Source organism: Arcticibacter pallidicorallinus, from assembly GCF_003002875.1.
GTDB classification, from domain to species: domain Bacteria; phylum Bacteroidota; class Bacteroidia; order Sphingobacteriales; family Sphingobacteriaceae; genus Arcticibacter; species Arcticibacter pallidicorallinus.
The window spans coordinates 1-115,343 of the sequence record NZ_PVTH01000002.1 but is presented as its reverse complement, the minus strand read 5'-3'; the positions used below and the strand labels follow the sequence as shown (position 1 = coordinate 115,343).

The following is a 115,343-nucleotide window of genomic DNA, read 5'->3' as shown; positions in this document are numbered from 1 at the left end:
AGGAGAGCTCTTCAGTTCTTCTAAACCTTTCCAGTATTTTTTATTGCTCTTCATTTAAGCTATATGTAACTGTATCTGTAAGTTTAATATTAATAATGACATTTACCACACTCAAGACCACCTAACACTGCAGGAGTAACTTTCTTCCCTTGTTTTAGTAAGTCATGAACCTCTACAACCTTGTCGTAATAGCCGTTACCTTCAGTGTTCACATCGTGCTCACGGTGACAGTTAATACACCATTTCATTGTTAGAGGGGAATACTGATAAACTTCCTCCATAGTCTGGATCGGACCGTGACACTGCTGACACTCAATACCTGCTACAGAAACGTGCTGAGAGTGATTGAAATAAGCGAAGTCTGGAAGGTTATGAATACGAACCCACTGAATAGGCTTCTGATTTGGACCATATTCCTTGGTATCAGGGTTGTAATCCAACGCCTTGTATATCTTCATAATTTCAGGAGATATCTCACCGTTGTACTTATCCGTTGCCTGCACATAGTTATGGCAGTTCATACAAACATTCAAAGACGGAATAGTCGCATTTTTTGATTTATATGCACCGGTATGGCAATACTGGCAATCAATCTTCAACGTACCCGCATGCAATTGGTGAGAGTATTTAATTGGCTGCTCAGGCTGATATCCCTGATGTACCCCTGTATTCCACATGGCTTTCCATCCCCAGGAACCTAATAAGATTACCACCAGAAGAATAGTAAAGAATACAAGCTTCTTGTTTTTAGAAAGTCTTCTGATCTTCTCGTAAGCAGTTTCCTTAGTTGAAACAACACCATCTTCTTCAACAGCGATTCCTTTCTTCTGAAGGATTACTCTGTCAAGAGTTTTGATAACGCGGTTTAATACCAGAATAACCAGTAAAGTAATTAGCACCACCAGGATTAATCCTCCCAGCATAAAGTTGCTCACCTCTCCGGAGTCTCCGCTTACAGCACCTTCAGCTCCTGCAGCTGCACCTCCTGCCGGAGCCGCAGGCTTATCGCCTTCAGTCTGAACATAAGCGATGATATTAACGATATCATCATCAGTCAACTCCGGAAATGGTGTCATCACCACCTTATTGTATTCTTCGAATACTTTTACCGCAGCAGGATCACCCGACGCTACTAAAGCCTGGGAATTTCTGATCCACTTGATTAACCATTGCTCATCATGCCTCTCGCTCATTCCCTTCAACGCAGGACCAACTACAGCGCGGTCTATTGCGTGACAGGATGTACACTTTTGTTTATAGATCGCAGCACCTGCAGCCGGGTCGCCCTTCGACGGCGCCGCTGCAGCCTCAGCAGGAGCAGCATCCGCTGTTGCAGCTTCTTCAGCTTGCAACGCTGGAACTTCCTGTGCAAATCCCTGAACACCTAAACTTAGAGCAGAAATAAAAATGAATGGTTTTACAACACTTCTAAAAATCAATGAGATGCTTCTCATATTGCTATTTTACGCTTTAATTTATATGTAAAATTGAAATTCATGCTTCAAATCACGAATTCGGATGACAAAAGTATAATTAATTAAATGATCTGTGACACTTTTATGACCCTGAAAACTAATTTATATTCGTTCTAAACAACGGTATAAATTAGGCTTCAGAGTAATTTTAAAGAGCATTTTGCAACGAGAACCTAGCGGCCTCACGCATCTAAACAGAACTATTGCTTAAGTATCCACGCGAAAATAAGTGGCGCTACAATTGTAGCATCAGACTCCACAATGAATTTAGGCGTCTTGATGTCCAATTTACCCCATGTGATCTTTTCATTTGGCACCGCTCCTGAGTACGATCCGTATGATGTGGTCGAATCTGAGATCTGACAGAAATAGCCCCAGAATGGTATATTTTCCATTTCTAGATCTTGGTATAACATAGGTACGACACAAATCGGGAAGTCTCCGGCGATACCTCCACCAATCTGGAAGAATCCAACACCTTTACCGTCTGAGTTCTTGATATACCAGTCTGCCAAATAGCCCATGTACTCAATTCCGCTCTTCATCGTTGAGGCTTTCAACTCCTGCTTAATGACGTAAGATGCAAAAATGTTACCCATAGTTGAATCTTCCCATCCGGGAACTACGATAGGCAGGTTCTTCTCAGCAGCGGCCAGCATCCAGGAGTTCTTTGGGTCAATCTCGTAATACTGCTCCAGCACACCGCTGTTCAATAGTTTGTACATGTACTCGTGTGGAAAATAACGTTCCCCTGCCGCTTCTGCATCTACCCAGATCTTATGTATATGCTGCTGGATCCTTCTGAAAGCTTCTTCTTCAGGGATACAGGTATCGGTTACCCGGTTGTAGTGATTCTCTAAAAGATCCCACTCGTCTTGCGGACTAAGATCACGGTAGTTGGGCACCCTTTTATAATGGGAATGAGCGACCAGATTCATGATATCCTCCTCCAGGTTGGCACCTGTACAGCTGATAATAGCTACTTTGTCCTGACGAATCATCTCAGCCAAAGAAATACCTAGCTCTGCTGTACTCATAGCACCGGCCAGGGTGATCATCATTTTTCCTCCTTCTTCCAGATAATCTTCGTATCCTTTGGCTGCATCTACTAATGCTGCAGAATTAAAATGCAGATAATTCTTCTCAATAAACTTTGAAATAGGTCCTCTTTCCATTTTTTCTATTTAAAGATGCAAAAGTAGCATTTTTAACCTATGAAAACTATCTTCGCAGCACATGAAGAAAAGCACCGCATTTCTATTTTGTTTTTTATTATTAAAGATTTCGATTTGTACCGCGCAAGTGAAGCTTATCAAAAGAATTCTTGCCAATGATAGCGATACAAGCCGGAGAACAAGTATAATAGCTTTGCCCGCTGCGGCTTACTCCCAGGAAACCGGACTGGAGTTCGGTGGCCTTTCCATCATTTCTTTTTATACGGATAAACTGGATACAACAACACGGAGTTCAACCATAAACGGAATCGTTACTTTTACTACAAAAAAGCAAAGCAATTTTGTAGTAAAGCCCGATATCTGGACTTCCGGCAACAAATACCATTTCGCCGGAACTCTACGCTACAAAAAGTTTCCTTTCGATTTCTATGGCGTCGGCAGTAAAACACTGCAATCACAAAAGGATCCGATCGAACAACGTCTCATCGTAGTAAGTGCGGAAGCTGAAAGAAAAATTACCAATGGGCTATACGCAGGTTTTAACGCTGGCTTCGAGAACTATGAATATAGCGACAAACAATCGGGCGGTGTTTTCGATTCCGACGGCTATCATCTACAAAGTTCAGGGAAAGTTCTTTACCTCGGTACTTCCATCATCCTTGACACGAGAAATGCGGTCAACTACACCACAAGTGGGAATTATTTAAGGCTAAATTATTCGTACGCCCCTAACTTCTTCGGGTCAGATAATTTTACCGGAAGCTTGATAAAGGCAGATTACAGAAACTTCCGAAGCCTCAACGAAAAAATGGTCCTAGGCTTTCAATCTACATTTCAGGGCCTGTATGGCAAGAAACTTCCATTTTACCTGCTGCCACAACTGGGCAACGATCAAATCATGAGAGGTTATTACACCGGCAGGTACCGGGATCAAAATCTGGTAACAGCCCATGCTGAACTTCGTTACCGCTTTGTCAAAAGATTCGCGGCTGCGGCTTTCGGAGGAACTGGCACCGTATTTAAAAACAACGACTTTCGCTTCTCCGATTTGAAGCCCAACTACGGAGCGGGAATCAGGTACTTCGCAGATCCGGGACGCGGACTAACGCTGCGGATGGACTATGCCGTGGGTGAAAAGCGTCCGGGCGAACCACGGCAGACGGGTTTCTATCTCGCGCTGGCAGAAGCCTTCTAAAATTTAACTTTAAAATCCTCCTTGACCTGTCCCCGCTTAAAGTAAACTACACCTACCCAGAACAGATCGATGCTGACCGTAACCTGAGGGTGCGCCTTAATTTCTTTCCAGGCCTCTTCCATACCCTTACTCCAATAGATATCATCAAAAATAAGTACGCTTCCTTCGTGTACTTTAGGAAGACACCATCTGAAGTAGTTCAATGTAGCCTCTTTTCTGTGATTACCGTCAATGAAGACAAAATCCAGCTTGTCAACCTGATCTATAACTTCAGGGAAACGCTCATCAAAATCACCAGTCCTAACCTCGGCATTATGCACATTTAACGCGTCAAGATTCTCTTTCGCAACAGCGGCCGTCTCGGGGCAACCTTCAATACTGATGATGTTTGCTCCGGTTCCCGCTTTCGCCATGTAAGCGGTAGTCAATCCCAAACACGTTCCAAGCTCGATAATATTTGCGGGCTTATGCTCGTTAACTAGTCTGTATATTAATTGTGCTAGTTTAGGCGTCTTTAACGCGTTTTTGGCAAGTTGCTTTACCTGCTTCTGCTTATTATTATTGACATGAGAACCTGCACCGAGGTCAGTGATCGTTATAAAACGTTCATCTTTTAGTAGCTTCTCCCTTAACGACTCAATTTCCCGGTATTCTTTCCGGGGTTTGAAGTTATAGATGACCTCGTCAATCAGGCGGTATACAAACGGCGAATGTACACCATGGCGCGTTTTTGCAGTCAGACGATGTTTAATATAAGATTTGAGTAGCTGAGTATTAATCATGAGGGCACAAAATTAGCTAAATTCGATTTAAAACATAGATTAGTCAATGAATAAGGAATTAGAAGCACTGGTTAAGTTGCTGGATGACCCCGACGAAGACATATCCAGGCATGTAGAAGAACGATTATTGTCTTACGGAAATGGAATAATAGGGTTCCTTGAGTCGTCATGGGAGCATTCGTTCGATGGTCTTGTTCAACAGAGAATAGAGAATCTCGTACATAAGATCCAGTTTTCCGATGTAAAAAACGAGCTTAAGCTTTGGTATCAGAGTGGAGCATTTGATATCCTCGAGGGGATGATCATCATTAACCGGTATCAATACCCCGACATGGATCCTCAGAAAATCATTAACCAGATAGAAGAGATTAAACGGGAAGTCTGGATGCAAATGATCTATGAGATGAGTCCTGCTGAAAAAGTTAAGCTGATCAACCACGTATTTTACCAGGTTTTTGGTTTCTCCGGCAACACAAGCAACCATCAGGACCCGAACAACTCCTACATCAGCCAGGTTCTGGAGAGTAAGAAAGGCAATCAGATATCACTCGCAGTGATCTATTCGATTATTGCACAGAAGCTCGACATCCCCATTTATGGAGTAAACCTGCCTCAGCATTTTATTCTCGCCTTTGTGGACGAAGCGGAAGACACCCCTGCAGATGAACAGATCGTCTTTTATATCAACGCTTTTAATAAAGGCTTCATTTTTGGCAAAAGAGACGTCGACTCTTTCCTGAAGCAATTGAATTTGAAGCCGGAGAAGCATTACTATGAACCTTGTTCCAACCTAGACATCATTAGAAGGGTGTTAAGAAACCTTACATCCTCCTATGTAAAATCGGGGAATGAAACCAAGGTTCAGGAAATTGCTGAATTAATTGAGGCTGTCGAAGGGCAAGCCCCAACCCTCTAAACACAGAGGGTTGACACTTAAAACTCCATCAAATACGCTTTCAAAAACTCGTTCAGATCACCATCTAAAACAGCCTGGGCGTTAGAGGTCTCATGATTGGTCCGAAGGTCCTTGACTAATTTATAAGGGTGCAGTACATAGTTTCGAATCTGCGATCCCCATTCTATTTTTTTCTTTGAACCCTCTATCGCCGCGGTGGTCTCCATTCGCTTGCGAAGCTCCGCCTCGTATAGTTGCGACTTCAACAAGCGGATTGCGTTTTCCTTGTTCTGCAACTGCGAACGAGACTCCTGGTTCTTGATGATAATACCAGATGGCTTGTGATACAGACGAACAGCAGTCTCGACTTTGTTCACATTTTGTCCTCCTGCCCCACCTGAGCGGAAAGTTTCAAACTCGATATCAGCCGGATTAACATCTATTTGGATCGTATCATCAACTAATGGATATACATACACAGATGCAAAGGAAGTATGTCTTTTGGCATTTGAGTCAAATGGTGAAATCCGCACTAGACGGTGTACTCCTGTCTCTCCTTTCAGATAACCATAAGCAAATTCTCCGTCGATCTGTAGCGTAACCGATTTGATCCCCGCCACTTCACCTTCCTGCAAATCCTGCTCAGATACCTTGTAGCCATTCTTTTCTGCCCACATGATATACATTCGCATAAGCATGTATGCCCAGTCACAGCTTTCCGTTCCCCCGGCACCGGCTGTAATCTGTAGTACGGCATTCAACTGATCTTCCTCTGAGCTGAGCATATTTTTAAACTCCAGCTCACCTAGAATCTCGAGCGTATTGGCATACTGCTCTTTCAGTTCCGCCTCATCGGCCTCGCCTGCCTGAAAGAACTCCAGCATGACCGCTGTATCTTCAATAGCCGTTTCGACCTTGATAATACCGTCTGTCCAAACTTTTTTTGATTGTATAGAGTGCAAAACTTTCTCTGCATTCTTAGGGCTGTCCCAGAAATCAGGCGTCAGTGATAATTCCTGCTCCTGATGTAATTCATCTAGCTTCCGGTCAATGTCAAAGATGCCTCCTCAGGGAAGCTGCTCTATCCCTCAAATCCTGCAATTGTTCTTTAGTCATGGAGCAAAGGTAGAAATTAAAAAAGGAGTTTTATATTCGCTTAAAATAAAAGCCTATGCTTCCTAAAGTAAACTTCACAGATACAAAATCTTACCAATATCTTTCTGATCATCTGATCGACATCAGCGAAAAACACTTAAAAGAGCTGTTTGCCGAAGATCCTTCGCGTTTTGAAAAATTCTCGATTGAATTCAATGATATCTTGCTCGATTATTCTAAAAATCGTATTACCGACAAAACGATGGCCCTACTCATCCAGCTGGCGAACGAATGCGGATTGGAAGAGGCGATCAACGCGATGTTCAATGGCGAAGCGATTAACGAAACGGAAGGACGCGCTGTTCTCCACACCGCCCTCCGTAACCAGAGTAACTCGCCGGTTATAGTCGATGGCCAGGATATCATGCCCGATATAAACGATGTGCTCAGCAAGATGGAGCAGTTCACCGACTCAGTAATATCCGGCTCCTGGAAGGGTTATACCGGAAAACCGATAACCGACGTGGTAAACGTAGGTATAGGAGGTTCTGATCTGGGCCCCGTGATGGTTACTGAAGCACTTAAGGCCTACAAAAATCACCTGAACCTCCACTTTGTTTCCAATGTGGATGGTACGCATATTGCCGAAACGCTAAAATCACTGAACCCTGAGACGACACTGTTCCTCATCGCCTCCAAGACCTTTACTACTCAGGAAACGATGGCTAATGCCCATTCCGCGCGGAAATGGTTTTTAGAGTCAGGCGCTTCAGAAGCAGACGTAGCCAAACACTTCGCAGCACTCTCTACCAATGCAAAGGCAGTTGCTGAATTCGGAATCGATACCAATAATATGTTCGGCTTTTGGGATTGGGTGGGTGGCCGATATTCCCTGTGGAGTGCAATAGGCACCTCTATAGCGCTTGGAATAGGCTTCCAAAACTTTAAATCACTCTTATCGGGCGCACATGCGATGGACACGCATTTCCGCGAAACAGAATTTGAGCAGAATATACCAGTTATCCTGGCACTTTTAGGAATATGGTATAACAACTTCTTTGAGGCTGAAAGTCATGCCATCCTTCCTTACGACCAATATATGCACCGCTTCGCAGCATACTTCCAGCAAGGAGACATGGAGAGCAACGGTAAATACGTTGATCGCAACGGAAATGCAGTGAGCTATGAGACCGGACCAATCATCTGGGGAGAACCCGGAACGAACGGCCAGCATGCTTTTTATCAGCTTATTCATCAGGGTACTAAGCTGATCCCTTGCGATTTTATTGCTCCGGCACAATCACATAACCCAATCGGCGACCATCACAATCTGTTACTTTCTAACTTCTTCGCTCAAACCGAAGCCTTAATGAATGGCAAAACCGAAGAAGAAGTTACTGCAGAATTGAAAGCCGCAGGAAAATCGGATGTAGAGATTGCTAAGCTGGCCGCTTTCAAGGTATTCCTTGGAAACAGGCCTACGAACTCATTCTTGATTAAGAAGATCACGCCAGAAACGCTCGGAGCGATGATCGCCATGTATGAGCATAAGATCTTTGTGCAAGGAATCATCTGGAATGTCTTCAGCTTCGACCAGTGGGGTGTTGAGCTAGGCAAACAGTTGGCAAACAAGATCCTGCCCGAATTGAAAGATAACCAGCTCATACAGTCACACGACTCATCAACAAACGGACTCATCAACAGGTACAAGAACTGGAGATCTTAATAGAGTGTTATAAAAAAGGCCGAACTTAAGTCCGGCCTTTTTCTTTTACTGCACTTCTTTAAGTCTTATTTCAAACATCGTATTCCACTTCTTCCCCGTAACAAATAACCGTTTGCCCTTGGCGTCCCAAGCTATTCCATTCAGTACATCGGTATCTTCGGAACGGTCTTTGGCAGGAAGAAGACCTGTCATATTGATATCTGCTGTAACAGCACCGGTAGATGGATCGATCCTTACGATTCTGTCATACTGATAAACATTAGCATAGATTTGCCCATCGATCCACTCCAGTTCGTTCAAACTATCAAGTGGTCCATTCTGATCATATACCTGTATGTAGCCTTCTTCTACATAGCTGTCCTTGTTAAGCGTATAAATCCGGTTTGTCCCGTCTGACTTGTAAATCTTATTGCCGTCGAAACAGAGTCCCCAACCCTGTTGACTCTCCTGATAAGGAAATTCCGCAAGCTTCTCAAAACTGTCTTTATTATAAACAAAGCCGATACGGTTCTCCCAGGTCAGTTGAATAAGTTTGTCTCCCACCAAAGTAAGTCCTTCAGCAAAAACGTTATCCGGCATATCCAAGTTCTTCAACACTTTACCGCTGGCCGGATCAACCTTTCGAAGACTTGAACCACCTATATCACCTTCAGATGCGTATCCGCCGTCACTTTCATAAAAAATCCCGTCCTGATATTCCAGCCCTTGTGTATAAGCAGATGGATCATGCGGAAAGGTGTTTACAACCTCGTAAGTATATCGGGTCGGATCCTTCTCTGGCAAGACAACAATGTTAGTCGTTGTTTCCTTTACGTTCTCACCATTGTATACCCGGGCTGTTACAGTCCGGATTCCCAGAGCCAAAGATTGCGAAGAAACCTTCAAAGAACTGGTGTCCAGTTTACTTCCAACATAGGTTGTATCCAGCAAATACTGCACGGAATCAAAAGACCCCGCGTCGCCGGATAATTTCAATGTAATTTCACTTCCCTTCTTCACCCTGCTTCCTTCCTCAGGAAGCAGAAAATAAGCCGAACTGGTCAGCTCTCTTTTACATGAAACAAATACCGAAATAAACAAGACAAATAGAACAACAGCTTTTTTCATCAAATACTAAAGTTAACAAGGACCTAACCCCAAAAGGCGTCCTCAATATGATTAATTCTATATTTACCCCGTTCGTCGAAAAGGACCGATACAATATCAAAACGCACTTCGCCCCTGTAATCGTGCTGATAAATATAGCCTTCGGCGGCCCACTGCAGGCGTTTTTGCTTAGAAGGCGAAACAAAGTCTTCCGGCAATCCAAATTCCGTCCCCGAACGTGTTTTAACCTCCACAAACACTATATAACGATCAATAGAAGCGATTATGTCTACCTCTGCCTTCCCAAACGTCCAGTTCATCGCTATAATCCGGAACCCCGAATCTCTAAGATAATCAGCTGCAAGCTCTTCCCCATATTTTCCAAGCTGATTATGCAGGGCCATTACTTTACAACTACAGAGCCTAAAAAGTTATTGATCCCCTTCTCAACCTCTTTCACTCTCAAATACCGCTGCATCAGAATCATCTGGTTATCTTCATCTTTTTCGTTCTGTATCTCATCGCGAATGCTCTTCAGAATATCGTCAACCTTTCTCTTTTTCAGGTGGAATATTCCACCAAGAATAGTTGCCCGCATATTCTCCGTCTCATTCTTAACATAGATCTTCCGCTTTTCATACCAGTTATCACTGAGCACATACGGTGATGATATCAGCGAAACCGCAAGATCCGCGACGCGTTGATCCTGACTCTGAATAAAATCCTGAACCGTCGGCAACTCACCTTGTTCAATACGGGATGCATATTCGTCAATGATGGTTTTGCATACGACGTCTTCAAAGGATACATCCGCCATATTGGAGATCACATAAGGAGCGATATAAGTATCTGTTATCCCATCCCAATGCACCAGTTCATGACCATAAGTGAGTAACAAACGCACAATCTCCTTCTCCTGAAGCTGGTCAACCGCACGCAGCTCGTTACCAAGATCAACTTCATCGGGGGGTGGCAATGGCACAGGCTCTTCATGTCGGGGAGCTTTCAGCTTGCCCTGCCTAAGCTTGTTAAGTTCCGTAATCAGTGATCGCTCATCAATCTGCATGAGCGAGCTGCACTCTCTGACAAATACAGATGCCTTGATGCTGTCCGGAATCTTGGCAATGCTCTCCACTACCTCCCTGATTACCCCGGCCCTTTTTATAGGATCGTTGCCAGCATCTTTTAATAAAACTGATGTCTTGAATAAAATAAAGTCCTTCTGATTCTTTTCAATATGGCTTTTAAAGGCGGCACTACCCAGACTATGTACATACGAGTCAGGGTCATGTCCGTCCGGAAACAACACCACCCGTACATTAAGTCCTTCTTCCAGGATCATATCAAGCCCACGCAAAGAGGCCTTTATACCCGCGGCATCACCGTCATAAAGAATAGTGATATTTTTGGTAAATCGACCTATTAAGCGGACTTGTGCGGATGTCAATGATGTGCCTGATGAAGCAACAACATTTTCGATTCCGGCCTGATGTACAGACAATACATCAGCATATCCCTCAACGAGATAGCAGTTATCTGCATCGCGTATAGCCTTCTTCGCGAAATAAAGACCATATAGAACGTCCGACTTATGGTAGATCTCACTCTCCGGTGAGTTTACATATTTAGGAACCTTTTTGTCAGTCTTGAGCGTCCTTCCGCCAAATCCAATGATCCTGCCAGTGAAGCTGTGTATAGGAAACAACACCCGGGCTCTGAATCTGTCGTACAGCCTCCCCTTGTCGTTCCTTATTGCCAGTCCGGCTTCTTCGATAAAATTCTCCTTGTAACCTTCTTTGAGGGCAGTCTCGATGAACGCATCCCATGAATCTGGTGAATAACCAAGCTCAAACTTCTTCAGAACATCATCACGAAAACCACGTTCCCGAAAATAACCCAGCCCGATGGTCTTCCCCTCTTCAGTGTTCCACATGACATCCTGGAAGAACTTCCCGGCACGCGCCGAAATTACATAAAGACTTTCACGGCGCTGATCGGCTTCCTGCCTCTCCGGAGATTGAATAACCTCCTCAATCTCAATATTGTACTTATTCGCTATGTATCGTAAAGCTTCCGGATAAGATGCTTTCTCATGGTCCATGATAAACCGCGTGGAGTCACCACCCTTTCCACAGCCAAAACATTTAAAGATACCCTTGCTTACGGAAACGTGGAAGGATGGAGTAGCTTCATTATGAAAAGGACACAAGCCGATGAGACTGGTACCTCTCTTCTTGAGATGCACAAAGTCACCCACCACCTCTTCAATCCGCGCTGCCTCAAGGATCTTATCGACTGTCTCTTTTGGAATCATAAAAAAAACCTGCTACTTTTCTTTCTTATAGCCTTTATGGAGGATCAGGAAGCTTGCTCTTTCTTCTTTCTTCAATGGAATATCCCAGTTACCCTGGTAAGATATCTTGGTCGGCAAAATCGATTCTCCATTGTCAAAATACCCCATTTCGATGTTCATCTTCACATCAAAATCAAATGCCAGATTCCCATAGTTCATATCAACGGAACGGCCCAGGATCTGCATATTTCTTTTGTCGAAGATCGTATTCAATTCCTTGATCATGAGACCCCGTTTCGTCCATCCCGACAAATCCTCCTTAACCTTAACCCTGAATGTGTAAATGGGAATGGAATCCAGATAGGTTCCGTTGAAAAAGGTATAATCATAGTACTGCCTCATGTTGGCGCTAAAGATCTGCGTCTTATCGCCGATAATCGGAACGCCCTTTACCGGTTTTCCGGGAGTAAAGAGAAGCGTCTTAAGCTTATCCTTATAAGACTCGTTGCCTTTCTTTTTACTATCATCAGAAGTCTCCGCTTTTACGAAGTCTGAGTTATAGGCGTTCATGAAGATATAGTCAAACATCTCGACGGTATATAACTGATATTTACCGTTCTTCTTCAATAACTTACCGCTATCCTGCTTAGCCACAACTTCCTGGCGGTATTTTCCGGAATTGTTATGAAAGATCTTACGGTAGATCTTTCCTTCTGTTCTGTTTTTCTTATCGAAAGTGAACACACGATTTTCCGCTGTAAAGCTGTAACGCTTCATATTTCGGAAAGCCTCGTAGAAGCTGGTGTCAGAAGTAACCTTGTTGATAAACATCTGCACATTGATCCTCTCACCGACAATGCTTACTGCAGAATCCAGTTGCACGGTGAGTACTGTGTCCGGATTAAAGCGCTTAAATTCCTGCGCCTGTACTGCACTAACGATCATTAAAAGAAATAAGATCAGTCTTTTTATCATTTTAATTTCCTAAACGCTTTATTGCCAGATAGGCCATTAAGCCTGTGCTGCATACTAGGGCAGACTCATCAATATCAAAAGTTGGAGTATGCACCGAAGAAGTGATACCTTTTTCCTCATTTCGTATACCCAGTCTATAAAAACACGCATCCGTTACCTGAGAATAATAAGCGAAATCTTCGGCAGCCATCCAGATATCCAGATCTTCAACGTTTTCTTTCCCAAGATAGTCTTCAGCATGAAGACGTATCTCCGCAGTCAGCTTTTCCTCATTAATCAGGAACGGATAACCGTTTACAATATTAAATTCACAGGTTCCGCCCATACCTTCTGCGATAGATTCAGCCATCTTTTTCATCCGCCGGTGCGCTTCTGCCCGCCACTTCTCATCCAGTGTCCTGAACGTCCCCTCCATGTACACCTCGTTAGGTATTACATTGGTTGCCCCATTGGCAATTACCTTTCCGAAAGACAAAACAGTGGGCAAGCGGGGGTCCGCAGCGCGACTGACAATCTGCTGTAGGGAAACAATAATATTTGCGGCTATAACTACAGGATCAATATTTTGTTGTGGTTGGGCACCATGTCCACCTTTACCTTTTACAGTTACATAGATCTCATCCGTAGATGCCATGTACTTCCCCGCCCGCATACCAATCTTACCAGCCTTAATCAGCGGCATGACATGCTGACCTAAAATAGCCTGCGGTTTCGGATTTTCGAGTACTCCCTCCTGGATCATCATATTGGCACCCCCTGGAAGCTTCTCCTCACCCGGTTGAAATATCAGCTTAATCGTCCCTCCGAACTCTGCTTTCAAGCTTTGAAGAATGCGCGCTGTTCCCAGGAGCGAAGAGGTATGGACATCATGTCCGCATGCATGCATCACACCCTCGTTTTTCGATTTATAAGGAACATCGTTTGCCTCGGTTATCGGCAAAGCATCCATATCGCCACGAAGCGCAATAACCTGGTCAGAGGGTTTATCTCCTTTTATGATACCGACCACTCCGGTACCGGCAAGAGGATGCCACTCGATCCCCAGCTCATCCAAACAGGACTTCACAAATGCAGACGTTTGGTATTCCTGAAACGATAGTTCAGGGTTAGAATGCAGAAAACGGCGATGTGTAATTACATCGCCGTGAATACTCTCCGCCAATTGCCGGATATTGTCTTTTAGCATCTTATTTATTCTAAGCCCGCACCATGACAGTTTTTATATTTCTTGCCACTTCCGCAAGGACATGGATCGTTTCTACCAATTTTTTGCTCTGCACGTACAGGCATCTGCTTCTGAGTTTCGCGGGTATCTTCCATACCTGGCATACCACTTGGATCATTTGCAACCGCGGCAAGTTCAGGTTTTGAAACCTTCAGATTCGAGAGGTCTTGCTTAGGCTGAGGTCTTGCTTCACGCACATCTTCAGATTCCTGCATCGGAATTCCGCCTTTATACAAGAAACTAACCACATCCTTATTCACAGAGATCAACATCTGCTTGAAGAGATTAAACGCCTCCATCTTATAGATTACCAATGGATCTTTCTGCTCATAAACAGCATTCTGTACAGACTGCTTAAGCTCGTCCATCTCGCGCAAATGCTCTTTCCAGGCATCGTCAATCAAAGCCAGAACAACGGTCTTCTCAAATACCCTGAACACTTCGCGACCGTTAGATTCTACTGCCTTCTTCAGATTAGCAGTAACCTGCAGTCCGCGAATGCCATCAGTAAACGGAACGATGATATTTTCAATCATATCCCCGCGCTCCTGATATACCTGTTGCAATACAGGTAACGCCTGTGCGGCTATCGATTCTTTCTTTCTCGCATAGAACTCAGAAACCTTTGCAAAGAGACGATCTGTTAGTTTAGCAATGGATGTTTCGGCAAATTCCTTATGATCGATCTCAGCATCCAGTGAAAACACACGAATGATCTCCAGCTGGAAACCTTCATAATTCGCAGTCTCCTTGTATTCAGACACAATATCCTCTACCGTATCGTAGAACGTGTTGCTCAAATCCACCTCCAGACGTTCGCCAAATAGAGCATTACGCCGTTTTGTGTAAACCACAGTACGTTGAGAGTTCATCACGTCATCATACTCCAGCAAACGCTTACGTATACCGTAGTTATTCTCCTCCACTTTTCTCTGTGCTCTCTCAATCGAACGGGTGATCATAGAATGCTGAATCACTTCGCCTTCTTCGATTCCCATCCGAAGCATAATATTTGCAATCCTTTCAGAACCGAACAAACGCATCAGGTTATCTTCCAACGACACGAAGAACTGAGATGATCCAGGGTCACCCTGACGTCCCGCACGACCACGCAACTGGCGGTCAACACGTCTGGATTCATGGCGCTCAGTACCCACAATCGCCAAACCTCCCGCAGCTTTCACACCTTCGCCAAGCTTAATATCCGTACCACGACCAGCCATATTTGTAGCGATCGTAACCGTACCTGCAGTACCTGCTTCTGCAACAATGTCTGCCTCTCTCTGGTGCAACTTCGCATTCAATACGTTGTGCTTGATACCCCTAAGTTTCAGCATCCGGCTCAGCAACTCCGAAATCTCCACTGATGTGGTACCCACCAGAACCGGTCTGCCCGCCTGGGTCAAAGCAGTGATCTCGTCCGCAACCGCATTATATTTTTCACGCATGGTCCGATAAACCTTATCCTCCATGTCTTTACGCTGATTCACAACGTTAGTCGGAATTTCAACAACGTCTAGCTTGTAAATCTGCCAAAGCTCACCCGCCTCAGTAACAGCTGTACCCGTCATACCACAAAGCTTGTGGTACATTCTGAAGTAGTTCTGTAGTGTGATGGTCGCGTAAGTCTGCGTGGCATCCTCAACCTTAACATTTTCCTTAGCCTCAATAGCCTGGTGTAAACCATCAGAGTAACGACGGCCATCCATGATACGACCGGTCTGCTCATCTACAATTTTGATCTTACCTTCGTCAATGATATATTCAACATCACGCTCGAACAAAGTGTAAGCCTTCAGTAACTGGTTAACAGAGTGTATACGTTCAGACTTGATGGAGAAATCACGCATCAACTCATCTTTCTTAGCGATCTTATCCTCATTGCTCAAAGTTGATTTCTCGATATCAGCAATCTCCGTACCTACATCCGGCATCACGAAGAAGTTCACATCTTCACCTGATGTAGTGATCAGCTCAATACCTTTCTCCGTCAGCTCAACCTGATTATGTTTCTCGTCAATAACGAAAAATAACTCAGCATCTGCCTTAGGCATTTCCTTGCTTTGATCCTGCATGTGATAGTTTTCACTCTTCATCAGGATCTGCTTAATACCAGACTCGCTCAGGAACTTGATCAACGCTTTGTTCTTAGGTAAGCCACGGTGAGCACGCAATAAGGCTAAACCACCCTCTGTAGGACCGGTCTTGCCTTCAGCGATAAGCTTCTTGGCTTCATTCAAAACTCCGGTTACATAATTCTTTTGAACATTCACCAATCTTTCGATCCTTGGTTTAAGGTCGTAAAACTCATGTTCGTCACCTTTAGGAATAGGTCCGGATATGATCAAAGGAGTACGGGCGTCATCGATCAATACCGAGTCAACCTCATCCACCATCGCAAAGTGCAGCTTGCGCTGTACCTGGCTCTCCCTGTTCTGAGTCATATTATCTCTCAGGTAGTCAAAGCCGAACTCATTATTTGTACCGAAAGTTATATCTGCCAGGTAAGCTTTACGACGCTCAGGAGAATTCGGCTGATGTTTGTCAATACAGTCTACAGACAAACCGTGAAATTCAAACAATGGACCATTCCACTCGGAGTCACGTCTTGCCAGATAGTCATTCACCGTAACGATGTGCACGCCGTTTCCAGCAAGCGCATTCAGATAAGCAGGTAAAGTTCCCACCAATGTCTTACCCTCACCAGTCGCCATTTCGGCAATCTTACCCTGGTGCAAAACAATACCACCAATCAGCTGAACATCATAATGCACCATATTCCAGGTAACCTCTGTTCCTGCGGCCATCCATTTATTATGGTGAATCGCCTTATCTCCCTCTATAACAACGTTCGGCTTGCGTGCGGCGAGCTCCCGGTCAAAATCCGTAGCTGTTACAACAATTTTCTTGTTCTCAGTAAGTCTGCGGGCCGTTTCCTTAACCACTGCAAAGCCCTCAGGAAGAATATCCATCAGTACCCGCTCCAACTCTTTATCACGATCCTTGATCAGCCTGTCAATCGACTCATACAGGTCAGTTTTCGCATCCATCGAAAGCTCTGGAGCCTCCGCTTGTTCTTTCAGGCTCGATATTTCTTTGTCGATCTCAGCGAGAGCTTCCTTGATGATATTTTTGAATGTGAATGTCTTTCCCCTCAACTCATCGTCCGATAAGATCGCCAGAGTTGGGTAAACCGCTTTGATCTTTTCAACGATAGGTTGAATCTGTTTTATATCGCGATCAGATTTACTTCCGAATAATTTATTTAAAAATCCTAACATGTGTAATTTAATAATGGTCTGAATTGACCAACAATTGCGCCATCATAAAGCGCATCAGCCAATTTGACATAATAATGAGCGAAATTAATGATTTGGATTGATTTAGAAGAGGGTTATCACCATTAAATCACTCCGACACCTTTATTGTTAAGCGGGATCAGATACAACGGTTTACCACATTCCATAATAATAGGTAAACTACACTCATCTTCCCCGAAGCGTCTTGTAAGTTTATTAAATAGTTAGAGAGGCGGCCGTTTACAAGCCTTTGGTCAGAGAATAAATCTATCGTCGAACTTAAAAAAGGCCAGACTTCGTCTTTATTTAAAATAGCAAATAGCTATTACCTCGTATATCTCGAAGATATATATGATCTGCCGAATGCTGCCTTAAACGAAAGCCAAATGGAGACAAGACTGAGGCAGGAGTTATTAAAAAAATACTACGATCGTATACAGCAGCAATCACAATTAAATATAGAACAGGAAATCCTATCTGCGACATTTAGTAGAATAAATTCATCCAAATCTCTAAGCACGCTTGAGAAGAAAGAATTTTCAGACCTATTAAAGAAGGTCATAGCCAGTTACCGACTGCCTAATGAACATAAACAACTGGTTCTGGTAGAAGATTTTATCACCTATTACAATAGCTTACCGGTGAGGGCCCCTTTAAAAAATCCAACTAATATTCAGCATTGTCTATCCACCATAGCTTACAGCCCCTTTACCAAGGCAGATGCCGAAAAATTCGGTTTGAACAAAGACCCTAAGTTTATTCTCGACAAAAAGAACTTTAAAGACCAGCTGGTGTATACCAAATATGAAAAGGAGCTCTTGGCAGACACACTTCCTGTTTCAATCGCCGAAGTGGCTCATAGTTATGATTCGATAAAGATGAAAATGATTAAACCGACTCATGTGAGATATTCGTTATTCGCCTTTCGCAATAGAGAAGATGCCATGTCGGGGAAAATAAAACTTCAATTCTCCGGAGATAACGATAAATCCGTACTAAAAGGCTTGATCACCTCCAAACGGCATCAAAAGGTTCAATTTGATAGCAAAGCCTTTCCTGATACATTGAAAAGACTATTATTTTCCATGAAGGCAGGACAGATCTCTTTTCCCGTCGCTGTCAACAATGATATTATCATAATGTTAAAAGAAGAAGAATCCGGCAGTAGATTACCAGATTTGATAGAAGTTAAGCCATTCGTTATTCGAGAGATTAAAAAAAGAAAGATGCTTCTCAAAAAGAAAGAGGAGCTTTTGAAACTGACTAAAATCTATCCAAAAGAAGATCGTATAAATTACTCCCTCTTATAAAACGACTTTTCCCGCATTCCGCCTCCACCCTTAGTGGTGATCCTTATGCCTTGCGCAAAAAAAAGGCTGCTCATAAATGAGCAGCCATAATATTTAATAAAAATCCGTCAGATTAATCATAACCAGGGTTTTGGTACTTAGCCTTGGCGTCGGCATCCCCACTCATCCTATCGAGTTGTCCTTGCGGAATGGGACGTAAATAAAGGTACTTAGGCAGGGAACGCTGAACAACAGTGGGTGCAGCACCAGCAACTGATGAAATACGATAAGACCCAGCATATTCTTCCCATTTTTGGGTACGGGCCAGATCGTGCCAGCGATAGCCCTCGCCAAAATATTCACGTGAACGCTCATCTAAGATGTAGTTTACATCAATTGTGGCAGGCGTTGAAGCTATCATTGCTGCGGAATTATCCTCAACTTTGGCGACATTTTCCGCTACGTCGAATTTCCACTTCCCTGCACGTCCGCGGATTACATTAATCAAATCTCTGGCAGTTTTACCAGCTTGTACGTTGGCTCCCTTTACAGCAGCCTCTGCAGCTACAAAGTAAAACTCAGAGAATTTCAAGATATTGAAAGGACGTGAGCTCGCAATCTTGTCATCATTATAATCACTTGATTTACGGTAACTACCTAGCTTCCAAAGACCCGGATAAATGTTTCTTGAAATCTTATCCAGAGGTACCACATAATCAGCCCTTCCTGGCAAATAACCGGCTTCTGTTCCATCCTTATATGTAGCCTGAGACTCATTGTAATTGATGCCTCCCGGGTCAGTGGTCAGGAACGACATTACTTTCTCATTTTGATTTATAGGCAGGAAATTAGCGCCATATAAAGTCATTTCTGAGGCACGGCTAGCGTTTAGATACCATGTACCCCGGTAAGCCGTGGTGAATGTTCCATTGAATCGTGAATCAGTCGTTTTATCTGCAAACGTCTTAGTAAATACATCGATTGGAGGCGCCATACGCATCCATGGACGGCTATACGACTGACCAGCCTGTACCGTTCTAAACAACGCGTCAGCAGGATTCCATGTACCTGTAGTTCTGCTGGCTTTAAGAGAATGGAAATACCAGGTAACCATCCAGACCGCTTGGTTTTGTGCCTCACCACCGTCCCATCCGGTAATATTACTCTCGCTGTATTGAGCATTTGACTCAGTATGGTCTGCCCAAAGCATGATCTCATTATTACGGTCGTTTTGAGCAAGGTTCACATCATAAAATGTAGGCTGAAGTGCATACGGCCCGGGGTTATTAATACCCTCTACCGCAAGATCGTACGCTTTCTGAAAGTAAAACTGTGGATCACGCCCGTCGGGGTCAGTTCGCGGAGTCTCAGGGTAAGTCGGCACGCTGTTAGGGTTTTGAAGCCACCAGCCGTAAGTAAGATAGGCCTTAGCCAGCGTCAAACGGGCGACATTTTTTGTAACGGCACCGATCAAACGCGGATTGTCAGGAAGGTCATTAATAGCCTGAAGTAAATCAGGAAATATACCTTTTGTATAAACTTCGGGTACGGTGTTTCGAACCGAGCTCAAAGTTGGAGCAGTATTGTACGCCAATTCGCCACCACCCAGATCAAGAGGAACGCCCCCGAATGTCTGAACAAGTAAAAAGTAACTGAAAGAACGGAAGAATCTGGCTTCTGCAATCATTGCAGCGGGCATATTAGCTTCAGTCCCATTGGTAATGATTCCGCTTGAAGAATTGATGTTCGAATAAGCGGTATTCCAGAGCACATCCCAGCGACTGTTTTGAGCATCAGGGATACCTAAGCCTGACAAATCTGCTGCACGGAAGTTCCCATCGGCTTGAGAGCCGTACGTATATTCATCAGTACCCGTTTCTGTAGCATTGTAATAATAGGGCTGTCCATAAAGTCTGCGAAGGCCTGCGTAAAGACCGGTCAACCCTCCTCTTACACCTTCTTCTGTCTTAAAGAAGCCGGGCTCAAACCGATCCCGAGGTGTCTCTTCAAGGATATCTTTACATCCGGTTGAAAATAACAGACCTGCAACTGCTAGTATTTTATATAACGTTTGCATAACTAATAATTTTAAAAAGTGAAATTAATTCCAAGCAAATAGTTCCGGGTAGATGGAACGTTAGTTCCGACTACTGGAAGGCGCTGTACGATTTGAGTAGTCACTGCCTGGTTTTGGTTTCCATATGAGTTGGCTTCCGGATCCATACCTGTTTCTTTGTAATATGGAGAGAACAGAACAAATGGATTTTGAGCTGTGAAATATATTCTTGCCTGACCAATTCCTGCACTTTCCATCCACTTTCCACTAAGGTTATAACCTAAGGAAATTGTTCTGATCTTCAGATAAGACGCGTCGAAATAGCTCATGGTACTCATGTATTTCGGGTTATCTGCAGCAGTGATTCCTCCTGGTCTTGGATATTTGGCGTCAGTGTTTTCCGGTGTCCAATAATCCACATTAACGTTGTTATGACGTCCGTTAAGCAAGTTAAGGTAACTTGTACCGCCATGAAGAGTAGAAATAAGGGTACCACCGTTACGGAACGCTGCTACCATACTCAAATCGAAACCTTTGTAAGATAGACGTGTATTAAAGCCTCCCTGGAATTTAGGGTCGAAATCAATAATCTGCCTGTCAGCTGCACCAATTGCTCTTACCGGAACTCCGTTATCGTCATATTCGCCAGTATACTTCACTTTGATCATTCCCACGTTTCCACCGGGTTCAAGAACCTTCAAGTGCGGATCTTCTGCTTGCCAAAGGCCTTGTCTTTCGTAATCATAGATTACATTTATAGGGTGTCCAACAAACCACCAGTTACCTTCATTCCTGTCTGCGCCTGATGTCAGAGCCAATAGTTTGTTTCGGTTCAGGTAAATATTAAACCCGGCTTCCCATCTAAAACCTTTAGGGTTGTCGATGATAGTCCCGTTAAGTGATAGTTCGAAGCCCTTGTTTTCAGTCTCACCTATATTGCTTGTAAAATTACCTACTCCTGTTGTAGGAGGTAGATCAACTCTCAAAAGAATATCTTTAGTGTGCTGCTTATAATATTCCACGGTACCGCTTAAACGTCCGCCGAATAATCCAAAGTCCAATCCAAAATTCCAGGTATTGGTAAACTCCCAGCCCAATTGTTCATTGGGAAGCTCAGAAATGATATAACCCGTGTCGTAGCTATCCTCTCCGTTATCACCGAAGTTATAAAAGCGGGTAGCAAGTCTGCCAAGCGTTGCATAAGGCGCAACGGCCTGGTTGGAGGTAACACCATAACCGACACGAAGCTTTAACTGGCTGATCTGAGTAAGGTTTTCCATAAAGGACTCCTGCGCAATGTTCCATCCTGCCGATACAGCTGGATAAGTATGCCATTTATGTCCCGGTGCAAGCCTTGAAGAACCGTCTGCACGCAAGGTTGCCGCTAACATGTAACGATTATCAAAGTTGTACATCAGACGTCCCATCCAGGACTGTAAGCCCCATACTGTATGTCCTTGATTATTTGGATTGATAGTGATGTTTCCTTGCGCCTGTCCTAAATTGAAATATTGGAAATGCTCTGCAGTAATATCCGTTACAGAAATATCTGAACGATAGAAAGTATTTTCCTGAGCAGAGTACAAGCCGACAGCGTTAAACTCATGCTTACCAAACTTACGGTCATAAGTAAGTAGGTTTTCAATCGCCCAGTCTGTCATGGTCGAATTATTTATTCCGGCAGATGACAATTCATTGGGGTTGGTAGGGCTTGTCACTCCTCTTCCAGTAAAATTACCTCCAGTAGTCTGACGAATATTAAGGCCTAAATTTACACGCGCCTTTAAACCCTGAACCCATGGAACTTGGACTTCTCCATACATGTTATTATATGAACCCAAACCCTTCGACTCGCTAAGCCAGCTATCCTTTACAGCCTCGATCGATTCCTTGGTCCACACCTTGTAAGGATCCTGAGAAGCGAAAGTAGAACGCTTCAGGTTACCATCGGCATCATAGGGTGAAGCTAGCGGAGAAGCTCCCAGAGCATCCCCTACACCCACCTGGTTACCCTCTGTAACTGTATAACTGTTGTTGGATGTAAGTCCGAAACGAAAATACTTTCCTGCCTCCTGATCCACAGCTGCGCGGAAGGAGTATCGGCTGAAGTCATTGGTCGGAAGTACAGATTCATCACGATAGTAACCAACCCCTACGGAGAAGTTTCCTTTTTCAGAACCTTTTGAAAGGTTCACATCATGACTCATGGTCTTGGCTGTGCGGTAAAGCAAATCTTGCCAGTTTGTATTCGCATTCTCCAGTTCATCCTCGGAAGGAGCGAAAGAACCTATACCAAGTTCCTTTTGCGTTTGGGTAGCATAAGTCCTCAATGCAGCAAACTCCGGTCCGTTCATCATTGGGAATTGGGAGAACACATTTTTAAAGCCGTAGAACGAGTTATACGATACTTTTGCATCTTGTCCCTTTTGTCCTCTGTTTGTAGTCACGAGGATAACACCGTTTGCACCGCGTGAGCCATAAATAGCTGTTGCTGACGCATCCTTAAGGATATCAACGCTCTTAATGCTGTTAGGATCGATATCATTGATAGAACCAGAAAACGGAATTCCATCTAATACCACAAAGGGGGCATCCTGTCCGGAGTTTGGATCCGCATTCAGGGAGCGCGTTCCACGAATTCTGATTTGCATCCCAGCACCAGGCCTGCTGGATGTCTGCGTCATATCTACGCCAGGAAGACGTCCTTGCAGCGCCTGGGTAATGTTAGCTGAAGGCACTTCTCTTACAGCATCTCCCCGTATTGAAGCTACCGAACCCGTTACCGCTTCCGCGCGCTGTGTACCATAACCGATCACCACGACCTCTTCCAGATCCTGGGATGATGGCACCATGGCGATATTCAGATTGGTCTTATTACCCGCAATAGATACTTGCTTTTCCTGGTATCCCATAAATGTCACTACAATAGTAGTTTCATTTGCTGGAACGGAAAGCCTGAAAGCACCGTTTACATCAGTCGATGTTGAGCCAGTTCCTGATCTGGCTTTAACGCTTGCACCAGGTAAAGTTTCACCTTTTTCATCGGTAACCTTACCAGTGACAGTAACATTCTGCGCGAATGTTAATAGAGGCAGAACAAGCAGGAGGAATACTCCGCCCCAGTTCTTAGAAAGTCTAATTCTTTTCATAATGGAATTTCATGGTTGTTTGGGAACTAATTCTTGGTTGTTAGAAATCGATTGCTCAATTCTTTTGAAAGCAGGATAGGTATTTCTTCTTGCATAGTTTATTGGTTAATAAGTAAGCGAATTTATGGTTAAGTTGTTTATGCGAACGTTTGCATTAGATGTTATTGGTCTTTGCTGGTTAAAGTTTATATAGGTAAAATTCTTACGACTGTATTTTTGGTTAGAGCAAACATAATAATAAAACAAATAATTGCAACCGATTGCATCAAATAGTTACAAAAAAAAACAGCTCCTTTATCCTCACACCCCAAAGACTCTCATTCTCTAAATTATGCATACACAAAATCGTCAATTTCTCCAATAACAACTACCCGGGCGTTCTAATATGAAAATTAAATCAATGCTTCTAAGTGCATATCATCCCCCATCATCATAAACCGCTTCATACTTTCCTCATTTCCTATATCTTTGCTACATGAACATTCTTTTACTTGGTTCAGGCGGAAGGGAAAGTGCTTTTGCCTGGAAAATAACTCAGAGTCCCCTCTGCAACGAATTATTCATAGCTCCGGGAAATGCCGGAACTGCTGCATTCGGTCAGAATGTTAATTTGAACCCAACGGACTTCAAAGGGGTACGCCGTTTCGTTCTGGATAATAACATAAACCTGGTTGTAGTCGGCCCCGAAGAGCCCCTCGTAAAAGGAATTCATGATTTTTTCCTCGCGGATGAAGATTTGAAAAGCATTCCGGTAATTGGCCCCCGCCAGGAAGGAGCTAAACTCGAAGGCAGCAAAGAATACTCAAAAGCTTTCATGCGTCGCCACTTCATCCCAACTGCAGCTTCTGCATCCTTCACAATTAATACACTTAATGAAGGCCTTTCATACCTCGAGACACATAAGCTTCCCGTCGTATTAAAAGCAGACGGATTAGCCGCAGGAAAAGGTGTATTGATCTGCCAGACTACCGAAGAAGCGCAGGCAGAGTTAATCGCCATGCTTCAGGATGCCAAATTTGGCGAAGCAAGCAGCAAAGTGGTCATTGAAGAATTTTTAACAGGAATCGAACTGTCTGTTTTCGTTTTAACAGACGGACACTCGTATAAGATTCTGCCCGAAGCGAAAGACTACAAGCGCATCGGAGAAGGAGACACTGGCCTGAACACGGGTGGTATGGGATCTATCTCCCCGGTTCCTTTCGCTGACAAGGCGTTCATGGACAAAGTGGAAAACGATATTATCCGTCCGACGATCAACGGACTAAAGATCGATCAGATCCCATATAAAGGCTTTATTTTTATCGGATTAATGAATACAGATGGCGAACCATACGTGATTGAATATAACGTACGCATGGGTGATCCGGAAACGGAAAGCGTTATCCCAAGAATTGAAAGCGATTTTCTTGATTTGCTGCTCGGGGTCGCGAACGAAAATCTTGCGGAGAAGGAACTGAAGATTTCAGATAAGACTGCGGCAACAGTTATGCTGGTTTCCGGCGGTTATCCCGGAGAATACATGAAAGGCAAGACGATCTCCGGAATCGAGAACCTGAGGGATTCACTCCCATTTCATGCCGGCACTGTACTTGAAGATAGTCTGGTAAAAACCTCCGGCGGACGTGTTCTGGCTATCACATCACTACAAGACAACTTGTTTGATGCAGTACAGCAGGCCGTCGCAGACGCAGGCAGGATTTATTTTGATGGCCGTTACTTCCGTGCAGATATCGGATTCGACCTGATCTGATAAGCCAAAACCCTTAAAAAGAGGGAGGGGACTAATATCTAAATTAGCCCCCTCCCTCTTTTTTTATATCCCCCTTACAAAATTTCAGCAAGCTTTTGTTCAAGAGCAGCACCACGAAGATTCACAGCAACGATCTTTCCGCTTGGATCAATTAGATAATTCTGAGGAATCGAACGAATATTATACATTCTGGCAACCTCATTATTCCAGAATTTCAGATCTGAAACCTGTGTCCAGGTTAAGCCGTCATCCTTTACCGCCTTTAACCACGCATCACGCTGATTCTGGCGATCCAATGAGACGCCCAGTACCGTAAAGTTCTTGTCCTTAAATTTGTTATATGCCTGCACTACGTTGGGGTTTTCATCCCTGCAGGGACCACACCACGAAGCCCAAAAATCAAGCAATACATATTTACCTTTAAAATCAGACAGCTTCACTGGTTTTCCGTTGGGGTCATTCTGAGTAAAATCCATTGCCATAGCACCTACAGATGTCTTCTTCGACGCCTCCATACCCATTAACAAAGGCTGTAAAGCAGAGGCCTTTTGCAGAGCAGGGCTGAGCGACTTAACCAATGGATCGATTTCGCCAAACTGCGGATCACGACCGGCGATAGACAAAATAGAATTCACGCTCACGTAACTTTCCGGATTCTCTTTGACGAATTGTGTCAGTATCTCCTTTTGCCTCACCTGCAACTTCTCCAGCCTCCCCTGCAAACCGCCAACAAATTCCTGTGAACCCTTCTGCTCTGCTGATGCGGCCTGGTACTCCGCGTCAAGCGCCCTGAACTGGGCAGACAAATCCTTGAGCCTCCCATTCAGGATTTTATTTTCGGTATTCGCCTTACTTCCTTTGATCGAGGCAGTAGATAAAGAGTCTTTGCCCTCAATAGCATATTCTCCCTTATCAACATAGATCATAAGCACATCAGGCTGTGAGGTTGATTTTAAAGAATCCAGCCCCACACCTTTTGGATCCATAATCATAACACCCGAACTTGGTTCAGAGATAGCTCCCTGAAAGCTAAAATTACCATTACTAACTACAGCTGAGTCCGTTACGGAAGCCGCGCCGTTCTGATATATCAGGTACACTTTAGCTGGTGAGTTGAACGAACCCACTTTGCCCCTAATTTTATATGGCGTATCCTGAGCAAATAGCATGAGCGGCGATAATGCCAATACCGTAAATAGTGATTTCTTCATTATAAATAAATATACATGGAAACGCATGATTCCCCTAATTAGTGTTTCGCCGAAGATCGAAACTTTTTATAAGTCCGCCAATTGGAACGGCACACATCACAAATAAAAACGCAGCATCCTCACAAAAAAGACCGGGAGTAACCCGGCCTTTCATTAATAATCAATTCAGATTATTACTAGCACCTGCGCTAGCTGAACTCTCTTTCTTCTCGTCACTCTTCTGAATCTTTGCCGCACCGTCAGGCTTGTAGATGGCTCCCGTAGCAAAATCAACAACAGCACCAGGCCAGAAAAGAAGAATATCCGCAATTAATGCAACTGCCCTTATCGGTCGTGAAGCTTCTCCCGGCAAAGGCTTCGTTCTCTGTGCCTGAGTGACAGGCCCGCCAAAAATAGTTGCGCATGAACTGAATGTGCAGCATAACAATACTGCAACTAGAGATTTAGATAAAAATTTCTTCACTTGATTAAAATTTAGGTAAGCGCGAATGTAACAAATTCGCACATTTGCCTGGAAAAAGTGAAAATTTATTTTTTCCTCTCCGTTCTCAGCTTTTACAACAGTTTAAAGCCAACCGTCTGTCTGATATCAGTCGAAGAAGCTCCGATTAAAGCCTTAAAATCTCCCGCTTCCGCTACCCAGTCATGTTTAGCTGCATCGAAAAAGCTCAGAGCTGTCTTATCAATCGTAAACTTTACCGTCTTCGTCTCACCCGCTTTTAGGCTGACTTTCTGAAAATCTTTCAATTCTTTAACCGGCCGCGGAACAGATGACTTCACGTCATGGATGTATAACTGCACCACTTCCTGTCCATCCCGCTTTCCTGTATTCCTTACATCAACTGAGAACGTGATATTCCCATCCGCCGCCATGTCCTTTTTATCAGCAGTCACTTTGCCATATTCGAAGCTGGTATAACTTAAACCATGACCGAAACTGAACAGCGGTTTAACGTTTTGCTTATCTGCCCAACGGTACCCTACGAAAATTCCTTCGTGGTAAGTCTGCTCGCCGTTTCCTGGGTAATCACCTAGCTTGTGAGCTCCGTTATCATCGAGTTTGACAGGAAACGTAAAGGGCAGCTTGCCAGAGGGATTCACATCACCCACCAGCACAGAGGCCAGAGCGCTTCCGGCTTCTGTTCCCAGGTACCAGCCCTGAACAATTGATGGAACTTCCTTAACCCAGGGCATCGCCACCGCATTACCCGATATCATCACTACGGCCAGATTCTTGTTCACTTTCGCCAGCTCAGTGATCAATTTATCCTGGCTATAGGGTAGGCCCAAAGACTTGCGATCGTTGCCTTCGCTGTCCTGTCCATTGTTTTTATTCAGGCCACCTACGAATACAACAAAGTCTGCAGTTTTTGCTAATTCCAGAGCTTCCTTACTCAGCTCCTCGGCTGAGCGTGTTTCTTCCACATCGCCGGTTTTCAATCCATCTTGTGACTTCGGCTTCTCGCCAACATATCCTCTGGCGAAAACAACTTCAGCATCTTTTCCGACACGACTCTTTATACCGTCTAATGGGGAAATCTCATACTTTGCCTTCAACGAAGAACTACCCCCACCTACGGTCATCACCTTAATAGCGTTCTCTCCTATCACGGCAATCTTCTTTGCTTTTGACAAGTTAATGGGTAAAGTATTATTGTTGTTTTTTAACAGTACTATCCCATCCTGTGCAATCTTACGTCCGGCAAGAGCATGTTCTTCCGTACCGAAAGATCCAAATGGGCGTTTTGTATTCATGTTCGTACGGAACACCAGCCGAAGAATGTTGCGTACTTTCTTATCCACTTCTTCTACCTTAACCTCTCCCGACCTTATCAACTTAAGAAAAGGATCAGCGAGATAGTAGTTATCGTAAGCATTGGATGCACCTTTTGAAAGACCATCGGTCCAGGAACCGAATTCCATATCTAAGCCATGATAGATGGCTTGCTTGGTATCGTTTATACCACCCCAGTCAGATACCACAACGCCATCGAACTTCCATTCGCCGCGAAGAATATCGTTTAGCAGAAACTGATTCTGACCTGCCCATTGGCCTTTATACTTATTGTACGCACCCATAATTGCCCATGCCCCTCCTTCCTGAACAGCCGCTTTAAAGGCCGGAAGGTAGATTTCATAAAGCGTGCGATCATCAATATTAACGTTTACCGTGTGCCGGTCAATTTCCTGATTATTCAATGCGTAGTGCTTCACACAGGCCGCTACACCACTTGATTGAACTCCCTGAATATAAGGAACAACCATTTTGGAAGCAAGGAATGGATCCTCCCCCATATATTCGAAATTTCGCCCGTTAAGGGGTGTACGATAGATATTCACACCCGGACCTAACAACACATTCTTATTTCGGTAACGGGCTTCCTCCCCGATTACTTTCCCGTAAAGAGCCGACATGTCTTTATTCCAGGTAGCGGCGAGACAAGTTAAAGCAGGGAACGCAATACATGAATCATTCGTCCATCCTGCCTGATCCCACTCATCCCAAAAAACTTCCGCGCGAATTCCATGAGGTCCGTCTGTCATCCAGTTTTCCGGGATGCCCAGACGAGGAACTCCTGCAGAGCTAAACTTTGACTGTGCATGAACCATGGCTACTTTTTCCTCCAGCGTCATGCGCGACAAAGCATCTTCGATCCGCTGCTCCATAGGTTTGGCTTCATTCAGATAAACGGGTAAGCTCTCCTGCGCCGCAACGTTTACGAGCAGGCCGACTATTAATAATACGGTAGAAAACAGTTTAATTGGTTTGAACATGATTTATCTAATTACTTAATGTATTTTATCCATTCTAATAGAAGACTGCAGGCTGGTGCCAAAACAGTTCCGTGATCGAATCCTGAGAGCTCATAGATCGTTACTTTCTGATTTCCGGCATCCTTTAAAAGTGAAAGCAGATATAGGTTCTCTTCATATCTGGAAGTTAGTTCAAGCGCTCTGTCGCCAGTGATCAATAACATCGGAGGAATATTTGTGCGTACCAACGTCAGCGGGGCATATCGGTCTGTGACCGGGACCTTCATATTCAGTCCTCTCTCCTTCCGAATTGTATAGTGGGTTGCCGTTTGACCACTTATCGGTATAAGTCCCTTAATCTTGTCTGCATCGATACCGTGCTTGTTAAGGTAAGATTTATCCATTCCTATCATTAGCGCGAGATACGCCCCTGCAGAATGACCGGCAACATAGATTTGAGATGGATCTCCGCCAAACTGCTCTATGTGCTTGAAAACCCAGGCAAGCGCTTCAGCCGCGTCTTCTGTATAGGCTGGATTTTTTGCTTTTGGACTGAGGCGGTAATTTACACCCACTACCGCGATTCCCTTATTCTGCAATTGTATGGGAATTTCCTTTTGAGAAAACTCTAACCCACCGCCGTGAAACCACACTACAGTTGGAAATTTCTTTTTGTTCAACGGGTAATAAATATCCAGATTACATCGCTCTTTTCTATAAGCATCCGTTTCCTCATTTCCGATGTAAAACACATCTTTCTTTGTAGAATAGCGAGTCTCGTCAGAAGTTTGACCGGTCACATGAGCTACCAGTAGCAGCAATAGAAGAATAATTCGAAATTGCTTCACAATCGTTTAGTTTAACTGTTATCAAATATTATTGTGAGCCGGTCTTGTCAAACCAGCTCACAATATCTGATAAACACAATATTCTATTTCTTTGTTACAGTCAGCACCGCTTTGTCATTACCTGCACTCAGATCAACAGTAAAAACATAGGTAGCTCCTACTTCTAAAGCTTTACCTGAAACAATGCCCAGATTCCCTGAATCCCTTCCATTGGCACCATCTCCGATAAAGATCAGGTCGCTCTTTGTGGATATATTAGCGTGCTTATATTCACCACCCCAGCCTTTTTGATGGAAAAATTTAAAGTTGATATTATCAGCCTTAAACGTGGTTCCCGCAACGCCTGTAACCTGATATTTTTTATTACCAATCGGAGCCATACACAGTGCATTATCTGTGTTCCAGCCTACCTGATTCGTGGCAATGCCCGGCTTACCGATACCCTCACCGATAATCCAAATTGCACCTGTCCCATCAGGTTGTAAGGTTGCCAGACCTGATCCGTTCATCGCTTCCACGATAAAGTGTTTAAGGGTGAAGTTTGCCGTAATACGGTATTTTCCTCCAACAGGCAGAAATGTAAGCTTACCGTTAGCATCTTTACTGAAATAGTCCGGATCAACGAACCAGTTGCTGAGGTCTTCGATACCATCTATAGTAACTTCCTGTGCCTGGCTTAATGCCAGATCAACCTTAAACCTGTTATCGTCAATCCTGTCCATTACCGTACCGTTCACAGCATAAGCGATAATAAAAGGAGAAGCTTGGTAGCTGAACGTATTGAATGTGATGGAATACGTTCCTGATGAGGAATTGGAGAAAGGGATTTCCGTCGTGGAACCGATAGCGACAGCATTATCTTCCCAGCCAAAAGTCATTTCATTTCCTGAAGTTCCGACCTTAGGAGCTTTGATATAACCCTTAACGGAGAATGGAAAAACCCTGGTAGCTGCATATTCATGCAGGCCCACGCGATCCATACGGTGTTCGCCACTTGCGGTTACCAAAGTCAGGAAAGGAAAATCAGGTCTGGTCAAGGATATCTCAAGTTCTTTCTCGGAGATAGTGAGGCTGGTATTTTGAAGCACCAGTTTCAACGTCGCTGTGCCGTCGGGGATATTCGCGTAGAATGGGACAAAAACCTTGCCTGTATACTCGCCATTGGTTTTGGTCCGGATCACTGTCTCCGACACCATCTCATCGCTGTAGAATAACTGTGCTTTTAAAGTCGAAAGCGGGATCTCCTCGTCAGAAACCTCAACGCGAAATTGCAAGCTGTCTCCAAACTGGGCTGCCGTAAATTCAGATTTAGGCGTAATAACAGGATTGCCCAGTGCTACTGCTTCATTTTTTTTGCAGGAATTGAAAAGCATCATCCCCAATGCAATAAGCAGGATACCTATATATGTCTTCATAATACTATTCTTTGTTATTACCAACGATAAGAAACAACAGATTTTGCGGGCACGTCATAGCTGAAATGTTTCGCTCCCTCACTTAAAGTAATTTTTCTGAGCTCATTTGTGTCGTTGAGCAGAACCAGGGCAAAAGTCCCGTCAGTGTTCTTAAACGCTGAATAGGTTAGCCCCGCAGCAGAGTATCCGCTTGCACCGATACGGACTGCACCCGGCTTAACGACGGATGACAAGTGACCGATGACATAATAATGCGAATTCCTTTTTATCGTTTTATAGTCTGCCTTATTGAGGTCTACAGCGCCGTAACAGGTCTGGCAACCACCATCCCTGTTTGGCCCCCGCTCTGTATCGAGCATCAGATTCCATACGATTACCGCCCTGCTCCAGTTGTTAATTGTTCCTAAACCAACTTCTTTCATATCTTCCATGAGGCGGGTTGCCAGATTCTGACCATCATTCCATGTACCAATAGAGGTTTCCGTAAAGATCAGTTCCTTGTCTGGACGTTTCGCCTGGATATCCAGAAGCTCAGCTTTGTCTCCGCCATAATTGTGGTAAGCAGCTCCTGTGATAAATGCTGCGGCTGCAGCGTCCTCATAAATTTTCGCCGGATAGTCATTTTGCGAAGCGATATTATCATAATTGTAATTGTGGTCAAAAACATAAATCTTGGTATCAAGACCTGCTGCTTTTAACTTCGGACCCAAAGCGGTTTTAATGAAAGCCAACTGCTCGTCCCATCCCATATAAAGAGATGCGGAGTTCTTTCTGTTCAAAGGTTCATTCTGCGGAGTGACAGCAGAAATCTTGACACCGTTTGCGGCCATTGCTTGAATCCATTTCACGAAATAGGTACCGTAATCCTGATAATGGACCGGATTAAGCTGGCCACTCGTCCAGGAATTGAACGGTTGCAGGTCGGTCAGGTTATTGACCTTCATCCAACGAGGACTAGTCCAGGGAGAACCCAGAATCTTCAGATTTGGATTGATCGCAAGTATTTCTTTCAACACAGGAATGATATAGTTTATCTCCTCGTTTTGAAGCCCGAAGTTCTCGATTCCGGGGGTATCCCAGCATGTGTATTCACTTAATGAGAAGTCCGAACATCCAATTGCTATGCGGATGTAGCTCTGACCCATTCCCTCCGTTTCGGAAAACGTCTCCTTTAAAAATTTGGCCCTGTCAGCCGGTGCCATTTTCAACAAATTATAACAGGTTGAACCAGTTATTGCTGCCCCGAATCCTTCTATTGACTGATAGGTCTGGGAAGGATTCAATGTAATGGTATTAGGCGACATGTTGGATTTGGTGCTGAAATCAACGAACTTCTTTGCGAAATCTTGGGAACGTGTATTCGTAGTCACATAGATGGTGACGTCGCCACTTACAGGAACCTCCGGCTCAGGAGGATTTGAGGGTTCGTTTTTATCTGTACCACAGGCCGTGACAATTGAGCCCAGAAGGCAAAACGCCAGTGCTATGCTTTTAGAATTTGTTAGATACTTTTTCATGATGTCGGATTAGTAGCCAGGGTTCTGGATTAGTTTAGGATTTTGGTCAATAACAGCCTGTGGAATAGGAAGGCGGTAAGATGTTTGATTAAATGGATAAGTAAGCGGCCTTCTTCCGGTGTCTTTGGCATAGACAGCATTCATCACTTCTTCAACCTTGTTCAAACGGACCAGGTCGAACCAGCGCTGACCTTCGAAAGCCAGTTCCAGGCGCCGCTCTTTTAAGAGGGCGGTCACCATGGCGTCCTTATTGCTGCGCACAGCATTCGGCAGCTTAGCCAGTCCGGCCCGTTCACGAACCCTGTCGATAATTTCAGCAGCGGCAGAGAGATTAGCATTTGGCCCCATGATCAGCGCTTCAGCTTTTAATAACAGCACATCCGCATACCTGTATTTGATTATACTGTTAAACGCAGAGCGGGTTTTATACATGAAGGGATAATTATTTGATGGATAATAGTTGCTCCATGTTGTTTGGTAGTACACAATCGATTCTGCAAAACGCTCCTGGTCACCTTCATCCTGAAAGGCCTTGATCAAACTGCGCGAAGGAGTGATCCATTTAGCCCAGGTGAAGTTGTTGTTATAATTTGTCAGATCCCGTCCAAGCATCCAGGTTACCCAATTGCCATTTCCTGACACGAATTGCGCTTCTAAAATAGATTCTTGGGTATTCCTCGCTTTCGCGTCTGTGGTGGCTGCGTTCATACCGAAAAGATCGCTGAAATCTGCTACCAGGTCAAAGCCATCAGCGGCAAGTTCATCCGCGTACTGGACAACCTTACCATAGTCGCGGATCGGCTTCTCCGCATATACCTTAGCAAGCAGTGTACGGGCAACAGACTTTGTGAAGAGGGTTTTGTTCGCAGCATTATTCTCCGGCGCGGATACCAATGCCTCTGTCAGATCCTTCTCAATCTGCTTATAGGCTTCTTCTTCCGTATTTTGAGCGGGAAAATAATCATCATACACTTCACCTATGGTTTCAGACGTGATGTCTCCTGCTTCTTTGGTGATTACCGGGATGTCTCCCCAGAGGCGGACCATGTCAAACAGTACCATAGCCCTGAAGATCTTGCCTTGTGATTTAATTTGCTCTCTTTCAGCGGGACTAAAGCTATTGTCAACTACTGAGTCTACGTTATTGATCAAACGGTTCGCACGGGCAACATCCTCCATATACCTGTTCCAATCCCTGTTAATCACCGAATTTGATCCTTCAATGGAGTTCGTTTCAAATGGAACTACCTCCGCTCCCGTTGTTCCGGCATATGCGTTGTCTGAATGTGATTCTGCAATCAATAAAAGATCAAGGTACCAGTGTTCCTGGCGGTCTCTCATCTGGTTATACAAAGTGGTGAGATGGCTTTGAACGGCTGCCTTGTCTTTGAAGACAACCTGGGCTCCCTCTTCATTAACGCCTTCTGTTACGTCCGAGTAAGTATCCAGAGGATCTTTCACTAAGGAGCATGAAGCAGCTATTAAAAGAAAGCTGCAAGCCAATCCCTGATAGATATATTTAAGTTTCATAATGGTTATATCTTAAAATTCAACATTAACGCCGAGGACAAATGATTTACTCTGAGGGTAGGTGCCCCAGTCTATCCCTTGAACGGCCCCGTTATTTCCCCATTGGTTCACCTCCGGATCCATGCCTGAATAGTTAGTCCAGGTGAGCAGGTTACTCGCAGAAATATAAGGTTGCAGGCGGTTTATGTTCAATCTCTTCAAGAACTGACCTTGAACATTATAGGAGAGTGAGACATTCTTCACACGTAAATAACTGCCGTCTTCCACAAAATAACTGGAGTTCCGGATGTCAAAATTAGCCTTGGGCACATCCTTGATCTGACCTGGCACCCGCCATCTATCTAATACTCTTGTGGATTGATTCTTACCATCGTACATCCCCTCTGTCTCCATTCTGGAGGCATTGAAGATATCATTGCCGTAAGATCCCTGAAGAAATACACTTAAGTTGAAATTTTTGAAAGAAAATGAATTGGTCAGTCCGAAAATGAAATCGGCATTTGGATCTCCAATATAGGTTCTATCTGTTGAAGATATTTTCGAATCCCCATTCAGATCCCGATACATCAGCTCACCTGTCTCCGGATCAACCCCATCACTGATGTAACCGAAAAATCCACCTAAGGAACGTCCCGGTTGATTCCTCACGACTGCCTCATTTACGGTATTGCTGGTCACAGCATCACTATAGATCTTTTGCAGTTCTAGATTCTCCAGCCTATTCCGGTTGAAGGATATATTAAAATCAGTACTCCAGGTGAATGGACCGGTTAGATTCTGAGTGTTTACCAGAACTTCAAAACCCTTATTGGTCATCTCGCCCTCATTCCTGGCGATGGTACTTGCAACTGCAGCTCCCGCGGGCAAGGACACATTCATCAGCATGTCTGTAGTCCGCTTGTAATAATAATCAAGATTAACAGTCACACGATTCTTAAGTGCGGTGAAATCCAGGCCGACATTGGTCTGCGTTGTCGTCTCCCAAGTCAGATCAGGAGTGCGAAGATTCGCAGGACTGATTGTAGGAAGGGCATTTTCCTGGTCAGTTACAAACCACTCGATACGACGGATATTGTAACGCTGTAAAAAAGCGTAATCCCCGATGCCCGACTGGTTCCCCGTCTGTCCCCAGCCACCTCTGATTTTCACGTCATTCAACCATTCCACGCCCTCCATAAAGTCTTCCGATGAAAGCCTCCAGGCCGCCGAGACCGATGGAAAATAACCCCACCGATGATCAGGATGCAGCTTGGAAGAACCATCTGAACGTATGTTGGCGGTCAAAAGATACTTACTATCGTAATTGTAAGCTACGCGTCCGAAAAAAGACATAATCGCCCAATCTGAGGCTTCCGATCCGGTATTGGTCCAGCCGATTTTATTCGCAACGTTCAATGTTTGTATGAGATCGTTTCTAAAATGAGAACCGTTGATATAACTTCTTGTGTAGTCAGATTCAGTAAATGAGGAACCCGCCATTGCTTCGACACTGTGCTTATCAAATGTTTTGCTGTAATTCAATACATTGTCGAATGTCAGCACAGTGTTCATGTTGCGTTCATCAAGTGCCTCCCCTCGCTGATTTCTACCCCATGTAGTAGAGATTGGGTCAAGGAACCGGGTATTGAGGGCATTCCTTCTGTCAACAGTAAGGGATGTCTTAAACCCAATCTCCGGCGTAAAAGTAAATAAAGCATTTCCCGAAGCGATCAGTCTGTTTTCCCTGTCTTTGTTGTGCCTGCTTCTGGCTATATTCTCAAGGGGGCTGGTAATGTTGACGCCATAAAAATTAGTATAATACTGGTTTGGGTTTTCCGGATCCCAAATCGGCGCAAAAGTAGGCGTATTAATTGTCGAAAGAACCACCCCGCCTCTGTTAGACCCCAAACCGGTTGCCACACCATTACTTGAGTAATCCGCATAATTAATACTAGCCCCAATATTTAACCATTTGCGCACTTTGTTATCAATATTTGCACGAACGTTATATCGCTTAAAAAACGAAGTATTCACCACACCGGTCTCGTTCAGGTATCCGGCAGAAAGGTAGTATTTCAACTTTTCCGTGCCATCAGAAATGGATACTTGGTAATTCTGCAATTCCCCCGTCTTATAAGTTTCGTCGAACCAGTCAGTTTGATCGGTCAGACCTTCAGGAAGCGTCACAAGGCCTATTTCGTTCTGCAGATCCCTGTACTGCGAAAAGTTGAGGACATCGATTTCATTGGTAACTTTGTTCTGAGTGAACTGAGCGTTAAAGGCAATTTTAGCATCGCCATTCTTCCCCGCCTTAGTCGAGATCAGAATAACGCCGTTAGCCGCACGAGAACCATATATAGCCGCAGATGAAGCATCTTTCAAAATCTGCATGCTCTCTATGTCATTGGGCGACAGGAACCTGATGTTATCTACAGGGACACCATCAACAACATACAGCGGATCGTTACTTCCATTAAAGGAAGTCGTACCCCTTACGCGGATAGACATTTCAGCTCCCGGTGTTCCGTTAGGTTGAATCACCGAGACCCCGGCTGCACGCCCTTGAATCGCCTGGGCGGCAGAAACGATCGGCCGCTGGTCCAGATCCTTCGTCGAAATACTGGAAATTGCCGTGGTGACGTCTTTTCTTTTCACAGATCCGTAGCCAATAACAACGACATCTTCCAACTGGTTGTTGGAAGCTTTTAGCCGGATGTCGATCCGGGCAGAGTTAACCGGTATTTCCATAGGATCATAGCCGATATAGGTAACGACCAATACACTGCCGGGTGCTACATTCGGCAGCGAATAGCGCCCATCGACTCCTGAGGAGGTTCCGGTTTTTGTCCCCTTCATAATCACAGATACCCCGATCAGCGTTTCGCCGGTGGCCGCATCCGTCACAACTCCTTCTACCCGAAAATTCTGAGCGAAAGCAGGCGACAGTACCGCACAACCGAAAAAGATAAAAAGCTGTAACAGTCTTTTGGTAAATAAAAGCCTCATAGATTCATGATTTAGTGGTTAGTTAATAATTGATCTTAGCAAAGCGGTAGAAGTAGATATTTGGGCTTCGCCTTATTGGTTAGCTCAAATGTAAAGACATAAAAGACCCTTTATTTTTGTTGCACTAAAAAAGTACTGGAATTAAAGCACTAAACCTTAATAACCAATTGATTAGAGAACAAAAAAGACAAAAAAAAGTACTGAATGAGGGAGAGAGATGAGTGATTAATCGCGCTTAAGTGTCCCTATTTCTTTTACCATCTCCTCAAAGCTTTCACGGGCTATGGCTTTATTCCGAACCTTGGTTCGGTAATTGTATACTGTCCGAAGGGAATACCGGAGAAAACTCGCAATCTTAACGCTATCGGTTATTCCCAAGCGGATCAGCGCAAAGATCCTGAGTTCGGTATTGAGGAGTTCCCCGTGACGCGGCTGAATCCTTTCTTCGGCTACCAGAAGCACATTAAAATCGCGCACGAAAGTAGGATACAGATTTAAAAATACCGTGTCGAAGTTCTTGTACAGCTCTTCCAACTCGGTCTCGACGATACTGGTCGATTTTAGCGTTTTGAACAAATCTTCAAGCTGATTATTCGACGCTTTCTTTTGTAAAGCTTTCCGGTAATTCTCCAGCTTATCGATATAAGTGGAACACAGGTCAAAGAAATGAGCTATATACTCTTCCTTAATGTGGTTTGATTCAGAAAGATTATCATTGGTCTGTTGTAATTGATAGTTCAGTTTGCTCAGCTTCTCATTGGTTTTAAACAGTTCTCTGCGGATCTTTGACACGCGCTTCATCTGCTTGTATGTATAAATGATACCCGCAATAAGAAACAAAGACATAATGCTTATCAGAATAAGGTATAAACGAAACTCCATTTTCTGCTTCTTTTCCTTTTCTTGAAACGAGGCGTTTATAATCGGGTAGAAAGAAGAGCCTTCCACCGTTCTGTATCGCACATTGCAAAAAAGAGCATCGTTTACAGCTGCTTCGATAAAGCGGAAGGCCTGATCAATATCATCTTCCTTATAAAAAGTTAAGGCCAGACTCTGCAGGGAGGCATTGTCCTTAATGGAGTTTTCTATATCGGTGATAGCTGAAACCGCAAAATACTTTTTCTGCAAATCCATCTTTGTCTCGTCCATATACATACGACCAAGCAAATACGCGATCACAGCACGTTCCGGGTTCTTGTCTGTCGTTTTTTCAAGTAGAGAGAGCAAGGCAGTTTCCGCCTCTCTCCGCTTACCTTTGTATAGGATGTTTTCAGCAGACACTATCTGATATTTCAAAGAAGCCGGGTCGACTACTTTCAGCAAAGAATCACGGTATAGCTCACTTTTGGCATAGTACAAAATATTGTTATTGCTCTGCCCGTAGTGACTGCAAAACTCATTATAACATTCGTAATAATCGGCAAGCAGCCTCGGATCCATTGTGCGCCTTTCGATATTGTCCAGCAAGTTCTTAGACTCAATATAGAGACCTGCTGTCGAATACAGCCAGGCCAACTCAATCTCTGCCTTATTACGCAAGTACTGATTTGCCAGATCCCTCCCTATCTGAACGTTCTTGAGAATGTAAAAGACGGCTGAATCTGATTTATACTTTTTGTATTCATAGCAAAGCTTCAAATTAATATCATAGGTCTGCTGAGGCGACAGATTTTCAATATGCAGCAATTGCTTTATCCCCTGAATCTTTTCTTCCTTATTGGCCATATACAACTGCCTGTTGTCCATAACCTTGTCAAGACGCTTGTATAAAGAGTCGAGATCAGTTATCGAGAAAGCGGTGTATTGGGTTAGCAGCAATAAAACCGTTAATAGGATATTCTTCAAGTGATTAGCTTAAGGATTTAGTTTATAATTGATGACCAGGAATCAGATCGTTTACCTACGAATTTAAGAGATTTAAAAGTATTCATTCAGGTCCTTTCAAGATCTTGCTCCTTTCAATAAAATAATGAAACTGAATCTTTACTTTAAAGATATACAGTTAATCCTCACCTTTTCAAAGTCAGCAAGCCCTGAAACAACTCCTCGTTAAATGCTCCTATGGTCGTATTTTTCAGCAAAGCATGAATCTCAGTCCTGATAGATTCGAACTGATGATGTAAGGGGCAGGGATTATCTCCCGAACAGTGCTTCAATCCCAGCGCGCAGCCGTAAAAAAGCCTGTCGCCATCCACTGCCTCTACGATCTCACTTACAGATCGCTGGAGAGCATGCTCTTCGATAAAAAATCCTCCTGTCGGACCTTTGAACGAGCTGATCAGGCCTTTTCTACTGAGGTCTTGAAGAATTTTTCCTAAATATAATTCCGGGGAATCAATGCCCGCAGCGATTTCCTTAATGCCTACCCGTCTGCCCAAAGCAGATTTCTGCGCAATGTAAAACACAGCTCGGATTGCATACTCACAGGTTTTTGAAAAGATAGCCATAAAACGTTCAAAAGTAAAAAAATTAAATAGACTAGATGTTTCAAAAGATAGTATCTATTTTTGTATTTAATATATAAAGGTATTAATATCTACAGTATGACAAACGAACAGAAAGAATTAGTTAGGGGCACTGTCCCTATCCTGAGAGAGCATGGCGTCGCGTTAACCACTTACTTCTATAACCGTATGCTGACTCACAATCCGGAGTTGAGGAATGTGTTTAACTCAGCAAATCAGCATACCGGAGCCCAGCCCACAGCGCTTGCCATGTCGGTATTGGCTTATGCGGAGAACATCGACAACCCTACAGTGCTGGCTCATGCGGTAAACCGTATCGCCAACAAACATGTAAGCCTGGATATACGACCGGAACAATATGCGATTGTGGGGAAACACCTGCTGGCATCTATCTCCGAAGTACTTGGAGAGGCGGCGAGTGCTGAGCTTATTGAAGCGTGGGGACTTGCCTATAACCAGCTTGCGGGAATTATGATTGGCGTGGAAGCTGATCTGTACAGTAGCGCAGCGCAGAAAGAAGGCGGATGGAGCGGTTGGCGACCGTTTGTTGTTAAGCACAAGGTAAAAGAGTCTGAAGAGATTACCTCGTTTTATCTCTACCCTTCCGATGGAGGGAAAGTCGCCGACTTTCTACCAGGTCAATACATCACTGTTCGTCTATACGTTCCTGAACTTAAGGTTTTCCAGCCGAGGCAGTATAGTCTATCTGCTGCACCAAATGGCGACTTTTACCGAATATCCATAAAGAAAGAGCACGGTAACTCGACCCGTCCTGAAGGATATGTCAGCAATCTGATGCATAATAAAGTTCAGCAGGGCGGGGTGATTGAAGTGGCTCCACCATCCGGGGATTTTACCTTCGACCCTACAAAGACCAATCCCGTCGTATTTGTTAGTGGCGGCGTCGGTTTGACTCCCTTTATTTGCATGCTTGAATCCACCATCGCGTCTGGCAAGAACAGACACATTACCTGGATCCATGGCTCCAGAAGTTACGCTGTTCATGCTTTTAAAAATGTGGTAAGAGAACTCGGTGCCAGACATGGAAAAATGAAAATCCACACTTTTTATGATACGATAGAAAATGATCTGGAAGATGATTTTTATGAAGGCTATGTAGACCTGGAAAAGATCCAGGACGCAATTAATCCTGATACCGACTACTACATCTGCGGTCCCGGCGAGTTTATCAAAAAGCATTATCACTATCTCCTCGATCAGAATGTCGATAAAGATCGAATTCATTTTGAGGAATTTGGACCGGCGGTACTGGTAGTCTAATTAGCAGAAGCTCGCTTCGTCTATTTTATGTAACAAGCCGATAGGCCTTGCTAGGACAGCATCTGGTCTGCTTGAGGCTAGCCAGTAGGTGAGGCCGCAGTGATGCCACGGTGAGGCCACAGTGATGCCACCTTTTTGCGGTAAAACGTGGCATCACTGTGGCATCATGGCGGCTACACTGTGGCATAACCCACAAGCTGCTTACCAGCTGATCTCCGGCTGATGCCAGCCGGTTTAAGCCAGGAACTTTATGTAATATAAAGAAAGGGTGTATGACGGTAAACCGATGAGCTCAGATCAGCTTCTGAAAGGTTCTCCACCACAAGTCGGGCATTTCGCCCGCTACTGCATCCTGGTAATCATCATATTGACAAGGTACAAGGTGAAAACGCTCGTTGCCGGAGTGTCCGGTTGGGTATGGCACCTGCATCCACCAGCGGTCGGTTTTTTTACTTTTCACGAATACCAGTTCGTGTGATCCGTCTTTAAGCGTCGCCCGGTAGATCAGGTACTGCGATTTCGGTTGTAAGGGAAAATCACGTTTTCGCTGGTAAAAGCCTTCGATGAAGTACCAGATCATCTGACCCAGCAGCATAGCGCTTTGACCCTCGCTGTCGTACGCGGGGTTAAACTCATAGAAACCAATTGAGCTTAGCTTATCGCTCATACCTGCATAACGGCACAACTGACAAGCTTCTTCGCCGTAGAATCCGTTTGGACTTGCATTGCTGTTTGCCTTTGCATCCGAAGAACGTATGGCCGAGATATCAAAGCTAAGTACGCTGGCATTACGGATAATAGGTTCGGCAACGGATATTTTATTATAAAAATCGCCGAGGCGATTGACATCGAACAACAATTTTTCCATGACCCTCAGACTGTCCTGATTAACAAAATAGGTTTGATAACCAATATTGCTGAAGTTGAACAGGTAATTCGGCTGGTGTAAGAAGATTTTATTCAGATAAGAGTTCGAATAGGCTTCGATCGATGGGTCGTCAGCGATATCATCAAGATCAAACTTGCTGTCGATAACAACCAGGTCGACCTTCTGCTCCAGATCTTCGTATGCCATGTATTGTGCGTACGTGATATCTTGTCCGCCTCCAATAATCACCGGTACCATGTTGTTTTTTACCAGGTTGGCAACAACCGTTTTAACAGCGATATAGGTATCCGCAACGGTGTGTCCGGCTTTAATATTTCCCAGGTCGGCAATCCTTGGCTTGAAAGCGCCGGCATGCAGACTGTAAAGCTTCTCGCGGATATAATCAGGAGCCAGTGCGCAACCTTCGTTATTCACCGCATGGCGGTCATCCAGCACTCCAAACAGTACGATATCTACTGTACCCTCTTCAAGATCGGGAAAATGATGCGTAAAGACGCTCACCTGACTACCCAATTGGCTGCTAGAGAACCCCGCTTCTGCACCGAATTTGCGGTCATCGACCGGCACGAAAAAATCAACTAAAGACATATTCGCTCCAAATATCCATTTAATTCAGTTACTTTTGAAAGCAAATTCAATTTTTGCCGGATGATCTTAGTTACTGGCGCTACAGGCTTTTTAGGTTCAGAATTAGTTAAACAGCTGCATGACAGAGGCATGCCGGTAAGGGCATTGAAGCGCCTTCATTCTACCATTCCAACCATTCTTGAAGATCTCCCCCGTATTGAATGGGTGACCGCAGACATTCTCGATTATTTCGCACTTGAAAAGGCTTTCGAGGGCGTTACGCATGTTTATCATTGCTGCGCCATGATCTCTTTTGATAGTGCCGACAAGGGCATTATGCTTCGCGTAAACAAAGAAGGCACGGCTCACGTGGTCGATCTTTGTCTGCTCAACGATGTCGAAAAGTTAGTGCACGTTAGTTCCGTAGCTTCACTGGGTGATCCAAAAGCGGGCGGCGAAACTACTGAGAAAGATCAGTGGGAGTTCAATGGCACGCAAAAGGGCTACTCTATATCCAAGTACGAAAGTGAAATGGAGGTGTGGCGGGGCATTGCGGAAGGGCTGAATGCTGTCATCGTTAATCCTTCGGTGATCATCGGTAAGAATGCGGGTAACAAGGGAAGCGGAAAGCTATTTGAACTGGTACGCACAGGGCTGCGCTATTACACACCGGGTTCACTCGGCGTTGTAGACGTGGAAGATGTGGCAAAAGTGATGATCCGGCTTATGGATAGCGACATCTCCGCTGAGCGTTTTATCGTCAATGGAGAGAACATGAGCTATGAGCAACTTTTTTCTGAGACGGCAAAGTGCTTTGATCTGCCCGTTCCGAAAACGGAGCTGAGCAAGGAAAAAATGTTCCTGGGCTGGCTGGGAGCTAAGATAGCCTCCGTGTTAACAGGAAAAAAATACAGCCTGACAAGGGATACGGCAAAAAGTGCTTTTAAGAAATCTTCGTACTCGTCGGCTAAACTTTCAAAATTTCTGCCTGAGATAAGATTCAAGCCTATTTCCCGCTCTATCAGGGAAATCACTGAACATCTGAGGGATTCATATAGACGCGACCGCTTGCAAAAGGAATAAGTTTCAGAATAGCCGGTTTCGCGGGTTTTAAATACAAACTATTTTAATGAAGAATTTTTACATCATTGATTTTGACAGCACCTTTACCCAGGTAGAGGCATTAGATGAACTCGTACGAATTTCATTAAGCGATCATCCCGATAGGGAAGAGATCTATAAAAAGATCGAGGATCTGACCAATGCAGCCATGGAAGGCCGCTTGTCTTTCAGAGAGAGCCTTACCCAAAGGGTGCAGCTACTGCATGCCAACCAGGAACACCTCAAACAGCTTGTCAGCAGGCTTAAGAAAAAAGTTTCAGCTTCCTTTTCACGTAACAGGGAGTTCTTTAAACAACACGCAGACGAGGTTTTGATCGTGTCGGGAGGCTTTAAGGAGTTTATTACGCCCGTGGTTCTGCCCTTTGATATCAAAATAGAAAACATATATGCGAATACCTTCACCTTTGATGAAGAAGGTAATATAACCGGCTATGACCAGGAAAACCCGCTTTCGCAGGAAGGGGGCAAGGTGAAGCTTTTGAAGCAGCTGCAACTGGAAGGTAATATTTACGGTATCGGAGACGGATATTCAGACTTCCAGCTAAAGGAGTCGGGACTGATCCAGAAGTTCTATGCTTTTACGGAGAACATTTCGCGACAAAGTATTTTGGAGAAAGCAGATCATATCACGCCGAGCTTTGATGAGTTTTTATATGTTAATAAATTACCTCAGGCTATCTCCTATCCTAAAAACAGGATCCTTTGCCTCATTGTAGGTGACGTTCCGGAAGAAGCTATACAGGTTCTGAAAAAGGACGGATTCTCTATTCGTCATAAGGAGACTTTTGAAGACAAGTATGTTGGTGACGTGGGGATGGTCCTGCTGGCTGATGGAGAAAAAATAAGTGACGCCAAGCTTTTAAAGGCTATCAAACTGAAGACGATAGGCTATTTGGGTAATAGCAAGAACAAGATATCACATGATATCGCTACAGAAATGGGCATCGTGATCTTTGACGACCAGAAGCAGAACCCCAGAAACGCCAAGTTTATCCCTAAACGAATGGCTGATTTCATTAATAAGGGCGACACTTATATGAGCTCCAACTTCCCGAACTTACAGCTTCCGAAGGTGGGCAACGCTCACCGTCTGATCCATATCCATAAGAATATTCCGGGGATCATGGCGCAGATCAATAATGTTTATGCTAATCATAACATCAACATTTCGGGACAATTCCTAATGACCAACGAGCAGATCGGTTATGCCATTACGGACGTAAGCGCCCGCTATGACAAGCAGGTACTGAAAGAGTTGAAGGAGATCGACCAAACGATTAAGTTTAGGATTCTTTTTTAATCAGATTTTTTGCTTTTTTGACGATCGTAAGGCCTTGAGTCTGTGAATAATCCCCAAAAAACTGTTACTTTGTATACAACAACATAATACACACTGTCGTGACTGATACGTTAGATATAAAAATTACCCAAACTTCTGCTTCTCGGTTACAAGAGACAGACTTTGCGGATCTTCCTTTCGGGAAGGTGTTTACCGACCACATGTTCGTGGCGGATTATGAGGATGGAGAGTGGAAGAATTTTCAGATCGTCCCTTATGGAGATATGTCTTTTAGTCCGGCTATGTCTGTGCTGCATTACGGCCAGGCGTTTTTCGAAGGACTGAAGGTTTACAAACATGCTGATGGCAAAGCCGTCATTTTCCGCCCTTACAAGAATGCTGATCGTTTCAATAAATCTGCAGCAAGGCTTTGTGCTCCTGAATTGCCGCGAGATATTTTCGTTCAAAGTATAGCAGCATTGGTTGATATTGACCGCGGCTGGATTCCTGAAGGCAACGGCAACTCGCTGTATATCCGTCCGTTTATGTTCTCGACTGACCCTTACCTGGGTGTGCAGCCGTCGAAGTCTTATAAGTTCATCGTATTGGCCTGTCCGGTAGGAGCTTATTATTCAAAGCCGTTGAATGTTAAGATCGAAACGAAGTTTTCCCGTTCTGCTGAAGGTGGATTCGGATTTGCTAAGGCTGCCGGAAACTATGCAGGATCTTTATTGCCTGCATTGGAAGCAATGAAAGAGGGCTATGATCAGCTGATCTGGACAGACGGTAAAGATCATGCTTATATTGAGGAGCTTGGAACTGCTAACGTAGTATTTGTAATCGATGGTAAGATTGTAACTCCTTCTACCCGTGATACAATCCTGGAAGGTATTACAAGAGATACGCTATTGACATTGGCCCGTCATTGGGACCTTCCGGTTGAAGAGCGTCGTGTATCTGTCGAAGAGGTTATCGCTGCGTTGAAAGAAGGTCGCATGACAGAAGCTTTCGGTGTAGGGACTGCGGCTACAATCACCCCTATTGCGGCTATTTCGCTGGATGGTGAGCGCTTTGAACTGCCTGATCCTGCAAATGCTGAGTTTTCAAAGAAGGCGTTGAAGACGCTGGATGAGATACGTTACGGAATTACACCGGACACGTTTGAGTGGAATTATATAGTATAATATGCGTTCATTTGGTTCAGTTCTCGAACTGCACCACTTTCGGATATGTAAATAAAAAAGAGGGTGAATACTCTCTTTTTTATTTACATATCTATCCAACTAGCCTTCGGAAGCCGTACTATCGGCTTTGGCTTCAAGTTCCTTTGCTTCTTCCTCCTGGGCTTTTTTCGCTTTTTTCTCCTTCTTTTTCAGCTCACGTTTTTTCACCCGTTCAAGCTTATTGTCCCTCATTTTTTCTTTCAGTGCTTCAAAGTCTGATTTTACACCGCTGACTACATCACCGACCTTTGAGACGACATTCTTGATCCTGTTCTCTTTTTCCCGGCTCACCCCTACACTTTCCTTTACTCCCTCAAGTAAGCTTTTCCAGTAAAATTTAAAGAAGGCAAAAGAGGGCGGCCTTTGAAAATAAATATTGCCAACCGTAAATACGTTGTTGTTCTTAGGATCTGGGTTTCCTACGTTGAGAACAAAGGTGTTCGCTATGCCAGAGACTAAGCCCTGCTTTTTCAGACGGCCGGTTTCATCATCGATCTTTAAGAGCTGAATATTGAGATCGGAGTAGTAGAACCGGACTGTTCCACGGGCAACCTTTTCATTTGCTCTGATATTGAACTGTAGTTTCTTTACGTTGAGCGACTGAACACTGACCATGGCGAGTGGATTTGTCACCTGGTTCAGTGCTCTTCCGTCCATTGCTCCGAGCGTACCGGTGGAGGTGAATGCTCCATTTTTGTCGGTCAGATTGAAGTTAAATGTTACATGCAGATTGGATTTGCCCATGAATAGCGTTGATAACTCCGCTCGCATAAATTTATTTTTAGCCAGTGCGGGACGGTCGTTCGTAATGTTGTATATCGCCCCTCGCGTATTGGCGAAGGAGATCGTTCCTGTTTTACCTGTCTTATTGTTAAACTCCTGGTAGGCAATTTGGACCCTGCGGAGCTGCAATGTATCAATACGTAGATCAAGTGCCAGCTTTTGCAATTGCTGATGCGGAAACTTACCGGTTTTATTCGTAACCTTCTTAGGGAGTGCATTGGTGTTATAGATACCCACCTTACCGTCGGCAAGAACCATCCTTGTGGCAAAGAATCGCTGTTCTTGCTTAAGCTTCTCCAGGTCTATTCCCTTAAGTACAATCTGATTAAACCGGATGTCGAACCGGTCTTTTGACATTTTTACCTTACGATAAAAGGCAGGTATTTTATACCGGGGTTCCATCCGGGCGTCATCCATCACCAGACTTCTGCCTTTTGTGGAAAATTTAACGGATTTGAATCTCAGGAGATACAGGCTGTCGGCCGTCGCAATCTTATAGTTCTTCAGCTCCACATCCACGTTTCGGGTATGATAGAACCTGTCCTTATCCTTCTCAGACAATGAATCAAGCAGAAAGTCTGTGACGGTGAGATTTAGGTTCTTGATAGCCGTTTTTTTCTCTGTTGGCGTGCTTTTGTTAATCAATACGAAGTCGATATCCTTTAACTGAATATCAGATATACGAACCTCTTTGAGCGACTTAGAGATCATCTCATACAATGTCTTCTTAGCTGTGGTATCTGCTTGTCTATTATATGGCTGCCGTTTGTTTGTGATAATCATTTTAGGCTGGTCAATCACAATCCTGTCGACATTGAGCTTTCTGGTATCGTATAATTTTCTGGGGTGGAAGTTAACCAAGTCGAAACTTTCCACCTGAAGGTTGTACATATTGTCGGGGGCCCTTTTCAGAGCTTCCAGCTCCCGGTAGCGATTTTCATTGGGGATGAGCTTTAGGTTTTTGAGGGAGGCGTTCCCGCTGATCAAATTGATTTTAAGGTCGGAATATTCAACCCGGTATAAACTGTCTGAAGAGTTTAAAACCAACTGCTTGAGCTGCGTATCCAGCAAGGGTTTCCACCGGCTGCTCAAATACCAGGCACCGCCGGCGAGAAGGATCAGCAAAACCAGCAGAATGATGAGTATCCACTTCCAGAATGAAACAAAAAAACGCCAGATTGCAGCCATATATATGCATTAACCTGCATAGTACTCAGCTTGTTTGAGGAGCCCGCAATTAAGATCAGGGAGATTGAATTAAGGTATGCCAACATGTCATAAACTATTAAATTGTTGCTACCTTTGCAGTTCTTAGAATAAGATTGATATGCATAATTTGGAGATAGGCGTGAAAGATCATGACGAGGCGAGACAAGGTGAAGCCTTATTGCTGGAAGCAACATCCGAGCTTAATAATGGCAGGAAGTTGTATATAGAAAGCTATGGCTGCGCTATGAACTTTTCTGACAGTGAGATCGTAGCCTCCATCATGACAGATATGGGTTTTAAAACCACATCTGACTATAAAGAAGCTGACGTAATATTTATAAATACATGCTCGATTCGTGAAAATGCGGAGCAAAGAGTAAGAAATCGTCTGAAAGAATTCAAGGCCGTTAAAAGCAAGAATCCGGGAATGATGGTGGGCGTTTTAGGTTGTATGGCCGAGCGTCTGAAGGCTAAGTTTTTGGAAGAGGAGAAATTGGTCGACGTGGTGATTGGACCGGATGCTTACCGTGACTTGCCTAATCTGATTGATCAGGTCGATGAGGGGAATCGTGCAGTAAACGTGCTGCTCTCCAGAGAGGAGACCTATGCTGACATTAGTCCTGTGCGACTGAACACGAACGGTATTACTGCTTTCATCTCAATCATGAGAGGCTGTGATAATATGTGTTCGTTCTGCGTCGTTCCGTTCACCAGAGGAAGGGAGCGCAGCCGGGATGCTCATTCGATCATTCAGGAGGCTAAAGACCTTTATGCCCAGGGGTATAAAGAGGTTACCTTACTTGGACAGAACGTCGATTCTTACAAATGGACTTCGGAAGATCAGCTGGAGAAGGTAAACTTCGCCAATCTGCTGGAGATGGTTGCTTTAGTAGGACCTGATCTGAGAGTGCGTTTCTCCACATCGCATCCTAAAGACATTACAGACGAGGTGTTGTACACCATGGCTAAATACGATAATATCTGTAAATACATTCACCTTCCGGTACAGTCGGGCAATTCCCGCGTACTGGATATCATGAACCGTACTTACGATCGTGAATGGTATATGGGGCGCGTCGAAGCGATCAGAAGGATCTTGCCAGGATGCGCGATATCTACCGATGTGATCACCGGTTTTTGTACAGAAACAGAAGAAGAGCATGCCGATACGCTGAGCATGATGGAGTTCGTTAAATACGACTTTGCCTATATGTTCATGTATTCTGAACGCCCGGGAACATTGGCAGCGAAACGATACACAGACGATGTGCCCGAAGATGTGAAGAACCGCAGATTCAATGAGATCATCAAGCTGCAACAAAAGCACTCTCATGAGCGCCTGTTGGAGCAGATCGGAGAAATACAGACGGTCCTGATCGAGAACTTCTCGAAAAAATCGGCTCTTGACTACTCAGGGAGGAATGATAAGAACGCGACAGTTGTATTTCCGGTAGATGAGCGATTCAAGCCTGGTCAGTATGTTAATGTGCTGATTGAGCGTTGTACTCCTGCCACGTTAATCGGCAGAATTGTTGGATAGTTTAGATTAATACATGGATACACAGGATATAAAAAACCGGTTTGGCATTATCGGCAACTCGCCCTTGCTGAACCGTGCTATAGATATTGCAAGGCAGGTTGCCCCAACCGATATTTCTGTGTTAATCACAGGAGAAAGCGGTAGCGGGAAAGAAGTATTTTCGCACATTATCCACCAGATGAGTGCGCGTAAGCATGGGGCTTTTATTGCTGTAAACTGTGGTGCGATACCTGAAGGAACAATCGACTCCGAGCTATTTGGTCACGAAAAGGGGTCCTTCACTGGTGCGCATGAAGCCCGTAAGGGATATTTTGAGGTGGTAAACGGGGGAACGATCTTTCTGGATGAAGTAGCGGAACTCCCGATAGGGACACAGGCCCGACTGCTTCGCATATTGGAATCGGGTGAATACCTTCGTGTGGGTTCGTCAAAAGTACAAAAGACCGACGTACGTGTGGTTGCTGCTACCAATGTGGATGTTTATGATGCAGTTAAAAACGGTAAGTTCAGGGAAGACCTCTACTACCGTTTGAGTACGGTGCCCTTGAAAATTCCACCGTTAAGAGAGCGCAAAGAAGATATCTATCTATTGTTTCGCAAGTTTATTGCAGACTTTACACATAAATACAGAAGTCCTTCGGTTCAGCTTGATCCGGAAGCGAGACACATCCTGACCAATTACAGCTGGCCGGGAAATGTGCGTCAGCTGAAGAATGTGGCTGAACAGATCGCTGTTTTGGAGAAGGACAGAAACCTGACAGGGCAAAGTATCCTCCAGTACATTCCACAGGAAGCAGGGACAAGCAATCTGCCTATGCGGATTAAACAGGATGCTAAAGAGGATTTTTCTGAGAGGGACATCCTCTATAAGGTGCTTTTTGATATGAAACGTGATATGCTGGAATTAAAAAAGCTGGTTGCGGAGATTATCAAGAGCGGAGGAAACTCCGCGGCGATCGCTGAAAATCACCACATGGTGAAGCAGCTGTATCAGGATGTCGAGTTTCCGGCTATCGCTCCGGCAGTACCATTTGTATTGCATAAGCCTGAAGTAGAAAAGAAGAGCGAGTTCAGCTACGTTCCGCATTCGGAAGAGGTGGAAGAATCACTTTCTCTGGTAGAGAAAGAATCTGACCTGATTAAGAAGGCACTGAAAAAGCATAAGGGAAAGCGTAAGCTTGCCGCCAATGAGCTTGGTATTTCTGAGCGTACCCTGTACAGGAAGATAAAAGAGTTGAACCTGAATTAAGCAAGTACATGAACGTATTATTGAAAAGAACTTACCTCTTTCTTATTCCGCTGTTATTACAATTTCAGTCGTGCGGAATATACTCTTTTACGGGAGCTTCGACTGAGGGAATGAAAACCGTCTCTGTACAGTTTTTTGAAAACAGTGCGCCATTGGTGGTTCCTGGATTAAGTCAGCAGTTCACTGAAGCGCTTAAAGAAAGGATCAGAAATCAGTCGAGCCTCAGCATCACCAGGGATAATGGAGATGGAAACTTTGAAGGAAGGATAACAGATTACAGCATCAGACCCGTTGCCGTAACCGGCAATGAAATTGCAGAGGCGACACGGATCAGCATTACGGTTCAGGTCAAATATGTAAATTCCGTCGATGATGAAAACAGCTTTGAACAATCCTTTACGCGTTTTAAGGAGCTACCGGGAAGTAACGTACAGGCGCAGGAACAGTCTGCCATACGTGAGATCAATCAATTACTTACTGAAGATATCTTCAATAAGGCTTTTGCAAACTGGTAATCAAAGCATTTACTCTTTAACGAAACAACGTGGAAAAACTTCAGGCATCAGGAAACAAGGAATTTTTAAAGTTTTTGTCGCCCTCGGAAAAGTGGACGGACGCAGACAGGGCGGCACTGAAATACCTTGTTTTAAAGTTTCCTTACTGTCAGCCGCTACATTTTGCACATGCCTCTGCATTGCGCACGGAGGATCAGTCCACTTATGAAAGTTATCTAAAAAAGGCTTCCCTATATGCTCCCAGAAGGGATGTACTTTACCGGTTCATGAACGAACCGCAGTATTTCCAGCCGGACTTTGACTTGTCAGACGAAAGCGAAGATATCCGCCTGCCTGAACTTTCGGCACCAACCATTGCGAGAGAAGTAGTGTATCATGATATAGAAACGGTTACCCCGGAAACAGAGGCGGCAGCAATTGAAGGACACGAATCAGATATAGAGGAGTTTGTAGAGGCGGAAAGGTCAGAATTTGGACAGGAAGGGACGATTGAGGAGCAAGATAACGAGACAGGATCTGCGCCCAAAGAACGCACAGACGATCTGCTGATAGAAGAATATATAGAACAAGACGAGTCGGAAGAACTTAGCAGCGAGCAGGATTCGCCTGCGAAACTTTCCGTTGCAGAAAGCACCGTCGAAGAAGCTGTTCAGGAAGAACCAACGGCAGGGGACGATTGGGTTGAACAAGATCCTGATGAACTTATTGAAACGGTGATCCCTGAATCTGAACTTCCGGTTCAGGAAGCAGCGGAAGAGGCCCTGCAAGAAGAAGCGGCGGCGAATCATGTAGCGGTAGAAAGCATCGCGTCATCCGACTACTTTACATTTAACAAATCTGCCATCGACCCCCTTAAGACAGAGCTAAGCGCTGTAAAAAAAGAGCCTTTGGCTGAGAAAGAAAAAGAGGAGGTGTCCAGATACGACGATGATTCCCTTCCTTACAGTTTCTTATGGTGGTTACATAAAACCCGTAAGGAGTTTGAGGAGACCTATCAGCCTTATGCGCCAAAAGCACCTGGCAGAAGAACTAGCACAGCGGTAGCTTCGCCCCTGCTGAACCAGCAAATCATCGAGAATATTTTCCATATTCAGCCGGAGTTGAACACGATTGCCGCGAACGCAACGGTTGAGTTTGAGTTAAAGCGAAAGGAAGATATTATTATTGAGAAATTCATTAAGGAAGAACCACAGATCAAGCCTCCAAGCACCGCAAAGGTCGATACGGAGAACAAGGCCAGGAAAAGTTCGGAAGACAATCTGGAGCTGGTTTCGGAAACCTTAGCTAAAATATATACGGATCAGATGCTCTTCGACAAAGCAATTGAGACGTACAGGAAATTAAGTTTGAAATATCCGGATAAAAGTAGTTACTTTGCAAGCCAAATTCAGAATTTAGAAAAGAGAATCAGCTAATTATAAGATATGTTTTACGTTATCATCATTGTTGCCATTATCATCTGTATCCTTTTGGGATTGATCATTTTAATTCAGGAGCCAAAAGGCGGAGGATTGACTTCCGGGTTTGCTGGATCTAACAATATTATGGGTGTGCAAAGAACCGGAGACTTCCTGGAAAAGGGAACCTGGATCTTGACAATCAGCCTGATGGTACTTGTATTATTTGCTAACGTAGTTGTTCCTCAGGGGGCGTCTCAGAGCAGAGAAGCTCAGGAGATTCAAAATCAGATTAACAAAGGATCGAACGCTCCGGCTCCTGTTGCCCCGGCAGCAACTCCACTTCCAGGCTTGCCTGACACTTCAAAAAGATAACAAGCATTATTCCCATAGAGAAAGGCTGCACCGCAAGGATGCAGTCTTTTTTCGTTTCAGAACATTTTTTCAGGGCTTAGCTGACAACACTGACAGCATGACACCGTTTGAGCCTTTGGCATAGAATCTGACTGCTTAAGGGCAAAACTAATATTCATTAAAAATGGCATTAAATATTAAACCAATCGCAGATAGAGTAGTAGTTGAAGCTGCTCCTGCTGAAGAGAAAACAGCATCTGGTATCTACATTCCGGATACCGCAAAGGAAAAACCTCAAAGAGGTACTGTCGTTGCAGTTGGTGGTGGTAAAGTAGACGAGCCTTTAACTGTCAAAGTTGGAGACGAGGTTTTATATGGCAAATATGCCGGTACTGAGATTACCTATGAAGGTAAGGAATATTTGATTATGCGTGAATCTGATATCTACGCGATTTTATAATCCCTAAATTATTTATTAAAATAATTCAATAGAAATGGCAAAACAAGTTAAATACAATGTTGAAGCGCGCGACGCCCTGAAAAAAGGTGTTGACACATTAGCTAACGCAGTAAAGGTTACGTTAGGACCAAAAGGTCGTAACGTTATTATTGATAAAAAATTCGGTTCACCTGCGATCACAAAAGACGGTGTAACTGTTGCAAAAGAAATTGACCTGAAAGATCCCCTTGAGAACATGGGTGCTCAGATGGTGAAGGAAGTAGCTTCTAAAACTGCTGATATTGCAGGTGACGGAACTACAACTGCTACTGTACTGGCTCAGGCTATCGTTACTGCAGGTGTTAAAAACGTTGCCGCGGGCGCAAATCCGATGGATTTAAAACGTGGTATTGACAAGGCTGTTACTGCTGTTGTTGCTAATCTGAAAGAGCAGTCGCAAACTGTTGGAGAAGACAATAATAAGATCAAACAGGTTGCTTCTATCTCTGCAAACAACGACGAGATTATCGGTTCTTTGATCGCTGAAGCAATGGCTAAAGTTGGCAAAGACGGTGTGATCACTGTTGAAGAAGCTAAGGGTACTGAAACTGAAGTAAAGACTGTAGAAGGAATGCAGTTTGACCGTGGTTACCTGTCTCCATACTTCGTTACCAACTCTGATAAAATGGAAGTTGAACTAGAGAACCCTTACATCCTGATCTACGACAAGAAGATCAGCAGCATGAAAGAGTTACTTCCTGTATTGGAAAAACAAGTTCAGACTGGTAAGCCTCTATTGATCATTGCTGAAGATTTAGATGGTGAAGCTCTTGCTACACTTGTAGTGAATAAGATCCGTGGATCTCTGAAAGTTGCTGCTGTGAAGGCTCCAGGATTTGGTGACCGTCGTAAAGCTATGCTGGAAGACATCGCTATCTTAACTGGTGGTACTGTTATTTCTGAAGAAAGAGGTTACAAGCTGGAAAATGCTGATCTCACTTACTTAGGACAGGCTGAGAAAGTAGTTATTGACAAAGACAATACTACTGTGATCAATGGCGCTGGTAGCTCTGATGATATCAAAGCTCGTGTTGCACAGATCAAATCTCAGATTGACGCAACTACTTCTGACTACGACCGCGAGAAATTGCAGGAGCGTCTGGCTAAATTAGCTGGTGGTGTTGCCGTTCTTTACGTAGGTGCTGCTACTGAAGTAGAGATGAAAGAGAAGAAAGACCGCGTTGATGATGCTTTACATGCAACCCGTGCTGCGGTTGAAGAAGGTATCGTTGCTGGTGGTGGTGTTGCGTTTATCCGTGCGGTTGCTGCTTTAGCTGACCTTAAGGGTGCTAACGAGGACGAAAACACCGGTATTCAGATCATTCGTCGCGCTATCGAAGAGCCTCTTCGCCAGATCTGCGAGAACGCTGGAATCGAAGGTTCTATCGTTGTTCAAAAAGTAAAAGAAGGAACTGCTGACTTCGGTTACAATGCTCGTACTGATGTTTACGAAAACTTAATCGGTGCTGGTGTTATCGATCCTACAAAGGTTGGTCGTGTAGCATTAGAGAACGCTGCTTCTATCGCTGCTATGCTGTTAACTACAGAGGTTGTACTTGCTGATGATCCTGAAGAGGAAAAAGGCGGTGCTGGTATGCCTCCGATGGGTGGCGGTATGGGCGGCATGATGTAATCAACATCATTAGTCTGTATCTTTCGATACACTATAAATATAAAGCCCTGATGCGATACGCGTCAGGGCTTTCTTTTTGTAATTGCAGCCGATTTGATTATTTGGCGGTAAACTTATAAACCGTTGTAGTTTTGTATGTATCTCCAGGATTCAGAAGAGTTGATGGAAAGTTAGGCTGGTTCGGCGAATCAGGGAAGTGCTGAGTTTCAAGACAGAACGATGTTCTAAACTCATCTTTGATACCTTGTTTTAAGGTGTTGCCGCCTTCAAGAAAGTTCCCTCCGTAGAATTGTACTCCGGGCTCATTGCTAAGTACCTCCATTACGATGCCCGACTTGTCACCCGTAGCGATAGCCAGAGTTTCCAGGTTAGCCGATTTCTTGTTTGCATGTACGAAGTTATGATCATAGCCGTTTCCGTATTTCAACTGAATATGGTCAGCATCAATCCGGGATCCGATAGTTACAGGTTTTCTGAAGTCGAACGGGGTTCCCTCCACTTTCTCATTCTTTCCTGTAGGAATCAGGGTAGAGTCTACTGGCGTAAATTCCTCGGCATTGATTTGAAGCAGGTGCTCGTTGATTGATCCACTGGCTATTCCGTTCAGGTTGAAGAATGAGTGGTTTGTCAGGTTCACAACAGTTTTCTTGTCTGTAGTTGCCAGGTAATCAATCTTTACTTCGTTATCGTCAGTTAATGTATAAGTCACCTTTACAGTGAGGTTGCCTGGATAGCCTTCTTCGCCGTCTTTTGACAGGTAGCTTAACTCAAGCTGGTTTTCGGCCGTCTGCTTAGCATCCCATATCACCCTTGAGAACCCTTTAGGACCTCCGTGAAGATGGTTTGCTCCGTTGTTGGTGGCCAGAGTGTATTCAGTTCCATCAATACTAAACTTCCCTTTAGCGATACGGTTACCGAAACGGCCGATGGTTGCACCGAAGTAGGTGTCAGGACCTTTGGTATAATCGTCCACATTGTCAAAGCCGGCAATAACATCCAGAAACTTACCGCTCTTGTCGGGTACCAGCAGGCTGACCAGGCGGCCGCCGTAGTTTGTTATCGCCGCTTGCACATTGTTTTTATTCTTTAGAATGTAGAGATCAGTTTTCTTTCCATCTATGGTCGATTGGAAAGACTCTTTGGCAGGGATAACCGCCTGTGTACTATCAGTCATATCAGTGGTTTGGTTTTGATTTGTGGAATTCGCGCATGCGCCCATCGCAAGAAGGCACGCCGCATAAAGCCAGGGTGTTTTTAGTTGGATTTTCATTTCGTATAAAGTGATTTAAATTTGTAGTTCAGCATCAAATTTAACTTTTTTAATATATTAACCCGCAGGTTTGATCATTTAATAGAGGCTGAAATTGTGCATAATTTCAGCTGCATATGTGATGATATTTCTTGAAGAAAAGGCCATTTCCTGCTATTTTAGCCCTGATGATACATCTTACCTCTAAGCTACCTTCTTCGGGCACTACCATATTTACCGTAATGTCGAAGCTTGCGCATGAAAGCGGCGCTATTAATCTTTCTCAGGGATATCCTGATTTCGACTGCAATCCGGAGCTCATCAACCTGGTAAACAAGCACATGAGAGCAGGACATAACCAGTATGCACCGATGGCAGGTGTAGATATGCTGCGGGAGCGCATTTCAGAGAAGGTAAACAGGTTGTATGGAGCCAGCTATGATCCGGAAACTGAAGTAACGGTTACTGCGGGAGGGACACAGGCGATATTTACCGCTATTGCCGCGCTGGTTCATCCAAACGATGAAGTTATCGTTTTTGACCCCGCGTATGATTCATATGCACCGGCGGTTAAATTAGTCGGAGGCTTTGTAAAGTCTTACGAATTGAGTCCGCCCATCTATAAGATCGACTGGAAGGCAGTACGGAAGCTGATCTCCGCCCACACGCGCATGATCATACTGAATACGCCTCAGAATCCGACGGGAACTACTTTAAAAGAAGAAGATATTCAGGAGCTTATCGCCATTACCCGCAATACCGACATACTAATACTGAGCGACGAGGTATATGAGCATATGATTTACGACGGGCGGCAACATTTGAGTATGGCCAGGTATCCTGAATTGCAGGAGAGAAGTTTAATATGCGCCTCCTTCGGCAAGTTATTTCATAACACGGGATGGAAGACCGGATATTGCATGGCACCTGCAACGCTCACGGATGAATTTAGAAAAGTTCATCAGTATCAGGTTTTTAGTGTAAACACTCCCGTGCAACATGCGATTGCGAACTATCTAGCAGACGAATCGCATTATGAGGGACTGAGTGCATTTTATCAGGCCAAGCGGGACTTCTTTGCTGAATTAATGCAGGGAAGCCGGTTTAAGTTGCTTGAATGCGAAGGATCATATTTCCAGACTGCGCGGTTTGATCGTATTTCAGGTGAAAGAGATACTGAGTTTGCAAGACGTCTGACGACTGAGTTTGGTGTCGCTGCTATTCCTGTTTCCGCTTTCTACGCGAAGGGCAGTGATTTTGGAATCGTTCGCTTTTGTTTTGCAAAGAAAGATGAGACCTTGGAGAGAGCAGCGGAGAAGCTACAAAAGGTCTAGATAGACTGCTCCTACTGGTTAATGATTTCCATGCTAAACAACTTGGCGATCTCTCCCTTCAAAACTGCTTTAACCTCTTCAATATCCAGAGAATGCCCCAGCTCGCGAGCCATGGAGGTTACGTCTTTGTCATCAATTCCGCAAGGCACGATATTTTTGAAATATCCGAGATCTGTATTTACATTGAAAGCAAACCCGTGCATGGTAACCCACCTGCTACATCTGACACCCATTGCGCAGATCTTTCTTGCATTTTCGTTATCGGCATCGAGCCATACTCCGGTGTAGCCTGGGAAACGGCCCGCCGGGATTCCGTAAGAGGCAAGAGTCTGAATGACCGCTTCTTCCAGAGTGCGCAGGTAAAGATGGATGTCTGTGAAGAAATTATCCAGATCGATAATAGGGTAGCCAACTATCTGCCCGGGGCCATGATAGGTGATATCTCCTCCCCTGTTGATCTTGTAGTATGAGGCCGCCTTTTCTTCTAGCCCTTTCCCATCAAGTAGCAGGTTTTCGGGCTTTCCACTCTTGCCCAGGGTGTAAACATGTGGATGCTCCACGAAAACGAGGTGGTTATGTGTGGGAGTAGTTGTTTGATTATCCCTGTTGGCGGTTTTCAAAGCAACAATTTCTGAAAAGAGACTCTCCTGCCTGTCCCAGGCCTCCTGATAATCTACGAGTCCCCAATCATGGAAGTTTACTCTATTATTTTTCATCAAACAGTTTATTTGCTTTTAATGGTAATGAGGCTACCCCAGTGTTGTTGACAGGCGTAAAGCCAGCTACATAACCGATCATGTAATCGGCAAAACATTCATAGTGTACATCAAAGCTCATTTCGTCGTCTGTCTTCAAGGTGGCTTGGAAACATCCCTCCCCTTTGTAATCGAAAGGACGCAAACGAATATGATCCTTGAACGACACGTTTGGCTTGCCATGAAGCTTATAGATCGCTTCCTTAGCGCACCAACAGGTGTAGAGATGCGGAATCTGATTTTCAGAATTGATAAAAGCAAGCTCTTCCGGCGACATGAACTTTTTCGCTACTCTTGTTATTTTACTCTTTACCAGCTCGATATCGATACCCACCGGTTTATCTTCGCTGATCATAACGGCAGCGTAGTCAAAAGAATGGCTGAATGATATATGGTGCGGAAAATTAATCAGATAAGGTTTCCCGTGATCGTCCACCTGGCAGTCGATATACAGACTGGTGTTTAACATCTTACGAAGGAGGTTGCGTGTACTTAGCCAGTGCAGATTCCGTTTTCCGCTATTTAAACGGTCGAGGTAAGCGTTCTCCCTGTCATTTAATTGCAGGCGGGAATATAGATCTTCGGCTGACTCCTCGATCTTCCAAACTGCGAAGCTGGTCTTAGAATCAATTTGCTTGTGATAAGCTAGTCCCATTCTATGATTTTATTTTTATTTGATGCACCTGATGTTGCAGCACACGTTATTTAAGCGCAAAATGCCACTGGCATACAGACCGCCCTTGAGAGCCTGTATGGAGGATATACAATATTAAGACAAAAGGGTTTCAATATTGAGTACAAGCCATAATATTTAGGTAAAAAATCTAAATAATGGCTAATTTCGGCGAAAGTTTCAAAATATGATCCTGTCGGACAAACGCATTTTAGAAGAGATAGAAAAGGGAAGCATTATTATCGAGCCATTCAAAAGGGAGTGCCTGGGAACCAATTCCTACGACGTACACCTTGGAAAATATCTGGCAACGTATAACAGAAGGGTTCTGGATGCAAGGGAACATAACGAAATCTTTCATTTTGAGATACCGAAAGACGGCTATGTCCTTCAACCGAACACACTTTATCTGGGGGTAACCGTGGAGTACACCGAGACGCATAGTCATGTTCCTTTTCTGGAAGGAAAGTCGAGTACAGGCAGATTGGGAATCGATATTCATGCTACGGCAGGTAAGGGTGACGTTGGATTTTGTAACACCTGGACTTTGGAAATTTCGGTAACGCAGCCGGTGAAGATCTATCCGGGAATGCCGATCGGCCAGCTGATCTACTTTGTGGTAGAGGGTGAAATTGAGACCTTATACAACACCAAAGACAATGCTAAATACAGTAGAAAAACGACCAGGCCTGTTGAAAGCATGATGTGGAAAAATACGTTCTAAGTATCTCTTTTATTGCGTGAAAGGGCGTATTAATTACTAAATTGGGGTCAGAATTAAACCCAGTTATGAAGCGCTCCACCATCCTCTTTTGTGCTCTTATATTATTTTCTGCTACAGGTTTTAAGTTGGCGGCACAGGAGGATCCCTTGAATGGCCTGGTCAGCAAACTTCAGAAAATTTCAAGCGATTATCCTCAGGAAAAAGTCCATATCCATACCGACAAGCCGTATTATGTGGTTGGTGACAGCCTCTGGTTGAAAGGGTACATTGTAAATTCGGAAAAAAATGAACTCTCAAACCTGAGCAAGATCTTGTATGTAGATCTTATCAATGATCGCGATTCTGTAAAGAAGTCGCTCCGCATTCCTGCTGTTTTGGGTTTAGCCTGGGGAGATATGGTTTTGACAGACTCACTAACTGAAGGCAATTACCGGCTGAGGGCTTACACCAACTGGATGCGCAACTTTGGCGAAGAATATTACTTCGACAAGGTGATCAAAATCGGCAGATCCATGCCCAATCAGATTAATGCCGCTGTGAGTTATACCTTCAGCAAATCCGGCACAGATGAACATGTCAAGGCCGACATTCTGTATAAAGACCACGAAGGCAATGCAGTTTCCTCGCGTGAGGTGAGCTATAGTATCGAACTAAATAGCCGGGTAATATCAAAGGGGAAAGGCGTAACAGACCAGAGCGGCAGGCTGACCATCGAGTTTACGAACAAACAATCGTTTTTGCTGAAGTCTGGCAGAATCTCCACCCAGATTGCCACGGGAGACAAGGCATTCCAGAATAAATCTTTCATCATTAAATCGACTAATGCAGAAGTTGACGTGCAGTTCTTTCCTGAGAGCGGACAACTTATTGAAGGTCTTCGTGGAAGGGTTGCTTTCAAAGCTGTGGCTCCTGATGGATTAAGCCGGTCTATTTCGGGCGTATTGAGAGATGACAGTGGTGTTGTAATCAAGGAATTTAAAACCGAGCACGCGGGAATGGGTACTTTCATTTTCAAACCCTCTCCAGGCAGAACTTACACAGCCTTTGTCACTCTTGAAGATGGATCTGAAAAAAGCTTTAAACTGCCAGCCGCACAGACATCCGGATATAATTTGTTTGTGAACAACGAAGATGATGCTAATTTGAACGTCAGCATCTCTGTGAATACCGGCCTGACAGCTGCCTCTCGGGTGACTTTAATTGCCGAGTCAAACGGAGTGATAAAGTTTGTTGGGCGAAACACGTTGAGCCAGGGAAATATGGCTGCCTCGATACCCAAGAGCAGATTCCCAACAGGGATAGTGCGTCTGACCCTATTTTCAGAAGACTTTCAACCAGTGGCAGAGAGACTGGTCTTTATTCGTCACGCGCCGTCTCTTGAAATGAGCATAACGAATAATAAACCCACATATGGACTTAGAGAAAAAGTGGACATGTCTATTATGGTTCAGGATAGCGCGAAAGCACCTGTGGCCAGCGCCTTTTCGCTGGCTGTGATAAACGAAAGCAAGATCCCCTGTGATGAGGATGATGAGACCACTATCCTGTCCAACCTTCTTTTGAGTTCAGATTTGAAAGGCTACATTGAGAAGCCGAACTATTACTTTTCTTCTGTAAGCGAGGCAAAAGACCGTCATCTGGATCTTCTAATGATGACGCAGGGATGGAGCAGGTTCACATGGAAAAACACTTTGGCCGGCACCTTACCCGGCGTCGTCTTCCAGCCTGAGACGGGGATATCCATCAGCGGAACTGTTAAGACGCCCGGTGGTAAGCCGGTAGCAAATGGCAAGGTAATGATGCTGGCATCTAAAGGCAGCGGAATTCTCCTCGACACGCTTACAGGGCCGGATGGGCGGTTCAGCTTCGACAATTTAAATTTTACGGACAGCACCCGCTTTGTTATTCAGGCACGAAATGCGAAAGACAAAAAGCATGTGGAGATTGAACTGGATCGTGTGCCTCCCCAACTCGTCACCAAAAGTAAAAATAGTCCTGAGATCATCTTAAATGTTAATGAATCGATACTGCCATATCTACGGGTGAGAGGAGATGAATATACTGAACTGAGGAAACTGGGGCTGGTAAGGCGGAATATCGTGCTCGACGAAGTGCGGGTATCGGAAAAGAAGCCCCCGGTCAAGAACTCGAGTAATCTGAACGGCGCAGGGCGAGCAGACGCAGTTATTACGGCGGACAAATTGCAGAACTGCGTGACTCTTGAGCAGTGTCTTCAGGGCCTTGTCGCAGGGGTTATATTTCAGAACGGCATCGCATATTCTACCAGAAGCATGAATACCCCTATGCAGATCATTATTGACGGGATGTATGTTGAGCCTGAATACTTATCTATGCTTCAACCCTTTGACGTGGAGTCGGTAGAAGTGCTAAGAACGATTGGAAATACCGCTATCTATGGGATGCGAGGTGGCGGTGGCGTACTCGTTATCAACACCAGACGCGGCGAGCCTAATTACTCTTACAATAATTATACGCCAGGAATCATTACTTATAATCCCCGAGGCTACCATATAGCGCGGCAATTTTACTCTCCAAAATATGATAGTCCTGACACCAATAAATCCCTGCCTGATCTTCGGACCACGATATTATGGGTACCGAATAGTCTCAGCAATGCATCGGGAGAGGCACAGATGAGCTATTTTACGTCTGACAACCCTGGAGTATACAAGGTCGTTGCGGAAGGGCTCGACGGCAAAGGAGGCTTATTTAGAAAAATTTTCAAGTACACGGTCAAATAGAGCAATTCAGCAGTTAACCTTTTGGGTCTATTCAACTTTCAAAAACAGCCATATTTCACTAAATTTGGCTATTATGAAGATTCGTTTTGCCGAAACAGAGACTGAAGTGGAGAGTTTTACTCTGAAAGAAGTATTAGCCGGGCTAAGGCCCAGCCGTAAGTTAATACTCTGGAATGACGAAGTTAACACTTTTGAGCACGTGATATCGTGCCTGATCAAGTATCTGGATTACTCTGAAAAACAGGCTGAAAAAATAGCCTGGACTGTACACACTGATGGGAAATGCGCTATTCTGGAAGGTTCCTTTACGGAAGTAGAGGTTTATAGAAAAATCCTTAAGCAAGAAGGCCTCACCGTAAGCGTCGAGTAATAAAATAGTTACCAGGATCTATTCATTTTCAAATCACCTTTCTTTGCATCCTGCGTTTTGATATGAATAGGCTATTTATGAGATCATTAGGAATTATTTTTTTTTTACTCTCCGTCGCGAATGTTCTTTTTGCACAAACTGGGGCAAATGGAGTCATTAGCGGGAAAGTGGCCGACGCTGTGAGCGGCAAACCGGTTGATTTCGCGTCGCTGGCTCTTGTTGATGCAGTAAGCGGAAAGACAGTAAAGGGGGGGCAGTCTGCTGCCGACGGAAGCTTTGCTTTTAGAGCTCTTCCTTTGGGGACTTACACCCTTAAGGTTTCCTTCCTCGGGTATCAACCCCTGGACAGAGAAGGTATCTCCCTGACTCAACCAAAGCCGGACGTTAATCTGGGAATCCTAAAACTAGCTATGGGAAAGGCTAGCGTGCTGAAAGAAGTGGTGGTTGAGGCGAAAAAAAGCACAATACAGTTGGGCGTGGATCGCAAGGTGTTTAGCGTCGAGCAGAACCTGGTCAGTGCCGGAGGATCAGCCACTGACATTCTGGAGAACGTTCCGACCCTATCTGTAGACATTGATGGCAATGTTAGTCTTCGCGGAACAAGCAATGTGCGCATTCTTATTGACGGCCGTCCCTCCGCTATAGGAGGTGGAGATATCGCCAGTCTGCTGCAATCCCTCCCGGCGAGTTCAATAGAGACGGTTGAGCTTATCACCAATCCGTCTTCAAAATATGATGCTGAGGGACAAACGGGAATTATCAACATCATTCTGAAGAAAAATCAACGGGTAGGTTTCAATGGTGGATTTTCTGTTTCTGCCGGAACGCTGGATAATTATAACGTAAATACGAATTTAAGCTATCGCGATGGCAAGATAAATCTATATGGGAACCATAGCTATCGCTATTCAAACCGGGAGGGTTCAGGCTTTAACAACACTTATTTTCTAGACAACAACAGTGTTCTAAACAATACAACTTCATCGAACCGTCACAATGCGGGGAATACTGCAAAACTTGGTCTGGATTACTATATAAATGACAAAACTACTCTTGGAGTTTCAGGAAACGTAAATTACCGGTCGGGAGACGACACCGAAAATATCAATTACCTTTATCAGAATTATTCAAGTGTCCTTGATGGCACAAGCTTTAGAAGTGCAGATGAAACGGAGAAAGACAAGGGTTACGATCTGAGCCTGGACTTTATCAGAAAATTCGCCCGCCAAGGGGAAGAACTCTCCGCCAACCTTTCCTACGGAAGAAGCACCGAGGATGAAAACCAGTTTTTCAATCAGGACTTTTACACTTTCGGAGGAATGCTAAAGGATACGCTGGATCGCAGAACCACTGCAAACGGGCAAAGCCGGGATAACTACAACTTTCAGATTGATTATATTTTACCTTTCAATAGTAATCAAAAGCTGGAAGCAGGGTACCGGGGAAGCTTGCGGAAAAATACAGAGTCGCAGGTTTCTGACAGGTTTAACCGCCTAACACAGGGTTTTGAGCGAGACTACTTTCTTACCAACGACTTCGACATGGACGATCAGGTGCATGCCTTATACGGAAACTACCAGAATCAGATCACGGAAAAATTTGGCTTCCAGTTTGGGCTAAGGGCCGAGCAGGCTAACCTGAACACTGTTTATAAAAGCCTGGATCCGGCATCTCTGGAGCCAGCTATGGCTGAAGGGAAACTGGACTATTTCCGCATCTATCCCAGCCTCTTCTTAACACAAAAATTAAAGAATGACAACCAGTTGCAGTTAAGCTATACACGCCGGGTTAATCGCCCGAGGGGATGGCAGATCAACCCGTTCAGAGACATCGCCGATCCCAACAATATTCGTGTAGGTAATCCCAATCTAAGACCTGAGGATATCCATTCCTTTGAATTTAGTCATATGAAATACTGGAAAGCTGTAACCTTTACCTCATCTCTCTACTTCAGACAGGTGAATGATGTCGTTCAGGGTATTCAGCAGCGCGTAGACAGTACCACTACCCTCACCCAATTTGCCAATCTTGCAAGAAACCGAGCTACAGGACTGGAGCTGATATCTAAAGCTGATCTTTTTAAGGGTTTCAACGTCACCGGAAATTTAAACTTTTTTTATAATAATTTTTCCGGCAGTGAAGAGCTTAATATAGCCAGCAATGATGGTATCAATTGGAATGCAAAACTGATGGCAAATGCGCAGATACTACCAAGCCTGTCGGCTCAAATCAACATGGAATATATGGCCAGACGAGTAACGGCTCAGGGCCGCGGAAGGGAAGTATTCGGTACGGACGCAGCACTGAAGCTGGATGTGCTGAGGAAAAAGGGTAGTGTGTCATTTAACATGCGAGACATCTTCAACAGCCGAAGATGGGGAGGAATCACTGAGACTGCAGACTTCAACAGGGAATTCAGAAGACGGATGATGGGCAGAATGAGTACACTGACGTTTAGCTATCGGTTTGGTAATTCAGACAATCAACAAAGGAAGAGGAAACAGGAAGAACAGCAAATTGATACATCAGGTGAAGAATTTTAGTCAGTTTATTGTATACATTTGGGCCCATAAACTTTCTTATAAATTCAATTATTGTTAAATGGCTAAGAGAAATCAATACCTCATTCCAATTATCCTTGTTACTTCTTTATTCTTTTTATGGGCTCTGTTACACAACATAAATCCCATACTCATTCCTCATTTGCGGAAGGCACTACAATTAAATGACACCCAGTCATCCTATATTGACGTTGCTGTAGCCGTGGCATATTTTGTCATTGCTATACCAGCAGGTTTGTTCATGCATAAGTTTGGCTATAAAAAAGGTATTATCACCGGATTAGTGTTATATGTGATTGGCGCCTTATTGGTTATTCCAGCCGCTTCTTCCAGAGATTACATCTTCTTTCTCACTGCATTCTTCATCATTGCAAGCGGTGCGACGTTTTTGGAAACTGTGGCAAACCCCTACATTTCCGTTCTTGGAGATAAGGACACCTCTGAACAACGACTAAACTTTGCACAGTCTTTTAATGGTGTAGGGGCATTTTTGGCACCTATTGTGGGTGGGCAGGTGATCCTATCCGGCATTGAACATACACCGGAAGAGTTAAGTGCAATGACGGCAACTCAGCTAAACCAGTATCTTCAATATGAGGCAGATAGTGTTAAGATACCCTATCTCATCATAGCTGGAATTGTGGCCTTGTTGATTATCCTGTTTCTCGCTGTTAAACTGCCGGAAGTTAAAGCAGATGATAGCGAACTGCACGGAGCTCCTTCAAGCTTTTCTGTGAAAGTATTGCGGCATAAACACCTTTCCTGGGCAGTATTTGCTGAGTTACTTTATGTAGGTGCACAGGTTGGAATCGGTAGCTTTTTCATAAGATATGCCAAATTCGTAGCCGATGTCAACGAAAGGGACGCGGCGTTTATATGGGGCTCGTTGGCAATGGTAGGTTTTATGGTCGGCCGTTTCGTCGGGACTTTCCTGATGCGGTACGTCAAAGCAGCCAAGTTATTGAGCCTTTATTCGGTCATCAGCATTTTGCTTCTGATAGTTTCCGTCGCCTTTGAGGGTAGCGTAGCTCTTTACGCGCTGTCGGTAGTTCCTTTCTTCATGTCTATTATGTTCCCTACGATATTTGCCTTAGGCATTAAAGGGCTCGGTGAAGAAACTAAAATTGCATCCTCGTTCCTGGTAATGGCCATTATAGGCGGTGCTATTATCCCAACAATTATGGGATACATATCTGACCAGACAGGAAGTATTCAAGTTGCTTATATCGTACCTATTTTATGCTTTCTGTTCATTTTGTATTTTGGTATTAAAGGACATAAAATATCAACTGAAAATAAATAGATATGTTAAAAATAGATTCTCATCAGCATTTCTGGCGTTTTGATCCAGTGCGAGATGCATGGATTGACGATAACATGCGTGCAATTCAGCGTGATTTTCTTCCAGAAGACCTGAAGACTGAGCTTGATAAGCAATCCATAGATGGCTGTATTGCAGTGCAATCAGACCAATCTGAAGCGGATAACGCTTTCCTGATAGAACTTGCGTCTATGCATCCTTTCATCAAAGGAATCGTGGGGTGGGTTGACCTCCAGGCGGAAAACATCGATGAAACCCTGCAATTCTATAGCCAATACAAAGTCATGCGAGGATTTCGGCATGTTTTACAAGGCGAATCGAATCGGGCTTTGATGCTGGAACCCGCATTTAAGCGGGGAATTGGGCTTTTAAAGAAGTTCGGATTTACTTACGATCTTTTAATTTTCAGAGACCAATTATTCTATTCTTCAGAGTTATGCGCTTCGTTTCCGGAGCAAAGTTTTGTGTTGGATCACATAGCGAAGCCGGAAATCCAGAACGGAGCTAAAGATGACTGGGTTCCGGGCATAAAAGAGTTGGCAAAAAACCAAAATGTTTATTGCAAAGTGTCGGGAATGGTCACTGAGGCAGATTGGCAGAACTGGAAGAATGAAGACTTCTATCCGTACCTCGATGTTATATTTGATTCTTTTGGCATTGAGCGACTCATGTTTGGCTCCGATTGGCCGGTATGTAATGTAGCCGGTGGTTATTCTGCTGCTACTGACATGGTAAAAAGCTATGTGTCTCAGTTTTCGGCAGACCAGCAAGCATTATTTTGGGGTGGCAACGCTGCTCGTTTTTACGCTATAGATTAATTTGTTTTAGATTTGCTGTTCAATTATTATTAATGAGAAAATTAGTTTGTACGACTCCTGGCAGTTTCAGCTATCAGGATGGCGAATATCCTGCACAACGGAAGAATTATTCCATTCTTAAAATCACGCGTATTGGAATTTGCGGCACGGATCTGCATGCATTTGAAGGTTCACAGCCATTTTTTGAATATCCAAGAGTTCTAGGCCATGAGCTTGCTGCAGAGTTTATTGAAGGTGACAATGCTGAGGGATTCACTCCTGGGGAAAGAGTTACTTTTATACCTTACTTCAATTGCGGCGAATGCATTGCATGTCGTTCAGGTAAAGGCAACTGCTGTACCAGCATTAAAGTTTGCGGCGTGCATATCGATGGTGGAATGGCTGAATATTTGTCGGTTCCCTCCTACTCACTTATACACGGCGAGGGGCTTAGCGAAGATGAGCTTGCTCTTGTAGAGCCTTTGGCAATTGGCGCTCACGGTGTTAGCAGAGCGGATGTAAAACCAGGAGAATTTGTGCTGGTAATCGGCGCTGGACCGATTGGTCTGGGCATCATGGAATTTGCACGTATTGCAGGCGGCAAAGTGATTTCAATGGACATCAACGATAACAGACTCACCTTCTGCAAAGATAAACTAAAGGTTGACTATACAATCAATCCTTTGAGTGATGATGTTGACGCTAAGCTTAAGGAGATAACAAACGGAGACTACCCTACTGTAGTTATTGATGCTACAGGAAGTCAGCGAGCCATAAATAACGGATTTATGTATATGGCTCATGGGGCACGCTACGTATTGGTGGGGCTTCAGAAGGGCGAACTTATTGTTAGTCATCCTGAGTTCCATAAGCGGGAAGGAACGCTAATGAGCAGCAGAAATGCTCATCGGGAAGACTTCGAACATGTTATCAAGTCTATGAAAGACGGATTGGTTAATCCTGCTACTTACATCACTCACCGGGTTAAGTTCGATGAAGTTAAAGATCAGTTTGAGTCATGGCTGGACCCGAAAAACGGTGTTATAAAAGCTATGATTGAAATGTAATCTTCAATATGATAAGTAAGAGCCGGGCCTTTTTGAAGGTTCGGCTTTTTTATTGACGCTTGGTCCTCAAATCAGGCACCCCGATTTCTGCTCTATCCATTTACAACGAGTGCTTTTAGGCAATAAAGAAGTAATCTTCGTAGGCAATCTCACGTCTTGCTGGCCAGGATCAAATAAAAAGGGCTTCCCCGCTAAAGCGAGGAAGCCCTTCTCTTACAATTTATCGTTGTCCTTATTAATATTACCAGAATATCGTATACAGTGCAGTAAGGATACCGATAACCAGGATTGAGCCTGCAATAAATGCAGGATGTGCTTTGAACATCTTGGTATCTACTTCCAGAGAAACAGGTTTAACACCATTTCTGCTTTCGTACATACTGATCAGGTACATACCCACCATACAAATTACAAATACAAATCCCATCCTGTCTAAGAAAGGAATTTCAACCAGACCTGAAGCAGCACTCTTAACTGCAAATCCGTAAGGAATCAGGAAGCTTAAGTCAACCCATTCAGGCATGAATTTGAACACCAATGAGAACAAGAAACCACCAACCGTTGCAAACAAAGCAGCACTTGAAGTTGCTTTTTTCCAGAAGAAGCCAAGAATAAACATGGCAAAGATACCTGGAGACACAAAGCCTGTATATTCCTGAATGTATTGGAATCCACCTTTTTTATCGATTCCCAAATGTGGGGCAATAATAACACCCAGAATCATAGAAATAACAACACTTAACTTACCAACGTTCACCAATCTTTTTTCACTAGCCTGGGTATTAAATACTTTTTGGTAAATATCCAGCGTGAAGATCGTAGCAATACTATTTGCCTTACCCGCAAGCGACGCCACAACCGCAGCTGTTAAGGCCGCAAAAGATAAACCTTTAAGCCCTGGAGGAAGTAAATTCAACAACACAGGATAAGCTCTGTCCTGATTGACTTCACCATTCATAGTCATATCCGTAGGGAAGGTGCCTGATCCTTCTTTGAAAAGAATATATGCAGCGATACCAGGAAGAACCACGATAACCGGCATAAGTAATTTCAAGAATGCCGCAAATAGGATACCCTCGCGTGCAGTCTTAAGATCTGCACCTAAAGCACGTTGAACGATATACTGATTACATCCCCAATAGTTCAGATTCACAATCCATAGACCACCAAGTAATACAGTCAGACCCGGCAGATCGAGGAAGTTTTCATTATCCTGATGCAGAATCATTTCAAAATGTTCAGGAGCCTTGTCCATCATAAGGCTAAATCCGCTTAATACACCGGAACTACCATAATGCTCAGCAACCAGATTAAGTGCCAGATAAGTAGTGGCCAAACCACCCAGGATTAGGAAGAATACTTGAATAACATCTGTATACCCAATAACTTTCATACCCCCTAGTGTGATGATGATCGCAAAAAAGGCCAGGAAATACATACAGACCGTTAAGCTAATACCGGATATGGCACTAACAGCAATAGCTCCCAGGTACAAAATTGAAGTTAAGTTTACCACCACATACAGCAGTAGCCAGAAAATGGCCATAACCATCGCCACTGTTCCATTGTACCGCTGATGGAGGAACTGGGGCATAGTAAAAATCTTATTCTTCAAGTAAACCGGAATGAAGAAGACCGCGACGATAATGAGCGTCAGTGCAGCCATCCACTCGTATGCAGAAATAGCTAATCCGATTTGGAAACCAGAGCCACTCATCCCTACAAATTGCTCAGCAGAAATATTTGATGCGATAAGGGAGGCACCAATTGCCCACCAGGTTAAAGATCCTTCTGCGAGGAAGTAGTCCTTTGAGCCCATGCTCGCGGCTTTTTTACGGTTATAGATCCACAGTCCATAACCTGCTACTATCACAAAATAGATAAGAAAAACAATGTAATCCTTCGTGTCAAGCGTATTCATCTGGTTTATATATCTGTTTAATTATTTACAATATGCCTCATTGTGGCTCGTAAGGTCGTCATTCCTTTCAATAATGACCTCCAACAAATTCCAAAGTGTGTGTTAGTAAGTGTCCGATAAACACCATAAATTTCTGCGCCTCAAAGTAGGAATATTTCTCTAATTAATACATAATTATTTATTATTTGTGTCTGCACCCGATTATCAGTGATTTACTCGTTTCCTCCACCTAAAATTCGGCTTTAAGCTATGAACTAAAGTATAATATTCAGGGGCGAAAACTGGAGAATAACGGTCTTCGCACCTGGAGTGTGGTACATATATGTATCGGTGCATCAGACAGCGGAAGAAACAGATAGCTTATAGTCGGCCTACTTGATCTTCGCAAATTCTGCTTCTGTTATCGTGAAGATGGTGCCATGTCTGATTCCTTTAGGCATACTTATCTTCTCTGACACATCCTCCCAGCTATTTAAATCGGTTGAGGCAATAGCTCCATACCTATGATCTCTGTATTTATCAAAAAAAACAAGCCATCGCTTTCCCTGCCTGAGTACCGTAGGCCCTTCAGCCCAGTAATTGCCAGTGATCGGCTCACCCGCCTTTGTATATGGGCCGGTAAGATGTTTAGCAAAAGCTAATTTTAAATTTTTTTGTGCAGGCTCACGTGTTTCATCTTTAAGAAACATGACCCATCTCTTCCCATTCTTAACGATAGACGCATCTATAACATTAAAGCCGGGGTCGTATAACAACTTCGTGTCGCTGAAGGATTCAAAATCGCTGGTAGTAACGTAATACATGCGGTGATTATAACCATCATCTGCGGTCACCTGAGTCTCCGGAAAACGCCCACTTATCGTAGTTGCCCAGTAAATCATATACGTCTTCGACTTACTGTCGTAGGTAATCTCAGGTGCCCAGGTGTTTCTGGCACCTTCTTCATGTTGCATCACAGGAATAAACTTCTGATCGGACCAGTTAACCAGATCTACCGAGGTGGCGTAGCCAATACCCTTATCCGTCCAGCTAACAGTCCAAACCATGTGAAATTTCCCATCTCCTCCTCTTATTATACAAGGATCGCGCATAAGTTTATCTTTACCAACCTGAGGTGACAGGAAAGGCTGATCATCTTTCAAGGCCTCCCATTTGTAACCATCTCTAGAGTATGCAAGATGCAAACCGTCTTCCCCATTACCTTTGAAATAGGAAAACATATAAATTTTATCGTCTTGGGCAAGGGCAGAAAAAGTTAAAAACAATAGCAGGAGAGAACAGAATCCTTTCATAATAGCAGTTTTTCATTAGTCGTTGAAGAGGCAAGTTATCAGAAATTCGATAATAATCATACCGTTTTATTCATTAGCACTTGTTATAAACGCTACTGAGCCTTTATAACAAGTTTAGCCGACTGTAAATCTGCACACGTTGCCTCTACCTTAATATCGCCTATTGCTCCAGACGACTGAACAATTGCGAGAGCCAGCCCGTTAAAGACCTTTCGGCTGTCAGTCTTGAACCGCTCGTGGCTGGTTGGACTGCCATTATCCACGGCATTCAGAAATCCCTGTCCCGTCACCTTAAATTTGATCAGATTGTCCGCAGACGGTACGACAATTCCCTCATCGTCCAGAATCTTAACAGTGATAAAAGAAAGATCCTTTCCATCTGCCCCGATACTACTTCTGTCTGCAATCAGCTCAATTTTAGCAGGCTTACCGGCTGTGTGAAGCTCCTTTGTTAAAACCTCCGCCCCCTGCTTCCGTGAAACAGCATATAAATGCCCGTTTTCAAAGGGCACACGCCACTTTACATGCATGACACGACCAGTTTTGTTTTTAGAGCCAAGCGATTTTCCATTCAGAAAGAGTTCGACCTCATCGGCCTGACTATAGTAAGCCACAACATCCACAGTGTCGCCTGCCTTCCAGTTCCAGTGCGGATAAACATGAAGCACGGGCTTTTCCGTCCACACACTTTTATAAAGCCAATACACATCCTTTGGGAAACCTGCCAGATCCACAATACCAAAGTAAGAGCTTCTGGCCGGCCAGGTATATGGAGTCGGTTCGCCCAGATAATCAAAACCAGTCCATACATACATACCAGAAACATGGGGACTATAATGAAGCTCTTTTAAGCTTTCCTCATGCGTGGAACCCCAGGGCGCGCTTACATGATCGTATGCAGAAACCGTAAAGTCTGTATTCCCTCCCCCTTTGATAGGCTTATCCCAAGCCTCCGGCCACCGGCGAATAGTATCAAAAGGAATCAAATCATAATGCCCTCTCGTTTGTAAAGCTGATGTACTTTCCGTCACGACCAACTTCTTCCCTGGCCAGCGCTTATGAAAATCTTTCCAAAGCCGATGGTTGTAGTTATACCCGATCAAGTCGAAGGCACCGGATTTAAGCAGGTTGTTATATGTATTTATCTCGTTATTAGCCGTGGTAATCGCACGGGTAGTGTCCAGATCTCTGACAATTGCGATAAGTTCCCGTGCAATCACCCGCCCTACAGTATCACCTTTCGCCTCGTCTCCCCATTGCTCTTGAATCTCATTTCCGACACTCCACACAAAAATGCTGGGATGATTTCTGTCACGGCGGACCAAGTCCTCCAAATCCCTCCGGTGCCACTGTTCCCAATCGAGATGATAATCGAAAAGATTCTTCTGCTTCTTCCATATGTCAAAAGCTTCATTCATCACGATAAAGCCCATCCTGTCGCAGAGCTCGAGAAGCTCAGGTGCAGGAGGGTTATGAGCTGTACGAATGCCGTTACAACCCATTCCCTTTAGGATCTCCAATTGACGTTCCGCTGCACGCCTGTTAAACGCAGAGCCAAGTGCTCCTAAATCATGATGATTACAAACTCCCTGGATCTTGGCCGGAACCCCATTCAGCGTAAAACCTTTTTCAGAGTCAAAATGGAATGTCCGAATACCAAACTTCGTTTCATAGGTATCCATCAACTTATTGCCTATGTATATGCGACTCACCCCGGTATATAGCTCTGGCGTTTCAACCGACCATAACTGCGGATTTAAAAGCTCCGTTTTTTGATTGAAAAGTACAGATTTTCCAGGCTCAACTGGCTGAGTATGCCAGACAGAGGTAACTTCTACTCCTTCGCCATCTCTGATTATCGTATTTAATTTCACCGCAGCTCTTTTATCGGAAGCATTCAGAACGGTTGTTTCTATCGAAACGTCTGCCCGCTCTTTAGAAACAACAGGAGTTGTCACGAAAGTACCGTACTGAGGCACATGTAAAGGATTTACCTTGACGAGGCGAACCCTCCGGTAAATCCCCGATCCCGAATACCATCTTGAGTTAGGCTGCCGGGAGTTATCCACCTTCACAGAGATAACATTTCTCTTGCCGAATCGCAGAAAGCGGGACAATTCGTACCTGAATGAAATATATCCATTAGGTCTCTTGCCGAGGTGGTGACCGTTTATCCAGACTTCACTGTTTTGATATACCCCATCGAAATCTATATACAGTATACGGCTCTTGTCCGATGCCGGAACATCAAAACTCTTGCGGTACCAGCCGATCCCTCCCGGCAGAGCCCCGCCACCCGGCGTAGCAGGGTGAATTTTACTAAAATCGCCTTCAATGCTCCAATCGTGGGGCAAGTTCAACGATCGCCAGGCATCATCCTTAAACAAGGGATTTGAAGCTTCAGGAACATCTCCCAGATGAAACTTCCAGGAATGATTGAAGTCAATAACCTGCCGGGGGAGCTCGCCGGCAAACAGCGTTTGCGAAACACAAAGAACCAGTAAAAGCAAAACTTTGAACATAGCGCAGGAATTTTAAATAAAAAAGACCCCTGCAATGGAACAGGGATCTACTAACCAACTAAACCAATTACTTTGAACCTAACACATAATGAAACGCAAACCATTCATCCTTTTCAGCAGTATAGGAAGTACCCAACCAGATGCCTTTGCTAGCTTCCTTGCCTGGGAAAGCCTTAACAACCTTAAACACATTTTTTACCGGGTTCATCCAACTATCCGGATTTTGAATAAGCGTGTTACCAACCAAGGTCACTTCATTCGTTTCCTCATTGATGGTGAACTGCCCTCTTGTGTAAATACCATTTTGATTACGGGTATAATTTTGACCACCAAGGCGATCAAACAAAATCCAGGAGTTGCCGGCTACCGCATCCCAGGAGTCATTCCAGCCCCAGTCTCTTGAGTCGTTTGACGACTTTGTCCAGCCCTTGCCCTTTCCAATCCAGTCAACCGCATTACCGCTGCCATCCAGGAGCCAGATTCTTCCAGACGCACTGCTGCCCGCCAGCATACTTAGCAGTTCCCCGCGCTTAAACGTCGGATTAAAACCTTCATCCGGGCCGGTTTCCACAGGAACCCAGTTATCTGAATATTCTTTCGAAATGAAATTATAGACTAAAATAGCAGGACCTTCCCCATCGACGTCCTTGTCGCGTAAGACTCCCAGGCGAAGACTATTCTCGCTCACCTCTATTATGTCGTATTTAGACCAGTTGCTTACACCTGTAATTCCGTTTTTGGAAGGCTTGTACGAACGCAGGATGGTTGCGCCATTGAGCGTAAGCGTTTTTGTTGCGATGCTCAGAGAGAAAGTTCCATTTTCCTTCATCCCTCCTTCTATTAGCTTCTCGTTTCTGAAGAAAGGCCCGCCCATGAGGCTGAAAGTCATTGAGCCGTAATCACCCGGCGCCATAACACCGGGATAAACATCCGCTGGTCCGGGCCACCACCATACCTCGCTTAAGTTAGCGGGGTTAAGAAATGTTATCGGCCCTGCGCCCATTTTACCCTCCGTATCCAACAGCCAGACTTTCTCGTTACCAGGTCCGCCAGTCAGGTCAATCCATTCCTTATCCTGGACGTAGCTCAGATTGTCAGCAGAAACCACAATAGGAACGGAGTCCATCTTAACCTCCATCCCGCCGGAAAGTACTGAGAATTTGACCATATAATTCCCTTTAAAGGCAAACCTGACCGTATCTCGCATTCTGGTAGACCGCCCCGTGCCGTAATCCCATATCGGCAGGACACCCTGGGTCTCATTTGTAAGGATCACTGTATTACCTCCAGGGTCCACAGCTAAATCCTGAACTACGGTGAATTTTACGCCCGACTTGTCTATCGCCGGCTCCAAATTATAATTCTCCTTCTGGCATGACATCATGACGATGAATGGCAAAAGGAGAGTTTTCCATATTTTATTAAAGCGTATCATGTCTTTATCTTTTAATATCCATCCTATTTTGTGCTTACCAACCTGGGTTCTGTTTTAAAACACCGTCAGACAGCGTAATCTGCGTATAGGGAATTTGCTGCAATCCTCCCGTCTCCACAATTTTAGATGCAGATATAACTTTCGGAGCACTCTGACCGGCACTCAGCAGGGTTGTATTTTCTGCAATTTCCTGCGCAGCAACGTTAACACCACGTCGCAGAAGGTCCCAATAGCGTATACCCTCAAAAGCAAACTCTAATCGCCGCTCTTTCATAAGGTTATCTTGCGTAACGGGCAGCGGAGTGAACGCCTCCTGATAAGCACGTTTTCTGACATCATCAAAATACGTTTGTGCGTTTGCACTTCCTAGTTCCGCAGCCATCAACAAGACATCAGAGTAGCGTATGGAAACATAGTCCTGAAACTGGCCGATCATAAAGTTAACTGCACCTTTGTTTACTGAAACACTATTCCCTGCCTCATCTACCAGGGGTGAATACTTTTCAACGTAAAATCCGGAATATTCTCTTTGCTTGCTTTGGTTTGTGAAGCCAACATTCTCCGCGGCTACGGCAATTATTGAAGGTGCCCTACGACTATCGCTGGCGGTGTAAGCATTATAAAGCTTCGGATTTACCGTGCCAAATCCCCAGCCATTTCCGTAAGGAAAAACAAACTGCTCGCGCATTCCAAACATGACCATCCAGTGGTTTCCATCGGTATTTCCATCATAATCACTGGTATAGGTATATTTTATCGCAAATACCGTTTCCTTGTTATCTTCGCCTTCGTAGGCTGTTAAAGATGAAGGCCATAGATTAGCAAAATTGCTTACCAGACTGTACCCCCCGGTGGAAATGATATTTTCCAGATAGGCAAGAGCCTCTGCTTTACTAACTAGGCCAACAAGGTCAGGTTTTGCATAATATCCGGTATAATAAAGAAACACCCGGGCTAACAATGCCGCCGCGGCGTACTTAGTTACCCTTCCATGGTTAGCAACTGGCTGTGCGTTGTAGGCAATGGCAGGCAAATTGTCGGCTGCGAACTTCAGGTCTGACGCAATGACTTTATACACCTCGTCTGGAGCAGACTGTGACAGATTCTCGGCCGAAGGGCTGACGAGAAGCGGAATATTACCGAAAAGCCTTACCATATCAAAGTAGAGGTAAGCCCTTAAAAACCGTACTTCAGATTCATAGATGCTCCTTAATGCTGCATCTGCGCCCCACTCTATTTGATCCATCTTACTAATCAACACATTAGCACGATAGATAGCCTTGTAGTAAGCAATCCAGTTCGGACCAAAGTTGTTCTGATCGGAAGGCGAACGTAGCTTGTCAAACTCATCAACCATCTGATAATTGTAACTATCTGAAGCTCCCCCTCCACCGAAGCAATTATCAGACATGATCTCAGAGGCAACCGGAAAGCTCATCCCTTCTCCCCACACCGTTTGTAACCCGTCATAACAACCCACTAAAGCTTTATATGCATCTTGGGGCGTTTTGTAATAATTGGTTTCAGTTACCGATGTGATGGGCTCTACATCGAGGAAATCCTTGCAGCCCCCAGCCGATAAAAGAGCCAGAGAAAGCATATATATCTTTAAAGTTTTCATTTTGTTCAGGTTTGTAGTTAAAAACGAATGTTAGCACCCAAAAGAAAAGTTCTCGGCCGGGGGTAATAACCGAGATCTATCCCAGATGAGAATCTGTCTCTCTCTCCATTATCAATTCCATACCCAATCTCAGGATCCATTCCGGTGTACTTGGTAAATGTGTAAAGGTTCTGTGCTGATGCATAGATCCTTACTTGACGCAAATAACCTTTCTTCAGCACTTTTCCAAAATCATAACCCAAAGTAATGTTGCTAATACGCAGGTAATCTCCCTGGTGTACATACAGATCAGAGAAGTTGATCCAGTTAGTTGAATTCTCGGTCACTCTTGGTAATGTATTCGATGAGCCTGGTCCATGCCAGCGACCTAAAATAGAAGTGGTATAATTGGCATACTGATTCGCCTGATTACGGTAAGACTGTACAATTTCGTTGCCGACTACGCCCGATGCGAGGAGCGAGAAGTCAAAGCCTTTATAACCGGCCGACAGGTTAATACCATAGGTATAGTCAGGATTTGGGTCCCCAATCATACCCCTGTCAAGGTCATTAATAATGCCATCGTCATTCGAGTCTACGTATCGAACGTCACCAGGCTGAGCGGATGGCTGGATAAGCAGGTTTTGAGATGACCGGTGAGCGTTTACTTCTTGTTCAGACTGGAAAATTCCCGCTGTTGTCAATCCCCAGAAGTAGCCAATGGGAAATCCCGTCTGCGCGCGGTAAAACTCGCCTGAATTGTCAAAGAGCTGATTAGTAGCGCCATGGATAATCCCATCAGATGTCGGGATTTCTGTAACCTTATTTTTGTTGTAAGCACCGTTTACTCCGATAGTATACCTGAAGTCACCAGCAACACCGTCGAAGGAAAGTCCGAGTTCTATACCTTTATTTTCTACATTACCCCCGTTAATGTACGGCGCGTCAGCGCCCGCTGTTGCCAGAATAGGAGCAGCGATCAACCAATCCTTGGTGGTTTTCGTGTACCAGTCGAACGTGAGATTAATTTTGTCATGAAATAAGCGGGAATCAAATCCCAGGTTAAGCTGCTCGGATGTTTCCCACTTCAGGTCAGGATTACCCAGCCTACTCGGATAGGCGCCTGGTGTAAGTTCTCCTTCCGCATTACCGAAACTGTAATTTGTATTGGAAAACACAACCGGTGCAAGGTATTGGAAAGCGATAATGTTCTGATTACCCACCTGTCCCCAGCTTGCTCTCAGTTTGAGGAAGTTCAGCCACTTGTTTGTCGGAGCCAGGAAAGACTCGTTAGTGAGTACCCACCCTGCTGACACAGAGGGAAAATAACCCCATCGATTCTCCTTGGAGAACTTTGACGAGCCGTCTGCGCGGAATGTCATGTTTAAAAGGTACTTTTCTTTATAATTGTAGTTCAATCGCCCGAAGTATGAAAGTCGCTTTTCTTCGAATACAGTAGGACCTTGGTTACCGGGACGGTTGGTCGGTCCGCCTCCTACTGAAATTGTTGCCCCGTTTGTATTCAATGCATTAGATAGCCATGCATGTTGCAAATCATTAAAAATAAGATCAGTATTCACCCCCCAGATCACCGAACGATCAGACTGGAACGTTGACGATCCCGCCAGCAACTCAATATGGTGATCGGTGTTGACATTAAAATTATAGCTCAACAAATTATCAAATAACAAAGTCTTCCCTTTCCCCATGGATTGGTCTACCCTCGTCAAATCACTGAATGAATAAATAGACAGCTCATAAATTGGAGTAAAAGACCGGCTCTCTTCTGCAAAATAATCGATGCCCAGGCTAGTTCGAAACTTCAGATTTTTAATAGGCTCAACTTCCAGATACAGGTCTCCAATAAGTCGTTGGTTATTCCGGTCATTCTGGTTGCCGTACACCATCGCGGCGTAAGGGTTAGACTCACCATTATACCAGGTCGAATTTTTGTTGTTGAAAAAATTACCTGCTTCATCATACATAGGCACAAAAGGACTGGTATTGAAAGCTCCTCTCAGCGAGTTGCTATACTGGTTACCCACGCCAATACCGTTGCTGGTGATGTAATTAAATGTCAAATGTTGTCCGACTTTCAATAGATCATTATAGAGATTATGCTCAGAGTTTATCCGAAAATTATAACGATCATAGTTGGACAGATCTTTCCCTCCTACTATCCCTTCCTGCCCGGTGTAAGATAAAGATGTTGAAAAGGTAGATGATTCGCCACCACCCTGAGCACCTATAACATGATTCTGGGTGATCGCATCATTTACAAACATCTCATTTATCCAGTTGGTACCGGCTCCCATTCCGGCAATCTGCTGAGGGCTAAAGCGGGGCAACTTGCCTGCATTTACGGCCGCTTCATTCATAATCGAAGCATATTGCTGTGAGTTTAACATCTCGACTTTACGAGCAGCATCTTGCATACCCAGGTAAGAATCAATTGTGACGGATGCAGATTGCCCTCGTTTACCACTTCTGGTTGTCACCAACACAACACCGTTAGCCGCCTGCGATCCGTAGATGGCAGCTGAGGCAGCATCTTTCAGTACATCGATCGCTTCAATGTCAGAAGGGTTCAGATAATTGATATTTGGCGTCTGTACGCCATCAACGATATAAAGCGGACCGGAGTTACCTATCGTACCGACACCTCTGATAATTACCCTCATACTTTCTCCGGGCTGTCCGGATGTAGAAGCAATCTGAATTCCTGGAGCTTGCCCTTGCAAAGCCTGCAAAGCGTTCGTCGTGCTCTGCTTTTGGAGATCTTCGCCCCTCACCTGAGCTGTAGCTCCCGTCACGAGCTTCTTTTTCTGAACGCCATAACCTACTACTACCACTTCTTCGAGTGCCTTCACATCATCTTCCAACTGAACATCAATCACATTACTCGGACCTACCCTCACCTCTTTACGTTGGTAGCCTATTGAGGTAATTTCAAGCACATCTCCTGTAGCTGCACTGATGCTGAATGTACCTTGTGAATTGGTGCTGGTACCTCCCTGCTTACCCTTTACTTTTACCGCTGCGGAAGGTACCGGCTGCCCATCTGATACTCCGGCTACCCTGCCGGTGATGGTACGGACCTGCGTATATCCCTGGATGCTACACAGCATCAAGGATATGAATGCCCATAACAGGACTTTCCTTTCTTTCTTTGTAGTAATTCGTTCCATCGCAATTTATAGGTTTATAGTTAATTCAGATTTTAACGCTCAGCTTTTGTCCGCTATAGCGCAGCTTTTGCTTTGCTGGCGAATCAAAAGATAAGCTACGTTTAGCGCGAGGAGTCACCACGAAAATTTCGAACGTACGGTTCCGGAGCATTCCTTCGAAGCTGCCCTCCCGCTGCCCTATCGTGAGCGTCTTGTCTTTTTCGTTATAGCTTATAGGGATGTTGGAAAAGGCATTCCTCTCATAATTGTAATTTGTTCCTTCATCTTCATAGAGATTAAAAGAAGCATCTCTTCCGGTGTACACGTACAGTCTGATGGGATCAGCAGGCTTTTCGGAGGTATACTGCAGCTCCGGACCGAAAGTTAGAATAGACCCCTCTTTTACAAAGAGCGGCATTCTCTCATAAGGAGCCTCAGCATTGATGTTTTGCCCGCCCTTAAAATAGGTTCCTGTGTACAGATCATACCAGCCAATTCCTTTAGGAAGGTATACCTTTCTGCTCCTCGCTTCATATTCTGAAACTGGATTGATCAATAACGACGGCCCGAACATAAACTGATTATCGATATTCCTAACAGCATCATCATGAGGAAAATCCATCACCAAGCCACGCATAATGGTATAATGCTGATGGTAAGCTTGCCCGGCCAGAGAATAGATGTAAGGCATAAGGCGGTAACGTAGCTTATTGTAATACAACATACTGCTGTACGCCGGATGGCCTTCGGGAGCAATATTATAAATCTCCCTGAATGGAAATTGTCCGTGTACTCTGAAAACTGGAGTAAAGGCACCAAATTGATACCAACGTGTGTTCATCTCGCGCCACTCTTTCAAATCGTCTCCCTTAGCATTCTCGAAACGGCGTTCGACGGAGAAGCCTCCGATATCCATGGCCCAGTATGGAAGTCCGGACATAGAAAAGTTTACTCCTGCTGAAATTTGATCTCGCATATCATGCCAGCGGGATGATATATCACCGCTCCAGGTAACGGTGGCATAGCGTTGAAGGCCGCCATAAGCAGAACGAGTCAGGATGAAGACCCTGTCATTAGGATTTTCCTTACGCTGACCCTCGTAGATCCCTTTTGCATTTAACAATGGAAAAGCGTTAAAATATCGGGCCCCTGAACCAAGAGATGGCGTAAAAATGCTCTTTCGTGTTTCTACAGACAGATTGGAATGTATATCCGGCTCTGTTGCGTCAAGCCACCAGGCATCAATACCCTTCTTGTATAATTTATCATTCAGCAAGTTCCAGAAACCAACCCTTGCTTCCGGATTAAAAGGGTCATAAAAAGTTGACTTGTAACCCTTTGCTATCCAATCCTTCCTGCCGTCTTCAACGTTACGTCTGTATAGCCACCCTTTTTTTGCAAAAGAATTATAAGCATCAGTTCCTTCGTAAAATTTCGGCCATACAGAGATCATGAGCCTGGTATTGTACTTATCATGCAGATCGGAAATCATCTGTTCAGCTGAAGGGAAACGCTCCGTATCGAATTCCTGACTCCCCCATTGATTCTCTTCCCAGTAAGACCAATCCAGCACAATATTATCCAAAGGAATCTTCCTGTCGCGAAAAGTCTTTACTGTGCTCAAGATTTCGTCCTGGGTCTTGTATCGCTCGCGGCTTTGCCAGAAACCCATGGCCCATTTAGGTACGATAGACGCCTTCCCTGTTAGTAGGCGATAGCCCGCAATTACTTCGTCGAGGTCTTTTCCTGAAACTAAGTAATAATCCACCTGGTCTCCTGCCTCAGATAGGAACGAAAAATCGTTTTTTTCATTCTGAGGTATTGGACTTTGCCATTTAAACGACAAATATGATTCGCCGCCGTCTGGTAACCATTCAATTACCAGTGAGTATTTGCGCTTATCCTCGAGAAGAACCTGGAGCTCTATCGCACCGGCGTTCCACGGCTGCCGCCATCTGTCGGCCTGCAACTTCCCATCTACCCATATTTTGATATAGCCAGCATATTTAAACAGAAAAGTATGCAAACCGGAATAAGGAGATTCGATATCGCCCTCCCAACGGACTTTACCATTGACGAGCTTAAAGCTATCCGGAAAGTTTTTCAAATCCTTCAAAAAGGAATAATCAATATCTGACTCGGCACGACTGATCGTATTGCGACTGTCTTTCAGATCAGAATAAGTAGCGGTCAGCCAGCCAACCTCCCCCGATTTTGAGTACAACTTTAAGCCAGACAAAGGTCGAAAAGTGCGGACGTCGCCTACCTTTGTGATGGAGTAATTATCCCAAAGTATACCGTAGTTATTCGTGGATATCACAAAAGGAATGGCCACATCCGTATTATACTGCAACAGCTCAACTTGATGACCACGATAATTCATTACACCATTCTGATGCTGGCCGAGCCCATAGAAGCCTTCAGTCTCGCCCACTTCAAAGCCCTGCCGAATTTTGTAAAACGAATCGCCGGAATGAGAGTCTGCTATGAAAGTACCGGCATCCCTTCTCTGTTCAGATACGATTGGCTTACCGGCTGCATCAGTAAAACTTATCATTCCATCAGTTAATTTAACAACGGCCTGCATAGAACTTGTTTTAAGAGTTATCTTTTCAGCGTCTCGCGTCATATCCCAGGTGGGAGTTCCTGCAGATAACAAATTATCAGAAACCATCAGACTCTTATGTAGGGTGGGCGCTCCCAAAGCAGCCGAAGTGACCCGGATGATCTTGTCTGATAAAACCTTGAGTGTTATAGTCTGCCCCAGGGCAGCGGCTTTATCGTTCAAGGTGATAATGACGCCGTCACTAAGTTTCTTTACGTCAGTGTCTTGAGCAGAAACAAATACAGAAAATAACGAACAGAATAAGATAGCAACTAAGATATTCTTGTGCATAGCAATTGGTTAGGATAAATACTGGTTATAATTTGTGTTGTAAAACTATAAGATGGCGATCCCCTGCAGGGTATGGAAATGTTAACATTTAGGTATGATAATGTTAACAAGCGCCCGAAGATTGCAGAAAAGGCTTATTTATCAGCTTGTTCCACTTCCCCTGGCCTGCTCGGAAGACAGTGAGCTTTAAGGTAAGATGAAGGAAGCATGCCGAACTCAGCCTTAAAGTACTTAGCAAAGGCCTTCGGATTATTAAAGCCTGCCTCGTAGGCAATCTCAGCCACGGTAAGTTGTGACTTTTCTAGTAGTCTTGCTGCCCTCTTGAGGCGTAGGCTCCGGATAAATTCGATCGGAGTTTGACGTGTCAAATGTAGAAGCCTTTTATACAGGGCGACCCGACTCATGGACATTTCTCTAGCAAACTCCTCGACGGAGAAATCGGAGTTACAAATATTTTTTTCGGTAATCCTCAGTGCTTGCTGAATAAAACGCTCATCTGCAGACTCCACCTCTATATCGGTCGGCTTTACTTCAACTTGCCTCTGATAGGTCTTTCGCATTGATTCCTGACGGATAAGCAGGTTTCTGATCTTAGACATTAAAATTTCGAAGTTGAAAGGTTTAGTCATGTAGTCGTTAGCACCCGTTTCGATGCCGCGCAGAATCTGCTCTTCCCCAACCAAGGCAGTTAGCAAGATAATAGGAATATGACTGGTGCGGCTGTCCCTCCTCAGTTTAACGCAGAAGTCGATACCGTTCAGTTCAGGCATACTAACGTCTGAGACGATCAGATCAGGATGCATTGCCAGGGCTTTGTTCCAACCAGACTTGCCATTTGTCGATTCTACTATGTTGTAAACCTGCTTGAGATTGTCTTTCAAATAAAACCGGAAGTCGTCGTTGTCCTCAATTAACAAAATGGTAGGCTTTTTCTGACTGATTTTCATTTGCCTCTCGTCGTTGCTCCGCGGACACAAATCTAACTTATTCACTATAATCGACTTATCCTGATAGTAAGCGCTGCTTCCATTGGCAGATATAGGCATGAGGGGTAGATTCACAATAAAACAACTACCCCTACCCTGTTCGCTCTCAACTCGTATGGTTCCTTTATGTAGCTGGACAAACTCTTTTGTTATAGAAAGGCCTATACCGCTCCCCTGATTGACCATCGAGCCAGGAACGTCATTTTGGAAAAACCGCTCGAAGATTTTGTCCTGCTTATCAGCCGAAATCCCTATTCCGGTATCTACAATCCTGATTTCTACATCGGAAGTCTGATCTTCTATCAGCTCACAGTTCACGCTCATACTAATTTGCCCCCCTTCAGAAGTGAATTTAAAAGCGTTAGACAGCAGATTGAAGAGAATACGCTCCAGCTTGTCCTGATCGAAGTTTGCAACAAATGTGCTGAGATTCGAGTGAAAGGTGTAACGTATATTTTTCTTCTCTGCCAGATCTGTGAAAGACTGGAAGCTCTCATACACAAAGCTAATAACATCACCTTCAAGTAGTTGCAGCTTCAACTCTTTAACTTCCATCTTCCTAAAGTCCAACAGTTGATTTACCAGATTAAGAAGTCGCCTGGCGTTTCGCTGTATAAGCGTTAAATGAATCTTAGCATTTTCTTCTGGATTCTCTTTGAGTAGCTTGTCTAGCGGCGCGAGGATCAGCGCCAGCGGTGTACGGAATTCATGACTTACATTAGTGAAGAACTTGATTTTCATCATGTCCAGCTCATGCATCTGCTGAGCCGACTTACGTTCCTGCTCAAGCGCAAACTGCGCTTTTAGCTTTTTTATCCCCCTCTTTCTCAGATAGTACAAAAACCCCGAAACCCCCAAAAAGTACAGAAAATAAGCGGGAGCCGTTTTCCAAAAGGGCGGTAAAATCTTGATTCTCAAAGAGACTGCTCCTAAGCTCCATACTCCATTATCATTGGCTGCCCTTACCTTAAAGGTGTATTCTCCCGGATCCAGGTTGGTGAAAGTTGCTTTGCGGTCTTTACTGTTGGTAGTGAACCACCGGTCGTTAAAACCTTCAAGCATATATTCATACTTACTCTTCGTTGCATTCGCGAAATTAAGTGCCGCAAATTCTATGGAGAAAAAGTTCTGATCATAGTTCAGCTGTATGTCATCGGTGAGAGATATTGATCTATCTAATATAGTCTTACCCTTAATCAGCTGACCGGGTTTAACACTGGTATTAAACAACTGAAAGTCGGTAAAAACCACTACTGGTGATAGCCCGTTTTGTTTAATAGTCTGCGGATCAAATAAATTGAACCCGTTTGCTCCGCCGAAAATAAGTTCTCCGCGGCTAGTTCTCAGTGCAGCGTTTTCATTAAACTCCATGCCCTGCAATCCATCAAGATCGTCGTAATTCTGGAAACGAATCTTCCAGTTGTCGCCACCATTACTTAGCGTAAGTCGCGAAATCCCTTTAGTCGTACTGAGCCAAACATGTCCGCTTTTATCCTCCAGAATCGTAAGAATTGTGTTGTCGGGTAAGCCGTTCTGAATCTTTAAAACCTGGAATTTGGCGCTGGATGGATCAAACAGCGTCACTCCGTCTTGGGTTCCTATCCAGATAAGCCCCCTGCTGTCTTCCATCAAGGAAAATACATTGTTGTTGCCCAAAACAAGTTTCCCGTGTTTTGATCCAGAATAATGCTCGAAACGTCCTGTCTTTCTCTGCAAAACATCTACTCCAGCATCCGTTCCAACCCAGATATTCCCGGCTTTATCCTCGAGCAATGCATTGATATAATCAGACTTCACTGAGTTCTGTCCGCCAGACCGAAAATGTTTGAAGGTTCTTGTCTTCCTGTCAAACAGATCCAATCCGCCATGTAAGGTTCCCACCCAGAGGTTCCGCTCAGAGTCTTCCATGATTTCCCAGACACGGTCGTCTGAAAGACTGGACGCATCGCTCTCACTGTGACGGTAATTAGTGAATCTTTTGCCATCGAAAGAATCAAGCCCGCCAAAGTAGGTTCCGATCCAGAGTATTCCGTCTTTGTCCAACCATAGACTTACCACCACATCGTTACTGAGTGTATTTCTATCCCCGGGACGATGCCGATACCTTTTAAATGTATTTTTCTTCCTGTTAAAATAAACCAGTCCGCCTCCGTTGGTACCAATCCATAGGTTGCCCGAGTTATCTTCAAGGAATCGGTTTACGTCATCGTAGGGGAGGCTGTTGATCTCTAAAGGATTATGCCTGTAATGAGCAAATTTGATGATACTTTCATGGTAATAACTCAACCCCTTCTTGAAGGTTCCTATCCACATAATGCCTGTATCATCTCTATAGATCACAGGTGTGCTGTTTTGAGCGATGCTCTTTTCATCAGCTTCGCGACTCACCAGGAAGCTCAACGAATTTCTTCTCTTATCCAGAAGATTGATGCCCCCATGATCTGTTCCGAGCCACATGATCCCTTTCTCATCTTGATTGACGCTATAAATATTATTGGTATTCAGTCTTGGGAGACTAGTTATGGAATAACGTTTTACAGATAGATCGGTCATGCTTATCAGATATACACCTTTCGGCTTATCTACCGAATAGACCCATACATCGTCATCCCTATCGATAAAGATTTTGTAGTTAGCTGCATCGGCAATCCGCTTGCTGTAAACTCTTGAATGAGCTCCAGCGGTATACTGTTCGACTTTCCCCGATGCATCTGATGTCCATATAGAACCGCTACTAGCTATTGCGACAGATGTAAACGGATATGAACCAGCTCTTACTATTAGTCTCGCCCTCGAACTATTCTCATCAATCTCGTACAAGCCTGCTGATGTGATCACATAAAAGAGACCTTTCCCATTACCCCGAATATCCGTCAATGAACCTTTGATTGCTTTGGAATCCAGATACTTTTGCGGGTTTCTATCGAAAGTCTCCTTCTCAGGGTCATAAATTGCATAACCCGCGCGGGTGTTTATCCAAATTTTCTTATCGGGCCCGGGTTGGATATTCAAGACGTTGTCATCGCTTATTGTGGTTGAGTCGCTTGCGACACATTTGAATACCTTAAAGGTATAGCCATCGTATCTGTTCAGGCCAGATAGTGTACCGAACCACATGAAACCTTTGCTGTCCTTTAAAATACTGTTTATCTGGTTATGTGAAAGGCCGGAAGAAATGTTCAATTGCGAAAACTGGTACTTAGGAGATTGCGCCCAGACCGCTACGCAGCAAAGCAGGCCGGAAATAAATGTAAAAGTCCTCGCGAACATGGAAAATGGGTTAGTTAAAAGAGCGCTCTCTCACCCGAAGATAAGTATTAATTACGCTATTTACATCTGGCCTGAGATAAAACATCTGCTGAAAACTCCAAAGAACAATAGGTTAATAAGTCACTAACAGACGCCAAATGAGGCACTGTATCAATAAAAAAAAACCCCGACTTGTGGCCGGGGGTTTTGAGATTATCTTGAATGTATTAACACACGTTACAAATCCGTAATTGGCTTATATACAGGAACAAGCGTTTTCATAACTACCCAACCGATGAGGTAAGATACCGCACAAATTGAGAAGATGATGAAATATCCCGCTTCTTCACCTTTAAAGCCCATGAAAACCATCTGTGTCTGTCCGGCATGATCGAAAAGAACACCCGATCCTTTGTTGATCAGGAAAGCACCAACACCTCCTGCCATACCACCAATACCGGTAATGGTTGCGATTGCTTTCTTCGGGAACATATCACCAACTGTTGAAAATATATTGGCTGACCACGCTTGGTGAGCGGCTCCCGCAATACCGATAATGATAACAGGTAACCAATAAGTCACTTGACCCAGAGGTTGTGCAAGCAGGGCTAGCAATGGGAAAAATGCAAAGATTAACATCGCTCTCATCCGGCCGTCGTAAGGATTCATCCCTTTCTTATCCACAAAGTAAGAGGGTAACCACCCACCAATGATCGAAAGGAGTGTTATCATATACAGTACGAAGAGAGGGAGCGCACTTTCGGTTGTATCCATGCCGTATACGGAACTCAGGTAAGCCGGAGTCCAGAACAGAAAGAACCACCAAACGCCGTCTGTCATGAATTTACCAAAGGCGAACGCCCAGGTTTGCTTATATTTAAAGCAATCCTTAAACGAGATCTTTCTGGCAGCTTCTTCCGCAGGGTCGGCAAGCGTCATTGTGCTTACATCAACATCCTGTTGAATGTATGCGAGCTCCTCTGCGTTAACCTTAGGATTAAGCTCAGGCTTCTTATACAAGAAAATCCAGGCACCCATCCACACAAATCCCAATGCCCCGATAATAAGGAATGCCATTTCCCATCCCCAGGCCTTAGCGATAAAAGGAATAGTGATCGGAGCAGCCAAGGCACCAACAGTCGCTCCTGCATTGAAAATACTGGTTGACAGCGCTCTGTCTTTCTTTGGAAAATACTCTGCAGTCGCTTTGATAGCTGCCGGGAAGTTCCCTGCCTCTCCAACCGCCAAAACGAAACGGGCAAAGATGAATAAAGTAACACTGGTGCTGATAACCATTGCTGTGTTATCAACCATGGCAATCGATTCCTTTGCGCCCTCAAAACCAACAAACCAATTTCCCGTAAGGATACCGGAAGTTGCAATTCCACAATAAGCGTGTAAACAGGCACCAATAGACCAAACTCCGATAGCCCAGAGAAATCCCTTCTTAGTGTCCATCCAGTCGACAAACCGGCCTGCAAATAACATACTTACTGCATAAAAAATGGAAAATAACGCGGTGATATTACCGTAATCATTATTGGTCCAATGGAATTCCGGAACGATAAAATCTTTCCATGTAAGAGAAAGAACTTGCCTGTCCAGATAGTTGATTGTTGTAGCAAAAAACAACATGGAACAAATTGTCCATCTGTAGTTACTTACTTTCTTAGTACCCATTTAGTTTAATTTAGTGTTTATTGGCAATCTGCTTATCTAACAGACTTAATTGTTTCAATTACTTCCTTGGTCAGTGCAACTAGCTCATCATACTTTTTATTTTCCATGATGTCTTTGGTAACAAGCTTACTTCCCATACCAACGGCACAGACCCCAGCTTTAAACCAACCCTGGATATTATCACGACCCAAATCAACACCACCGGTAGGCATAAACAACAAGTTCGGAAATAACTCCTTAATTCCAGATAAAAATGACGGGCCTAAAATATTTCCCGGGAAAAGTTTTACAAACTTAGCACCCATTTTCTCTGCTTTGATAATTTCAGTAGGAGTCATACAGCCTGGCACCCAAAGCATTCCGTTTTTATCAGACACTTCCGCTACGTCATCCACAAGTCCCGGACTGATAATATAATCAGCTCCTGCGTCAATAAAAGCCTGCGCAGAAGCAGCGTCTTTGATGGTACCAACACCCAGATACATACCAGGCATCTCAGCATCAATAACCTCACGCATTTTTTTGAAGTTCTCCAAAGCAGCCTCACCGCGGTTTGTATATTCAACTGCCCTTATTCCCGCGCTATATAATGCTTTCAGTAAATCGATGCTTACCTGGGCGTCTTTGTTGAAATAAAGGGGCAAAATTCCCTGCTCAGGAATCACTTTTAAAACTTCTTCTTTCTTGCTCATTTTTTTAAATTTTCTAGGAAATATATTTAGCATAAATGTATAAATTTTATACTGTGTTTATTTTAAAGATGACGAGCGTCATATATTATAATGCGGCCTAAATTTGCAATTTTCATAAGAAATGAACAGTTCTATTGCCATATTTAAAAAAAACCTAAATCTTTAATCTTTTTACTTTCCTCGGAAACGATTGCGTAATATTTTCATAAAAGAAGCATCAAAGGTGGGTATGGTCTGACTTTATTAAAGTATTTTTGATCATTCTATTATCAAACCTTTATAATATTAATTTATAGTATTAAGATGTCAAAAAAAGTTGTAACCCTAGGAGAGATCATGATGCGTCTTTCCACTCCAGGATTTGAGCGTTTTGTCCAAAGTGATTCTTTCGATGTTACTTATGGCGGTGGTGAGGCAAACGTAGCTGTTGCTGTGTCTAATTATGGTCTTAATGGAGTATTCGTAAGTAAGGTGCCTGATAATGCATTAGGTCAAGCTGCTATAAATCACATCCGTCGTTATGGCGTTGATACTCAACATATCGCTCGCGGTGGCAAAAGATTAGGTATCTATTTCCTTGAGACTGGCGCGTCTGCACGTGCTTCACAAGTTATCTACGATCGTGCTGATGCCTCAATCGCTGAAGTTGATGCTTCTGAATTTGATTTCGATGCTATATTCGAAGGTGCTGATTGGTTCCATACTACAGGCATCACGCCTGCTTTAAGTGATAAAGCTGCTGCCTTAACGCTTGCTGCTTTAAAAGCGGCTAAAGCAAAGGGAATTACAACAAGTATCGACCTTAACTACCGTAAGAAACTTTGGAGTAAAGAAAAAGCACAGGAAGTAATGACTGAGCTTTGTAAATACGTTGACGTTTGTATCGGAAACGAAGAAGATGCGGAGACCTCTTTAGGATTCAAGAGTGCAGGTACAGACATTACGAAAGGGGAATTAAACCTGGACGGATACAAGGATGTTTGCAAGCAAATGAAAGAAAAATTTGGCTTCAAATATATCGCTTCAACGCTTCGCGAGAGTCACAGTGCATCTGACAACGGATGGTCTGCGCTGGTATACGATGGTAATGAGTTCTATCATACCAAGCAATACGAAGTACGTATCGTTGACCGCGTAGGTAGTGGAGACTCTTTTGCAAGTGGTTTCATCTATGGTTTGGTGACTGGCCTGCCTATGAACGAGGCTGCTGAGTTTGGAGTTGCAGCTTCTGCATTGAAACACACTATTCCTGGTGATCTTAACCACGCTACTCTTTCAGAAGTAAGCACCTTGATGAAAGGTGACGCTTCAGGCCGGGTTCAGAGATAAAATCAAATTATTCATAGAAAAAATCCGCCTTAATATTTTAATGGCGGATTTTTCATTTAAAACCAATTTTATGATCATAGATTCTTTAGAGAACGCATCAAAATATTATAGCGTTCATCCCCGTTTCGAAAAGGCTTTCGAGTTCCTGAAATCTCAGGATCTTAACGCACTAGAAGTAAGCAAATTCCAGATTGATGGAGCGGATCTACATGCCGCGGTGTCTGCTAAGGAAGGTGTTACTCCTGAAGTTGCTAAGTTTGAGGCACACAACAATTTCATTGACATTCAGGTTTGTATTTCTGAAAACGAAAAAATGGGATGGAGTACCCGCAGCCAGTGTACAGATCCCAAAGATCCTTACAACGCTGAAAAAGATGTCATATTCTTCAATGATAAACCTGGAATGTACTTTGAGTTAAAAGCGGGCCAATTTGCGATCTTCTTCCCTGAAGATGTACATGCTCCTATGATCGGAGATGGTGTGATTAAGAAGCTGGTTATAAAAGTCAGAAAAGACTAGCGATCGACTGACAATTCAAAAAAAAGACCGGCTCTTACGAACCGGTCTTTTTTTTGAACTTGGAAAGTTACAATGTTACGCCCGTCTTGAAGATAGCAATCTCACGGAAGCCAGAGTTTTCGTGATGTGCTTTCTCACCGCTGGCGACGCGCACTATTTTATCTACAAATTCTTCCAGGGCCTCATCGAAGGTCTTATCCTCCGCAAGCGGTCCGGCATTATAGTCAATCCAATGTGGTTTTCTAGATGCAAGATCAGAATTGGTAGCGATCTTCAATGTTGGAATAAAGCTACCGAATGGGGTACCCCGACCTGTTGTGAACAGAACAATATGACATCCGGAAGCTCCCAAAGCAGTAGTCGCTACCAGGTCATTCCCTGGCGCACTAAGTAAGTTGAGCCCTTTTTCTTTAGAACGTTCGCCATATTTCAGTACATCCACAACGTTTGCTATACCGCCCTTTTGGGTGCAACCAAGTGACTTATCTTCAAGAGTCGAAATACCACCAGCCTTATTACCTGGAGAGGGGTTCTCATAAATAGGCTGCTTCTGGTCAATGAAGTACTGTTTAAAGTCGTTGATGAGGTGAACGGTCTTTTCGAAAACGTTCTCGTTAATACAACGATCCATCAAAATTGTCTCTGCTCCAAACATTTCAGGAACTTCGGTAAGAATCGTTGTTCCTCCCTGACTGATCAGAAAATCCGAGAAATATCCCACCAGCGGGTTAGCCGTTATCCCGGATAGACCATCCGAACCTCCGCATTTTAACCCAACTTTCAGCTCAGATATCGAAATAGGCTCTCTTCTGTCTTGACGTACTTCAGCATAAATTTCTTTTAAAAGCTCGATCGCAGCCTCCACTTCGTCTCCAACCTTCTGGCTGGAAAGAAACTTGATACGGCTTTTGTCATAGTCTCCAAGACCTGTTTCGAATTCATCTATACGGTTGTTTTCACATCCTAAGCCTAATACAAGCACTCCTCCAGCGTTGGGGTGCAAAGCAATATCTGAAAGTATTGCTCGTGTATTCTCATGGTCATCACCCAATTGAGAACAACCGTAACTATGCTTAAACACCTCGATACCTTCGATGTCGGTAGGGTTAACTTCGGCCTTGAACTCGCGAATAATCTGCTCAGCAATACCGTTTACGCAACCAACAGTGGGCACGATCCAGATTTCATTACGAATACCAACATCGCCATTCTTGCGTCTGTAACCATCAAAGGTCATATTACGCTGAGGATGCGCCAATTCGTGAAGTGAAGGATTGTAGGAGTAATCGAAAACCTCTCCTAATTTAGTCCTCACGTTCTGAACGTGAACATGCTCTCCCATTTTAATATTTGCAGTAGCCTTACCGATTGGGTAACCATATTTCAGCACGTCGCCACCTTCAGGAATATCGACTAACGCTATCTTATGCCCCCGCTCAATATCATTGAGCAGTTCAATGGTCGTTCCCTCTACCTCTATCGTTTCTCCCTGACTGAAATTTCTCAGAGCGATAACTACGTTATCACGGGAATGTATTTTAATTAGCTCTTTCATTATTTGCCCTTTACCTTATTATACCGTCTCGATGGCTTTTTCCATTCCATTTTTGGTGATATTCACCAAATGGCCGGTTACCGACTTAGTCAGACCTTCAACACTGTTTAAATCTAACTTCCAGTTCTTTTCGTAACCTAACACTTCTCTCACTACGTCCTCTATTGACTCATCTGTTCCGTCATACTTGCTCCATGCATTCTTCAACAATACAAGAATCGCCGCGTCATCGTTAAGAGAAATCTCTTCTTCACCTCTCTTGCCTCTGTAAAATGCAATGGTTGCAGCCAGAGAGAAAGCCAGCTTCTGAGGAACTTTTCCTTCACGTCTAATAAATTCCAAAACAGATGGAAGTACCCTTGTTTCAAATTTAGGGAACGAATTCAGAGAAATACTCATAAGCAAATGCTTGATATATGGATTTCTGAACCTGTCGATCACTTCTCCTGCAAACTTCTCCAGCTCTTCTTTTGAAAGATCTAAGGTCGGGATGATTTCATCAAAGATAGCTTCCTTGATAAATTTTCCTACAACGGGATGTTCTACCGCTTCTCTAACGGTATCAATACCATAAAGATATGCAACAGGGACGAGGGTAGTATGCGCACCATTTAAGATTCTAACCTTACGGGTACGGTAAGGTGTGATGTCTTTTACATATAGCACATCCAGGCCAATAGACGGGAATGGAAGCTCATTTTGAAGAGATTCCGGAGCTTCAATTACCCATAAATGGAAGTGCTCTCCTTCTACAACTTGCTTGTCTTCGTAGCCTAATTCTTCAGTGATCTCGGCAATTCTCTCTCTTGGATATCCCGGCACAATCCGATCAACAAGTGTATTGCTGAAGGTACACGCTGATTCCAGCCAATTAATAAACTCGGCTCCAAAATCCCATTTCTGAGCTAGCTGAAGAAGAATGCGCTTAAGGTTGTCAGCATTTTTTTCGATAAGCTCGCAAGGAATGATATGAACACCCTTAGCCTGATCTCCAGAGAATGTTTCAAATCTATGTTTTAACCAAACAGCCAGCTTTGCCGGATAAGAGTTTGGAGGAGTAGCACCAGCTTCATCCTGGTCATCATAAGCAATACCTGCTTCTGTGGTGTTGGAAATAATATACCGCATTTCAGGAAGCTCAGCAGTCTTAAGATATTCCTGGAACTGAGTGTAGGGATTGATACCCCGACTGATAACATCTATCGTTTCATGTATACTTTCCGGCTTTCCGTTTTTCAGCCCTCTAAGATAAAGGGTATAGAGGCCGTCCTGTTCGTTCAGCATATCCACCATCCCTTTGTCAATAGGTTGCACCGCAATAACAGAACCGTTAAAGTCTGTTTTCTTATTTAACTCGTGGAACATCCAATCTACGAAACAACGTAGAAAGTTACCCTCTCCAAACTGAAGTACTTTTTCCGGACGGTTAGTGTAGTCCGAATAGACCTTTTTATTTAATTGCATATGTTATTTTATCTTACTTAATTAATCTTCTTGACTCTCTTTATTGATTTTTGCTACTCTGAGAATATCCTGTCCAGTGGCATCTCCTTTCTCCTGCAGTTTACCGAAAGCTGCGGCAGTAGCATAGTTTAAAGTCTCCTGTGGGTCATGCTGCAAATAAGATCCGTAGATTAGACCACCCATAAAACAATCTCCGCTGCCAGACCGGTCTACTACGCCAACAGTTCTATACTCAGGTGAATTGTATTGCTTACCATCGGTGTACAGACTTGTATAATATAAGAGATCTACCTTATTGCTATCAAAACGGAAAGTATTTGCTACTGCTTTACATTTTGGAAAGAGATCCATTATTTCCATAGAAGTGCTTTTAGCGTGATCGAGATACGCCTGCTTTGTTCCCTTTTCATGAATGTTATCGTCAATTGATGTGCCGAGCAAGCTATTGGCAGACCATATATTGCCCATGACAACATCACAATATTCCACCAGCTTTGGCATCACTTCAATTGGCTCCTTGCCATACTTCCAGAGACGCGAACGGTAATTAAGATCCACCGATATGCGTATATTTTTCCGCGATGCAGCTTCCAGGCCCTCGAGGCAAACGTCAGCCACATTCGCATTAAGAGCCGGACTTATTGCAGTGAAATTAAACCAGGATACGTCGCGTAAAACTTTGTCCCAATCAATCATTCCCCTTTTTAAATTAGCGAATGATGAATGCTCTCTGTCATAAACGACACTACTTTTCAGATCAGCACCTCTGTCGAGGTAATAAACACCTATCCGATCACCTGCAAAAATTACAGAGGAGGTATAGATGCCTTTGTATTCGAGGTAATCCGTAACGTACTTTGACATGAAATTGTCGGGCAAAACCGTACAGTACTTCACAGGAATGTTCCAGCCTGCCAAAGCCGTAGCTGTGTTAGCCTCTGCTCCACCGACATACAATAGGAAAGGGTGTTTTTCTGCTTCATCACCAGAAGATGGAGAAACCCTTAACAACAATTCTCCAAAGCACAATACTTTACTTATCACCAGCTTATATAATTTTTTGCGTTATAATAACAAATATCCTTCACCATCTTGCCTATCCATTCTATGTCATTCGGCAATTCACCGTTCTCCACTTCTTCACCGAAAAGATTACAAAGAATCCTTCTGAAGTACTCATGTCGCGGGTAAGAAAGGAAGCTTCTTGAATCAGTAAGCATTCCGATAAAACGGCTTATCAAACCCATATTGGATAGAGCGTTCATTTGCTTAATCATCCCGTCTTTCTGGTCAAGGAACCACCAGCCAGAACCAAACTGCACTTTACCAGCGACAGAACCGTCATTGAAGTTGCCGATCATCGTTGCTATAAGCTCATTATCCGCAGGATTCAGGTTATAAATTACCGTCTTTGCAAGCTGATCGCTGGTGTCCAAACCATTTAAAAATTTAGATAGCTGCCTTCCCTGACTGAAATCACCAATAGAATCCCAACCTGTATCCGGACCTAAAATGGAAAGCATACGGCGATTGTTATTTCTTAAAGCGCCTAAGTGAAACTGCTGAACCCATCCTTTTTCATGGTCCCACTTCGCAAAGTGAACCAGCATTGCAGACTTAAACTTAAGTACCTCTAGTTCTGTAAGTGCACCGTTACTTCTTATCTTGGAAAAGATTTTGCTTATCTCCTCGTCAGTATAGTCCTCAGCATAAATTTGCTCAAGACCGTGATCCGATACGCGGCAGCCATTTGCATCGAAATAGTCGTGTCTTTGCTTTAAAGCCTTCAGATAGGTATCAAAATCTGAAATACTCAATTCCGTTACTTTTTCAACCTTGTTGATATAATCGTTCAAGCTGGCCACATCTTCGGCAGCCATTGCTTTATCGGGACGAAACGTTGGTCGAACCTGTAGAGCTATTCCCTCTGCCGCAATCTTTTGATGATGTTCAAGAGAGTCTATAGGATCATCCGTGGTACAAACAGCTTCGACTTTCATCTTGTTCAAAAGGCCTCTTACTGAGTACTCGGGAGTTACCAGCTTCGCATTACATGCATCATACACCTTCCTGGCGGTGCTGCCTGATAGAATATCATTCACACCGAAATAACGACGCAGTTCCAAATGAGTCCAGTGGTAAAGAGGATTTCTCATTGTATAAGGAACGGTTTCAGCCCATTTTTCAAACTTTTCAAAATCACTCTTACCGCCGGTGATGTAATCCTCATTAACACCGTTGGTCCGCATTGCACGCCACTTATAATGATCACCATACAACCATACTTGAGTAAGATTCTCAAAGCTGACATCGTTCGCTATCTGCTCAGGAATTAAGTGATTGTGATAATCTATAATAGGCATCTCTTTTGCGTACTCGTGATAAAGACGCTCAGCCGTGCGGTTAGTTAATAAAAAATTGTCGTCTAAAAACTGTTTCATGTTCTCTATGTATTAAACCTCTTAAGAAGTGTGTTCTCATTTTTTTGCTGATTGCTGCAACAGCCATTGGGCCAGATCATTCGCTGCAGCAAAATTATCAAAATTGGCTGGCAACTTACGACCATCGACGTATTCATTATACAACCAGGGATCACCAACAGCGAAGATTATTCCTTTACCCAGTCTTGAAGTGGCCATGATAACATCTCCTTTTTCAGTTATAACCGGCTCAGCTTTTCCTGTCAGTTTCAAAGTACTCAATTCCTTTATATACAACTTCTTTGCTGTCTTAAAGATACGATTTCCCGAAGGAACATTGATGGCAGCCATCTCAAACTGCTTGCCTTTAACCGTATTTCGCTGGTCTTCATTAAAAGTGATACCAAACGCCTGTGCCAACCTGTTGAAGTTCTTAAATTCGCAGTTACCTATATCATTAGACATCAACACCAGAACACCTCCTGATTTCACCCAAGCAGTGATTTCGGCTACATCCTTTTGGCTCACAAAATTAGGTTTCGCAGCTTCCTTTTCCGTATCCGGATCAACAATGATATATACGGATGAATTTGTCAGATTGGATGCTGAAGGAGCTTCTTCGAGACTGGTGGTGCTTGCTCCCGCGTTTTTGAAAAGATTCTTCCAGAACCAAAATCCACTATTCGCCTGATCTTCCCAGGCATAATGATAGCGAATTTCTTGTCCGAAGGGTCCTTTCTTGCGTTCATTATTAAAATAATAATCCAGAGTGACAGTTTTTCCAAGACCAGGTTTAGGCAATGCTGCAAGCTCCATCTCATTTGACGCACTAATGAAAGAACCTACACCCTTGGGATCGTTTGTGATAACCTTCTCACTCATGTAATACTCAAAGCTTCCATCACGGTAAGGTTTACTACCTAGTCCCGAAACACTAACGGTCCCTTTAAAGTTGATTTTTTCAGCGTTCACTTCTTCAACGAACTCCCTTTTCATGCCTTCAAAACCCTTTTTTGCTACTGAAAAGTATCGTTCAGGAAGATACCCTTGTCTCACACCTTTTGCTATAGCATATACAAACATACTTGCAGCAGAAGACTCGAGGTAATTGCCCTTACCTTCTGGTACATCGATGATATCATACCACAGGCCTGAAGGCTGTTGTACCTTCGAAACAGCTTCCGCAAACCGGTTTAGTATATCAATTAGCTTTTTCCTCCCAGGATGGCTCGCAGGGAAATATTCCAGAGCGTCTACAAGTCCCATACCGTACCAACCCATTGCTCTGCCCCATACATGCGGAGAACGCCCTGTCGCTTTATTCGCCCAACGTTGCTCTCTGGATTCATCCCAGCCATGGTATAGTAATCCAGTCTTAGTATCTCTGGTATTATTTTCCATGAAGATAAACTGGTTTGCAATATCTTCAAACGCTTTCGTGTCGTTCGTTATTGCAGAATATTCGGCATAGAACGGCTGTCCCATATAAAGACCGTCAAGCCACATCTGATAAGGATAGATGCGTTTATGCCAAAATCCGCCTTCTTTTGTACGCGGGTGCTCATCCAATTGATGACGAAGGACCTGTGCAGCTTTCAAATATTTCTGCTGACCCGTTACCTGATAAAGCAACAGCAGCGATCTCCCGTTTTTTATATTGTCAATATTGTGAGAGCTCTTGTCATAAGTACGAATGTTGCCGTCTTCGCCGACAAAGTGGTCCATACTTTTCTTGATGTATTCGAAGTATTTTTTGTTGCCAGTACGCTGCCACACTGCCGATACACCCTCCAGGACAACTCCCTGGTCGTAGGTCCACTTAAAAGGGCGACCAGTCCACAGAGAGTCAGCCCAAATATCCAGTACGGTTGCAGTCATCCTTTCAGAAAGAGGCACCGACTGGGCAGTAACCTCAGGCCCGGGAAAGAAAAATGCAACAGCCAGAACAATTATTAAAGCTACTTTCTTCATAGTCCTATTGGGTTTTTAACGCTTTTTTGGTCGCTCCATACTTAAAGTCGGCGATGCTCTTTGCGCTTTTTAGCTCAGCGTTTCTCAGAGTGATATTGGTGCTTCTTTCTCCCTTCACATCAAAGATAAGCTCTGCTCCTTCGTTGTATTTAAGACCGTCGAAAGTCAAGCCGCTGCTGTTCATTATATCGACCACAGGTTGCGTGTTCTTGACAATCAAATTAACATTTCTAAAGTGGATACGTTTAGCATCCTGTATCTGAATACCGTTATTCGCCTGGATGGTAATATTCTCCAGGTGTATATTCTGGATATTCATTTCCGGTAAGCCTCTTACGAAAATGCCTCGCGCAGCCCCGTCACACACCAGATTATTTACATGGATATCCTTAAACTGCGGCGTCCCTTCGTTCACCGGTACTATAGCCTCCTTAGGCATCTTAGCCCCGCCATCGTTTATGAATACCGGACTTTTTGCACCATAGTACATGTCAAACAAAACAGCCTCCCCGGGGATGTCTTTCATTGTAATGTTCTTGATGTACACTTTTTCCACAACACCGCCTCTCCCACGAGTGGTCTTGAACCTCAAGCCAATATCGGTCCCAATGAAAGTGCAATCCGTTATAAATAAGTTTTTAGCCCCTCCCGACATTTCACTACCTACAACAAAGCCACCATGTCCATGATAAACAGTACAGTTTTTAACAAGAACGTTTTCTGTAGGAATGCCTCTTTTACGGCCTTCCTCGTCTCTTCCTGACTTAATGCATATCGCATCATCTCCCACATCAAACACGCTGTTCTCTACCACCACATTTTTACATGATTCGAGATCCAGACCATCGCCATTTTGCCCGTACCATGGATTTCTCACCACGATATTATTGATAATGATATTTTCGCACATTATGGGATGGACGTTCCATGCAGGTGAATTCTGAAAGGTGACACCCTCTAACAGGATGTTCTTGGTTTTTGTAAGAACGAGCAGATTCGGCCTTAAAAAATCTTTGATGTCTTCGTAGTCTTTTGCCGTCTTTCCAGGAGCTATAGCACCCGCGTTATTAGTTTGAGATCCCTTAAGCGAGCTCGCTGATGGATACCATATTTTTCCACTTTGATCCAGCGCTCCGCCTGATGAAATCAGCTTCTCCCACTGATTGGCGGTTAGCTTTTCACGTTTTACCATTCGCCAGGAATCGCCGTTACCGTCGACGATTCCCTTACCGGTGATAGCAACATTTTCCAGACCGGTACCCGATATCGGAGGCTGGTTTCTTACTGCAGCAAGACCTTCCCAGTTTGCTTCAATTAACTTGTATTGGGATTTATCGCGACTGAAGCTTAAAACAGCATCACTTTTAAGATGCAGGTTAACGTTACTCTTCAGTTCAACCGGACCGGTTGACCAAAGACCTGCTGGTACAAGAACAACGCCGCCACCATTTGCGCTACAGGCCTCAATTGCGGCATTAATACTTTTCGTATTCAAGGTCAAGCCATCATTAATGGCTCCATACTTAACAATATTAAAGGTATCGGCCTTAAAGACCGGCTTCTCAACTATGGGTAGAACATTGATTGGCCAAGAGGGCGACTGAAGCTGGGAAAACGACTGAAAGCCAGTCAACTGTAAAATCGAGGCAACGATCGCTACCTTTAAGTTCCGTGTGTTGTTCATGTTTCCTATTAATCACCGAACGATATACCATTTTCAGATATGAGGTTCCCCCCTCTTACTCATTCAGCTAATGTTTCAATTATCTAATCTTTATGTGGTTAGTATAAACGATTTAAGCAAGATTACAGACTTTAGCCTGAAAAAGAGATGAATTGAGAATATAAATTTACGCAAACGTTATCGGAGGTAACGATGTGGATAGAAAAAACAAAAGGGGATCCGACTATCGCCGGATCCCCTTCATCAGGATGCCTTTTTTATGATTAGAAACACCCGATCGGATGATCTTTATTACCTCAGATCTTTAATTGCCACAGCATCCATATCAGAATAGACCAGGTTCTCGCCAGCCATCGCCCATATAAATCCGTAGTTCGATGTACCACCTCCTGAATGAATTGACCAGGGAGGTGAAATAATTGCCTGGTGATTCTGAACTACCAGGTGACGAGTCTCCTGAGGCTGTCCCATAAAATGGAATACCACCTGATCTTCCGGAACGTCGAAATAAAAATACGACTCCATCCTACGGTCATGAACATGTGATGGCATGGTATTCCACACAGATCCTGTACTTAAAATAGTAAGTCCCATTACCATCTGACAACTTCTCGCGCCTTCCATATGTATATACTTGTATATGGTGCGTTCGTTAGCAGTATCTTTGCTTCCAACAGTAGTCGGGAAGGCATTCTCCTTCTTCACAAGCTGATGAGGATATTCTTTATGAGCTGGAACAGAGTAAAGGAAGAACTTCGCAGGATTTTCAGCTGAAACACTTGAAAACACGACTGATTTCGAGCCCTTGCCTACATAAACTGCATCTAACCTGTTAACCTCGTACGTGGTACCGTCAACAGACACCTTTCCATCTCCTCCCACATTTATAATACCAAGCTCACGTCTTTCTAGAAAATAGTCTGCGCGCAGATTTTCGTAAACAGGGAGTTCCAGCTCCTCATTTACCGGAACCACACTTCCGGTTATTGCACGATCGTAATGAGAGTAGGTAAAATTGAATTGACCTGCCTGCATGAGGTCTTCTAACAAAAAATTTGCACGAAGTTCTGACGTTCCTAAAGATGCTACTTCTTTAGGACCTTGTGCATACCGTTGATTCATTATCATAATTCAGAGTTATTAGTTTTAAACTTTAACGTCCCATCCAACCACCGTCGACAGTCAGGATGGTTCCATGTACATAATTAGAAGCCTTCGATGCCAGGAAAACAACCGGACCTTTAAAGTCTTCCGTCTCACCCCAGCGGGCCGCAGGTATCCTGCTTAGTATTGATCTACTCCTCTCCTCATCGTTTCTCAGATCTTCAGTGTTATCCGTCGATATATAACCAGGCGCTATTCCGTTCACGTTGATTCCTTTAGAAGCCCATTCATTCGAAAATGCTTTAATCAAACTGCCGATAGCACCCTTGCTAGCAGCATACCCCGGAACATTGATACCGCCTTGAAACGTCAGCAGAGAAGCGGTAAAAATAATCTTGCCGGATCCATTCTCAATCATTCTTCCCCCGATCTCACGGCTGATTAAAAACTGGCTGTTCAGATTAATCTCAATCACCTTATCCCAAAACTCGTCGGAGTGTTCAGCTGCCGGCTGCCTCAGAATAGTCCCGGCATTGTTAACAAGGATATCTATCACCTCATTTTCAGCAAGCACTTTCCTCGAAAAATCCTTCACTGAAGTGCGATTACTGAAGTCACACTGATATGCTTTAAAATTTCTTCCTAACGCACGTACAGCATTCTCCGTTTCACTTCCCGTAAGTTCTAGCGTAGCCGAAACCCCAATAATATCCGCCCCCGCTTCTGCAAGCGCCTCAGCCATGGCTTTTCCAATGCCACGATTGCACCCCGTTACCAGAGCAACTTTGCCCGATAAATCAAATAAAGAATTATTGCCCATTACTTTTTAAGATAAAATGTGCTGCAAAACTACTGTTTATACACAAATTAACTAATGCCTTCCTTGCTTATTTGAAATATGGCCAGATGCATGCAAATAAACACATTTTTGAAGAGCATAAATTCCGTGGAGGACCAAAAAACACCGGGGATGACTAAGATCATTTTTTCGATGACATTTATTTACAAACTTGCAATACTTCAAAGAATAATCATTTCACATATAATTAAATAATAATGTCCATTTCTTTATTTGACCTCACAGGAAAAAGAGCCCTGGTAACCGGAGCGACACATGGCTTAGGTATGTCAATGGCTGCCGGTCTTGCAAACGCAGGTGCTCAACTAATCATCAATGATATTTCACAAGAAAAGCTGGATCAGGCTATTGAAGAGTATAACAAAATGGGCATCGATGCCAAAGGATATCTTTTCGACGTAACGGATGAAGCCGCTGTAATAGCTAACGTAGCAAAAATTGAAGAAGAGGTAGGTCCCATTGATATCCTGATTAATAACGCAGGTATCATAAAGCGAATTCCGGTAATAGACATGGAAGTAGCTGATTGGGAACAAGTATTGAAAATAGACCTTACTGGTCCGTTTATCATGGCAAAACACATTGGCCGCCAGATGATCGAACGCCGCGCAGGTAAGATCATCAATATGTGCTCCATGATGAGTGAGGTCGGAAGAAATACAGTAAGTGCTTATGCCGCAGCAAAAGGCGGACTAAAAATGCTAACGAAGAATCTGGCGACCGAATGGGCACCTTTCAATATACAGGTGAATGGAATTGGACCCGGCTATTTCGCTACTTCTCAAACCGCGCCTATCCGTGTAGATGGACACCCTTTTAATGATTTTATCATCAGTCGTACCCCGGCCGCTCGCTGGGGAGAAACAGATGACTTGCAAGGAGCTGCAATATTCCTGTCATCCAAAGCATCAGACTTTGTCAATGGACATATCCTGTATGTAGACGGTGGAATACTTGCCTCTTTAGGAAAAGCCGCAAACGAGTAAGTTAACGTTGGGCATCTTCCCTTATCAAAGGCCGGCATTTCATGCTGGCCTTCTTTATTTCTCAGGAAGCCAGCCGTCAAATATTTTCGTTAACTCATAATCTGCAGCCTGTAGGTCTGTCAACTGATGAGACCACTTTACGCGCTTTCCAGGTCTGAAACCAGGACCGGTATTCCTATATTCTGCGTAGTATGCTGTTGTCTCATTTGACTCTTTCCCCCAGTTATTCCATCCATCGGGATGAATGATATTGCCCATTTCACATCTGATAAAAACAGTTTTTGCGTATGGTCGCCATGGACGGCCCAGATAAAAACTGCCTGAACCCCCATCTCCCGTTATCCGGCAATTTTTAAAAACATAACCATACGAAGTGCTGTCATGTGTAGAAGCAGCAGTAATGTAACCACCCTTTTTACAGAAGATCTCACAATTCTCAAATACAGCAGTGGAGGAACCAAATATGAAGTCTACAGTCCCTTCAATATAGCAGTCCTTGTAATATTGCCTGCTTTTATACCCGTACGTATAGAGTGTATCCTGAAAACCCAAAAACCGGCAATTTTTAAACTGAACTTTGTCTCCTGCAACCCAAACGGCTACGGCCTGACCAACAGGCCCTGACGAATTTTGAAACGTAATATTTTCGGCACCAAACTCATCTCCATAGACATAGAAACTGGATGAGCCTGAGGTACCCATATCTTCTCCAAATACATTCTTTTTGGCATTATAGTCATCGTATGTCAAAATCGTCTTTTCAACGCTTTCACCAATAAGCTTTACCCTCGCTTTTGAACCTGCAAGAACAAGTTTCTCCTTATACACACCGTTCTTGATATAGATGACCGTGATATTCTTTCGAAAATCCGGGACAGCGTTGATCGCTTGCTGAACGGTCTTAAAATCTCCGGTACCATCGGCAGCAACAACGAAATCGACCTTTTCCTGTCCGGTTACCACACTGATAAGGCACACCAACAAACTGATTGTCAGTAAAAAACTTTTCATCCCCATGAGCTACTTGCTTTTGACAGTGATATGATCAGCTAACCCTAACTTCAAAGAACGGATTTCGGCAAGCACCAATTGAGCCATCTTTCTTGCTCCAAATTCGTTAAAATGCGTATCGTCTTCACTACCGTTAGGGTAATTGGGGTGCTCGCCGGGCATGAGGTGATTATATAGAAATTTGGATTTTTCAGGACCCATTTCAATTAATAAAGCCTGACTTCTCTTATCCAGATCGATTAAAGGAACCTTAGTCTCTCTGGAAACTTGTCTAACGATTTCGGAGTAAACGCGATGTGTGTCCTCCAGCTTTCCAGCAGGATCAAATTTCCTTCTCGCTACGGCCGTTATCAGAACCGGATTGGCTTTCTTGCTTCTTGCGTCTTTCACAAACCGGATAAGGTTAGTCCTGAACTCCGCCTCTGTTGTTGCGTTCTTTTTGGTTTGAATCTCGTCATTGTGTCCAAACTGGATCATGACATAGTCCCCCTCTCTCAAACTGTCCATCACAGAAGACCATCTGTCTTCCTTTAAGAACGACTTTGTGCTACGCCCGTTTTGCGCACGATTATCCACACGCACCTCCGGCTTAAAGAAAAATGCAAACGGCATGCCCCAGCCCGCTTCAGGATATGCCTTTATTTGCTTTTGGGACATGGTGGAGTCCCCAACGAGATATACCGTTATACCCTTATCCGCAGGTAATGTAAACGACATAAATACAACAGTGAACAATAGCCACTTCAACTTCTGAATTTTTCCGATCATCTCTAATAAAAATCTTGTTTTACTAAACTATTTAAATAAACCTCAATATTGCTAAAGTCCCCGCACACTTTTAACTCATTCCCATCTTGTGCATTCCGTGCATCCAATCCATTCTCCATTTCCCATTTATCAGGCATTCCATCCCCGTCAGAGTCTTTCTGTGCTTCAGATGACCTCAACTCAGGCCAGCCGCCAACCTCCGCTTGCGAGTCGATAATGCCGACGTTCCTCTTTCCGACCTTTGACCGGCCTGACCTCATTCCTTCAATGAGGCGGCTATCAACAGCATCCCGTCTGAGTGATGAACCGCTATACTGCAGTACCGCCATATAAGCTTCCTGGGCGCTGACGTCTTTCAGCTCAATAGTTTTGAAAGGTGTAAGAGCTCTTGCAGCGTCCGGACTATCGCACTGCACCCCTCCTAGCCAGTTATCCTTAGAAATCCGAATATTACTTTCGATCATGTTTCCCGCCACATAGAACTTTCCATAAGGAACCGATGGATTTAGAAGCCTCTCTAGTCTGCTTCTAGGCGTCGCAGGACCTGGCTTATAGTAATTATTTACTACGTTATATTTACCCTTTTCTCCACCATATATATTGTTGATTTCCCAGTTAAAAATAACGTTATTGCGAAAATCAACCAGTTCATCCTCCGAATTGAGAGTGGATGATGAACCACTGAATCGGGGCATTCGGCTGTGATGGCTGGCAATAAGATTGTGATGAAATGTAGCACCCTTGCCTCCCCAGATCCCACCGTACCCATGCTGCCCCTTCTCATGTACAGAAGAATTTAAACTCTCTGAAACAATGCACCATTGAAGAGTAAAGTCGCTATTGCCGTAAAACGAAGCACACTCATCCGTGCCCCAGCTTATCGAGCAATGGTCCACTATTACATTCCTTACCCCTTTGGTTCCACCCAGGGCATCACCTTGCACCGACTTTTCATCTCCCATCCGGAAACGGAGGTAACGAACAATCACATTATTCGCTTTTATAGAAAAGGGGTAGTTCTTTATACAAATTCCATCTCCGGGTGCCGACTGACCTGCAATGGTGAGATCTCCATTATTAATATCAAGTGGGCTATCCAAAGAGATCGTTCCGGAAATTTCGAAGACAATTATCCTGGGGCCTTTTGCCTGAATCGCCTTTCTTAATGAACCTTCTCCAGAGTCATTCAGATTGGTTACCTTCATAATCTTACCACCCCGCCCGCCGCTTGTAAACTTTCCATAGCCTTCCGCACCTGGGAACGCCAAAGCTTGGCCAAAACAACTTTCTGTATAGAAAATCGCAGCACAAACTAAGAAGAGAATGGGCACTATAGATTTTTTCATAATTCCGGTTCACTGTTACCGCTCAGAATAAGCTACTTTAAACAGGTTGTTATATATTATTGGTATCGAGCCGCAATATAACAACAGCCCTACTTAATAAGCAGATTTTGCGGCCTTATTTTTGTGCAATCGTTCCCGAACACGATAACAAACTCCAAACCTGCCTTTCCTATCATATTTGTTTCATCTCGAAGGAACTCATTATATTAAGTATCTTAGCCGTATAATATCATTGTCCTAAATCAGGTAAAAAATGAGATTTAATACAGTAACAATTAAGGACATAGCCAAAGCGCTGGGCCTTTCAACATCAACCGTTTCACGGGCACTGCGCGGAGGTTATGAGATAAGTGAGGAAACAAAGAAGACTGTAACCGAATATGCGGAGAAAATTAATTACCGTCCCAATCCTATCGCACTTAGCCTGAAAGAACGCCGAAGCTATTCCATAGGAATCGTTGTATGTGAAATCGCCAATAATTTTTTCTCTCAGGCGATAAATGGAATGGAATCTGTCGCATATACAGCGGGATATAATGTAACAATTACCCAGAGTCACGAACGATTCGATCGTGAAGTACTGAACGTTGAACACCTGGCTTCACGCTCGGTTGACGGCTTATTAATTTCCCTCTCCTCGGAGAGTGCCGACGTTTCCTATCTGAAAGACCTGCATAAAAAGGGCCTGCCTATTGTCCTTTTCGATCGGGTAACTTCTGAAATTGACACCCATAAAGTGATCGCCGACAATTTTAAAGGGGCTTATGACGCTACAGACTATCTCATTAAATTAGGGCATAAACGAATCGCGCATTTTACGAGTTCGGCACACCTGTCGGTTACCGGAGAAAGGCTTGAGGGATACAAAGCTGCATTGCGGGATCATGGTATCCCTTTCAATGAAGACTTTGTAAAGTTCTGCGGTCATGGTGGAATTAATCAGGAAGAAATAGATGACGCTACCAAAGAACTGTTGGCGCTCAATGAAAGACCCGATGCCATATTCATTGCGCAGGATAAGTTAAGCACTGGTTGCCTCCATGCCATAAAGAAAATAGCTCCAGATTACTTCACAGGAATTAAGATAGCGGGTTTTACCAATTCCAATGTCGTCGATCTGTTTAATCCGCCAATCACAGCTGTCAGACAGCCGGCCTTCGAAATGGGGCAAGCCGCCATGGAGTTACTCATTCACTTGATTGAAAGTAAAATGCCCGTTACCGAATTTGAGACGAGGATTCTGCAAACTCAATTAATTGTAAACAACTCAAAATATTAAAAAGGCCGTACAGCCTGTTCATCGATTATTTAAGGCTATTAGTCTAATTAATTTTAAATGCTAGAAAAGATAGTGTTGATTTGATTCAAGTATTAGAAACATGAAAACCAAATCAAACGCTATCTCGCCATTTATTATGTTATTGGTCCCAGCTCTTATCGCCATGCTGGTTACCCTTGGTCAAACCGTAGAAAGCCGTAACGAAGAAGCCAATACCTTTAGCTTCCTCAGCGTACCTGCCTTCAAAGGGCTGCTTAACGGGAGTGTGAATTGCCGACTGTGGTAGAACCTAAAGATCAATGCTTTGGTGCTGTTCTGGAATCGCCACGTTCTTGAATCCGACATCCCTTAACTTACCAGCAAATATCCGCTGTACGTCATCCTCTCCATGCACGAGAAAGATTCGCTTCACCTGTGTTGGATCCTGACATGATAAAAACTTAAGCAAATCATCACTGTCACCATGGGCACTCATGGATCTGATTACGCGAACTTCAGATCTGACGTCGTACTCGTCACCGAAAATCTCTACAACCTTCTTACCGGCCGTCAGCTGCCCGCCCAGCGACCTCGGTTCACAATATCCCACCAGCAGGATGGTGTTCCGATCGTTTGAGATGCTGTTTCTGATATGGTGCTTAACCCTGCCAGCCTCTGCCATTCCCGATGAGGATATAATCACACAGGGGCGGGGATCCTCATTCAGTGCTATTGATTCCTCTACTGAATGTATAAATTTTAAGCCCTTGAATTGGAATACGTCGTCGTCATACTTTAAAATCTGTTGCACCCTGTTGTTATAAACATCTGTATGCTCCTTCAGAACCATCGTCGCTTTTTCGGATAACGGACTGTCCACGTAGAACGGCACATCGGGTAGAATCCCCTTCAACTCAAGTGCGTTTAACGCAAATAACAGCTCTTGGGTTCTACCCACACTAAACGCCGGGATGATAACCTTCCCATTTTTAAGTATGCAAGTCTGGTGGATGATCTCCTGCAGCTGACGCTCAATTGGTTCGAGATCCTTGTGATAGGAGTCCCCGTATGTCGATTCAAGAATAATATAATCAGCCTGACGAAAGGTTTGCGGACTCTTGAGCAGCATATCCCCATATCTTCCGACATCACCGCTAAAAGTCAGTCGGGTGTACTTCCCGTCCTCCAGTAAGGACAGATGCACTGCCGCGCTTCCCACAATATGTCCGGCATCAGTAAAACATAGGGTAATACGAGGATCTATCTCGAAGTCCTCGTTATAGTCAACGATCTTAAAGAGTCGCATTGCCTCGACAACATCATCTTCAGTATAAAGAGGCTTTATGGGTGCCTGCCCCCGCTTTTCCCTCCTTCGATTCATATACGCTGCATCACTCTGCTGAATGCCTGCTGAGTCGTTCAACAAAACCCTCGCCAGATCCATAGTTGGAGCGGTTGAAAAGATGGTCCCTTTGAAACCTTCGGCTACCATACGTGGAATCAATCCACAATGGTCGATATGTGCATGTGATAAGATCAGGTAATCAACCTTAGCAGGATGAAATCCAAAATGCCCGTTCAGTTCCTCTGTATCTTCGCCAAGACCCTGAAACATTCCGCAGTCCAGCAAGATCTGTGTCCCGTTTTTTAATTGTATAAGATGCTTGCTACCTGTAACAGTGCCAGCTCCACCGTGAAAAGTTACCGTCATGTATGTGATCTAAAATTTCACAGACAACAAGACACGAAAACATATGTTCTGTAAACCCCGAAATAAAAAAGCCCAGTGCTTTCGCAACTGGGCCTTTCTCACAATATCTCCTTGCCTCGTGGCACAAAAATAATTAATTAATTTCTTCTTCTTTAAAAAACTTAGCGTTATAAAAATCGCGACGCATTCTATTGATGTTTGTTAAAGAAATTTCCTTCGGACATTCTATTTCACACGCTCCTGTATTGGTACAGTTTCCAAAACCTTCCTCGTCCATCTGCGCTACCATTGCCTGAACACGACGGTAACGTTCCGGCTGACCTTGCGGTAATAATGCAAGCTGTGAAATTTTTGCTGATACAAACAAAGATGCCGATGCATTCTTACATGCAGCCACACAAGCACCGCACTGAATACATGTAGCGGAATTGAACGCTTCGTCAGCTATAACCTTTGGAATTGCAATTTCATTCGCATCCGGAACACCTCCCGTATTTACCGAAACATATCCTCCAGCCTGCTGAATGCGATCAAATGCAGATCTGTCTACCGCGAGGTCTTTAATCACAGGAAACGCCGTAGCTCTCCAAGGCTCGATCGTGATCGTTTCACCATCATGGAAGCTACGCATATGCAGCTGACAAGTCGTGATCGCACGCTTAGGACCATGTGGCCGCCCATTGATATACAGGGAGCACATTCCGCAAATACCTTCACGACAATCATGATCGAAGTGAATAGGATCTTCTTTCTTTTTTACCAAACGCTCGTTTACAACATCGAGCATTTCTAGAAATGACATATCCGGTGATATATCATCTGCTTTATATGTTACAAATTTCCCCTTCTCTGTAGCATTTTTCTGTCTCCAGACCTTAAGGGTTAAATTCATGTTTCCACTCATGGCTTCTCTAGATTTCTTTTAAACTATTTATAACTACGTTGGGTCAACTTCACATTCTCAAATACCAGTTCCTCTTTATGCAGCTCAGAGGCGACATTATCGCCCTTAAACTCCCAGGCAGCTACATATGCAAAGTTCTCATCGTCACGTTTTGCCTCTCCTTCTTCAGTCTGGCTTTCTTCTCTGAAATGTCCACCACAAGACTCTTTGCGATTTAAAGCATCATCAACCATAAGTTCACCCAGCTCTATAAAGTCCGCAACGCGTCCCGCTTTTTCCAAAGACATGTTCATCTCTTCGTTTTCTCCAAGCACGATAGCGTTTTTCCAGAAGTCAGCCTTCAATTCCTGAATCAGGGCTTTTGCTTTCTTAAGTCCTTCCTCGTTACGCGCCATTCCACAGTACTCCCACATGATTAAACCTAAATCTCTGTGATACTCGTCAAGCGTCTTTGTTCCTTTCATAGACAGGAAAGTATTGATCTGATCTTCAACATTCTTCTTCGCCTCTGCGAAAGCAGGATGTGAAGTATCAACCGGAGCAGGTCCGGTCGAAGCCAGGTAATCTCCCAAAGTATAAGGAATCACGAAATACCCGTCAGCCAAGCCCTGCATCAATGCGGATGCACCCAACCTGTTGGCGCCGTGATCAGAGAAATTACACTCACCCAAAGCATATAGCCCCGGTATAGTAGTCATCAGATTATAGTCCACCCATAGTCCACCCATTGTATAGTGTACAGCAGGATAAATACGCATCGGCATCTCGTAAGGATTCTCATTAGTGATCTGGTAGTACATATCAAAGAGGTTACCATACTTAGCCTCTACTGCACTTTTACCCAGTCGGTTTATTGCATCTCCAAAATCCAGATAAACGGATTTACCGGTTGTACCTACTCCGCGACCATCATCACATGCTTCTTTCGCATTACGGGAAGCCACATCTCTTGGAACAAGGTTACCAAAAGAAGGATATTTTCTTTCCAGGAAGTAATCACGATCATCTTCCTTGATATCTTGCGGTTTAAGCTGTCCTTTGCGAACGCGTTCTGCCATCTCCTGCGTCTTCGGTACCCATACACGACCATCGTTCCGGAGTGACTCAGACATCAGTGTCAGTTTCGACTGATGATCTCCGGTTACCGGAATACAAGTAGGATGGATTTGAGTATAGCACGGATTCGCGAAAAGTGCACCCTTCTTGTATGCTCTCCAGATCGCTGTGGTATTACTACCCATGGCATTGGTTGAAAGGTAAAATACGTTACCATATCCACCTGTACAAAGAAGCACCGCATGACCTGCAAAGGACTCGATTTTCCCTGTTAACAAATCCCGGGTGATAATCCCCTTTGCTTTGCCGTCCACAGTAACCAGATCAAGCATTTCATGACGGTTATACATTTCAACCTTTCCCGCATTGATTTGACGGTTTAAAGCTGAAAACGCACCGAGTAATAATTGTTGTCCGGTTTGTCCCCTCGCATAGAAAGTACGCGACACCTGCGCACCCCCAAATGAACGGTTATCAAGTAAACCACCGTATTCACGTGCGAAAGGCACTCCCTGTGCCACACACTGATCGATAATATTCACCGACTCTTCAGCTAAACGATGAACGTTTGCTTCACGTGCCCGGTAGTCACCACCTTTTATTGTATCGTAGAACAAACGGTATACACTATCACCGTCATTCTGATAATTCTTGGCAGCATTGATACCACCCTGTGCAGCAATAGAGTGCGCACGTCTCGGGCTATCCTGAAAGCAAAATGCCTTCACGTTATATCCAAGTTCCGCTAATGTAGCTGCAGCTGACGCACCCGCCAGACCTGAACCTACAACAATAACAGTATATTTTCTCTTATTGGCCGGGTTAACCAGCTTAAGGTTGAATTTATGTTTGGTCCACTTTTCAGCTAACGGACCCTGAGGAATTTTTGAATCTAATACCATTTCAAAATTATATTTTATCCCTTTAGGGAAGGATTCATCTTAGTGAGCGAAATACATGTAAATCGGCATTAAAGCAAACACCGCGGGAATGATTATACTAAATACCCACAGACCAACGAAATCGATGATCGGCTTGTACTTTACATGATCGAATCCAAGAGTCTGGAAACCGCTTTGAAATCCATGATACAAATGAAAACCCAGGACGATCATAGAAATGACATACAGTATCACATACCATTCTTGTTGAAAGGCTTGCTGAACAACAAAATAAAGATCTTTAGCTACCACCACTTCCGTCTGGTTCTGCACATCGACGAACTTCGTGTGCACTAAAGGGTTTCCATCAAATGGAAGCTGCGTTACACGAACAACCTCTGGATTTTGCAGGCTCATTTCATATTGCACATAGGGAAGGCCGCCCCAATGGTACTCCGCCCAGAATGTTTTCATGTGGATAACAATAAACACAAGAATCACTGTCCCCAATATTCCCATATTGCGTGAGCTCCAGGTACTGTTAGCCGCGCCGTTAACCTGGGCATATCCAACAGGCCTCGCTTTGTTATTACGCATGGTTATAATAACAGCGTACACTGCGTGAAGTATGATTGATAGATACAACGCATACGATACTATTTTGATTGGCAGAAAATGAGTCATAAAGTACGAATACTCATTAAACGCTTTTCCTCCATCATCATTAAAAAGCTGGAGATTACCAATAAGATGGATGACGAGAAACAGGCTAAGAAATAAACCTGTCAATCCCATTATTAACTTCTTCCCCAGGGTAGAGGAGAAACCTTTACTTAAACTGCCCATTTCCTTTCTTGAATTTTATGTAGAAGTGCAAAAGTATTTAATACTAAGACAATAATATAACGTATTTCGTTAATAAACGGCTTATTTACCTAATTTAGAACCAATCTAAGCGTTAAGATGAAGTACCTTACTCCCTAATACTCCAAAGATATCTACAGACTCCGCCGCCTGCAGACAGTACTTACCCGTAAACCTCGCGAAAGCAGGCAGGATAGCTTGATTTTTCTTGAAATAGAAACAGGAGAGAACTGTTGATTGCCGTCCAGCCCCCCGAAGTTTTACCGCAGGATGGATATGTCCACTTATGCAATAGAACTCTCCCTGACAGTCTTCTGCCCGGGGTTCATGAGTGAATTTAAATGGCCCCATCACAAGCTCATCATGCACCTTAAAGCCGGCGTTGGTATAATAGTCGCGATGAAGGATGTCGTGGTTACCTTTAACGAGTATCATTTCCACTCCGGGAAACAACTCACACCAAAGAACCAACCAGTTCCAGTCATCATTATGCTCACTGTGAAACAGGTCGCCTAAGAAAATGATTCGCCTTGGCTGATATTGCTCAATAAGATCCGAGAGAACCGACAGCTCTTCCTGTTCGAGCAACTTGGGAATGGCTATTCCGGCTTTCCTGAAATGTCCAACTTTACCGATATGCAGATCGGAGACGATGAGTATCTGTTGTTCTGCCCAAAATATTGCCTTTTCCGGAAGAAGTAAGAGACGCTCACCTTGCAACTCCCACTCCACTACTCTCTCTCCCATGTCCAAAAATACGAAAATGCCAGGATCTAACGCACAAAAAAGCCCGGTAGTACTGAAACTACCGGGCTGATTTAAGATTTGGCACCGACCTACTCTCCCACATGTTACTGCAGTACCATCGG

General features: G+C 44.0%; 83 protein-coding genes (1 of these 83 running past the window's edge). 29 read left to right on the top strand and 54 right to left on the bottom strand.

The window, feature by feature from the left end; all coding sequences use genetic code 11:
- The 3 genes from B0I27_RS03300 to B0I27_RS03290 form a co-directional block, all read right to left on the bottom strand.
- Nucleotides 1-54: the 5' portion of a TAT-variant-translocated molybdopterin oxidoreductase gene (locus tag B0I27_RS03300; protein ID WP_106291419.1), read on the bottom strand. 2,964 nt of this gene lie to the left of the window's left edge; the window shows 54 of its 3,018 coding nt (coding positions 1-54); the start codon lies at nt 52-54; the stop codon falls past the left edge of the window.
- A gap of 35 nt (nt 55-89) precedes the next feature.
- Entirely contained in the window at nt 90-1,454 is a 1,365-nt protein-coding gene (locus B0I27_RS03295; protein WP_106291417.1) for a c-type cytochrome, read from the bottom strand.
- Nucleotides 1,455-1,675: 221 nt separating this feature from the next.
- A complete protein-coding gene (locus B0I27_RS03290) occupies nt 1,676-2,650 on the bottom strand; it encodes a deoxyhypusine synthase family protein (protein ID WP_106291415.1) in 975 nt (324 codons plus the stop codon).
- Between the two features lie 127 nt (nt 2,651-2,777).
- Here B0I27_RS03290 and B0I27_RS03285 point away from each other — a divergent pair, with 127 nt between their 5' ends.
- Complete coding sequence (locus B0I27_RS03285; protein WP_245925420.1) at nt 2,778-3,845, top strand: BamA/TamA family outer membrane protein; 1,068 nt, start codon at nt 2,778-2,780, stop codon at nt 3,843-3,845.
- Here B0I27_RS03285 and B0I27_RS03280 read toward each other — a convergent pair.
- Nucleotides 3,842-4,627, bottom strand: coding sequence for an O-methyltransferase (locus tag B0I27_RS03280; protein WP_106291411.1), 786 nt, complete (start codon nt 4,625-4,627; stop codon nt 3,842-3,844). The genes B0I27_RS03285 and B0I27_RS03280 overlap by 4 nt on opposite strands.
- 46 nt (nt 4,628-4,673) lie before the next feature.
- Here B0I27_RS03280 and B0I27_RS03275 point away from each other — a divergent pair, with 46 nt between their 5' ends.
- Nucleotides 4,674-5,543 carry a transglutaminase-like domain-containing protein gene (locus B0I27_RS03275; protein WP_106291409.1) on the top strand — a complete coding sequence of 290 codons (870 nt, stop codon included), beginning with the start codon at nt 4,674-4,676 and terminating at the stop codon, nt 5,541-5,543.
- Nucleotides 5,544-5,560: 17 nt separating this feature from the next.
- Here the strand turns inward: B0I27_RS03275 and prfB are convergent.
- Nucleotides 5,561-6,638, bottom strand: a protein-coding gene (gene prfB / locus B0I27_RS03270) for a peptide chain release factor 2 (RefSeq protein WP_146133079.1) whose coding sequence is annotated in 2 segments (ribosomal slippage) — nt 5,561-6,577 and nt 6,579-6,638 — 1,077 coding nt in all. Because the reading frame shifts where the segments join, the coding sequence is not laid out codon by codon here.
- 55 nt (nt 6,639-6,693) lie between these two features.
- Between prfB and pgi the strand changes: the two genes are divergently transcribed.
- Nucleotides 6,694-8,343: a glucose-6-phosphate isomerase gene (gene pgi, locus B0I27_RS03265; RefSeq protein WP_106291405.1), complete on the top strand. Its 1,650-nt coding sequence runs from the start codon at nt 6,694-6,696 to the stop codon at nt 8,341-8,343.
- Nucleotides 8,344-8,388: 45 nt separating this feature from the next.
- On the opposite strand, the gene B0I27_RS03260 is transcribed toward pgi, so the two are convergent.
- Genes B0I27_RS03260 through secA form a run of 6 tightly spaced genes read right to left on the bottom strand, consistent with a single transcriptional unit; the run spans nt 8,389 to nt 17,203 of the window.
- Nucleotides 8,389-9,450, bottom strand: a complete 1,062-nt coding sequence (locus tag B0I27_RS03260) for a glutaminyl-peptide cyclotransferase (RefSeq protein ID WP_106291403.1) — start codon at nt 9,448-9,450, stop codon at nt 8,389-8,391.
- 23 nt (nt 9,451-9,473) lie between these two features.
- Nucleotides 9,474-9,833 (bottom strand): YraN family protein, encoded by a 360-nt coding sequence (locus B0I27_RS03255; RefSeq protein ID WP_106291401.1) that lies wholly within the window; start codon nt 9,831-9,833, stop codon nt 9,474-9,476.
- Entirely contained in the window at nt 9,833-11,743 is a 1,911-nt protein-coding gene (gene dnaG, locus B0I27_RS03250; protein WP_106291399.1) for a DNA primase, read from the bottom strand. Before dnaG ends, B0I27_RS03255 begins: the two co-directional genes overlap by 1 nt.
- A gap of 12 nt (nt 11,744-11,755) precedes the next feature.
- The gene (locus B0I27_RS03245; protein ID WP_181276664.1) at nt 11,756-12,697 is read right to left on the bottom strand and encodes a hypothetical protein; all 942 of its coding nucleotides are present in this window, start codon (nt 12,695-12,697) and stop codon (nt 11,756-11,758) included.
- Between the two features lies 1 nt (nt 12,698).
- A complete protein-coding gene (locus B0I27_RS03240) occupies nt 12,699-13,883 on the bottom strand; it encodes a M20 metallopeptidase family protein (protein WP_106291397.1) in 1,185 nt (394 codons plus the stop codon).
- 5 nt (nt 13,884-13,888) lie between these two features.
- On the bottom strand, nt 13,889-17,203 hold the full coding sequence (gene secA / locus B0I27_RS03235; protein WP_106291395.1) for a preprotein translocase subunit SecA: 3,315 nt from the start codon (nt 17,201-17,203) through the stop codon (nt 13,889-13,891).
- A 404-nt stretch (nt 17,204-17,607) separates the two neighbouring features.
- On the opposite strand from secA, the gene B0I27_RS03230 reads away from it, so the two are divergent.
- Complete coding sequence (locus tag B0I27_RS03230) at nt 17,608-18,531, top strand: peptidylprolyl isomerase (RefSeq protein ID WP_106291393.1); 924 nt, start codon at nt 17,608-17,610, stop codon at nt 18,529-18,531.
- A gap of 112 nt (nt 18,532-18,643) precedes the next feature.
- On the opposite strand, the gene B0I27_RS03225 is transcribed toward B0I27_RS03230, so the two are convergent.
- Both B0I27_RS03225 and B0I27_RS03220 read right to left on the bottom strand, forming a co-directional pair.
- Nucleotides 18,644-20,587, bottom strand: coding sequence for a RagB/SusD family nutrient uptake outer membrane protein (locus B0I27_RS03225; RefSeq protein ID WP_106291391.1), 1,944 nt, complete (start codon nt 20,585-20,587; stop codon nt 18,644-18,646).
- An 11-nt stretch (nt 20,588-20,598) separates the two neighbouring features.
- Complete coding sequence (locus B0I27_RS03220) at nt 20,599-23,715, bottom strand: SusC/RagA family TonB-linked outer membrane protein (RefSeq protein ID WP_106291389.1); 3,117 nt, start codon at nt 23,713-23,715, stop codon at nt 20,599-20,601.
- A gap of 475 nt (nt 23,716-24,190) precedes the next feature.
- Here B0I27_RS03220 and purD point away from each other — a divergent pair, with 475 nt between their 5' ends.
- Nucleotides 24,191-25,465: a phosphoribosylamine--glycine ligase gene (gene purD, locus B0I27_RS03215; protein WP_106291387.1), complete on the top strand. Its 1,275-nt coding sequence runs from the start codon at nt 24,191-24,193 to the stop codon at nt 25,463-25,465.
- Between the two features lie 74 nt (nt 25,466-25,539).
- Here purD and B0I27_RS03210 read toward each other — a convergent pair whose 3' ends face one another.
- The 10 genes from B0I27_RS03210 to B0I27_RS03165 all read right to left on the bottom strand — a co-directional run bounded on the left by B0I27_RS03210 (nt 25,540) and on the right by B0I27_RS03165 (nt 40,172).
- Nucleotides 25,540-26,676: a TlpA disulfide reductase family protein gene (locus tag B0I27_RS03210; protein ID WP_106291385.1), complete on the bottom strand. Its 1,137-nt coding sequence runs from the start codon at nt 26,674-26,676 to the stop codon at nt 25,540-25,542.
- Between the two features lie 160 nt (nt 26,677-26,836).
- Nucleotides 26,837-27,139: a hypothetical protein gene (locus tag B0I27_RS03205; RefSeq protein WP_181276663.1), complete on the bottom strand. Its 303-nt coding sequence runs from the start codon at nt 27,137-27,139 to the stop codon at nt 26,837-26,839.
- A 92-nt stretch (nt 27,140-27,231) separates the two neighbouring features.
- Nucleotides 27,232-29,451, bottom strand: coding sequence for a glycoside hydrolase family 3 C-terminal domain-containing protein (locus tag B0I27_RS03200; RefSeq protein WP_106291383.1), 2,220 nt, complete (start codon nt 29,449-29,451; stop codon nt 27,232-27,234).
- Between the two features lie 11 nt (nt 29,452-29,462).
- Nucleotides 29,463-30,278 carry an alpha/beta hydrolase gene (locus B0I27_RS03195; RefSeq protein WP_219904981.1) on the bottom strand — a complete coding sequence of 272 codons (816 nt, stop codon included), beginning with the start codon at nt 30,276-30,278 and terminating at the stop codon, nt 29,463-29,465.
- Between the two features lie 83 nt (nt 30,279-30,361).
- A complete protein-coding gene (locus B0I27_RS03190) occupies nt 30,362-31,693 on the bottom strand; it encodes a DUF5125 domain-containing protein (RefSeq protein ID WP_106291381.1) in 1,332 nt (443 codons plus the stop codon).
- 17 nt (nt 31,694-31,710) lie between these two features.
- A complete protein-coding gene (locus B0I27_RS03185; protein ID WP_106291379.1) occupies nt 31,711-33,210 on the bottom strand; it encodes an endo-1,6-beta-glucanase in 1,500 nt (499 codons plus the stop codon).
- Between the two features lie 9 nt (nt 33,211-33,219).
- On the bottom strand, nt 33,220-34,740 hold the full coding sequence (locus B0I27_RS03180; RefSeq protein WP_106291377.1) for a RagB/SusD family nutrient uptake outer membrane protein: 1,521 nt from the start codon (nt 34,738-34,740) through the stop codon (nt 33,220-33,222).
- Nucleotides 34,741-34,752: 12 nt separating this feature from the next.
- Nucleotides 34,753-37,725, bottom strand: a complete 2,973-nt coding sequence (locus B0I27_RS03175) for a SusC/RagA family TonB-linked outer membrane protein (protein WP_106291375.1) — start codon at nt 37,723-37,725, stop codon at nt 34,753-34,755.
- 225 nt (nt 37,726-37,950) lie between these two features.
- On the bottom strand, nt 37,951-39,570 hold the full coding sequence (locus B0I27_RS03170) for a DUF6377 domain-containing protein (protein WP_106291373.1): 1,620 nt from the start codon (nt 39,568-39,570) through the stop codon (nt 37,951-37,953).
- 164 nt (nt 39,571-39,734) lie between these two features.
- Nucleotides 39,735-40,172 carry an RrF2 family transcriptional regulator gene (locus B0I27_RS03165; protein ID WP_106291371.1) on the bottom strand — a complete coding sequence of 146 codons (438 nt, stop codon included), beginning with the start codon at nt 40,170-40,172 and terminating at the stop codon, nt 39,735-39,737.
- Between the two features lie 96 nt (nt 40,173-40,268).
- On the opposite strand from B0I27_RS03165, the gene hmpA reads away from it, so the two are divergent.
- Nucleotides 40,269-41,471, top strand: a complete 1,203-nt coding sequence (hmpA, locus tag B0I27_RS03160; RefSeq protein WP_106291369.1) for an NO-inducible flavohemoprotein — start codon at nt 40,269-40,271, stop codon at nt 41,469-41,471.
- Nucleotides 41,472-41,763: 292 nt separating this feature from the next.
- Here the strand turns inward: hmpA and B0I27_RS03155 are convergent, their stop codons facing one another.
- Complete coding sequence (locus tag B0I27_RS03155; protein WP_106291367.1) at nt 41,764-42,948, bottom strand: formimidoylglutamase; 1,185 nt, start codon at nt 42,946-42,948, stop codon at nt 41,764-41,766.
- 60 nt (nt 42,949-43,008) lie between these two features.
- Between B0I27_RS03155 and B0I27_RS03150 the strand changes: the two genes are divergently transcribed.
- The 3 genes from B0I27_RS03150 to B0I27_RS03140 all read left to right on the top strand — a co-directional run bounded on the left by B0I27_RS03150 (nt 43,009) and on the right by B0I27_RS03140 (nt 46,512).
- Nucleotides 43,009-44,010, top strand: coding sequence for an NAD-dependent epimerase/dehydratase family protein (locus B0I27_RS03150; protein WP_106291365.1), 1,002 nt, complete (start codon nt 43,009-43,011; stop codon nt 44,008-44,010).
- Between the two features lie 46 nt (nt 44,011-44,056).
- Nucleotides 44,057-45,349, top strand: coding sequence for an HAD-IB family phosphatase (locus B0I27_RS03145; protein ID WP_106291363.1), 1,293 nt, complete (start codon nt 44,057-44,059; stop codon nt 45,347-45,349).
- Between the two features lie 98 nt (nt 45,350-45,447).
- The gene (locus B0I27_RS03140; protein ID WP_106291361.1) at nt 45,448-46,512 is read left to right on the top strand and encodes a branched-chain amino acid aminotransferase; all 1,065 of its coding nucleotides are present in this window, start codon (nt 45,448-45,450) and stop codon (nt 46,510-46,512) included.
- Between the two features lie 99 nt (nt 46,513-46,611).
- Here B0I27_RS03140 and B0I27_RS03135 read toward each other — a convergent pair whose 3' ends face one another.
- Complete coding sequence (locus B0I27_RS03135; protein ID WP_106291359.1) at nt 46,612-48,522, bottom strand: hypothetical protein; 1,911 nt, start codon at nt 48,520-48,522, stop codon at nt 46,612-46,614.
- Nucleotides 48,523-48,661: 139 nt separating this feature from the next.
- Between B0I27_RS03135 and miaB the strand changes: the two genes are divergently transcribed.
- The 7 genes from miaB to groL all read left to right on the top strand — a co-directional run bounded on the left by miaB (nt 48,662) and on the right by groL (nt 55,730).
- A complete protein-coding gene (miaB, locus tag B0I27_RS03130; RefSeq protein ID WP_106291357.1) occupies nt 48,662-50,083 on the top strand; it encodes a tRNA (N6-isopentenyl adenosine(37)-C2)-methylthiotransferase MiaB in 1,422 nt (473 codons plus the stop codon).
- 13 nt (nt 50,084-50,096) lie between these two features.
- Entirely contained in the window at nt 50,097-51,332 is a 1,236-nt protein-coding gene (locus tag B0I27_RS03125) for a sigma-54 interaction domain-containing protein (protein WP_106291355.1), read from the top strand.
- A gap of 8 nt (nt 51,333-51,340) precedes the next feature.
- Complete coding sequence (locus tag B0I27_RS03120; protein ID WP_106291353.1) at nt 51,341-51,847, top strand: LptE family protein; 507 nt, start codon at nt 51,341-51,343, stop codon at nt 51,845-51,847.
- Nucleotides 51,848-51,876: 29 nt separating this feature from the next.
- Nucleotides 51,877-53,262 carry a hypothetical protein gene (locus tag B0I27_RS03115; protein WP_106291351.1) on the top strand — a complete coding sequence of 462 codons (1,386 nt, stop codon included), beginning with the start codon at nt 51,877-51,879 and terminating at the stop codon, nt 53,260-53,262.
- A gap of 9 nt (nt 53,263-53,271) precedes the next feature.
- Nucleotides 53,272-53,619: a preprotein translocase subunit SecG gene (gene secG / locus B0I27_RS03110; protein WP_106291349.1), complete on the top strand. Its 348-nt coding sequence runs from the start codon at nt 53,272-53,274 to the stop codon at nt 53,617-53,619.
- A gap of 163 nt (nt 53,620-53,782) precedes the next feature.
- Nucleotides 53,783-54,058 carry a co-chaperone GroES gene (locus B0I27_RS03105; RefSeq protein ID WP_106291347.1) on the top strand — a complete coding sequence of 92 codons (276 nt, stop codon included), beginning with the start codon at nt 53,783-53,785 and terminating at the stop codon, nt 54,056-54,058.
- A 34-nt stretch (nt 54,059-54,092) separates the two neighbouring features.
- Nucleotides 54,093-55,730, top strand: coding sequence for a chaperonin GroEL (groL, locus tag B0I27_RS03100; RefSeq protein ID WP_106291345.1), 1,638 nt, complete (start codon nt 54,093-54,095; stop codon nt 55,728-55,730).
- A 97-nt stretch (nt 55,731-55,827) separates the two neighbouring features.
- Here groL and B0I27_RS03095 read toward each other — a convergent pair whose 3' ends face one another.
- On the bottom strand, nt 55,828-57,000 hold the full coding sequence (locus tag B0I27_RS03095; RefSeq protein ID WP_106291343.1) for an aldose epimerase family protein: 1,173 nt from the start codon (nt 56,998-57,000) through the stop codon (nt 55,828-55,830).
- A gap of 167 nt (nt 57,001-57,167) precedes the next feature.
- On the opposite strand from B0I27_RS03095, the gene B0I27_RS03090 reads away from it, so the two are divergent.
- The gene (locus B0I27_RS03090; protein WP_106291341.1) at nt 57,168-58,313 is read left to right on the top strand and encodes a methionine aminotransferase; all 1,146 of its coding nucleotides are present in this window, start codon (nt 57,168-57,170) and stop codon (nt 58,311-58,313) included.
- Between the two features lie 11 nt (nt 58,314-58,324).
- Here B0I27_RS03090 and lipB read toward each other — a convergent pair whose 3' ends face one another.
- Both lipB and B0I27_RS03080 read right to left on the bottom strand, forming a co-directional pair.
- Nucleotides 58,325-59,029 (bottom strand): lipoyl(octanoyl) transferase LipB, encoded by a 705-nt coding sequence (gene lipB / locus B0I27_RS03085; protein WP_106291339.1) that lies wholly within the window; start codon nt 59,027-59,029, stop codon nt 58,325-58,327.
- Entirely contained in the window at nt 59,019-59,723 is a 705-nt protein-coding gene (locus B0I27_RS03080; RefSeq protein WP_106291337.1) for a 4'-phosphopantetheinyl transferase family protein, read from the bottom strand. Before B0I27_RS03080 ends, lipB begins: the two co-directional genes overlap by 11 nt.
- Before the next feature lie 205 nt (nt 59,724-59,928).
- Here B0I27_RS03080 and dcd point away from each other — a divergent pair, with 205 nt between their 5' ends.
- The 7 genes from dcd to B0I27_RS03045 all read left to right on the top strand — a co-directional run bounded on the left by dcd (nt 59,929) and on the right by B0I27_RS03045 (nt 69,343).
- Nucleotides 59,929-60,465: a dCTP deaminase gene (gene dcd, locus B0I27_RS03075; RefSeq protein ID WP_106291335.1), complete on the top strand. Its 537-nt coding sequence runs from the start codon at nt 59,929-59,931 to the stop codon at nt 60,463-60,465.
- Nucleotides 60,466-60,530: 65 nt separating this feature from the next.
- Entirely contained in the window at nt 60,531-63,227 is a 2,697-nt protein-coding gene (locus tag B0I27_RS03070; protein ID WP_106291333.1) for a carboxypeptidase-like regulatory domain-containing protein, read from the top strand.
- Nucleotides 63,228-63,300: 73 nt separating this feature from the next.
- Complete coding sequence (locus B0I27_RS03065) at nt 63,301-63,597, top strand: ATP-dependent Clp protease adaptor ClpS (protein WP_106291331.1); 297 nt, start codon at nt 63,301-63,303, stop codon at nt 63,595-63,597.
- A gap of 77 nt (nt 63,598-63,674) precedes the next feature.
- Nucleotides 63,675-66,140 (top strand): TonB-dependent receptor domain-containing protein, encoded by a 2,466-nt coding sequence (locus B0I27_RS03060; protein WP_181276662.1) that lies wholly within the window; start codon nt 63,675-63,677, stop codon nt 66,138-66,140.
- Between the two features lie 58 nt (nt 66,141-66,198).
- A complete protein-coding gene (gene fucP / locus B0I27_RS03055; protein WP_106291327.1) occupies nt 66,199-67,461 on the top strand; it encodes an L-fucose:H+ symporter permease in 1,263 nt (420 codons plus the stop codon).
- A gap of 2 nt (nt 67,462-67,463) precedes the next feature.
- Complete coding sequence (locus B0I27_RS03050; RefSeq protein ID WP_106291325.1) at nt 67,464-68,297, top strand: amidohydrolase family protein; 834 nt, start codon at nt 67,464-67,466, stop codon at nt 68,295-68,297.
- A gap of 32 nt (nt 68,298-68,329) precedes the next feature.
- On the top strand, nt 68,330-69,343 hold the full coding sequence (locus B0I27_RS03045) for a zinc-binding alcohol dehydrogenase family protein (RefSeq protein ID WP_106291323.1): 1,014 nt from the start codon (nt 68,330-68,332) through the stop codon (nt 69,341-69,343).
- A gap of 241 nt (nt 69,344-69,584) precedes the next feature.
- Here the strand turns inward: B0I27_RS03045 and B0I27_RS03040 are convergent, their stop codons facing one another.
- The 10 genes from B0I27_RS03040 to B0I27_RS02995 all read right to left on the bottom strand — a co-directional run bounded on the left by B0I27_RS03040 (nt 69,585) and on the right by B0I27_RS02995 (nt 90,783).
- Nucleotides 69,585-71,264, bottom strand: a complete 1,680-nt coding sequence (locus tag B0I27_RS03040; RefSeq protein WP_106291321.1) for a sodium/sugar symporter — start codon at nt 71,262-71,264, stop codon at nt 69,585-69,587.
- A 371-nt stretch (nt 71,265-71,635) separates the two neighbouring features.
- Entirely contained in the window at nt 71,636-72,556 is a 921-nt protein-coding gene (locus tag B0I27_RS03035) for a glycoside hydrolase family 43 protein (protein ID WP_106291319.1), read from the bottom strand.
- Nucleotides 72,557-72,648: 92 nt separating this feature from the next.
- A complete protein-coding gene (locus tag B0I27_RS03030) occupies nt 72,649-75,078 on the bottom strand; it encodes a glycoside hydrolase family 2 TIM barrel-domain containing protein (protein ID WP_106291317.1) in 2,430 nt (809 codons plus the stop codon).
- 67 nt (nt 75,079-75,145) lie between these two features.
- On the bottom strand, nt 75,146-76,513 hold the full coding sequence (locus tag B0I27_RS03025; RefSeq protein ID WP_106291315.1) for a hypothetical protein: 1,368 nt from the start codon (nt 76,511-76,513) through the stop codon (nt 75,146-75,148).
- A gap of 34 nt (nt 76,514-76,547) precedes the next feature.
- Nucleotides 76,548-78,134 carry a RagB/SusD family nutrient uptake outer membrane protein gene (locus B0I27_RS03020; RefSeq protein WP_106291313.1) on the bottom strand — a complete coding sequence of 529 codons (1,587 nt, stop codon included), beginning with the start codon at nt 78,132-78,134 and terminating at the stop codon, nt 76,548-76,550.
- A 17-nt stretch (nt 78,135-78,151) separates the two neighbouring features.
- Complete coding sequence (locus B0I27_RS03015; RefSeq protein ID WP_106291311.1) at nt 78,152-81,301, bottom strand: SusC/RagA family TonB-linked outer membrane protein; 3,150 nt, start codon at nt 81,299-81,301, stop codon at nt 78,152-78,154.
- Nucleotides 81,302-81,326: 25 nt separating this feature from the next.
- Nucleotides 81,327-84,176 carry a TIM-barrel domain-containing protein gene (locus B0I27_RS03010; protein ID WP_106291309.1) on the bottom strand — a complete coding sequence of 950 codons (2,850 nt, stop codon included), beginning with the start codon at nt 84,174-84,176 and terminating at the stop codon, nt 81,327-81,329.
- A gap of 134 nt (nt 84,177-84,310) precedes the next feature.
- Complete coding sequence (locus tag B0I27_RS03005) at nt 84,311-88,432, bottom strand: two-component regulator propeller domain-containing protein (protein ID WP_106291307.1); 4,122 nt, start codon at nt 88,430-88,432, stop codon at nt 84,311-84,313.
- Nucleotides 88,433-88,648: 216 nt separating this feature from the next.
- Complete coding sequence (locus B0I27_RS03000; protein ID WP_106291305.1) at nt 88,649-90,091, bottom strand: MFS transporter; 1,443 nt, start codon at nt 90,089-90,091, stop codon at nt 88,649-88,651.
- A 32-nt stretch (nt 90,092-90,123) separates the two neighbouring features.
- Nucleotides 90,124-90,783 carry a bifunctional 4-hydroxy-2-oxoglutarate aldolase/2-dehydro-3-deoxy-phosphogluconate aldolase gene (locus B0I27_RS02995; protein ID WP_181276661.1) on the bottom strand — a complete coding sequence of 220 codons (660 nt, stop codon included), beginning with the start codon at nt 90,781-90,783 and terminating at the stop codon, nt 90,124-90,126.
- Nucleotides 90,784-91,086: 303 nt separating this feature from the next.
- Between B0I27_RS02995 and B0I27_RS02990 the strand changes: the two genes are divergently transcribed.
- Nucleotides 91,087-92,112: a sugar kinase gene (locus B0I27_RS02990; protein ID WP_106291301.1), complete on the top strand. Its 1,026-nt coding sequence runs from the start codon at nt 91,087-91,089 to the stop codon at nt 92,110-92,112.
- Between the two features lie 70 nt (nt 92,113-92,182).
- Complete coding sequence (locus B0I27_RS02985; protein WP_106292066.1) at nt 92,183-92,632, top strand: NanQ anomerase/TabA/YiaL family protein; 450 nt, start codon at nt 92,183-92,185, stop codon at nt 92,630-92,632.
- A 67-nt stretch (nt 92,633-92,699) separates the two neighbouring features.
- Here B0I27_RS02985 and B0I27_RS02980 read toward each other — a convergent pair whose 3' ends face one another.
- The 8 genes from B0I27_RS02980 to B0I27_RS02945 form a co-directional block, all read right to left on the bottom strand.
- Nucleotides 92,700-94,187: a UxaA family hydrolase gene (locus tag B0I27_RS02980; RefSeq protein WP_106291299.1), complete on the bottom strand. Its 1,488-nt coding sequence runs from the start codon at nt 94,185-94,187 to the stop codon at nt 92,700-92,702.
- 18 nt (nt 94,188-94,205) lie between these two features.
- A complete protein-coding gene (locus tag B0I27_RS02975) occupies nt 94,206-95,651 on the bottom strand; it encodes a tagaturonate reductase (RefSeq protein ID WP_106291297.1) in 1,446 nt (481 codons plus the stop codon).
- Between the two features lie 21 nt (nt 95,652-95,672).
- Complete coding sequence (locus B0I27_RS02970; protein ID WP_245925419.1) at nt 95,673-96,695, bottom strand: sugar kinase; 1,023 nt, start codon at nt 96,693-96,695, stop codon at nt 95,673-95,675.
- Nucleotides 96,692-98,092 (bottom strand): glucuronate isomerase, encoded by a 1,401-nt coding sequence (gene uxaC / locus B0I27_RS02965; RefSeq protein WP_106291295.1) that lies wholly within the window; start codon nt 98,090-98,092, stop codon nt 96,692-96,694. Before uxaC ends, B0I27_RS02970 begins: the two co-directional genes overlap by 4 nt.
- A 36-nt stretch (nt 98,093-98,128) precedes the next feature.
- A complete protein-coding gene (locus tag B0I27_RS02960; protein WP_106291293.1) occupies nt 98,129-100,042 on the bottom strand; it encodes a glycoside hydrolase family 88 protein in 1,914 nt (637 codons plus the stop codon).
- Between the two features lie 4 nt (nt 100,043-100,046).
- On the bottom strand, nt 100,047-101,726 hold the full coding sequence (locus B0I27_RS02955) for a glycoside hydrolase family 28 protein (protein WP_106291291.1): 1,680 nt from the start codon (nt 101,724-101,726) through the stop codon (nt 100,047-100,049).
- Nucleotides 101,727-102,017: 291 nt separating this feature from the next.
- The gene (gene kduI, locus B0I27_RS02950; protein WP_181276660.1) at nt 102,018-102,848 is read right to left on the bottom strand and encodes a 5-dehydro-4-deoxy-D-glucuronate isomerase; all 831 of its coding nucleotides are present in this window, start codon (nt 102,846-102,848) and stop codon (nt 102,018-102,020) included.
- Between the two features lie 31 nt (nt 102,849-102,879).
- A complete protein-coding gene (locus B0I27_RS02945; RefSeq protein WP_106291287.1) occupies nt 102,880-103,650 on the bottom strand; it encodes an SDR family NAD(P)-dependent oxidoreductase in 771 nt (256 codons plus the stop codon).
- Between the two features lie 236 nt (nt 103,651-103,886).
- Here B0I27_RS02945 and B0I27_RS02940 point away from each other — a divergent pair, with 236 nt between their 5' ends.
- Nucleotides 103,887-104,675 carry a gluconate 5-dehydrogenase gene (locus tag B0I27_RS02940; protein WP_106291285.1) on the top strand — a complete coding sequence of 263 codons (789 nt, stop codon included), beginning with the start codon at nt 103,887-103,889 and terminating at the stop codon, nt 104,673-104,675.
- Nucleotides 104,676-104,729: 54 nt separating this feature from the next.
- Here the strand turns inward: B0I27_RS02940 and B0I27_RS02935 are convergent, their stop codons facing one another.
- From B0I27_RS02935 to B0I27_RS02925, 3 genes are read right to left on the bottom strand one after another with little or no spacing between them, the layout of a single operon-like run.
- Nucleotides 104,730-105,686: a pectinesterase family protein gene (locus B0I27_RS02935; RefSeq protein ID WP_106292061.1), complete on the bottom strand. Its 957-nt coding sequence runs from the start codon at nt 105,684-105,686 to the stop codon at nt 104,730-104,732.
- Nucleotides 105,687-105,695: 9 nt separating this feature from the next.
- Nucleotides 105,696-106,454, bottom strand: coding sequence for a rhamnogalacturonan acetylesterase (locus tag B0I27_RS02930; protein WP_106291283.1), 759 nt, complete (start codon nt 106,452-106,454; stop codon nt 105,696-105,698).
- A 2-nt stretch (nt 106,455-106,456) separates the two neighbouring features.
- Nucleotides 106,457-107,800 carry a pectate lyase family protein gene (locus B0I27_RS02925; protein WP_219904980.1) on the bottom strand — a complete coding sequence of 448 codons (1,344 nt, stop codon included), beginning with the start codon at nt 107,798-107,800 and terminating at the stop codon, nt 106,457-106,459.
- Between the two features lie 253 nt (nt 107,801-108,053).
- On the opposite strand from B0I27_RS02925, the gene B0I27_RS02920 reads away from it, so the two are divergent.
- Both B0I27_RS02920 and B0I27_RS02915 read left to right on the top strand, forming a co-directional pair.
- Nucleotides 108,054-109,079, top strand: coding sequence for a LacI family DNA-binding transcriptional regulator (locus B0I27_RS02920; RefSeq protein ID WP_106291281.1), 1,026 nt, complete (start codon nt 108,054-108,056; stop codon nt 109,077-109,079).
- A 100-nt stretch (nt 109,080-109,179) separates the two neighbouring features.
- Complete coding sequence (locus tag B0I27_RS02915; RefSeq protein WP_106291279.1) at nt 109,180-109,365, top strand: hypothetical protein; 186 nt, start codon at nt 109,180-109,182, stop codon at nt 109,363-109,365.
- Between the two features lie 3 nt (nt 109,366-109,368).
- Here the strand turns inward: B0I27_RS02915 and B0I27_RS02910 are convergent, their stop codons facing one another.
- The 5 genes from B0I27_RS02910 to pdeM all read right to left on the bottom strand — a co-directional run.
- The gene (locus tag B0I27_RS02910) at nt 109,369-110,769 is read right to left on the bottom strand and encodes an MBL fold metallo-hydrolase RNA specificity domain-containing protein (protein ID WP_106291277.1); all 1,401 of its coding nucleotides are present in this window, start codon (nt 110,767-110,769) and stop codon (nt 109,369-109,371) included.
- 133 nt (nt 110,770-110,902) lie between these two features.
- A complete protein-coding gene (locus B0I27_RS02905) occupies nt 110,903-111,673 on the bottom strand; it encodes a succinate dehydrogenase/fumarate reductase iron-sulfur subunit (RefSeq protein ID WP_106291275.1) in 771 nt (256 codons plus the stop codon).
- Between the two features lie 23 nt (nt 111,674-111,696).
- A complete protein-coding gene (locus B0I27_RS02900; RefSeq protein ID WP_106291273.1) occupies nt 111,697-113,631 on the bottom strand; it encodes a fumarate reductase/succinate dehydrogenase flavoprotein subunit in 1,935 nt (644 codons plus the stop codon).
- A gap of 39 nt (nt 113,632-113,670) precedes the next feature.
- A complete protein-coding gene (locus tag B0I27_RS02895) occupies nt 113,671-114,456 on the bottom strand; it encodes a succinate dehydrogenase cytochrome b subunit (protein ID WP_106291271.1) in 786 nt (261 codons plus the stop codon).
- 105 nt (nt 114,457-114,561) lie between these two features.
- On the bottom strand, nt 114,562-115,343 hold a 782-nt coding region (pdeM, locus tag B0I27_RS02890; RefSeq protein ID WP_245925418.1), incomplete at its 5' end, for a ligase-associated DNA damage response endonuclease PdeM.

Coding starts and splice junctions, on each gene's coding strand:
- B0I27_RS03295 (WP_106291417.1), bottom strand. CDS start 1,454: ATGAGAAGCATCTCATTGATTTTTAGAAGTGTTGTAAAACCATTCATT.
- B0I27_RS03290 (WP_106291415.1), bottom strand. CDS start 2,650: ATGGAAAGAGGACCTATTTCAAAGTTTATTGAGAAGAATTATCTGCAT.
- B0I27_RS03280 (WP_106291411.1), bottom strand. CDS start 4,627: ATGATTAATACTCAGCTACTCAAATCTTATATTAAACATCGTCTGACT.
- B0I27_RS03275 (WP_106291409.1), top strand. CDS start 4,674: ATGAATAAGGAATTAGAAGCACTGGTTAAGTTGCTGGATGACCCCGAC.
- pgi (WP_106291405.1), top strand. CDS start 6,694: ATGCTTCCTAAAGTAAACTTCACAGATACAAAATCTTACCAATATCTT.
- B0I27_RS03260 (WP_106291403.1), bottom strand. CDS start 9,450: ATGAAAAAAGCTGTTGTTCTATTTGTCTTGTTTATTTCGGTATTTGTT.
- B0I27_RS03255 (WP_106291401.1), bottom strand. CDS start 9,833: ATGGCCCTGCATAATCAGCTTGGAAAATATGGGGAAGAGCTTGCAGCT.
- dnaG (WP_106291399.1), bottom strand. CDS start 11,743: ATGATTCCAAAAGAGACAGTCGATAAGATCCTTGAGGCAGCGCGGATT.
- B0I27_RS03245 (WP_181276664.1), bottom strand. CDS start 12,697: ATGATAAAAAGACTGATCTTATTTCTTTTAATGATCGTTAGTGCAGTA.
- B0I27_RS03240 (WP_106291397.1), bottom strand. CDS start 13,883: ATGCTAAAAGACAATATCCGGCAATTGGCGGAGAGTATTCACGGCGAT.
- secA (WP_106291395.1), bottom strand. CDS start 17,203: ATGTTAGGATTTTTAAATAAATTATTCGGAAGTAAATCTGATCGCGAT.
- B0I27_RS03230 (WP_106291393.1), top strand. CDS start 17,608: ATGGAGACAAGACTGAGGCAGGAGTTATTAAAAAAATACTACGATCGT.
- B0I27_RS03225 (WP_106291391.1), bottom strand. CDS start 20,587: ATGCAAACGTTATATAAAATACTAGCAGTTGCAGGTCTGTTATTTTCA.
- B0I27_RS03220 (WP_106291389.1), bottom strand. CDS start 23,715: ATGAAAAGAATTAGACTTTCTAAGAACTGGGGCGGAGTATTCCTCCTG.
- purD (WP_106291387.1), top strand. CDS start 24,191: ATGAACATTCTTTTACTTGGTTCAGGCGGAAGGGAAAGTGCTTTTGCC.
- B0I27_RS03210 (WP_106291385.1), bottom strand. CDS start 26,676: ATGAAGAAATCACTATTTACGGTATTGGCATTATCGCCGCTCATGCTA.
- B0I27_RS03200 (WP_106291383.1), bottom strand. CDS start 29,451: ATGTTCAAACCAATTAAACTGTTTTCTACCGTATTATTAATAGTCGGC.
- B0I27_RS03190 (WP_106291381.1), bottom strand. CDS start 31,693: ATGAAGACATATATAGGTATCCTGCTTATTGCATTGGGGATGATGCTT.
- B0I27_RS03185 (WP_106291379.1), bottom strand. CDS start 33,210: ATGAAAAAGTATCTAACAAATTCTAAAAGCATAGCACTGGCGTTTTGC.
- B0I27_RS03180 (WP_106291377.1), bottom strand. CDS start 34,740: ATGAAACTTAAATATATCTATCAGGGATTGGCTTGCAGCTTTCTTTTA.
- B0I27_RS03175 (WP_106291375.1), bottom strand. CDS start 37,725: ATGAGGCTTTTATTTACCAAAAGACTGTTACAGCTTTTTATCTTTTTC.
- B0I27_RS03165 (WP_106291371.1), bottom strand. CDS start 40,172: ATGGCTATCTTTTCAAAAACCTGTGAGTATGCAATCCGAGCTGTGTTT.
- hmpA (WP_106291369.1), top strand. CDS start 40,269: ATGACAAACGAACAGAAAGAATTAGTTAGGGGCACTGTCCCTATCCTG.
- B0I27_RS03155 (WP_106291367.1), bottom strand. CDS start 42,948: ATGTCTTTAGTTGATTTTTTCGTGCCGGTCGATGACCGCAAATTCGGT.
- B0I27_RS03150 (WP_106291365.1), top strand. CDS start 43,009: ATGATCTTAGTTACTGGCGCTACAGGCTTTTTAGGTTCAGAATTAGTT.
- B0I27_RS03145 (WP_106291363.1), top strand. CDS start 44,057: ATGAAGAATTTTTACATCATTGATTTTGACAGCACCTTTACCCAGGTA.
- B0I27_RS03135 (WP_106291359.1), bottom strand. CDS start 48,522: ATGGCTGCAATCTGGCGTTTTTTTGTTTCATTCTGGAAGTGGATACTC.
- miaB (WP_106291357.1), top strand. CDS start 48,662: ATGCATAATTTGGAGATAGGCGTGAAAGATCATGACGAGGCGAGACAA.
- B0I27_RS03125 (WP_106291355.1), top strand. CDS start 50,097: ATGGATACACAGGATATAAAAAACCGGTTTGGCATTATCGGCAACTCG.
- B0I27_RS03120 (WP_106291353.1), top strand. CDS start 51,341: ATGAACGTATTATTGAAAAGAACTTACCTCTTTCTTATTCCGCTGTTA.
- secG (WP_106291349.1), top strand. CDS start 53,272: ATGTTTTACGTTATCATCATTGTTGCCATTATCATCTGTATCCTTTTG.
- B0I27_RS03105 (WP_106291347.1), top strand. CDS start 53,783: ATGGCATTAAATATTAAACCAATCGCAGATAGAGTAGTAGTTGAAGCT.
- groL (WP_106291345.1), top strand. CDS start 54,093: ATGGCAAAACAAGTTAAATACAATGTTGAAGCGCGCGACGCCCTGAAA.
- B0I27_RS03095 (WP_106291343.1), bottom strand. CDS start 57,000: ATGAAAATCCAACTAAAAACACCCTGGCTTTATGCGGCGTGCCTTCTT.
- B0I27_RS03090 (WP_106291341.1), top strand. CDS start 57,168: ATGATACATCTTACCTCTAAGCTACCTTCTTCGGGCACTACCATATTT.
- lipB (WP_106291339.1), bottom strand. CDS start 59,029: ATGAAAAATAATAGAGTAAACTTCCATGATTGGGGACTCGTAGATTAT.
- B0I27_RS03080 (WP_106291337.1), bottom strand. CDS start 59,723: ATGGGACTAGCTTATCACAAGCAAATTGATTCTAAGACCAGCTTCGCA.
- dcd (WP_106291335.1), top strand. CDS start 59,929: ATGATCCTGTCGGACAAACGCATTTTAGAAGAGATAGAAAAGGGAAGC.
- B0I27_RS03070 (WP_106291333.1), top strand. CDS start 60,531: ATGAAGCGCTCCACCATCCTCTTTTGTGCTCTTATATTATTTTCTGCT.
- B0I27_RS03065 (WP_106291331.1), top strand. CDS start 63,301: ATGAAGATTCGTTTTGCCGAAACAGAGACTGAAGTGGAGAGTTTTACT.
- B0I27_RS03060 (WP_181276662.1), top strand. CDS start 63,675: ATGAGATCATTAGGAATTATTTTTTTTTTACTCTCCGTCGCGAATGTT.
- fucP (WP_106291327.1), top strand. CDS start 66,199: ATGGCTAAGAGAAATCAATACCTCATTCCAATTATCCTTGTTACTTCT.
- B0I27_RS03050 (WP_106291325.1), top strand. CDS start 67,464: ATGTTAAAAATAGATTCTCATCAGCATTTCTGGCGTTTTGATCCAGTG.
- B0I27_RS03045 (WP_106291323.1), top strand. CDS start 68,330: ATGAGAAAATTAGTTTGTACGACTCCTGGCAGTTTCAGCTATCAGGAT.
- B0I27_RS03040 (WP_106291321.1), bottom strand. CDS start 71,264: ATGAATACGCTTGACACGAAGGATTACATTGTTTTTCTTATCTATTTT.
- B0I27_RS03035 (WP_106291319.1), bottom strand. CDS start 72,556: ATGAAAGGATTCTGTTCTCTCCTGCTATTGTTTTTAACTTTTTCTGCC.
- B0I27_RS03030 (WP_106291317.1), bottom strand. CDS start 75,078: ATGTTCAAAGTTTTGCTTTTACTGGTTCTTTGTGTTTCGCAAACGCTG.
- B0I27_RS03025 (WP_106291315.1), bottom strand. CDS start 76,513: ATGATACGCTTTAATAAAATATGGAAAACTCTCCTTTTGCCATTCATC.
- B0I27_RS03020 (WP_106291313.1), bottom strand. CDS start 78,134: ATGAAAACTTTAAAGATATATATGCTTTCTCTGGCTCTTTTATCGGCT.
- B0I27_RS03015 (WP_106291311.1), bottom strand. CDS start 81,301: ATGGAACGAATTACTACAAAGAAAGAAAGGAAAGTCCTGTTATGGGCA.
- B0I27_RS03010 (WP_106291309.1), bottom strand. CDS start 84,176: ATGCACAAGAATATCTTAGTTGCTATCTTATTCTGTTCGTTATTTTCT.
- B0I27_RS03005 (WP_106291307.1), bottom strand. CDS start 88,432: ATGTTCGCGAGGACTTTTACATTTATTTCCGGCCTGCTTTGCTGCGTA.
- B0I27_RS03000 (WP_106291305.1), bottom strand. CDS start 90,091: ATGGGTACTAAGAAAGTAAGTAACTACAGATGGACAATTTGTTCCATG.
- B0I27_RS02995 (WP_181276661.1), bottom strand. CDS start 90,783: ATGAGCAAGAAAGAAGAAGTTTTAAAAGTGATTCCTGAGCAGGGAATT.
- B0I27_RS02990 (WP_106291301.1), top strand. CDS start 91,087: ATGTCAAAAAAAGTTGTAACCCTAGGAGAGATCATGATGCGTCTTTCC.
- B0I27_RS02985 (WP_106292066.1), top strand. CDS start 92,183: ATGATCATAGATTCTTTAGAGAACGCATCAAAATATTATAGCGTTCAT.
- B0I27_RS02980 (WP_106291299.1), bottom strand. CDS start 94,187: ATGAAAGAGCTAATTAAAATACATTCCCGTGATAACGTAGTTATCGCT.
- B0I27_RS02975 (WP_106291297.1), bottom strand. CDS start 95,651: ATGCAATTAAATAAAAAGGTCTATTCGGACTACACTAACCGTCCGGAA.
- uxaC (WP_106291295.1), bottom strand. CDS start 98,092: ATGAAACAGTTTTTAGACGACAATTTTTTATTAACTAACCGCACGGCT.
- B0I27_RS02960 (WP_106291293.1), bottom strand. CDS start 100,042: ATGAAGAAAGTAGCTTTAATAATTGTTCTGGCTGTTGCATTTTTCTTT.
- B0I27_RS02955 (WP_106291291.1), bottom strand. CDS start 101,726: ATGAACAACACACGGAACTTAAAGGTAGCGATCGTTGCCTCGATTTTA.
- kduI (WP_181276660.1), bottom strand. CDS start 102,848: ATGAATCAACGGTATGCACAAGGTCCTAAAGAAGTAGCATCTTTAGGA.
- B0I27_RS02945 (WP_106291287.1), bottom strand. CDS start 103,650: ATGGGCAATAATTCTTTATTTGATTTATCGGGCAAAGTTGCTCTGGTA.
- B0I27_RS02940 (WP_106291285.1), top strand. CDS start 103,887: ATGTCCATTTCTTTATTTGACCTCACAGGAAAAAGAGCCCTGGTAACC.
- B0I27_RS02935 (WP_106292061.1), bottom strand. CDS start 105,686: ATGAAAAGTTTTTTACTGACAATCAGTTTGTTGGTGTGCCTTATCAGT.
- B0I27_RS02930 (WP_106291283.1), bottom strand. CDS start 106,454: ATGATCGGAAAAATTCAGAAGTTGAAGTGGCTATTGTTCACTGTTGTA.
- B0I27_RS02925 (WP_219904980.1), bottom strand. CDS start 107,800: ATGAAAAAATCTATAGTGCCCATTCTCTTCTTAGTTTGTGCTGCGATT.
- B0I27_RS02920 (WP_106291281.1), top strand. CDS start 108,054: ATGAGATTTAATACAGTAACAATTAAGGACATAGCCAAAGCGCTGGGC.
- B0I27_RS02915 (WP_106291279.1), top strand. CDS start 109,180: ATGAAAACCAAATCAAACGCTATCTCGCCATTTATTATGTTATTGGTC.
- B0I27_RS02910 (WP_106291277.1), bottom strand. CDS start 110,769: ATGACGGTAACTTTTCACGGTGGAGCTGGCACTGTTACAGGTAGCAAG.
- B0I27_RS02905 (WP_106291275.1), bottom strand. CDS start 111,673: ATGAGTGGAAACATGAATTTAACCCTTAAGGTCTGGAGACAGAAAAAT.
- B0I27_RS02900 (WP_106291273.1), bottom strand. CDS start 113,631: ATGGTATTAGATTCAAAAATTCCTCAGGGTCCGTTAGCTGAAAAGTGG.
- B0I27_RS02895 (WP_106291271.1), bottom strand. CDS start 114,456: ATGGGCAGTTTAAGTAAAGGTTTCTCCTCTACCCTGGGGAAGAAGTTA.